Origin of the sequence: Castellaniella sp. MT123 (genome assembly GCF_039614765.1) — a bacterium.
Taxonomy (GTDB): domain Bacteria; phylum Pseudomonadota; class Gammaproteobacteria; order Burkholderiales; family Burkholderiaceae_B; genus Castellaniella.
The window spans coordinates 3,244,970-3,357,850 of the sequence record NZ_CP154879.1; the positions used below are offsets into that span (position 1 = coordinate 3,244,970).

Annotated in this window: 108 protein-coding genes, 6 tRNA genes, 1 other RNA gene and 1 pseudogene (2 of these 116 only partly in view); 78 read left to right on the forward strand and 38 right to left on the reverse strand. The window is 63.1% G+C overall.

What is annotated here, in order from left to right:
- From ABCV34_RS15300 to ABCV34_RS15320, 5 genes are all read left to right on the forward strand, one after another.
- Positions 1–27, forward strand: partial view of an adenosylmethionine--8-amino-7-oxononanoate transaminase gene (locus ABCV34_RS15300; RefSeq protein ID WP_345797079.1) — the end only. Its footprint begins 1,290 nt before the window's first position; only the last 27 of its 1,317 coding nucleotides appear in the window; the start codon falls outside the window, past its left edge; its stop codon occupies positions 25–27.
- 151 nt (positions 28–178) lie between these two features.
- Positions 179–254, forward strand: a tRNA-Ala gene (locus tag ABCV34_RS15305).
- Positions 255–274: 20 nt separating this feature from the next.
- Positions 275–350 (forward strand) — tRNA-Glu (locus ABCV34_RS15310).
- 20 nt (positions 351–370) lie between these two features.
- Positions 371–447, forward strand: a tRNA-Asp gene (locus ABCV34_RS15315).
- Between the two features lie 153 nt (positions 448–600).
- Positions 601–3,555, forward strand: a complete 2,955-nt coding sequence (locus ABCV34_RS15320) for a diguanylate cyclase (protein ID WP_345797080.1) — start codon at positions 601–603, stop codon at positions 3,553–3,555.
- Here the strand turns inward: ABCV34_RS15320 and lnt are convergent.
- The 10 genes from lnt to queA form a co-directional block, all read right to left on the reverse strand.
- The gene (gene lnt, locus ABCV34_RS15325; protein ID WP_345797081.1) at positions 3,513–5,153 is read right to left on the reverse strand and encodes an apolipoprotein N-acyltransferase; all 1,641 of its coding nucleotides are present in this window, start codon (positions 5,151–5,153) and stop codon (positions 3,513–3,515) included. The genes ABCV34_RS15320 and lnt overlap by 43 nt on opposite strands.
- A gap of 103 nt (positions 5,154–5,256) precedes the next feature.
- Positions 5,257–6,144, reverse strand: a complete 888-nt coding sequence (locus ABCV34_RS15330; RefSeq protein WP_345797082.1) for a transporter associated domain-containing protein — start codon at positions 6,142–6,144, stop codon at positions 5,257–5,259.
- 53 nt (positions 6,145–6,197) lie between these two features.
- The gene (ybeY, locus tag ABCV34_RS15335) at positions 6,198–6,683 is read right to left on the reverse strand and encodes an rRNA maturation RNase YbeY (RefSeq protein WP_345797084.1); all 486 of its coding nucleotides are present in this window, start codon (positions 6,681–6,683) and stop codon (positions 6,198–6,200) included.
- A complete protein-coding gene (locus ABCV34_RS15340; RefSeq protein ID WP_345797085.1) occupies positions 6,673–7,692 on the reverse strand; it encodes a PhoH family protein in 1,020 nt (339 codons plus the stop codon). The genes ybeY and ABCV34_RS15340 overlap by 11 nt, the downstream gene beginning before the upstream one ends.
- Complete coding sequence (gene miaB, locus ABCV34_RS15345; RefSeq protein ID WP_345797086.1) at positions 7,689–9,176, reverse strand: tRNA (N6-isopentenyl adenosine(37)-C2)-methylthiotransferase MiaB; 1,488 nt, start codon at positions 9,174–9,176, stop codon at positions 7,689–7,691. Before miaB ends, ABCV34_RS15340 begins: the two co-directional genes overlap by 4 nt.
- Positions 9,177–9,376: 200 nt before the next feature.
- Positions 9,377–10,312, reverse strand: a complete 936-nt coding sequence (secF, locus tag ABCV34_RS15350) for a protein translocase subunit SecF (RefSeq protein ID WP_345797087.1) — start codon at positions 10,310–10,312, stop codon at positions 9,377–9,379.
- A 12-nt stretch (positions 10,313–10,324) separates the two neighbouring features.
- Complete coding sequence (secD, locus tag ABCV34_RS15355) at positions 10,325–12,196, reverse strand: protein translocase subunit SecD (protein ID WP_345797089.1); 1,872 nt, start codon at positions 12,194–12,196, stop codon at positions 10,325–10,327.
- 61 nt (positions 12,197–12,257) lie between these two features.
- Positions 12,258–12,602: a preprotein translocase subunit YajC gene (gene yajC, locus ABCV34_RS15360; protein ID WP_345797091.1), complete on the reverse strand. Its 345-nt coding sequence runs from the start codon at positions 12,600–12,602 to the stop codon at positions 12,258–12,260.
- An 87-nt stretch (positions 12,603–12,689) separates the two neighbouring features.
- Positions 12,690–13,826, reverse strand: a complete 1,137-nt coding sequence (tgt, locus tag ABCV34_RS15365) for a tRNA guanosine(34) transglycosylase Tgt (protein WP_345797092.1) — start codon at positions 13,824–13,826, stop codon at positions 12,690–12,692.
- Entirely contained in the window at positions 13,823–14,896 is a 1,074-nt protein-coding gene (gene queA, locus ABCV34_RS15370; RefSeq protein WP_345797093.1) for a tRNA preQ1(34) S-adenosylmethionine ribosyltransferase-isomerase QueA, read from the reverse strand. The genes tgt and queA overlap by 4 nt, the downstream gene beginning before the upstream one ends.
- Before the next feature lie 163 nt (positions 14,897–15,059).
- Here queA and dacB point away from each other — a divergent pair, with 163 nt between their 5' ends.
- The 5 genes from dacB (at position 15,060) to ABCV34_RS15395 (ending at position 18,574) form a co-directional block, all read left to right on the forward strand.
- The gene (gene dacB / locus ABCV34_RS15375; protein WP_345797094.1) at positions 15,060–16,559 is read left to right on the forward strand and encodes a D-alanyl-D-alanine carboxypeptidase/D-alanyl-D-alanine-endopeptidase; all 1,500 of its coding nucleotides are present in this window, start codon (positions 15,060–15,062) and stop codon (positions 16,557–16,559) included.
- Positions 16,560–16,626: 67 nt separating this feature from the next.
- A complete protein-coding gene (upp, locus tag ABCV34_RS15380) occupies positions 16,627–17,265 on the forward strand; it encodes a uracil phosphoribosyltransferase (RefSeq protein ID WP_345797095.1) in 639 nt (212 codons plus the stop codon).
- Positions 17,266–17,409: 144 nt separating this feature from the next.
- Positions 17,410–17,733 (forward strand): DUF883 family protein, encoded by a 324-nt coding sequence (locus ABCV34_RS15385; RefSeq protein ID WP_345797097.1) that lies wholly within the window; start codon positions 17,410–17,412, stop codon positions 17,731–17,733.
- A gap of 5 nt (positions 17,734–17,738) precedes the next feature.
- A complete protein-coding gene (locus tag ABCV34_RS15390) occupies positions 17,739–18,221 on the forward strand; it encodes a phage holin family protein (protein ID WP_345797098.1) in 483 nt (160 codons plus the stop codon).
- Positions 18,218–18,574 carry a hypothetical protein gene (locus tag ABCV34_RS15395; RefSeq protein ID WP_345797099.1) on the forward strand — a complete coding sequence of 119 codons (357 nt, stop codon included), beginning with the start codon at positions 18,218–18,220 and terminating at the stop codon, positions 18,572–18,574. The genes ABCV34_RS15390 and ABCV34_RS15395 overlap by 4 nt, the downstream gene beginning before the upstream one ends.
- A 6-nt stretch (positions 18,575–18,580) precedes the next feature.
- On the opposite strand, the gene ABCV34_RS15400 is transcribed toward ABCV34_RS15395, so the two are convergent.
- On the reverse strand, positions 18,581–20,125 hold the full coding sequence (locus ABCV34_RS15400; RefSeq protein ID WP_345798805.1) for a UbiD family decarboxylase: 1,545 nt from the start codon (positions 20,123–20,125) through the stop codon (positions 18,581–18,583).
- Between the two features lie 79 nt (positions 20,126–20,204).
- Here ABCV34_RS15400 and ABCV34_RS15405 point away from each other — a divergent pair, with 79 nt between their 5' ends.
- Positions 20,205–21,116, forward strand: coding sequence for a lytic transglycosylase domain-containing protein (locus tag ABCV34_RS15405; protein WP_345797100.1), 912 nt, complete (start codon positions 20,205–20,207; stop codon positions 21,114–21,116).
- Between the two features lie 74 nt (positions 21,117–21,190).
- Here the strand turns inward: ABCV34_RS15405 and ABCV34_RS15410 are convergent, their stop codons facing one another.
- Complete coding sequence (locus ABCV34_RS15410) at positions 21,191–21,499, reverse strand: hypothetical protein (RefSeq protein WP_345797101.1); 309 nt, start codon at positions 21,497–21,499, stop codon at positions 21,191–21,193.
- Positions 21,500–21,541: 42 nt separating this feature from the next.
- Between ABCV34_RS15410 and ABCV34_RS15415 the strand changes: the two genes are divergently transcribed.
- Positions 21,542–21,874, forward strand: a complete 333-nt coding sequence (locus ABCV34_RS15415; protein WP_345798806.1) for a LysR substrate-binding domain-containing protein — start codon at positions 21,542–21,544, stop codon at positions 21,872–21,874.
- A gap of 7 nt (positions 21,875–21,881) precedes the next feature.
- On the opposite strand, the gene ABCV34_RS15420 is transcribed toward ABCV34_RS15415, so the two are convergent.
- Entirely contained in the window at positions 21,882–23,075 is a 1,194-nt protein-coding gene (locus ABCV34_RS15420) for a pyridoxal phosphate-dependent aminotransferase (RefSeq protein ID WP_345797102.1), read from the reverse strand.
- Between the two features lie 78 nt (positions 23,076–23,153).
- Between ABCV34_RS15420 and ABCV34_RS15425 the strand changes: the two genes are divergently transcribed.
- The 4 genes from ABCV34_RS15425 to ABCV34_RS15440 all read left to right on the forward strand — a co-directional run bounded on the left by ABCV34_RS15425 (position 23,154) and on the right by ABCV34_RS15440 (position 28,104).
- Positions 23,154–24,056, forward strand: coding sequence for a hypothetical protein (locus ABCV34_RS15425; RefSeq protein WP_345797103.1), 903 nt, complete (start codon positions 23,154–23,156; stop codon positions 24,054–24,056).
- A 112-nt stretch (positions 24,057–24,168) separates the two neighbouring features.
- Positions 24,169–26,463 (forward strand): NADP-dependent malic enzyme, encoded by a 2,295-nt coding sequence (locus ABCV34_RS15430; protein ID WP_345797104.1) that lies wholly within the window; start codon positions 24,169–24,171, stop codon positions 26,461–26,463.
- Positions 26,438–27,649, forward strand: coding sequence for a patatin-like phospholipase family protein (locus tag ABCV34_RS15435; RefSeq protein ID WP_345797105.1), 1,212 nt, complete (start codon positions 26,438–26,440; stop codon positions 27,647–27,649). The genes ABCV34_RS15430 and ABCV34_RS15435 overlap by 26 nt, the downstream gene beginning before the upstream one ends.
- Positions 27,646–28,104 carry a barstar family protein gene (locus ABCV34_RS15440; protein ID WP_345797106.1) on the forward strand — a complete coding sequence of 153 codons (459 nt, stop codon included), beginning with the start codon at positions 27,646–27,648 and terminating at the stop codon, positions 28,102–28,104. Before ABCV34_RS15435 ends, ABCV34_RS15440 begins: the two co-directional genes overlap by 4 nt.
- Positions 28,105–28,147: 43 nt before the next feature.
- Here ABCV34_RS15440 and ABCV34_RS15445 read toward each other — a convergent pair whose 3' ends face one another.
- Positions 28,148–28,870 (reverse strand): 16S rRNA (uracil(1498)-N(3))-methyltransferase, encoded by a 723-nt coding sequence (locus tag ABCV34_RS15445; protein ID WP_345797107.1) that lies wholly within the window; start codon positions 28,868–28,870, stop codon positions 28,148–28,150.
- Between the two features lie 138 nt (positions 28,871–29,008).
- Between ABCV34_RS15445 and tkt the strand changes: the two genes are divergently transcribed.
- From tkt to ABCV34_RS15495, 10 genes are all read left to right on the forward strand, one after another.
- On the forward strand, positions 29,009–31,054 hold the full coding sequence (gene tkt, locus ABCV34_RS15450) for a transketolase (protein WP_345797109.1): 2,046 nt from the start codon (positions 29,009–29,011) through the stop codon (positions 31,052–31,054).
- A 12-nt stretch (positions 31,055–31,066) separates the two neighbouring features.
- Positions 31,067–32,077, forward strand: a complete 1,011-nt coding sequence (gene gap, locus ABCV34_RS15455) for a type I glyceraldehyde-3-phosphate dehydrogenase (protein WP_345797110.1) — start codon at positions 31,067–31,069, stop codon at positions 32,075–32,077.
- A 179-nt stretch (positions 32,078–32,256) separates the two neighbouring features.
- A complete protein-coding gene (locus tag ABCV34_RS15460) occupies positions 32,257–33,444 on the forward strand; it encodes a phosphoglycerate kinase (protein ID WP_345797111.1) in 1,188 nt (395 codons plus the stop codon).
- Between the two features lie 19 nt (positions 33,445–33,463).
- An RNA gene (gene ffs, locus ABCV34_RS15465) (signal recognition particle sRNA small type) lies at positions 33,464–33,561 on the forward strand.
- Between the two features lie 31 nt (positions 33,562–33,592).
- Positions 33,593–35,638 (forward strand): DNA polymerase III subunit gamma/tau, encoded by a 2,046-nt coding sequence (dnaX, locus tag ABCV34_RS15470; protein ID WP_345797112.1) that lies wholly within the window; start codon positions 33,593–33,595, stop codon positions 35,636–35,638.
- Positions 35,639–35,686: 48 nt separating this feature from the next.
- Entirely contained in the window at positions 35,687–36,013 is a 327-nt protein-coding gene (locus tag ABCV34_RS15475; RefSeq protein WP_345797113.1) for a YbaB/EbfC family nucleoid-associated protein, read from the forward strand.
- Positions 36,013–36,621, forward strand: coding sequence for a recombination mediator RecR (gene recR / locus ABCV34_RS15480; RefSeq protein ID WP_345797114.1), 609 nt, complete (start codon positions 36,013–36,015; stop codon positions 36,619–36,621). Before ABCV34_RS15475 ends, recR begins: the two co-directional genes overlap by 1 nt.
- Positions 36,622–36,672: 51 nt before the next feature.
- On the forward strand, positions 36,673–37,719 hold the full coding sequence (locus tag ABCV34_RS15485; RefSeq protein WP_345797115.1) for an ABC transporter substrate-binding protein: 1,047 nt from the start codon (positions 36,673–36,675) through the stop codon (positions 37,717–37,719).
- Positions 37,712–38,554 (forward strand): ABC transporter ATP-binding protein, encoded by an 843-nt coding sequence (locus tag ABCV34_RS15490; RefSeq protein WP_345797116.1) that lies wholly within the window; start codon positions 37,712–37,714, stop codon positions 38,552–38,554. Before ABCV34_RS15485 ends, ABCV34_RS15490 begins: the two co-directional genes overlap by 8 nt.
- Before the next feature lie 65 nt (positions 38,555–38,619).
- The gene (locus ABCV34_RS15495; protein ID WP_345797117.1) at positions 38,620–39,408 is read left to right on the forward strand and encodes an ABC transporter permease; all 789 of its coding nucleotides are present in this window, start codon (positions 38,620–38,622) and stop codon (positions 39,406–39,408) included.
- A 42-nt stretch (positions 39,409–39,450) separates the two neighbouring features.
- Here the strand turns inward: ABCV34_RS15495 and tal are convergent, their stop codons facing one another.
- Positions 39,451–40,404, reverse strand: a complete 954-nt coding sequence (tal, locus tag ABCV34_RS15500) for a transaldolase (protein WP_345797118.1) — start codon at positions 40,402–40,404, stop codon at positions 39,451–39,453.
- A 335-nt stretch (positions 40,405–40,739) separates the two neighbouring features.
- Between tal and carA the strand changes: the two genes are divergently transcribed.
- Genes carA through ABCV34_RS15515 form a run of 3 tightly spaced genes read left to right on the forward strand, consistent with a single transcriptional unit; the run spans position 40,740 to position 45,969 of the window.
- The gene (gene carA, locus ABCV34_RS15505) at positions 40,740–41,852 is read left to right on the forward strand and encodes a glutamine-hydrolyzing carbamoyl-phosphate synthase small subunit (RefSeq protein ID WP_345797119.1); all 1,113 of its coding nucleotides are present in this window, start codon (positions 40,740–40,742) and stop codon (positions 41,850–41,852) included.
- A 16-nt stretch (positions 41,853–41,868) separates the two neighbouring features.
- Complete coding sequence (gene carB / locus ABCV34_RS15510; RefSeq protein ID WP_345797120.1) at positions 41,869–45,108, forward strand: carbamoyl-phosphate synthase large subunit; 3,240 nt, start codon at positions 41,869–41,871, stop codon at positions 45,106–45,108.
- 21 nt (positions 45,109–45,129) lie between these two features.
- Positions 45,130–45,969 carry an SDR family oxidoreductase gene (locus ABCV34_RS15515; RefSeq protein WP_345797122.1) on the forward strand — a complete coding sequence of 280 codons (840 nt, stop codon included), beginning with the start codon at positions 45,130–45,132 and terminating at the stop codon, positions 45,967–45,969.
- Between the two features lie 90 nt (positions 45,970–46,059).
- Here the strand turns inward: ABCV34_RS15515 and ABCV34_RS15520 are convergent, their stop codons facing one another.
- Both ABCV34_RS15520 and ABCV34_RS15525 read right to left on the reverse strand, forming a co-directional pair.
- The gene (locus ABCV34_RS15520) at positions 46,060–46,455 is read right to left on the reverse strand and encodes a DoxX family protein (RefSeq protein WP_345797123.1); all 396 of its coding nucleotides are present in this window, start codon (positions 46,453–46,455) and stop codon (positions 46,060–46,062) included.
- Positions 46,456–46,562: 107 nt separating this feature from the next.
- Positions 46,563–47,270 (reverse strand): pirin family protein, encoded by a 708-nt coding sequence (locus ABCV34_RS15525; RefSeq protein ID WP_345797124.1) that lies wholly within the window; start codon positions 47,268–47,270, stop codon positions 46,563–46,565.
- Between the two features lie 156 nt (positions 47,271–47,426).
- On the opposite strand from ABCV34_RS15525, the gene ABCV34_RS15530 reads away from it, so the two are divergent.
- The 3 genes from ABCV34_RS15530 (at position 47,427) to greA (ending at position 50,599) form a co-directional block, all read left to right on the forward strand.
- Positions 47,427–48,365 carry a LysR family transcriptional regulator gene (locus ABCV34_RS15530; RefSeq protein WP_345797125.1) on the forward strand — a complete coding sequence of 313 codons (939 nt, stop codon included), beginning with the start codon at positions 47,427–47,429 and terminating at the stop codon, positions 48,363–48,365.
- Between the two features lie 133 nt (positions 48,366–48,498).
- A complete protein-coding gene (locus tag ABCV34_RS15535) occupies positions 48,499–49,821 on the forward strand; it encodes a solute carrier family 23 protein (RefSeq protein WP_345797126.1) in 1,323 nt (440 codons plus the stop codon).
- Between the two features lie 301 nt (positions 49,822–50,122).
- Positions 50,123–50,599, forward strand: a complete 477-nt coding sequence (greA, locus tag ABCV34_RS15540; protein ID WP_345797127.1) for a transcription elongation factor GreA — start codon at positions 50,123–50,125, stop codon at positions 50,597–50,599.
- 90 nt (positions 50,600–50,689) lie between these two features.
- On the opposite strand, the gene yhbY is transcribed toward greA, so the two are convergent.
- The gene (gene yhbY / locus ABCV34_RS15545; RefSeq protein WP_345797128.1) at positions 50,690–51,310 is read right to left on the reverse strand and encodes a ribosome assembly RNA-binding protein YhbY; all 621 of its coding nucleotides are present in this window, start codon (positions 51,308–51,310) and stop codon (positions 50,690–50,692) included.
- A gap of 17 nt (positions 51,311–51,327) precedes the next feature.
- Here yhbY and ABCV34_RS15550 point away from each other — a divergent pair, with 17 nt between their 5' ends.
- The 5 genes from ABCV34_RS15550 (at position 51,328) to ABCV34_RS15570 (ending at position 57,085) form a co-directional block, all read left to right on the forward strand.
- Complete coding sequence (locus tag ABCV34_RS15550; protein ID WP_345797129.1) at positions 51,328–51,981, forward strand: RlmE family RNA methyltransferase; 654 nt, start codon at positions 51,328–51,330, stop codon at positions 51,979–51,981.
- 131 nt (positions 51,982–52,112) lie between these two features.
- Complete coding sequence (ftsH, locus tag ABCV34_RS15555) at positions 52,113–54,017, forward strand: ATP-dependent zinc metalloprotease FtsH (protein WP_345797131.1); 1,905 nt, start codon at positions 52,113–52,115, stop codon at positions 54,015–54,017.
- 20 nt (positions 54,018–54,037) lie between these two features.
- A complete protein-coding gene (gene folP, locus ABCV34_RS15560) occupies positions 54,038–54,877 on the forward strand; it encodes a dihydropteroate synthase (protein WP_345797132.1) in 840 nt (279 codons plus the stop codon).
- Positions 54,874–56,214 carry a phosphoglucosamine mutase gene (gene glmM / locus ABCV34_RS15565; protein ID WP_345797133.1) on the forward strand — a complete coding sequence of 447 codons (1,341 nt, stop codon included), beginning with the start codon at positions 54,874–54,876 and terminating at the stop codon, positions 56,212–56,214. Before folP ends, glmM begins: the two co-directional genes overlap by 4 nt.
- A gap of 121 nt (positions 56,215–56,335) precedes the next feature.
- Positions 56,336–57,085 (forward strand): GNAT family N-acyltransferase, encoded by a 750-nt coding sequence (locus tag ABCV34_RS15570; RefSeq protein WP_345798807.1) that lies wholly within the window; start codon positions 56,336–56,338, stop codon positions 57,083–57,085.
- 4 nt (positions 57,086–57,089) lie between these two features.
- On the opposite strand, the gene ABCV34_RS15575 is transcribed toward ABCV34_RS15570, so the two are convergent.
- A complete protein-coding gene (locus ABCV34_RS15575; RefSeq protein ID WP_345797134.1) occupies positions 57,090–58,580 on the reverse strand; it encodes a Ppx/GppA phosphatase family protein in 1,491 nt (496 codons plus the stop codon).
- A 67-nt stretch (positions 58,581–58,647) separates the two neighbouring features.
- Between ABCV34_RS15575 and ppk1 the strand changes: the two genes are divergently transcribed.
- The 8 genes from ppk1 (at position 58,648) to ABCV34_RS15615 (ending at position 67,249) form a co-directional block, all read left to right on the forward strand.
- A complete protein-coding gene (gene ppk1 / locus ABCV34_RS15580) occupies positions 58,648–60,717 on the forward strand; it encodes a polyphosphate kinase 1 (RefSeq protein WP_345797135.1) in 2,070 nt (689 codons plus the stop codon).
- 144 nt (positions 60,718–60,861) lie between these two features.
- The gene (gene pstS / locus ABCV34_RS15585; RefSeq protein WP_345797137.1) at positions 60,862–61,908 is read left to right on the forward strand and encodes a phosphate ABC transporter substrate-binding protein PstS; all 1,047 of its coding nucleotides are present in this window, start codon (positions 60,862–60,864) and stop codon (positions 61,906–61,908) included.
- A 158-nt stretch (positions 61,909–62,066) separates the two neighbouring features.
- Positions 62,067–63,002: a phosphate ABC transporter permease subunit PstC gene (gene pstC / locus ABCV34_RS15590; RefSeq protein ID WP_345797138.1), complete on the forward strand. Its 936-nt coding sequence runs from the start codon at positions 62,067–62,069 to the stop codon at positions 63,000–63,002.
- Positions 63,003–63,015: 13 nt separating this feature from the next.
- Complete coding sequence (gene pstA, locus ABCV34_RS15595) at positions 63,016–63,876, forward strand: phosphate ABC transporter permease PstA (RefSeq protein WP_345797139.1); 861 nt, start codon at positions 63,016–63,018, stop codon at positions 63,874–63,876.
- A gap of 18 nt (positions 63,877–63,894) precedes the next feature.
- Complete coding sequence (pstB, locus tag ABCV34_RS15600) at positions 63,895–64,677, forward strand: phosphate ABC transporter ATP-binding protein PstB (RefSeq protein WP_345797140.1); 783 nt, start codon at positions 63,895–63,897, stop codon at positions 64,675–64,677.
- A gap of 171 nt (positions 64,678–64,848) precedes the next feature.
- The gene (locus tag ABCV34_RS15605; protein WP_345797141.1) at positions 64,849–65,214 is read left to right on the forward strand and encodes a PepSY domain-containing protein; all 366 of its coding nucleotides are present in this window, start codon (positions 64,849–64,851) and stop codon (positions 65,212–65,214) included.
- On the forward strand, positions 65,211–65,879 hold the full coding sequence (locus tag ABCV34_RS15610; protein WP_345797142.1) for a response regulator transcription factor: 669 nt from the start codon (positions 65,211–65,213) through the stop codon (positions 65,877–65,879). The genes ABCV34_RS15605 and ABCV34_RS15610 overlap by 4 nt, the downstream gene beginning before the upstream one ends.
- Positions 65,876–67,249: a sensor histidine kinase gene (locus tag ABCV34_RS15615; RefSeq protein WP_345797143.1), complete on the forward strand. Its 1,374-nt coding sequence runs from the start codon at positions 65,876–65,878 to the stop codon at positions 67,247–67,249. The genes ABCV34_RS15610 and ABCV34_RS15615 overlap by 4 nt, the downstream gene beginning before the upstream one ends.
- Positions 67,250–67,272: 23 nt before the next feature.
- On the opposite strand, the gene ABCV34_RS15620 is transcribed toward ABCV34_RS15615, so the two are convergent.
- Entirely contained in the window at positions 67,273–67,680 is a 408-nt protein-coding gene (locus tag ABCV34_RS15620) for a DoxX family protein (protein WP_345797144.1), read from the reverse strand.
- 227 nt (positions 67,681–67,907) lie between these two features.
- Between ABCV34_RS15620 and ABCV34_RS15625 the strand changes: the two genes are divergently transcribed.
- Positions 67,908–69,323 (forward strand): tyrosine-type recombinase/integrase, encoded by a 1,416-nt coding sequence (locus tag ABCV34_RS15625; RefSeq protein ID WP_345797145.1) that lies wholly within the window; start codon positions 67,908–67,910, stop codon positions 69,321–69,323.
- A gap of 459 nt (positions 69,324–69,782) precedes the next feature.
- Here ABCV34_RS15625 and ABCV34_RS15630 read toward each other — a convergent pair whose 3' ends face one another.
- Together ABCV34_RS15630 and ABCV34_RS15635 are read right to left on the reverse strand one after the other, a co-directional pair.
- Positions 69,783–70,532: a DUF1828 domain-containing protein gene (locus ABCV34_RS15630; protein ID WP_345797146.1), complete on the reverse strand. Its 750-nt coding sequence runs from the start codon at positions 70,530–70,532 to the stop codon at positions 69,783–69,785.
- Entirely contained in the window at positions 70,529–70,990 is a 462-nt protein-coding gene (locus ABCV34_RS15635; RefSeq protein ID WP_345797148.1) for a hypothetical protein, read from the reverse strand. Before ABCV34_RS15635 ends, ABCV34_RS15630 begins: the two co-directional genes overlap by 4 nt.
- Positions 70,991–71,790: 800 nt before the next feature.
- Between ABCV34_RS15635 and ABCV34_RS15640 the strand changes: the two genes are divergently transcribed.
- The 20 genes from ABCV34_RS15640 (at position 71,791) to ABCV34_RS15735 (ending at position 85,373) form a co-directional block, all read left to right on the forward strand.
- Positions 71,791–71,946: a hypothetical protein gene (locus ABCV34_RS15640; protein ID WP_345798808.1), complete on the forward strand. Its 156-nt coding sequence runs from the start codon at positions 71,791–71,793 to the stop codon at positions 71,944–71,946.
- Positions 71,947–72,041: 95 nt separating this feature from the next.
- Complete coding sequence (locus ABCV34_RS15645) at positions 72,042–72,641, forward strand: hypothetical protein (RefSeq protein WP_345797149.1); 600 nt, start codon at positions 72,042–72,044, stop codon at positions 72,639–72,641.
- A 384-nt stretch (positions 72,642–73,025) separates the two neighbouring features.
- Complete coding sequence (locus ABCV34_RS15650; RefSeq protein WP_345797150.1) at positions 73,026–75,035, forward strand: hypothetical protein; 2,010 nt, start codon at positions 73,026–73,028, stop codon at positions 75,033–75,035.
- A gap of 67 nt (positions 75,036–75,102) precedes the next feature.
- A complete protein-coding gene (locus tag ABCV34_RS15655; protein ID WP_345797151.1) occupies positions 75,103–75,567 on the forward strand; it encodes a hypothetical protein in 465 nt (154 codons plus the stop codon).
- A 37-nt stretch (positions 75,568–75,604) separates the two neighbouring features.
- Entirely contained in the window at positions 75,605–76,261 is a 657-nt protein-coding gene (locus tag ABCV34_RS15660; protein ID WP_345797152.1) for a hypothetical protein, read from the forward strand.
- A gap of 381 nt (positions 76,262–76,642) precedes the next feature.
- Positions 76,643–77,719, forward strand: a complete 1,077-nt coding sequence (locus ABCV34_RS15665) for a hypothetical protein (RefSeq protein WP_345797153.1) — start codon at positions 76,643–76,645, stop codon at positions 77,717–77,719.
- A gap of 104 nt (positions 77,720–77,823) precedes the next feature.
- Complete coding sequence (locus ABCV34_RS15670; protein ID WP_345797154.1) at positions 77,824–78,105, forward strand: AlpA family phage regulatory protein; 282 nt, start codon at positions 77,824–77,826, stop codon at positions 78,103–78,105.
- 17 nt (positions 78,106–78,122) lie between these two features.
- Complete coding sequence (locus ABCV34_RS15675; RefSeq protein ID WP_345797155.1) at positions 78,123–78,791, forward strand: Rha family transcriptional regulator; 669 nt, start codon at positions 78,123–78,125, stop codon at positions 78,789–78,791.
- The gene (locus ABCV34_RS15680; RefSeq protein ID WP_345797156.1) at positions 78,791–79,030 is read left to right on the forward strand and encodes a helix-turn-helix domain-containing protein; all 240 of its coding nucleotides are present in this window, start codon (positions 78,791–78,793) and stop codon (positions 79,028–79,030) included. The genes ABCV34_RS15675 and ABCV34_RS15680 overlap by 1 nt, the downstream gene beginning before the upstream one ends.
- An 11-nt stretch (positions 79,031–79,041) precedes the next feature.
- The gene (locus tag ABCV34_RS15685; RefSeq protein ID WP_345797157.1) at positions 79,042–79,257 is read left to right on the forward strand and encodes a hypothetical protein; all 216 of its coding nucleotides are present in this window, start codon (positions 79,042–79,044) and stop codon (positions 79,255–79,257) included.
- A 272-nt stretch (positions 79,258–79,529) separates the two neighbouring features.
- Positions 79,530–79,919, forward strand: coding sequence for a hypothetical protein (locus tag ABCV34_RS15690; protein ID WP_345797158.1), 390 nt, complete (start codon positions 79,530–79,532; stop codon positions 79,917–79,919).
- Positions 79,912–80,151, forward strand: coding sequence for a hypothetical protein (locus tag ABCV34_RS15695; RefSeq protein ID WP_345797159.1), 240 nt, complete (start codon positions 79,912–79,914; stop codon positions 80,149–80,151). Before ABCV34_RS15690 ends, ABCV34_RS15695 begins: the two co-directional genes overlap by 8 nt.
- Positions 80,144–80,356 carry a hypothetical protein gene (locus ABCV34_RS15700; RefSeq protein ID WP_345797160.1) on the forward strand — a complete coding sequence of 71 codons (213 nt, stop codon included), beginning with the start codon at positions 80,144–80,146 and terminating at the stop codon, positions 80,354–80,356. Before ABCV34_RS15695 ends, ABCV34_RS15700 begins: the two co-directional genes overlap by 8 nt.
- Complete coding sequence (locus ABCV34_RS15705; protein ID WP_345797161.1) at positions 80,349–81,296, forward strand: toprim domain-containing protein; 948 nt, start codon at positions 80,349–80,351, stop codon at positions 81,294–81,296. Before ABCV34_RS15700 ends, ABCV34_RS15705 begins: the two co-directional genes overlap by 8 nt.
- Positions 81,293–82,849: a YfjI family protein gene (locus ABCV34_RS15710; protein ID WP_345797162.1), complete on the forward strand. Its 1,557-nt coding sequence runs from the start codon at positions 81,293–81,295 to the stop codon at positions 82,847–82,849. Before ABCV34_RS15705 ends, ABCV34_RS15710 begins: the two co-directional genes overlap by 4 nt.
- A gap of 3 nt (positions 82,850–82,852) precedes the next feature.
- The gene (locus tag ABCV34_RS15715) at positions 82,853–83,392 is read left to right on the forward strand and encodes a hypothetical protein (protein ID WP_345797163.1); all 540 of its coding nucleotides are present in this window, start codon (positions 82,853–82,855) and stop codon (positions 83,390–83,392) included.
- A gap of 5 nt (positions 83,393–83,397) precedes the next feature.
- Complete coding sequence (locus tag ABCV34_RS15720) at positions 83,398–83,733, forward strand: single-stranded DNA-binding protein (protein WP_345797164.1); 336 nt, start codon at positions 83,398–83,400, stop codon at positions 83,731–83,733.
- Positions 83,726–84,016 (forward strand): hypothetical protein, encoded by a 291-nt coding sequence (locus ABCV34_RS15725; RefSeq protein ID WP_345797165.1) that lies wholly within the window; start codon positions 83,726–83,728, stop codon positions 84,014–84,016. Before ABCV34_RS15720 ends, ABCV34_RS15725 begins: the two co-directional genes overlap by 8 nt.
- Positions 84,017–84,200: 184 nt before the next feature.
- Positions 84,201–84,809 carry a hypothetical protein gene (locus ABCV34_RS15730; protein ID WP_345797166.1) on the forward strand — a complete coding sequence of 203 codons (609 nt, stop codon included), beginning with the start codon at positions 84,201–84,203 and terminating at the stop codon, positions 84,807–84,809.
- Positions 84,810–84,947: 138 nt separating this feature from the next.
- Positions 84,948–85,373 carry a hypothetical protein gene (locus tag ABCV34_RS15735; RefSeq protein ID WP_345797167.1) on the forward strand — a complete coding sequence of 142 codons (426 nt, stop codon included), beginning with the start codon at positions 84,948–84,950 and terminating at the stop codon, positions 85,371–85,373.
- 655 nt (positions 85,374–86,028) lie between these two features.
- On the opposite strand, the gene ABCV34_RS15740 is transcribed toward ABCV34_RS15735, so the two are convergent.
- From ABCV34_RS15740 to ABCV34_RS15750, 3 genes are all read right to left on the reverse strand, one after another.
- A tRNA-Pro gene (locus ABCV34_RS15740) sits at positions 86,029–86,105 on the reverse strand.
- Between the two features lie 40 nt (positions 86,106–86,145).
- Positions 86,146–88,044: an LTA synthase family protein gene (locus ABCV34_RS15745; RefSeq protein WP_345797168.1), complete on the reverse strand. Its 1,899-nt coding sequence runs from the start codon at positions 88,042–88,044 to the stop codon at positions 86,146–86,148.
- Between the two features lie 37 nt (positions 88,045–88,081).
- Entirely contained in the window at positions 88,082–89,353 is a 1,272-nt protein-coding gene (locus tag ABCV34_RS15750) for a phospholipase A (protein ID WP_345797169.1), read from the reverse strand.
- 145 nt (positions 89,354–89,498) lie between these two features.
- On the opposite strand from ABCV34_RS15750, the gene ABCV34_RS15755 reads away from it, so the two are divergent.
- From ABCV34_RS15755 to ABCV34_RS15765, 3 genes and pseudogenes are all read left to right on the forward strand, one after another.
- Positions 89,499–89,729 carry a hypothetical protein gene (locus ABCV34_RS15755; RefSeq protein WP_345797170.1) on the forward strand — a complete coding sequence of 77 codons (231 nt, stop codon included), beginning with the start codon at positions 89,499–89,501 and terminating at the stop codon, positions 89,727–89,729.
- Positions 89,684–89,833, forward strand: a pseudogene (locus ABCV34_RS15760) (multidrug transporter); the annotation flags it as partial. The gene ABCV34_RS15755 and the pseudogene ABCV34_RS15760, both read left to right, overlap by 46 nt.
- An 88-nt stretch (positions 89,834–89,921) precedes the next feature.
- A tRNA-Arg gene (locus ABCV34_RS15765) sits at positions 89,922–89,998 on the forward strand.
- A 70-nt stretch (positions 89,999–90,068) separates the two neighbouring features.
- Here ABCV34_RS15765 and ABCV34_RS15770 read toward each other — a convergent pair.
- A complete protein-coding gene (locus tag ABCV34_RS15770; protein ID WP_345797171.1) occupies positions 90,069–91,172 on the reverse strand; it encodes a GTP-binding protein in 1,104 nt (367 codons plus the stop codon).
- A gap of 311 nt (positions 91,173–91,483) precedes the next feature.
- Between ABCV34_RS15770 and ABCV34_RS15775 the strand changes: the two genes are divergently transcribed.
- The 3 genes from ABCV34_RS15775 to ABCV34_RS15785 all read left to right on the forward strand — a co-directional run bounded on the left by ABCV34_RS15775 (position 91,484) and on the right by ABCV34_RS15785 (position 94,819).
- The gene (locus ABCV34_RS15775; protein ID WP_345797172.1) at positions 91,484–91,786 is read left to right on the forward strand and encodes a DUF485 domain-containing protein; all 303 of its coding nucleotides are present in this window, start codon (positions 91,484–91,486) and stop codon (positions 91,784–91,786) included.
- A gap of 1 nt (position 91,787) precedes the next feature.
- Positions 91,788–93,506: a cation acetate symporter gene (locus tag ABCV34_RS15780; protein ID WP_345797174.1), complete on the forward strand. Its 1,719-nt coding sequence runs from the start codon at positions 91,788–91,790 to the stop codon at positions 93,504–93,506.
- 107 nt (positions 93,507–93,613) lie between these two features.
- The gene (locus ABCV34_RS15785) at positions 93,614–94,819 is read left to right on the forward strand and encodes an aminotransferase class I/II-fold pyridoxal phosphate-dependent enzyme (protein WP_345797175.1); all 1,206 of its coding nucleotides are present in this window, start codon (positions 93,614–93,616) and stop codon (positions 94,817–94,819) included.
- 31 nt (positions 94,820–94,850) lie between these two features.
- Here ABCV34_RS15785 and ABCV34_RS15790 read toward each other — a convergent pair whose 3' ends face one another.
- The 5 genes from ABCV34_RS15790 to ABCV34_RS15810 form a co-directional block, all read right to left on the reverse strand.
- A complete protein-coding gene (locus ABCV34_RS15790) occupies positions 94,851–95,330 on the reverse strand; it encodes a carboxymuconolactone decarboxylase family protein (RefSeq protein ID WP_345797176.1) in 480 nt (159 codons plus the stop codon).
- A 99-nt stretch (positions 95,331–95,429) separates the two neighbouring features.
- On the reverse strand, positions 95,430–96,884 hold the full coding sequence (gene cls / locus ABCV34_RS15795; RefSeq protein ID WP_345797177.1) for a cardiolipin synthase: 1,455 nt from the start codon (positions 96,882–96,884) through the stop codon (positions 95,430–95,432).
- A gap of 3 nt (positions 96,885–96,887) precedes the next feature.
- Positions 96,888–97,139, reverse strand: a complete 252-nt coding sequence (locus ABCV34_RS15800) for a hypothetical protein (RefSeq protein ID WP_345797178.1) — start codon at positions 97,137–97,139, stop codon at positions 96,888–96,890.
- 76 nt (positions 97,140–97,215) lie between these two features.
- Positions 97,216–97,644 (reverse strand): multidrug/biocide efflux PACE transporter, encoded by a 429-nt coding sequence (locus ABCV34_RS15805; protein ID WP_345797179.1) that lies wholly within the window; start codon positions 97,642–97,644, stop codon positions 97,216–97,218.
- 91 nt (positions 97,645–97,735) lie between these two features.
- Positions 97,736–97,811: transfer RNA gene (locus tag ABCV34_RS15810), tRNA-His, on the reverse strand.
- Between the two features lie 160 nt (positions 97,812–97,971).
- Here ABCV34_RS15810 and ABCV34_RS15815 point away from each other — a divergent pair.
- The 6 genes from ABCV34_RS15815 to ABCV34_RS15840 all read left to right on the forward strand — a co-directional run bounded on the left by ABCV34_RS15815 (position 97,972) and on the right by ABCV34_RS15840 (position 103,954).
- Positions 97,972–98,598 (forward strand): L-threonylcarbamoyladenylate synthase, encoded by a 627-nt coding sequence (locus ABCV34_RS15815; RefSeq protein WP_345797180.1) that lies wholly within the window; start codon positions 97,972–97,974, stop codon positions 98,596–98,598.
- Positions 98,599–98,652: 54 nt separating this feature from the next.
- Positions 98,653–99,306: a site-2 protease family protein gene (locus tag ABCV34_RS15820; protein ID WP_345797181.1), complete on the forward strand. Its 654-nt coding sequence runs from the start codon at positions 98,653–98,655 to the stop codon at positions 99,304–99,306.
- A gap of 82 nt (positions 99,307–99,388) precedes the next feature.
- Entirely contained in the window at positions 99,389–100,291 is a 903-nt protein-coding gene (gene dapA, locus ABCV34_RS15825) for a 4-hydroxy-tetrahydrodipicolinate synthase (protein ID WP_345797182.1), read from the forward strand.
- Between the two features lie 7 nt (positions 100,292–100,298).
- Positions 100,299–101,426 (forward strand): outer membrane protein assembly factor BamC, encoded by a 1,128-nt coding sequence (gene bamC / locus ABCV34_RS15830; RefSeq protein WP_345798809.1) that lies wholly within the window; start codon positions 100,299–100,301, stop codon positions 101,424–101,426.
- A gap of 252 nt (positions 101,427–101,678) precedes the next feature.
- Positions 101,679–102,887, forward strand: coding sequence for a site-specific integrase (locus ABCV34_RS15835; RefSeq protein WP_345797183.1), 1,209 nt, complete (start codon positions 101,679–101,681; stop codon positions 102,885–102,887).
- Positions 102,884–103,954 carry a PDDEXK nuclease domain-containing protein gene (locus ABCV34_RS15840; protein ID WP_345797184.1) on the forward strand — a complete coding sequence of 357 codons (1,071 nt, stop codon included), beginning with the start codon at positions 102,884–102,886 and terminating at the stop codon, positions 103,952–103,954. The genes ABCV34_RS15835 and ABCV34_RS15840 overlap by 4 nt, the downstream gene beginning before the upstream one ends.
- A gap of 102 nt (positions 103,955–104,056) precedes the next feature.
- Here the strand turns inward: ABCV34_RS15840 and ABCV34_RS15845 are convergent, their stop codons facing one another.
- From ABCV34_RS15845 to ABCV34_RS15875, 7 genes are all read right to left on the reverse strand, one after another.
- Positions 104,057–105,832 carry an ATP-dependent helicase gene (locus ABCV34_RS15845; protein ID WP_345797185.1) on the reverse strand — a complete coding sequence of 592 codons (1,776 nt, stop codon included), beginning with the start codon at positions 105,830–105,832 and terminating at the stop codon, positions 104,057–104,059.
- Positions 105,829–107,580 carry an AAA family ATPase gene (locus ABCV34_RS15850; RefSeq protein WP_345797186.1) on the reverse strand — a complete coding sequence of 584 codons (1,752 nt, stop codon included), beginning with the start codon at positions 107,578–107,580 and terminating at the stop codon, positions 105,829–105,831. Before ABCV34_RS15850 ends, ABCV34_RS15845 begins: the two co-directional genes overlap by 4 nt.
- A 106-nt stretch (positions 107,581–107,686) precedes the next feature.
- On the reverse strand, positions 107,687–108,745 hold the full coding sequence (locus ABCV34_RS15855) for a hypothetical protein (protein ID WP_345797187.1): 1,059 nt from the start codon (positions 108,743–108,745) through the stop codon (positions 107,687–107,689).
- Positions 108,742–110,004, reverse strand: a complete 1,263-nt coding sequence (locus ABCV34_RS15860) for a hypothetical protein (protein WP_345797188.1) — start codon at positions 110,002–110,004, stop codon at positions 108,742–108,744. Before ABCV34_RS15860 ends, ABCV34_RS15855 begins: the two co-directional genes overlap by 4 nt.
- Before the next feature lie 15 nt (positions 110,005–110,019).
- Entirely contained in the window at positions 110,020–111,741 is a 1,722-nt protein-coding gene (locus ABCV34_RS15865) for an ABC-three component system protein (RefSeq protein WP_345797189.1), read from the reverse strand.
- Positions 111,738–111,989 (reverse strand): ABC-three component system middle component 6, encoded by a 252-nt coding sequence (locus tag ABCV34_RS15870; RefSeq protein WP_345797190.1) that lies wholly within the window; start codon positions 111,987–111,989, stop codon positions 111,738–111,740. Before ABCV34_RS15870 ends, ABCV34_RS15865 begins: the two co-directional genes overlap by 4 nt.
- Positions 111,986–112,881, reverse strand: partial view of an ABC-three component system protein gene (locus tag ABCV34_RS15875; protein ID WP_345798810.1) — the 3' portion only. Its footprint extends 25 nt past the window's final position; only the last 896 of its 921 coding nucleotides appear in the window; its start codon lies off the right edge, out of view; its stop codon occupies positions 111,986–111,988. Before ABCV34_RS15875 ends, ABCV34_RS15870 begins: the two co-directional genes overlap by 4 nt.

The following is a 112,881-nucleotide window of genomic DNA, read 5'->3' on the forward strand; positions in this document are numbered from 1 at the left end:
GACGCAGGTGGGAAAGATGTGGCATAATTTCGCGCCTTGACGGATCTGATCAAGCGAGCGCCTCCAAACGGCGCAGTCAGTCGCCCGATTTTCCGGTCCGTCAAGAAAGTTGTCGAGACTTGCACACCTAAAAAAATTCGTGCATAATCTCGCTTCTTCGTTAAAGAAGACCTTGTTTGGGGGTATAGCTCAGCTGGGAGAGCGCTTGCATGGCATGCAAGAGGTCAGCGGTTCGATCCCGCTTACCTCCACCAAATTTTTTAATGAAAGTCCTGTCCCCTTCGTCTAGAGGCCTAGGACATCACCCTTTCACGGTGAGTACAGGGGTTCGAATCCCCTAGGGGACGCCAGTTTGTTCTGGCACCGCTGCGGAGCGGTAGTTCAGTTGGTTAGAATACCGGCCTGTCACGCCGGGGGTCGCGGGTTCGAGCCCCGTCCGCTCCGCCAAAAATTCTCAAAAGCTCGATTTCCGGTCAGGAATCGGGCTTTTGTCTTTTTGTCTTTGCCGCCATATCCGGTAACATGTCTGAAAGTGGCAATCCGGAGGCGGGACGCAGGTGCTTCGACCTGGCTCTGCCGCCTTTTTATCATCAGGATGGCATGCGTCCACTCTTTTCGAATGCAGCAGGGTCTTCGACTCGTCCGTTTCCTGGGCTTGGCGCCTTGTCGGTCGCGTTTTGTCTGGTCATGCTCGCCTTCGTGCTGGGCAATGCCGCCCTGATGTATTCGGTCATGTTGCGCTACGAAACCGCGCTGGATCAGTCCACCACGCTCGACGGCATGCGCACCGCCAGCCAGCAGCTGGCGGTCAGGGCCATGCGCCTGGTCGACGGCGGGCTGATGCAGACCGCGCAACTGGGCAAGGAAATCGATGCCATGGATCGCGCCCTGCAGGCGCTGGATCAGGGGGGAGTGGTCAATGACCGCGAGATCCCTGCCCTGACGCAGCCGCAGATGCGTCGGTTCCTGCCCAAGATCCACCGCGACTGGGTGGTGCTGCGTGGCCGTCTGCAGGCCATGATGCTGGATTCCTATTCACGCACCGAGGCACCCGCCGAGACGCCTGACTTGCCGCGGGCGGTGCAGCGGCAATGGATCGCGGACGATGCCGCCAGTCTGCTCGGTTCCCTGAATGCGGGTTCGAATGTCCTGATGCCGCTGCTGCGCCAGGGCAAGGACCGCGCGCTTGCCTGGGCGGGCGGCCTGCTTCTGGCGGACTTGCTGGTGCTGTTGGGGGTATTCCTGGGATTGCGCCGTGGCATTGCAAGGCCGCTGCTGGCGCTGCGCAGGGCGTCGGAAGATCTGATGCGGGGTACCTACACGACGCGTCTGGCCCCCGAGGGGCTGGGCGAGATCCAGGCAATCGCCCGCGCCTACAACACCGGGACACAGCGTACTCACGAACTGCTGACCCGGATGCGCCAGGATCAGGCCGGGTTGCAGCGTTCCGAGATCATTTTCCAGGGGCTGGCCTCGAACGCCATCGTCGGGATCTTTCTGGCGACACAGGACCGGTTCAGTTTCGTCAGCCCGAAGATGGCCGAGATCTTCGGCTACCAGCCGGCCGAAATGACCGGGCGCCTGACGCTGCTGTCCATCATCGCCCCCAGGGAACGCTATCTGGTGGCCGAGGCCCTGAAGTCCGGCCACCGGCACAAGGACGGGACCCTGCGGTTCGAGCGCCAGGGCCGCCGCAAGGATGGATCGCCGATCGACATAGAAATCTTCATCACCACGGTCGGCGCCAGCGACCAGGTGTCCTTCATCGGCCTGGTCCAGGACGTCACCGAGAGCAAGCAGGCGGAATCCTCGGCCCAACTGGCCGCCATCGCCTACGAGAACAGCAGCGAGGCCATTGCCATCACCGATACCGCCGGGGTCATCATCGACGTCAATCCGGCCTATTCCCGCATGACCGGGTATTGGCCCGATGAAGTTGCCGGGGACCTGCTGCCGCTGCTGCGGCCGGGGCGCCACAACCGTGATTTCTATGATCAGATGTGGCATGCGATCAACACCAAGGGCCGATGGGACGGCGAATACTGGTTGCAACGCAAATCCGGCGAGGACTACGCCCAGCGGGTGGTGCTGGATACCGCCTGGAATCACGATGGTTCGGTGAACTGCCGCGTGGTGATGCTCAGTGACGTGACACAGAAAAAGCAGTTGGAATCCGCGATCTGGAACCAGGCCCATCACGATCCGTTGACCGGCCTGCCGAATCGCCAGTATTTCAACGAGCGCCTGGATGTGTCGGTCGAGGAATCCGCGCGCGATGGCCGGCCCATGGCGCTGATGTTCCTGGATCTGGACCTGTTCAAGGAAGTCAACGATTCCATGGGGCATGCGGTGGGCGACCGCCTGCTGATCGAAGTGGCCCACCGCCTCAGAGCCCTGACGGGAGGCCATCACCGTTTCGTGGCGCGCCTGGGTGGGGATGAATTCGTGATTCTGATCCGGGATGTCGGTTCGCGCCAGGACATGGATGTCTTGTGCCAGCGGATTCTGGACAGCATCACGGAACCTTATCCGCTGGCGGGCAGCATGATCCGGATCTCCGCCAGTCTGGGGATCGCGCGGTATCCGGATGACGCAGACAACGCCGAGACGCTGATGCGCCACGTCGATCTGGCTATGTACGAGGCCAAGGCGGCAGGTCGCAACGGCTACCACTATTTCGACCAGTCCATGCAGGAACGCGCGCGCATCCAGCATGACCTGCTGGTCGCGTTGCCTGCGGCGATCGAAGCCGGGCAGTTCTTCCTGCTGTACCAGCCCATTTATTGCCTGGACACGGGGCGCATCATGCAGGCCGAGGTGCTGCTGCGCTGGCGGCATCCGGAATTCGGCGTTATCGCGCCCATGGATTTCATTCCCTTCGCCGACGAACGGCAACTGATGACGCCGCTGGGCGACTGGGTGTTCCAGGAAGCCATCCAGCAGCTGGTGCGCTGGCGCAGGACGCTTGCCCCCAGCCTGCGGCTGACAGTCAATGTGTCACCGGGGCAGTTTGGCCTGGCGCAGTCGGGGCTGGATACGGTGTCCGATCTGCTGGATACGCTGGGCTTGCCGGCCGACTGCCTGTCGCTGGAATTCGACGAGCAACTGTTCCTGAGCCTGGACCCGCTGGTGCGGGACCGCCTGGAACGACTGCGCCGGTCGGGCGTGCGGTTCAAGTATTGGCGCCGTATCCGTCGGACTGGCGACCCTGCTGGAGTCCTGTCACCTGCCGTTCCAGACCCTGAAGCTGGACCGCCAGGTTACCGAGAAGCTGCTCGCCAGCAGAGACGCTCACGTGGTGTGCGAATCCATCATCGCGCTGGCGCATCGGCTGGGCATGCGGGTCATCGCCGAAGGCATCACCAGCCAGGCGCAGTGCGACTTGCTGCGCTCGGTCGGTTGCGATGGCGGGCAGGGGTATTGGCTGGACGAGCCGCTGGACCGGTCCGGTTTCGAACAGCGGCTATCCGACCCCACGAAACACCCGTTGCTGCAACTGGTGCAATAGTCGATCAGGACGCGGCGCGGCCTTCGCGCGTCGTTTTGCCGCGGTAGCGGGCGGCCAGCAGCAGCCCCAGCAGCGCCCATCCTAGGATAGGACCGTTGCCCCAGCGCACGTAGGGGGTCAGCCCCTGGGTGCCCTGGACCTCCACATCCAGTACACCGGGGACGGCCGGGTCCAGCATGCCGCGCACCTCGCCGGTCGGATCGATTGCCGCCGTCATGCCGGTGTTGGTCGAGCGGATGACGGGGCGCGCCGTTTCCAGGGCCCGCATGCGGGCGATCCACAGGTGCTGGCGCAGCGCCCAGGTGTTGCCGAACCAGGCCAGATTGCTCAGGTTGACCAGAATGCTGGCGCCCGGCGCCCCAGTGTCGTCCGGCCGCACGGACGCGGCGATTTCTTCCCCGAAGGTATCTTCGTAGCAGATGTCGACGGCCAGGGCCTGGCCGTCGAGCAACAGGGGCGGCTGGCGCAGCGGTCCCCGGTTGAAGTCGCCCAGGGGAATTTTCAGGGCGCGCACGAACCAGTGGAATCCGGGAGGGATGAATTCGCCGAAGGGTACCAGATGATGCTTGTCGTAATGCCAGTGTCCGGGCACCAGGGGGGGCTGCGTATCGCCCGGGTGGATGACCGTCGCCCCGTTGGTATAGCGATCCCCGGTTGTGGTTCGCGTGTGTAGCGGCAGCCCGAGCACGAGGGCGGCATTCATCCGGTCGGCGAGCGCTAGCCAGGACTGCCAGATCGGGTCGGGGACCTGGTCCTGAAGGATCGGCAGGACGGTTTCCGGCAGCACGATCAGATCGGGCCTGTCGTCCGGGCCCTTGGGTGGCAGGCCCGCCAGGCGCAGCGTGCGTTCCTGCGCCGTCAGGAATCGTGCCGGGTCGAATTTGTCGGATTGGGGGGTGGCGGGCTGTACCAGGCGCACCAGCAGGGGGTCGCCCACGGGGCGAGTCCATTGGATGTGCGCCCAGGCGATCCCCAATAGGCCGCTTGCCAGCGCCAGTGCGATGACGGCGGCGGCGCTGCGGTCGTGCGTCGTGTCCTTGGCACGGGCCATCAGGGCAATGGCGCCCGCCGCGAATGCGGACAGCCAGGCCAGGCCATAGACCCCGATAAACGGCGCCCAGGCGGCGAACATGCCCTCGGCGTGCGCATAGCCGATATTCAGCCAGGTGAAGCCGGTGAACAGCGTGCCGCGCAGCCATTCGAACAGGGTCCAGGCGCCGGCCCAGGCCGCCGCGTTCAGGATCTGGCGCCAGGCGGGCTGTTCCGGGTTTTTGTGGGCGGCGCACAGCCAGGCGGTCAGTGCGCAGGCGCCCGCCGCATACAGGGCCATGGCGGCTGCGAACAGCAGCAGGGCGGCGATGGACAGCGGCAGCGCCAGTCCGCCGAATTCATGCATGCTGATGGTCAGCCAGTACACGCCGACCGAAAACTGCGCCAGCCCGAACAGCCAGCCGTAGCCGGCTGCCTGGCGCGGGCCGCGGGCCCCCCAGGTATGGGCGGCCAGTACCGACAGGGACGCGATCTGGACGAAGGGCAGGCTCCAGGCGGGTAGTGGCCCGGGTGCGAAGCACAGCGCCTGGATGGCACCCGCCAACAGCACCCGCAGCCAGATCGGAACGCCTCGCCGTCGGCCTGGGCTGGCCAAGGCGGTTTGCGGGCTTGGCGCGTCCGAAGCCCCCGTTGTGGGATGGGGGGTATCGGACGTCGTGTGCTCAGGCGTCATGTCGGGTGTGGGTGTGTGAGGTAGGTCAGGGCGTGTGCGTTTCTGGAGAGGACGACGCGCCGCTGACTCGCTGGACGTGCAACCAGCGGGCACGCTTGCCGTCGGCACCGACCACGGTGAAGGTCAGTCCCTGACTCTGGAAGTGTTCACCGCGCCGGGGGATGTGCCCCAGTTCGGCTGCCAGCCAGCCGTTGAGCGTGTCGTAGTCCTCGTCGGGCAACTGGACGTGGAAAACGTCGTTGAAGTCTTCGATTTCCGTGGTGCCCATGGCGCGCCAACTGTTGTCGCCAGTCCGGAAGATCGTCTTTTCGTCCTCGTCGTCGAACTCGTCCTCGATGTCGCCGACGATCTGTTCCAGCACGTCTTCCATGGTGACCAGGCCGCAGATGCCGCCGTGCTCGTCGATGACGATGGCCAGGTGGTTGCGGCTGATGCGGAACTGGTGCAGCAGCTCGTTCAGACGCTTGGATTCGGGGATGAAGACTGGCGGGCGGATCAGTGCGCGGATGTCCAGCGCATGGTCCGACAGGGTCAGCAGCAGATCCTTGGCCAGCAGGACGCCGATGATGTTGTCGCGGTCGCCCTCGTAGACTGGAAAGCGCGAATGCCCGGTTTCGATGATGGTTCTCATCTGCTCGGTCAGGGACAACGAGACGTCGAGCAGGTCCATCCGCGACCGGGACACCATGATGTCCGCCACGGTCTTGTCGGCGACTTCTAGGGCCCCGGAAATCATGGCGTAGGATTCGCCGTCCAGGATGGAGTGATCGTGTGCGGCTTCGAGAACGGCGCGGATGCCCTCACGGTCCGCCGGCGGGGCGGGACGCAGCAGGGCCTTGATGCGGGACAGGAGTGAACTGGGGGCCGAATGCGCAGGTCGGGGTTCTGCGTCTGATGAGTGGGGGTCGGGCATTGTCCGAAGGACGAGTAACTGGATTCTCTAGCATAACCGATAAACCGGCCGGCTCAAGCGGGTCCTTGCGGACTGTAGGGGTTGGGGATTCCCTGGGCCGCCAGGATGGCGGTTTCCAGAGCCTCCATGTGTTCGGCTTCATCGGTGTCGATATGATCGTAGCCCAGGGCATGCAGGACGCCATGGGTGACCAGGTGCGCCGCGTGGTGCAGTAGCGGTTTGCCCTGTTCGGCGGCTTCGCGTTCCAGGACCGGCAGGCACAGCACGATATCCCCGCTGATGAGGCCGGAAGGATCCGCGCCGTATTCGAAGGTCAGCACGTTGGTGGCGTAGTCGCGCTGCCGCCACGCGGCATTCAGGCCGCGGCCTTCCTCGGCATCGACGATACGCAGGGTCAGGGCGACGGGCTGGCCGGCGCGCGGATCGGGCGCCGCCAGGGCGTGCTCGAGTGCGCGTCCCACCCAGCGCCGCAGGCGCCAGCGGGGCAGGGCGGGGGCTTGGACCGCATACTGGATGGACAGCGAAAAATCAGGATACATGGTCACCCGCCTGCTCGTAGGCATCGACGATCCGCGCCACCAGGGGATGGCGCACCACGTCGCGGCTGGTGAACCGGGTCTGGGCGATACCGGGTACACCGTCCAGAACGTCCAGGGCGTGCAGCAGGCCGCTTTGCTGGTTCTTGGGCAGGTCCACCTGGGAGGGGTCGCCGTTGATGACCGCCTTGCTGCCAAAGCCGATCCGGGTCAGGAACATCTTCATTTGCTCGGGCGTGGTGTTCTGTGCCTCGTCCAGGATGATGAAGGCGTTGTTCAGCGTGCGCCCGCGCATGTAGGCCAGGGGTGCGATCTCGATCGTTTGTTTCTCGAACAGCCGCTGAGTCTTTTCGAAACCCAGCAGATCGTACAGGGCGTCGTAGAGCGGACGCAGATAGGGATCCACCTTTTGCACCAGGTCGCCGGGCAGAAATCCCAGGCGCTCGCCTGCCTCCACGGCGGGGCGCGTCAGGACCAGCCGTGCCACCGATTCGCGCTCCAGCGCATCGATGGCGCAGGCCACGGCCAGCCAGGTCTTGCCGGTGCCCGCCGGGCCCACGCCGAAGGTCACGTCGTGCTTCAGGATGGCGCTCAGGTAGTCGCGCTGACGGGGCGTGCGCGGCCGCAGGTCGGATTTACGGGTCCGCAGGCTCGGGCCTTCGTCGTCGACCGGGGGCAGTTCGGGCAGATCGTGCGATTGCGCGGTATTGTCCGGGCGCCGCGGGTCGCGACTGTTCAGTTCCACCAGGCCCAGCTGCAGGTCGTCGAGCGACAGCGATGACTGTGCCGAGTGCTCGTGGAACCAGCGCAGGGCGCGGCCGGCTTCGGATGCCCGGCCGCCGCGCACGCTGAAGTGGCTGCCTCGACGACTGATGGTCACGTCATAAGTCTGGGCGATCTGGCGCAGGTTCTCGTCCAGCGGGCCACACAGATTGGCCAGCTGTACGTTGTTGCCCGTCAGCTGGATGGACAGCGGGCGGTTGCCCGTGCCACGGGGGCGGGGTGTCGTCATGCGCGCACCTGATCCGTGACCGTGGTGATGATCTCGCCGCGCAGCGTATTGGTCAGGGCTTCGGTGATGCGCACGTCCACCATCTGGCCGATCAGGCGCCGTTGGCCGGCGAAATTCACGATGCGGTTGTTCTCGGTGCGGCCCTTCATGTCCTGGGGATCCTTTTTCGATGGGCCTTCGACCAGCAGGCGCTGGGTGCTGCCGACCATGGCCTGGCTGATGGCCGCCGCCTGATCGTTGATGAGGGCCTGCAGGCGATGCAGACGGCCGAGCTTGTCGGCTTCCGGTGTGGGGTCGTCGAGATCGGCGGCCGGGGTGCCCGGTCGCTTGGAATAGACGAAAGAAAAGGACTGATCGAAGCCCACGTGGCGCACCAGATCCAGGGTCTTCTGGAAGTCTTCCTCGGTTTCCCCGGGAAAGCCGACGATGAAGTCGGACGACAGCGTCATGTCGGGGCGGACTGCCTTCAGCCTGCGGATGATGGACTTGTATTCCAGCCCGGTGTAGCCGCGCTTCATGGCGGCCAGGACCCGGTCGCTGCCGGCCTGGACGGGCAGGTGCAGGAAGGGGACCAGCTTGGGCAGCTTGCCGTGCGCCTCGATCAGGCGGGCGGTCATTTCCTTGGGGTGCGAGGTCGTGTAGCGGATGCGTTCGATGCCGGGAATCTCGTGGACATATTCCAGCAGCATCGCAAAATCGGCAATCTCGCCGGCGGTCCCGGTCGGCCCGCGATAGGCGTTGACGTTCTGGCCCAGCAGGGTGACTTCCCGCACACCCTGGTCGGCCAGGTCGGCGATCTCGGTCAGCACGTCGTCGAACGGGCGGGAGACCTCGGCACCCCGGGTGTAGGGCACCACGCAGAAGCTGCAGTATTTGCTGCAGCCTTCCATGATCGACACAAAGGCCGAAGGACCGTCCACGCGGGCGGGCGGCAGGGCGTCGAATTTCTCGATCAGCGGGAAGGAAATGTCGACCTGGGACCGGCCTGTCGCCCGGCGCCGGTCGATGAGTTCGGGTAGGCGATGCAGCGTCTGCGGCCCGAACACCACGTCCACGTAGGGCGCGCGGCGCACGATGGCCTCGCCTTCCTGGCTGGCCACGCAGCCGCCCACGCCGATCACCAGGTCGGGTTTGGCCTGTTTCAGATGCTGCACCCGGCCTAGGTCGGAGAAGACCTTTTCCTGGGCTTTTTCGCGCACCGAACAGGTGTTGAACAAGATGATGTCGGCGTCGTCCGGGGTATCGGTGAGTTCCACGCCTTTGGCGGCGCGCAGAATGTCCACCATCTTTTCGGAGTCGTACTCGTTCATCTGGCAGCCGAAGGTGCGGATGAAGAGTTTTTTGTGCTGGCCGGGTTCCAGGGGCTGCAGCAGGCCAGCGAGGGTTTCGTCCTGGTTCTGACGCCAGGCCTGGTCCTTCAGGTGTTCGGCGGATTCTCGGGACGCGGGGATCACGCCGGGGCGGCGCACGGGGGTTTCTTGCATGGTCTGTCGCCGTGGCGGGTTGTCACCCCGGGGGCGGTAAAGGATGGGTAATCCGCTATTTTACTGGATGTCGCGGGTCAGCCATCCCCAATGCGATTGCATTACGCAGGATTGCCAGTTTTGCGGCCTGTTGCGCTTCCTGGGCTTCCAGAAGACACAGGCTAGCGTGCACAGCCCAAAGATCCCCGCGACAGCCCGATTTACCCCAGTTCGACTTCCGAGCCTTCCTTCTTGACGTGCTTGACCAGGTCTTCGCGCTTGATCCCCATCCACATCGCCAGGGCGGCCGCCACGAACACGGACGAATAGATCCCGAACCAGATCCCGATCGTCAGGGCCAGCGAGAAGTAGTGCAGGGTGGGGCCGCCGAAGAAGAACATCGACAGCACCATCATCTGGGTGGAGCCGTGGGTGATGATCGTCCGGGAAATGTTCTGCGTGATGGATGCGTTGATGATCTCGCGCACGGGGGCCTTGCGCTGCTTGCGGAAGTTTTCGCGGATCCGGTCCATCACCACCACGGATTCGTTGACCGAATACCCCAGTACCGCCAGCACCCCCGCGAGCACCGGCAGGGAGAATTCCCACTGGAAGAACGCGAAGAACCCCAGGATGATCACCACGTCGTGCAGGTTGGCGATTGCGCAAGAGGCGGCCAGCTTCCATTCGAAGCGGATCGCCAGATACACCATGATGCCCACCAGCACGAAGAGCAGTGCCATCAGGCCGTTGTGCAACAGTTCCTGGCCCACCTGCGGGCCGACGAATTCCACCCGGCGCAGCTGTACGTCAGGGTGCTGGGCTTGCAGGGTGGTCAGCACGGTGCGGCTTTGGACGGACGTATCTTCGTCGGGCCGTACCGGCAGGCGGATCATGACGTCTTGCGAGGTGCCGAAATTTTGCACCTGGAAGTCCTTGTAGCCCAGCGCGTCGATGGCGGTGCGGATGTCGCCCACGGGTGCCGACTGCGAATAATGGACTTCCATGACCGTGCCGCCGGTGAATTCGATCGACAGGTGAAAGCCCCGGGAAGCAATGAAAAAGACGGCGGCGAGGAAGGTCAGCAGGCTGATGAGGTTCAGGATCAGCGCATGCCGCATGAACGGGATGGTGCGATGGATGCGGAAAAATTCCATGATGAATCCTGATTAGTCTTGCTTGGGTTTCCAGATCTGTCCGATCGAGATCGATTTGAGCTTGCGCTGGCGTCCGTACCACAGGTTGGCCAGAGCGCGTACACCGACCACGGACGAGAACATCGAGGTCAGGATCCCGGTGACGTGCACGACGGCGAAGCCGCGAACAGGCCCGGTGCCGAAGGTCAGCAGCGCCACCCCCACGATCAGGCTGGTCAGGTTGGAGTCGAAAATCGTCGCCCACGCGCGGTCGAAGCCCAGGTGGATCGCCTGTTGTGGCGGCAGGCCCAGGCGTAATTCCTCTCGGATGCGCTCGTTGATCAGCACGTTGGCGTCGATGGCCATCCCCAGAGTCAGGGCGATGGCGGCGATGCCGGGCAGCGTCAGCGTGGCCTGCAGCATGGACAGGACGGCAAGCAGCAGCAGCACGTTGAAGCTCAGGCCCAGCGTCGAGAAAAGGCCAAAGAGGTGGTAATACAGGATGATGAAGACCGCGATGGCGGCAAAGCCATACAGGGTGGAATCGAAGCCCTGTTTGATGTTGGCTGCGCCCAGGCTGGGGCCGATGGTGCGTTCCTCGATGATGTGCATGGGCGCCGCCAGGGCGCCGGCGCGCAGCAGCAGTGCCACGTCGGCGGCTTCCTGGGCGGACATGCTGCCGGAAATCTGCACCTGGCCGCCCGGGATTTCAGAGCGGATCACGGGCGCTGTGACGACCTCGCCCTTGCCGTTCTCGAACAGCACGATGGCCATGCGCTTGCCGATGTTGTCGCGCGTCACGTCGCGGAAGATGCGTGCGCCTTTCGAGTCCAGCGTCAGGTTGACGGTCGGTTGCTGGGTCTGGGAATCACGGCCAGGTTGGGCGTCCTGCAGGTTCTCGCCCGTCAGGATGACCTGGCGGCGCAGCAGCAGGGGGCGGCCGTCGCGGTCGGTGTATTTCACCAGCCCAAAGGGCACGCGACCGGCGGTCAATGCGGCCACGGCCGATGGGGAATCATCCACCATGTGGATTTCCAGCGTGGCGGTGCGGCCCAGGATTTCCTTGGCCTTGGCGACGTCCTGCACACCGGGCAGCTGAACGATGATGCGGTCGCCGCCCTGCTGCTGGATGACCGGTTCGGCCACGCCCAGTTCGTTGATCCGGTTGTGCAGCGTCTGGATGTTCTGTTTCAGGGCGTTGTTCTGCACCTGGGTGATCGAGGTCGGGTTGAGCTGGCCCTCCAGCAGCCAGGTGTTGCCCGACTGGTTGCTTGTGAAGACCATTTCCGGCATGGCGCGGCGCAGGATATCGATGGCGGCGTCACGTTCGTCCTGTGTGGCGAAGGTGGCGCGCACGGACTGCTGGTTGCGCTCGACGTCCTCGGACTTCAGTTTGTGGTCGCGCAGCGTACTGCGGGCTTCGCCCGCCATGGAATCGTAGCGGCTGTTCAGCGCGCCCTGAAGATCGACCTGCAGCAGGAAATGCACCCCGCCGCGCAGGTCCAGGCCCAGATACATCGGGTGGGCGCCCAGGGACGTCAGCCAGTTCGGCGAGGCCGACATCAGGTTCAGCGCGACCGTGTAGTCCGGGTTCTGCGAATCGGGATTGAGCGCCTTGTCCAGGATGTCCTTGGCCTTGAGCTGCGTGTCGGTGGTGTCGAAACGCAGGCGCACGGATCCGACCGGACCGTTCATCTCGAAGGTACTGGCCGTAGGCGTGATGTGCGCCTGGCTGAGGATCTGGTCGGCGCGCGTCAGGGTTTCCTGATCGACCTTGGCTGACGTCTTGGCCCCCGCGATCTGGACGGCGGGCGATTCGCCGTAGAGGTTGGGCAGCGTGTACAGCACCCCAATGATGAGGGCGGCCAGCACGATCAGATACTTCCAGAGGGGGTAGCGGTTCATGGTCGATCGGAAGGTAAAGCTGAGGGGGCCGGGCGCCGCGTCGGCGGCGCTCGGGGGCGGATCAGAGCGACTTGATCGTGCCCTTGGGCAGCACGGACGTGACGGCGCTGCGCTGAACGATGGATTCCACGGCCTTGTCACCCGCTTGGGCGATTTCGACCGTCAGGTAGCTGTCGCTGACCTTGTTGATCTTGCCCAGCAGGCCGCCGGACAGGATGACCTCGTCACCCTTGGACAGCGTTTCGACCATTTTTTTGTGATCCTTCTGGCGCTTCATCTGCGGGCGGATCATCAGGAAGTAGAGGATGACGAACATCAGGATGATGGGCAGCATGCTCATCAGCGCGTTCGGTTCGCCAGCGGCGGCCTGGGCCGGAATCAGGGTCAGGGTGTCAACGAGGGACATGAAGGCTCCTGCGGAAAATCGTTGAAGTAAAAAGAGACATCGAGAGTCAAATTAACTCTTGATTGTAGCGGGATATTCGCTGGTGGATCATTCGATTCCGCGCGCCCGGTCACGCAGGAATGCCTGGCGCCAGGATTCGAAACGGTCCTGCTCGATGGCCTCGCGCATATCGGCCATCAGATTCAGGTAAAAATGCAGGTTGTGCAGGGTGTTGAGCCGAGCGCCGGTGATTTCGCCCACCCGCTGCAGATGATGCAGGTAGGATCGCGAGAAATGACTGCAGGTGTGACAGCGGCAGTCCGGATCCAGGGGGCGTGTATCGTCGCGGTAGCGGGCGTTGCGGATCTTCACGTCGCCGTAGCGGGTGAAAAGCCAGCCGTTGCGCGCGTTTCGGGTCGGCATCACGCAGTCGAACATGTCCACGCCCTGGCGCACACCCTCGACCAGATCTTCCGGGGTGCCCACGCCCATCAGGTAGCGGGGCGCGCCGGCCGGCATGCGCGGCGCGACGTGAGCCAGCACCCGCATCATGTCTTCCTTGGGTTCGCCCACCGACAGGCCGCCGATCGCGTAGCCCTCGAAGCCGATGTCGGTCAGGCCGGCCAGCGACTCGTCGCGCAGATCTTCGTACATGCCCCCCTGGATGATGCCGAACAGCGCATTGGGGTTGCGCAGATCCTGAAACGCCTGGCGCGAACGGCGCGCCCAGCGTAGCGACATGCGCATGGAGGCGGCCGCTTCTTCGTGCGTGGCGGGCCGGTCGCCGATCCGGTAGGGTGTGCACTCGTCCAGCACCATGACGATGTCGGAATTCAGGCTGCGCTGGATGCGCATGGATTCTTCCGGTGACAGGAACTGCCGCGACCCGTCGATGGGAGACGCGAAACGCACGCCTTCTTCCGTGATTTTGCGCATGCCGTCCAGGCTGAAAACCTGGAATCCGCCCGAATCGGTCAGGATCGGACGATCCCATTGCATGAAGCCATGCAGGCCGCCGTGATGATCCAGAACGTCGGTGCCGGGGCGCAGCCACAGGTGGAAGGTGTTGCCCAGCACGATCTGGGCGCCGATGTCTTCCAGTTCGTGCGGCAACATGGCCTTGACGCTGCCGTAGGTGCCCACGGGCATGAAGATCGGCGTCTGGACGACGCCGTGGTTCAGGGTCAGGCGGCCGCGCCGCGCGGCGCCGTCCGTGTGCAGCAGGTCGAATTGCAATCCGGTCATGGGGTCTGGGCAGGGGAGGTCTGGGCGGCCTCGATGAACATGGCGTCGCCGTAGCTGAAGAATCGGTAGCGCGATTGTACGGCGTGCTCGTAGGCGCGCCGGATGGGTTCCATGCCGGCGAGCGCCGACACCAGCATCAGCAGGGTCGACTGCGGCAGGTGAAAATTGGTGATCAGCGCATCGACGTGGGCGAAACGATAGCCGGGCGTGATGAAGATCCGGGTGTCGCCCTCGGTCGCGTGCTCGCCGTCGCCTTCGTGCGCGGCGGCCTCGAGGGACCGGACGCTGGTGGTGCCCACGGCGATCACGCGTCCACCCCGGGCACGGGTCTCGCGGATCTTGCGCAAGGTCTCGGCGGGCACGACATAGCGTTCGGCATGCATGATGTGGTCGCGGATGTGCGTCACGCGCACCGGCTGGAACGTCCCCGCGCCCACATGCAGCGTAACGAAGGCGGTGTCGATGCCCTGGGCCCGCAGGCGATCGAGCATGGCCTCATCGAAGTGCAGGCCGGCTGTGGGTGCGGCGACCGCGCCGGGCTTGTCGGCATAGACCGTCTGATAGCGGGACTCGTCGTCGCTGTCGGCCCGATGGGTGATGTAGGGGGGCAGAGGCACGCTGCCGTGGCGCTCCAGCAGGTCCAGCACGGCGTCGGGGAACGCCAGCTCGAAGAGGGCATCCTCGCGGCCGGTGACCTCGGCCTCGAAGGCGCCGTCGGCCAGTATCAGGCGGGTACCCGGGCGAGGCGACTTGCTGGCCCGGATGTGGGCCAGGGCATGCTGGGGGTCGAGGATGCGCTCGATCAGGACTTCGACCTGGCCGCCGCTGGCCTTGTGGCCCCGCAGGCGCGCCTTGATGACGCGGGTGTCATTGAAGACCAGCAGGTCGCCGGCCCGCAGCAGCGCCGGCAGGTCTGTGAATTGCCGGTCATGCAGGCCACCGCCCGCGTCCAGATGCAGCAGCCGGCTGGCATCACGCCGTTCGGCGGGGTGCTGGGCGATGAGTTCGGGGGGCAGGTGGTAGTCGAAGTCGGAGATGTCCAGGTCGGACGCGACTGGGGTATTGGGCATTGGCGGGTAGAGCCGGAGAAAGACAAGTCGGCGGGTATTGTAAACCCGCGTGGCAATGGGGATTTTTGCCGTCGTCGTCCGGCGCATGCGTGCCCGTTGCTGTCCGCATCGGCCCCATACGCCAAGGTTTGGATTATGCTGACGGTTTTTGTCGGGTGGCACCATGGGTCGGGCGGCGCAGCAGCGGAATCGGCGACAATCTTTTCAGCCAGAAGACCAGTCCGCCAGGACGTGGTCAGGGTGGCGGCGCCTGGCGTGCAATGCACTGGCGATCGGTGTGCTGGCGGGGGCCGCTGCGTCTGTCGCCGCGCAGGCCTTGCCGCCCGAACTGCAGAAGGCCTGGAAGGCCACCCGGCTGCCTGATTCATCGCTGTCGCTCGAAATCCGCGAGGCGGGCGGGCCGGTGATCAGCCGGATCAATGCCGGCGTACCACGCAATCCGGCTTCCGTCATGAAGACCGTCACCACGTGGTCGGCCCTGTCCACGCTGGGGCCGGACTATGTCTGGCGCACGCAGTTTCTGGCCAATGCCGGCGCCCGGGTCGACGACCAGGGCACGCTGCAGGGGCCGTTGTATGTCAAAGCGGCGGGCGACCCCTGGTTCACGGTCCAGGATCTGTGGAACGTTCTGCGTGAACTGCGTCTGCGCGGGATCAAGAACCTCTCCGACGTCGTGGTGGACCGTAGTCTGTTCGGTAATGTGTCCATCGACCCGGGCGAATTCGATGATTCGCCCGACCGTCCCTACAATGCCAGCCCGGACGCGATGATGGTCGGCTTCGGGGCGACGCGGGTCCTGTTCCAGCCCGACGAGAAGAACCGCCAGTGGATCCCGATCATCGATCCGCCGACCCGCAATGTCCGGGTCGAAGGGCGTGTGGATTGGGAAGAAGGCCGCTGCAAGCCGGCCACCGGGTTCTCGGTGGATGCGCGGGTCCAGAGCGGCATCACGACGGTGCGTGTGGCGGGCAAGGCGACCGGATCCTGCGGCGAATTCAGCATTTATCGGCTGGCCGGCTCGCAGGCGGACCACTTCGAAGCCCTGTTCCGTCTGCTGTGGCAGGAACTGGGCGGCACGTTGGGGCGCGGGTTCCAGAACGGGCGGGTACCGGCAAAGACCGAGGTCCTGGCCTGGCATGATTCGCCGGTGCTGGCCGATGTCATTCGTCAGATCAACAAGCACAGCAACAACGTCATGGCGCGCATGACCTTGCTGACCTTGGCGGCCGACCTGAACGGCCCTGGCGCTACGCCCGAAAGCGGCGATCGCGCCGTGCAGCAGGTGCTCACGCGCCAGAAGATCGATCTCACCGGCTGGGTGCTGGACAACGGCTCCGGTCTGTCGCGTCAGGGACGGGTGACGGCGCAAGGGCTCGCGCAGATGCTGGATGTCGCCTGGCGCTCGCCGCTGATGCCGGAGTTTGTCTCGTCCCTGTCGATTGCGGGGATGGACGGCACGATGCGCAAACGGCTGCGCTCGGCGGACACCCGGGGCCAGGCCCACATGAAGACCGGCACGCTGAAGGATTCCCGCGCGCTGGCCGGCTATGTGCGGGGTGTCAGCGGTAAACGCTATATCGTGGTCAGTCTGGTCAACCACCCCGGCGCTGCGGCGGTGCGGCCCTTCGACGACGAAATCGTGCGCTGGTTGGCGAACCGCTGAGGGCGGTGGTGGTTCCCGACAGGGGGGTTACACTGCTCGACAACGCATTCCTGACGACTGAACCGCCATGCCCATCCACGAAATCCACCACCCCTTGATCCGTCACAAACTGGGCCTGATGCGGCGGGCGGACCTCAGCACGAAGAATTTCCGTGAAATGGCGCAGGAAATCGGTGCCTTGCTCACCTACGAGGCCACCAAGGACCTGCCACTGGAGGCCTCCCGCATCACCGGCTGGGCGGGCGAACTGGATGTCGAAAAGCTGGCCGGAAAGAAAGTCACGGTCGTGCCCATCCTGCGCGCCGGGATCGGCATGCTCGATGGTGTGCTCAGCCTGATTCCGGGGGCCAAGGTCAGCGCCGTGGGCATCGCCCGCAACGAGGAAACCCTGAAGGCCCAGCCCTATCTGGAAAAACTGGTTGGACAGCTGGATCAACGCCTGGCGCTGATCGTCGATCCCATGCTGGCGACGGGCGGCTCCATGGTGGCCGCCATCGACATGCTCAAGCAGGCGGGCTGCCGCAACGTACGCGCGCTGGTGCTGGTGGCCGCCCCCGAGGGTATCGCCGCTGTGGATCGCGCCCATCCGGATGTGCATATCTACACGGCATCCATCGACGACCACCTGAACCAGGATGGCTACATCATCCCGGGGCTGGGGGATGCGGGGGACCGGATCTTTGGCACGCGCCAGAAGCCGGATTGACCGTCTCTGCCGGCGTGGGGCGGCCAGACGTCCGGATACCGGACATGGTGTTGTGAGATATCAAACGATCGCGTGTTTTGATACCCGGACGGCGCCGGTTCGGGTAGGATGAAGTCCTGACCTTCTCATCAACAGGAGCTGTTCATGGCCATACGCAAATCCATTCCCACCCAATCCGCGGGTGACGCCCTGATCGAAGATCTGAAGTCCAGCCTGGATCGGGCTGAACAGCTGCTGCGCGAGGCGGCCGATGCCACCGGCGATAAGGCGACCGACCTGCGCGCCCGCGCGCTGCAGGCTCTGGATCAGGGGCGCGCCGTGCTGTCGGAAACCCAGGAAACGCTGCTGGAGCAGGGACGCAAGGTCGCCCACGATACGGATGAATACGTCCAGTCCAACCCCTGGAAGGCTGTTGGGATCGCGGGGGTTGCCGGTCTGCTGCTGGGCGCGCTGCTGTCGCGGCGCTGATCGCGATGGGGGCGCTTGGACACGCATTGGTGGATCTGGCTGCGCAGAGCGCGGCCCTGATCGGAACGCGCCTCGAACTCTTCAGCCTCGAGGCGCGGGATGCCCGTGATCGCTTGCTGTGCCGTCTGGCGCTGCTGCTCGCTTCGGCGATCTTCCTGCTGCTGGCGCTGCTGGTGGCGACACTGGCGATTGCGCTGGCGTACTGGCCGACCGAACACCGCTTTCTGGCACTGGGTCTGCTGGCGCTGCTGTATGCCGTGCTGGGCATCGCCCTGGCCGGGTGCCTGGTGTGGCGTGCGCGGCGGGATCCCGATCCTTTTGCAGTCACAATCGATGTCCTGCGCGAGGACGCCCAGTCGCTGGGGCGCGGCGTGGGCGGCTCGGGTGGGGCGAACCCCGCCCCGGGCGCTTCCGTCAGCCCGTCGGGCACTGGCGATGAAACCGGCCGCCGCGCGGATCGTGGCCAACCTCCGGAGGTGACGCCATGAAGTCGATGTCGCGCTCAGCGGTCTCTGCCCAGGACAGGCGCCTGCGCATCGAGTTATTGCGCATGCGCGCCGGCTACGAGAGGGTGGCTCTGGGTCAAAGCGCTTGCCGGCTGGCCGGCAGTCTGCAGCCCCGGATGCTGGTCGACCAGGCGGGTGGCTGGCTGCGCGACATGGGATTCGGCTGGCTGGGCCTCGGCCTGGGGTCCCTGCGGCGGTATCCGCTGATCTTGTCCCTGCTGGGCTCTGTGGTGTCCAATCCGCGCCGCCGCCGGATCGCCCTGAAGACTGCGCTGATCGCCGGCCTGGTCTGGCTAGGCAAGCGCCATCGCCGGGACACCGATGTGCCGGGTTGAAGATTCCTACAGGCCCAACTGATCCCAGATGGCGTCCACCCGTTGCTTGACCTCATCGGACATCCGGATCGGGCGTCCCCATTCGCGCTGGGTCTCCCCCGGCCATTTGTTGGTGGCGTCCAGCCCCATCTTGCCGCCCAGGCCGGACACCGGCGAGGCAAAGTCCAGATAATCGATCGGGGTGTTTTCGACCAATAGCGTGTCGCGCACCGGGTCCATGCGGGTGGTCATGGCCCAGATGACCTCGGCCCAATTGCGCGTGTCGATATCCTCGTCCACCACGACGATGAACTTGGTGTACATGAACTGGCGCAGCACGCTCCACAGGCCAAACAGGATGCGCTTGGCGTGGCCGGGGTACTGCTTGCGGATCGATACCACCGCCAGGCGGTAGCTGCAGCCTTCGGGGGGCAGGTAAAAATCCATGATCTCGGGGAACTGGCGCTTGAGCAAGGGCACGAAGACCTCGTTCAGCGCCACGCCCAGGATTGCGGGCTCGTCGGGCGGCTTGCCGGTATAGGTACTGTGGTAGATGGGGTTGCGCCGGTGGGTGATGCGTTCGACGGTGAACACCGGGAACCAGTCCTGTTCGTTGTAATAGCCGGTGTGGTCGCCGTAAGGGCCTTCCAGCGCCATTTCGTAGCCGGTGTCCGGCGGGGCCGAGACGCCATCCGGGACATCCGGCCGATGCGCGCGCGGATCCGAGGCGGGCAGGATATGGCCTTCCAGGACGATCTCGGCCTGGGCCGGAACCTGCAGGCCGCTGCCCAGCGCGGCCGCCAGTTCGGTGCGCGATCCCCGCAGCAAGCCGGCAAATTGGTATTCGGACAGGCTGTCGGGGATGGGTGTCACGGCCGCCAGCAGCGTGGCGGGATCGGTACCCAGAGCCACGGCGATCGGGAAGGGCTCGCCCGGGTGGGCCAGCCGGTGATCGCGGAAATCCAGTGCGCCGCCACGATGCGACAGCCAGCGCATGATGAGTTTGTTGCGGCCGATGAGCTGCTGGCGGTAGATGCCCAGATTCTGGCGCCGGGCGTTGGGCCCGCGCGTGATCACCAGGCCCCAGGTCAGCAGCGGTGCCACGTCGTCGGGCCAGCAGCTTTGCAGCGGCAGGGCGTTCAGGTCCACGTCCTGTCCTTCGATGACAATTTCCTGGCAGGGCGCCGAGCGGACCTGGCGCGGATTCATGTCCCACAGGGCGGATTTCAGCAGCGCAACCTTGGACAGGGCGTCGCGCATGCCCTGCGGTGGCGTCGGCTCGCGCAGCGAGGCCAGCAGTTCGCCGACGTCGCGCAGGGCGGAGACGTCATCCGCGCCCATTCCCCAGGCGACCCGTTGCGGCGTGCCAAACAGGTTTGCCAGGACCGGAATGTCGCTGGTCCGGCCGCCGTGTTGGGCATTCTCGAACAGCAAGGCGGGACCACCCGATCGCAGCACCCGGTCGCTGATCTCGGTCATTTCCAGCGTCGTGGAGACGGGGTGCGCGATGCGTTTGAGCTGGCCCTGGCGCTCAAGCTGGGCGATGAAGTCCCGAAGGTCGCGGTATTTCACAGTGGTCGTCAATCAGGTTACAGTGTGGTCGTGCCAAAGATTACCATTCCCCCCGCCCGCACGGCGGCCAGAGGCCATCATGTCCGCCGGGCCGATTTCTGAACGGCTGCTGCATGGCGTGCGCGCCGTGCTGTACCCCGTGGGCGAATTCGTTCACGTCAGTGCCATCTATCTGGGTCTGGCGGTCCTGACCACGCTGGGCCTGAGCCTGGTGCTGCCGTCAATGCGCCAGCAGTCCCAGCAGCTGCATGAAGTCGTGCTTGCCATGTTTCAGGCCCACGACACGGGTTACGCGCCCATCGACACGGACAGCTGGTCGCCGCCTGTGGACCTGACTCAGGCGCCGGACGTCACCGCCCCCGCCGCCTCGGAATCCGCCGGATCCGTTGCCGGGGCGACAACCGGATCCCCGGCGGGACCTGCCGCCCAGACACCCGCACCCGTTGCCCAGCATCCGCGGCTTGCCTCGGCCAACGCGGATTTTTTCCAGGCGCTGGCGGCCAGCATGCGTGATCAGCCCATCCCCGGCGTGTCCGCGGGCCAGGCGCAGGGGCTGCGCAGCTACCTGGCACGCAAATACCGGATTGCCTCTAGTGTCGCGGGGGCGCTGGCCCGCACGGCCTTCATCATCGGCAAGGAATTCAACGTCGATCCGCAACTGCTGCTGGCGGTGATCGCCATCGAATCGCGCTACAACCCCTTCGTCGAAAGCGCGGTCGGTGCCCAGGGCCTGATGCAGATCATGGGCAGCGTCCATCGGGACAAGCTGCGGACCAGCGGCGGGCCGGCCGCGATCTTCAACCCCGTCGTCAATATCCGGATCGGCACCCAGATTCTGGCCGACTGCATCCGCCGCCGCGGTTCGATCGAAGGCGGCCTGGCGTGCTATGTGGGTGCGTCGGGGCCCGACGACGGCGGCTACGGCGCCAGTGTCCTGGCGGAACGGCGCCGGATCGCGCTGGCGTCCGGCATTCCGTTGGGCAAGAAATAAGGCGCTTCCCGCCTTCTTGTCGAAAGCGGTTCGCATGGAGAAGCGCCGGGCGGGAGCGCCGGGATCCGGCGTCGCTACGGTGCCGTCGGCACGGTCATCAACGGCGCGCGGCTGGGGCGGGAAGCGATCCACGCGCCCAGCGACACGCAGATCAGCCCGCCGATCAGCCAGGCGGTTGGCGGCTCGTCGGCCAGTTGTTTGGGCAGGAACAGCAAGTAGACCGGCAGGTAGACCAACGCCGAACCGAGCGTGACGAACCGCGTCAGGGTCCAGGGACTGTAGTGCCAGCGTTTGACCAGCCCCCATTCAGGTAGGGCACCGCAGCACACAGCACGCCGGCTGCGATCACCAGCAAGCCGCGCCAACGCGCCAAAGTTGGCCACCCGCCGATCAGTTCGGCACAGGATCTGCGTACGCGCACGCTGCTGACCTTTGAATCCGACTGCGCGTACCGTCGACGCTTGGAGAGTTGGCTGAGTGCCGACCAAGTGGTGGCCGAACGGATTATCGAACTGGCTTCCTACCACGCGATCATCGGCTGCGTGGCTTCCGGCATGGGCATCGCGCTGGTGCCGCAAAGCCTGCTCGAAAAGCTCAACGTCGGCGAAACAGTATCGATCCATCCGCTGCCACCCGCACTGGCGCGCGTGACCACGGTACTGATCCACCGCCGCGAAAAAATCAGTGGCGCGGTGGAGGCACTGCTGCGGATACTGTGCGACGGCAGCGCGGAAAAAGCGTGCGCTGGTCAGCCTTAGCTTTTATTTAGCACACCAGGTCCTGGGTGGCTGCCGGGCAGAGCCGGCCCAGGAAGGTCTCCATGCGGCCCACGGCCTCGTGCAGGCGGTCCAGGCCCGTCGCATAGGAAAATCGCACAGTATGGGCCGCGTGGGCCTGGCCGAAATCCAGTCCCGGAACGGCGGCCACGCCAGCGTCCTGAAGCAGGCGCCGGCAGAATTCGGTGCTGTCCAGCCCGAATGAGCGAACGTCCGCGAAAATGTAGAAAGCCCCGTCGGGGGCCGCCGGGACGCGCACGCCCAGGCGGGCGAATTCCGGCAGCAGGTAATCGCGCCGTTCCTTGAAGGACAGGCGGCGGCGTTCGTAGATCTGCATGACTTCCGGCTCGAAGCAGCTGAGCGCCGCATGCTGGGCCAGGGCCGAGGCGCAGATCGCCAGGCTGGCGGCCATCCGCTCGATCGCGGGCATCAGCGTGGCCGGGGCCATCAGCCAGCCCAGGCGCCAGCCCGTCATGTGAAAGTATTTCGAGAAGCTGTTGATGACCACCAGATCGTCGTCCAGCGTCAGGGCGCTTTGCGGGGGTTCGTCGTAATACAGGCCCAGGTAGATCTCGTCCATGATGACGAAGCCGCCGCGTGCGCGGACGGCCGCGATCAGCGCGCGCAGTGCCTCGCGCGGCATGGACGTGCCAGTCGGATTGCTGGGGGATGCGATGAGTACGCCCCGGGTGGCAGGGCCCCAGTGGGTTTCGATGTCTTCGGGCCGCAACTGGAATCGGTGTTCCGCCGTGGTGGGCACCAGCTGTGTGATGCCCCCGGCCGCCGTGATGAAATTCTGGTTGGCCGGATAGGACGGATCGGGCATCAGGATTTCGTCGCCCGGATTGATCAGCGCCAGGGCGGCCAGCATCAGCGCCCCCGAGGCGCCCGAGGTGACGAGGATCCGGGAAGGGTCCACGTGTGCACCGAAGTGCGTGTCGTAGTAATGGGCGATGGCCTCGCGCAGAGCGGGGATGCCGGCTGGGGCCGTGTAGCCGCTCAGGCCCGCGTCGGCGGCACGGTTCAGGGTCTCCAGGACCCGGGCGGGGGCGGTGAAGTCGGGTTCGCCGATGCCCAGGCTGATGATGTCACGGCCCTGGGCCGCCAGGGCCTGCGCCTGTTTCAGGACTTCCACGGCGTAGAATGGCACCGTGCGTTCGGTTCTGTCGGCCAGTCGGACCATGACATCGCTCTGCTGTGTGATTCGAAGCACTGATTGTAGCCCTGGCACTCTGTCGTCTTGGCACTGGGAGAAACCGTGATGCAGTCCCCATCGCGCCGCGCCTTTCTGGTTGGGCGCCGCGCCGAACAGTCCCCCTGGGACGCCTTCCTGACCCGCCTGCGGCGGGTGGCCCAGGGGCAAGTCTACGAATTTTCCACGTCCGCGGGCAGTGCGCGGCTGATTCCCACGCACATGCAGGACGTCTACCATGCGCGTGCCCTGTGCCACGAACATGGCGTCACCCTGGCGCTCGACGGCATACCGTCGGCTGAGGTGCTGGACGATTCGCCCGTCCTGTGGGTCGAGCCGGGCACGGCCATGGCGCGCCACGAACGGATGGGCCCCGGGGACTCGCGCTGGTTCGTGCAGCCCGGCTGTCTCATCGGCGAACTCGAGGCCGCGGGTCTGCCGCAGTTCCGGGATCAGCCCCCGCACCTGACGGTGGCGGCCTGGCTGGCCGATCGCCGTTCCTGCGACTGGGCGCGGGGACGCACTGCGGACAGCGGCCTGGTGCATGCGTTGGTGCTGCTGTCCGACGGTACGCAGGCCAATCTCGGCGCCTTCGGGGTTGATAACCGCAAGCCCCTGGGCAACATGCGGGTGCAGTCGATGATTCCCCGGCTCTTCGAGCTCAGCGCGGCCATGTCTGTCCCGGGTGATGACGGCGCTGTGTGGGATTCCCGCTACCGGCTCGACGCGCTGCGCCCGGCCGAGGGCCGCACGGTCAATCTGGCGCATCTGCTGCTGGGGCATGGGGGCGAGCTGGGTTGGGTCGAATGGCTGGTCTTCGATGAACGTCAGGGTAGTCCGGCCGACCGTCCCTACGAATCACGGTACGGGCAGCGTCCGGGCCCGGACGCCGCATCGCAGGCTCAGGACGACGCGGTCCGTGCGCTGTTCGACCCCGATGGATTGTTTCCCGCACGGGGCCAGTCGTTCTGAATCCATGGCCTGTGCGCATGTCCGGCATGCGGCGCGGGGCATACCCCTGGGGGTGACAAGCGGCTAGAATGGCTGGCATCTCCTCTTACAACACATGATTCAAGGCACCACAATGGATGAATCCCTGCGTGCGGCGGCGCTCGAATATCACGAGCATGGCCGTCCCGGAAAGATTTCGGTCACCCCGACGAAACAGCTGTCCAACCAGCGGGACCTCGCCCTGGCCTATTCCCCCGGGGTGGCCGCCGCCTGCGATGAAATCGTGGCTGACCCGCACAATGCCTTCCGCTACACGGGGCGGGGCAATCTGGTGGGCGTGATCACCAACGGTACCGCCGTCCTGGGGCTGGGCAATATCGGCCCTCTGGCTTCCAAGCCCGTCATGGAAGGCAAGGCCGTGCTGTTCAAGAAATTCTCCGGTCTGGATGTCTTCGACATCGAGATCAACGAGCTGGACCCCGACAAGCTGGTGGACATCATCGCCGGCCTGGAACCCACCTTTGGCGGCATCAACCTGGAAGACATCAAGGCGCCCGAGTGCTTCGAGATCGAGCGCAAGCTGCGTGAACGCATGAAGATCCCGGTCTTCCACGATGACCAGCATGGCACGGCCATCTGTGTGACGGCCGCGTTCATCAATGGGCTCGAGGTCGTGGGCAAGGACATCGCCCGGGTTAAAGTTGTCGTGTCCGGCGCGGGCGCAGCGGCCCTGGGTTGCCTGGACCTGATGATGGACATGGGTCTGCCGCTCGAACACATCTGGGTATCCGATATCGAAGGCGTCGTCTACGAGGGCCGCACGGTTCTCATGGATCCCAAGAAAGCGCGTTTCGCCCAGAAGACCGAGGCACGCACGCTCGACGACATCATCGGCGACGCCGACGTGTTTCTGGGCTTGTCGGCTGGCGGGGTCCTCAAGCCCCATATGGTCAAGAAAATGGCGGCGCGCCCGCTGGTGCTGGCGCTGGCCAATCCCAATCCGGAAATCCTGCCGGCTGATGCCCTGGCGGTACGCGAAGATGCGGTGATCGCCACCGGCCGTTCCGATTTTCCCAACCAGGTCAACAACGTCCTGTGCTTCCCCTACATTTTCCGTGGGGCGCTGGACGTGGGGGCGACGACGATCACGCGCGGCATGGAAAAGGCCGCCGTCATGGCCATCTGCAAACTGGCCCGCGAGGAACAGAACGACGTGGTCGCGGCGGCCTATGGCTTGTACGACGTGTCCTTCGGTCCCAACTATTTCATCCCCAAACCCTTCGACCCGCGCCTGATCGTGCGGATCTCGCCGGCCGTGGCCAGGGCGGCCATGGAAGACGGCGTGGCCACGCGCCCGATCGCCGATCTGGAAGGCTACGCAGGCCAGCTGGAACAGTTCGTCTACCATTCCGGCGCCTTCATGAAGCCCCTGTTCTCCGCCGCGCGTGCCATGGTGCGCGAGGGCGGCAAGGCGCGCATCGTGTTTGCGGAAGGCGAGGACGAGCGCGTCCTGCGGGCGGTGCAGATCGTGGTGGACGAACGCCTGGCCAGGCCGATCCTCATCGGCCGTCCGGCCGTGCTGGCCGCGCGAATCGAAAAATACGGCCTGCGCATTCGCCTGGGCCAGGACGTCGAGGTCACCAATCCCGAACACGATGAACGCTTCCACCAGTATTGGACGACATACTGGGAACTGATGTGCCGCCGGGGCATCACGAAGGAAATGGCACGGGTGGAAATGCGCCGCCGCCTGACCCTGATCGGCGCCATGATGGTCCGCCTGGGAGACGCCGACGGCATGATCTGCGGCACGGTCGGCACCTATGGCAACCATCTGCGGTTCATCGACGAGGTCCTGGGTCTGCAGCCGGGGGCCCGGACCTATGCAGCCATGAACATCGTGCTGCTCGAGGAACGCACGCTCGCGCTGGCCGATACGCACATCAACGACAATCCGGATGCCGGGCAGATTGCGGACATCACCCTGATGGCCGCCGAGGAAATGCGCCGCCTGAACATCGAACCCAAGGTCGCCCTGCTGTCGCGCTCGAATTTTGGCACGGGCAGCTCGTCCTCGGGCGAGAAAATGCGTGCGGCCCTGGCCTTGGTGCGTGAACGCGATCCCGGTCTGGAAATCGATGGCGAGATGCATGGCGACTGCGCGCTCGACCCGGCCTTGCGGCAGCGCATCCTGCCGTCCACCACGCTGCACGGTGAAGCCAATCTGCTGATCTGCCCCAGTGTCGATGCCGGCAACATCGCCTACAACCTGCTCAAGACCGCCGCAGGCGGCAACGTGGCGGTGGGGCCGTTCCTGCTGGGGGCCAGTGCGCCGGTGCACATCCTGACGTCCAGCTCCACCGTGCGCCGGATCGTCAACATGACTGCCCTGACGGTGGTCGATGCCAACAAGCCGCGACGCGCCTGAACGATCGCCCGTCGGTCTGATCATGACGGGGGGCGGCGCGCGCGCCGCCTACCAGGCCGGCGTGCTTTCGGGGGTTCTGCAGGTGCTGGACCCCGAAACGCGGCACAGCTTCCGCAATCCGTTCGACATCATCTGCGGGACTTCGGCGGGCGCCATCAATGCGGCCGCCCTGGCTTGCCGCGCCCACCAGCCGCATCAGGCCATCCGCCATTTGTGCGAGCTGTGGCAGGCCTTGCGCACGCACGACATTTATTATGCGGACGCACCCCATCTGCTGAGCACCGGCCTGCAATGGCTGGGCATGTTCGGCCTGGGCTGGCTGCGGCCCCAGTGGTCGCGCTATGCGCCGCGTTCACTGCTGGACAATGCACCTCTGGCCCGGATGCTGGGCCACACGCTCAGCTTCACCCGGCTGCAGACCAATCTGCGGCGCGGGCATCTGCAGGCGCTGGCCATCACCGCGACGGCCTACACCACCGGTGAACACCTGACGTTCTATCAGGCGCGTTGTCCGATCCTGCCCTGGACCCGATCCCTGCGCCGTGCGGTTGCCTGCACGATCGGGGTGGACCATCTGCTGGCTTCCAGCGCCATCCCCTTCGTGTTTCCCGCCCGGGCGATCCTGATGGGCGATCACACGCTCTGGTGTGGCGACGGTTCGATGCGCCAGCTGGCCCCGATCAGTCCGGCCATCCACCTGGGGGCCCGGCGGGTGTTCGTCATCGGGACCAATTATCAGGACGAAACGCATCCCGGCGCGCGCGACCTGAGCCCGCCATATCCCAATCTGGCACAGATCGCGGGTCATACCCTGTCCAACATTTTCCTGGACGGCGTGTCGCTCGACATGGAGCGCATGGGGCGCATCAATGAGCTGCTTGCACGAATCCCCGCAAATGGATTAAAAAGCGAGTCACTGCAACCCATCCACACGCTGATGATCGCGCCCAGCCGTTCCCTGGATGAGATAGCTCTGGAACATCTGGGCGAATTGCCGCGGGCGGTGCGCACTCTGTTCCGGGTGCTGGGGGTTTCCCCTCGGAAGGCCGAGGCCGGAGGTGGGGCGCTGGTGTCATATTTGTTGTTCGAAACAGGCTACACAAAGGACCTGATCGCGTTGGGCCGGGCGGACAGCCTGAGCCGTGCTGATGAAATCATCGCTTTTTTCAAGGAGTGGTCCGCATGAGTCTGGCCCAGATAAACGAGATGTTCGCCCATGGGGTTGTGGATGCCCTGGCGGTTTCCGAACAGGATGCCCTGGCGGCCGCGACTGAGGCGGGGCTGGCGGCGTTCGCCGTCGACTGCGATCGCGCTCGCAGCCGTTCGGCTGTCCTGCGGGCGGTCGTGAAGGCCATCGATTACCCGGAATTCTTCGGCGGCAATCTGGACGCCCTGTACGATTGCTTGTGCGATACGCTCAGCGATCAGAAGGTCGGCCTGTTTCTGTGGTTCCGCCATCTGCATTCCGGCGATCCGGCCCTGGTCGAGGATGCGAAGGCCATCCAGGGCGTCTGCGATGACGTCGTGGAATTCGGCCAGAACAACGAACGCCAGTTCGCCTATGCCATCCAGCATGCGGGCGCGCATCCGGCGCCCGAACCCGGTGTCGATCCCACGCCGTATTCCGGGCGCGAGGGATAAGCCGCAGCATGTGGTAGCAGCGCAACGCTGCCCAGACTTGACTTCACCAGTCCAGCAAGGCCGTCGCCGCCGCCGTCATGGCCAGCCCGGCGGTCTCGGTGCGCAGCACCCGTGATCCGAAACGCACCGCGCCTAGCCCCTGGCGCCCGGCCAGCGCCAGTTCGTCGGGCGACCAGCCGCCTTCCGGCCCCACCAACAGCGTGAGCCGGTCCTGAATCGTCCGCAGGGCCTGGGCGAAGCTGTGGTCGCCATCCGGGTGGCAGAACAGGGTCGGGCCTGTCAGCCGCGTGAGGCAGGCGTCCAACGGCACGGGTTCGTGGATGCGCATCAAGCGGTTGCGTCCGCATTGTTCGGCGGCCGCCTGGACGATGGCGCGCCAGTGCGCCAGGCGTTTGTCCAGGCGCGGGCCGCTCAGGCGCAGGACACTGCGCTCGGCGGCGACCGGGTGCAGCTCGCTCACGCCCAGTTCGACGGCCTTTTCCACCACCCAGTCCATTTTGTCGCCGGAGGCGATGCCCTGGACCAGGACCAGCGTGCCACGCAGTTCGCATTCGATGTCTTCGCGGGTGCCCAGGTCGGCCAGGGCTGTGCGCCCCGCGATCCGCAGCACGGCGGAGTACTGGCCGCCGCGGCCATCGAACAAGGTGATGGCCGTGTCCGCAGGCAGGCGCAACACCCGTAGCGCGTGATGCGCCAGGGCCTCGGGCAGTTCGATCCGGCTGTTGGCCTGCAGCGGAGTCGGGCAGAAAAATCGGGCGTCGGGCATGGGGGGCGGGGCAATAGCCCTGCTGTACGGATGCACGGACTATAAACCGGAGCGGGCAGGGTGGTAAAATTCAGGGCTTTGTCATCCTCGATACGGCGAGGCTTGCGGCATTGGCCGCCCGGTTCGCCCCCAAGACCTATGAGCGCTTTGCCCGCCCCCGATCCTTCCATGGCCAATGCCATCCGCGTCCTGGCCATGGATGCCGTCCAACAAGCCAATTCGGGACACCCCGGGGCCCCCATGGGCATGGCCGACATCGCCCATGTGCTGTGGACGCGGCATTTGCGCCACAACCCGTCCGATCCGGCGTGGATCGATCGCGACCGTTTCGTGCTGTCCAACGGCCACGGCTCGATGTTGCTGTACGCGCTGCTGCATCTCAGCGGCTATGACCTGCCTATCGACGAACTGCGCAATTTCCGCCAGTTGCATTCACGCACGCCCGGCCACCCGGAAGTCGGTGTCACCCCGGGGGTCGAGACCACCACCGGCCCGCTGGGTCAGGGGCTGGCCAACGGCGTCGGCATGGCGCTGGCACAGGCCTTGCTGGCACAGGAATTCAACCGGCCCGGTCACGACATCATCGACCACGATACCTATGTGTTCGTCGGCGACGGTTGCCTCATGGAAGGCATCTCCCACGAGGCCTGCTCGCTGGCGGGTACGCTGGGCCTGTCGCGGCTGATCGTGTTCTACGACGACAACGGCATTTCCATCGACGGCGAGGTCGAGAACTGGTTCGCCGACGACACCCCGGCGCGCTTCGAGGCCTATGGCTGGAATGTACTGCGCGGGGTCAATGGCCATGACATGAACGCCATCGATGCGGCCATCACCCAGGCGCGCACGCATGCCGCCGCCCGGCGCGGGCCGACCCTGATCTGCTGCCGCACCGTGATCGGGCGCGGCGCGCCCACCAAGGCCGGCACCGAAAAGGTCCACGGATCCCCGTTGGGCGCCGACGAGATCGCCGCCGCGCGCAAGGCCATGGGCTGGAATTACCCGCCGTTCGAGATCCCGCGCGAGGTCTATGCCTACTGGAACGGTCGCGCACGCGGCGCGCATCAGCAGTCCGACTGGCAGGTGCGCTTCGATCATTACGCGGAAGCCTATCCCGAACTGGCGGCCGAACTGTGCCGCCGCATGGCGGGCGAACTGCCGACCGATTTTGTCCAGCGTGCCCAGGCGTACGTATTGTCGACGCAAGACAAGGCCGAATCCATCGCCTCGCGCAAGGCATCTCAGCAGGCCATCGCGGCTTTCGCCGAGATCCTGCCGGAACTGCTGGGTGGGTCGGCCGACCTGACCGGGTCGAACTTCACCGACTGGAAGGGCGTCACGCCGGTGCGCAACACGTCCGACGGCCTGCAGGCGGGCCGACACATCAATTACGGCGTGCGCGAATTCGGCATGGCCGCCATCATGAACGGCATGGCCCTGCATGGCGGTTATCTGCCGTTCGGCGGCACGTTCCTGACCTTCTCCGACTATTCGCGCAACGCCCTGCGCATGGCGGCGCTCATGAAGCAGCGCGTCGTGCACGTCTTCACCCACGATTCCATCGGCCTGGGCGAGGACGGTCCCACGCACCAGTCCATCGAGCATGCCGGCAGCCTGCGCCTGATCCCGAATCTGCACGTCTGGCGGCCCTGCGATACGACCGAAACCGCCGTGGCCTGGCAGGCCGCGCTGACGCGCCCGGCCAGCCTGGGCATGGCGGTGCATGCCGGCGGCCCCTCGGCCCTGCTGCTGTCGCGCCAGAATCTGCCGTTCGTGGCACGTGATCAGGCCACCACCGACGCCATCGCGCGCGGCGGCTACGTGCTGCGCGACATGGTCGGCGCCTGCGCGGTCATCATCGCCACCGGTTCCGAGATCGAACTCGCCCTCAAGGCACAGGATCAGCTGGCGTCGCGCGGCGTGGCCACCCGGGTGGTGTCGATGCCCTGCACGCAAGTCTTCGATGCCCAGGATGCGGCCTGGCGCGCCGCCGTGCTGCCGGCCGATCTGCCGCGCGTGGCGGTCGAGGCGGGTGGCACGGCCACCTGGTACAAATATGTCGGCACGACGGGCGCCGTCGTGGGCATCGACACCTTCGGGGAATCCGCCCCGGCGGGTGTGCTGTTCAAATATTTCAACCTGACGGCCGAACACGTGGCCGCCACGGTCGAGCAGCTTTTGTAAAGGAGATCCCTCATGACCATCCGTGTCGCCATCAATGGTTACGGCCGTATCGGCCGCAACATCCTGCGTGCCCACTACGAAGACGGGAAAAAACACGATATCCAGATCGTCGCCATCAACGACCTGGGCGATCCCAAGACCAATGCGCACCTGACGCGCTATGACACGGCCCATGGCCGATTCCCCGGCACGGTCGAGGTCGATGGCGACTACATGGTGGTCGATGGCGACCGGATCCGGGTGCTGGCCGACCGCGATCCCGCCAAGCTGCCCTGGGGTGACCTGGGCGTGGATGTCGTGCTGGAATGCACGGGCTTTTTCACCTCGAAGGAAAAAGCCTCGGCCCACCTGAAGGGCGGCGCGAAAAAAGTCATCATTTCCGCGCCGGGCGGCAAGGACGTGGACGCCACCATCGTCTATGGCGTCAACCACCAGGTCCTGAAGGCGTCGGACACCGTCATCTCCAACGCTTCGTGCACCACCAACTGCCTGGCGCCGCTGGTCCATCCCCTGCACCAGAAGCTGGGCATCGTCAACGGCCTGATGACCACGGTGCACGCCTACACCAATGACCAGGTCCTGACCGATGTGTACCACTCCGACCTGCGCCGCGCGCGGTCCGCCACGCACAGCATGATCCCGACCAAGACCGGCGCCGCGTCGGCCGTCGGCCTGGTGCTGCCGGAACTCAACGGCAAGCTCGACGGCTATGCCATCCGCGTGCCGACGATCAACGTGTCCATCGTCGATCTGTCCTTCGTGGCGCCGCGCGAGACCTCCGTGGACGAGGTCAACGGCATCCTGAAGGCGGCCGCCGAAGGCCCTCTAAAGGGCATCCTGGATTACACGACCGAACCGCTCGTGTCCATCGACTTCAACCACAACCCGGTGTCCAGCACCGTCGATGCCTCCCTGACCAAGGTCTCCGGCACGCTGGTGAAGGTCGGCTCCTGGTATGACAACGAGTGGGGGTTCTCGAACCGCATGCTCGATACCACCGTGGCGCTGATGGCGGCGAAATAATCCGGATCCTCCGGTGCATATCCGGCCCGTGTCATTGGCAGGGCCGGACGGGAAACGAGGGCGGGGCAACCCGCCCTTTTTCCGGGTGCCAGTGTGCATCCGGCCAGGCAAGGCGGTTCCAGCAGAGGATGCCGCAGTCCGCGGCGTGAGCCGGACCTCATATCGATAGGGTATTACAGATGACCATTCAGACACTCTCCGGCCTGGCGCAGGCCGGCGCCCTGGCGGGCAAACGCGTTTTCATCCGTTCCGACCTGAATGTGCCTCTGGATCAGGGGCGCATCACCGAGGACACCCGGATTCGAGCCTCGGTGCCGGCGATCCGGCTGGCACTGGATGCGGGCGCCACAGTCATGGTGACGTCCCACCTGGGGCGGCCCAAGGAAGGCGTGGTCGGGCCTGAAGACACTCTGCAACCGGTGGCCGATCGTCTGAGCGAATTGCTGGGCCGGCCCGTACCCCTGGTCCGCGACTGGGTGGATGGCGTCGATCTGAAGCCCGGTGCAGTCGTCCTGCTGGAAAACTGTCGCTGCAATCCCGGCGAAAAGAAAAACGATCCGGAACTCGCGCGCCGCATGGCGGCCCTGTGCGATGTCTATGTGAACGATGCCTTCGGCACGGCGCATCGGGCCGAGGCCACGACCGAAGGCATGGTGCGTTTCGCGCCGGTCGCCTGCGCGGGGCCCCTGCTGGCCGCCGAACTGGACGCGCTGGGGCGCGCCCTGCAATCGCCGCGCCGGCCGATGGTCGCGATCGTGGGCGGCTCGAAAGTCTCCACCAAATTGTCCATCCTGCAGTCACTGGCCGATAAGGTCGATCAGCTGATCGTGGGCGGCGGGATTGCCAATACCTTCATGCTGGCGGCCGGCCTGCCGATCGGCAAGTCGCTGGCGGAACCCGACCAGGTCGATCAGGCAAAAGCCGTGATGCGGGCCATGCGGGCGCGTGGCGTCGAGGTTCCTATTCCGGTGGACGTCGTGGTCGCCACGACCTTCGCGGCCGACGCGCCGGCCACCGTCAAGGCCGCCACCGACGTGGGCCCAGACGACCTGATCCTGGACATCGGCCCCAAGACGGCGGAAAAATTGGCGCAGCAGCTGCGCCAGGCAGGCACCATCGTCTGGAACGGTCCGGTCGGCGTGTTCGAGTTCGATGCCTTCGCGGGTGGAACCCGGGTCATCGCGCAGGCGATCGCCGACTCCGACGGGTTTTCGATCGCGGGTGGCGGCGATACGCTCGCTGCCATTGCCAAATACGGGATCGCGGATCGGGTCGGCTACATTTCCACCGGCGGCGGGGCCTTCCTGGAATTCCTGGAAGGCAAGACGCTGCCGGCCGTGGCCGCGCTTCAGGCAAAGAACGCCTGATCCCTGTTAGAATTCGGATGGCGGGCCCCTTCGCATGGTTCGGCGGTGAACTTGGTCAGGTCGGGAACGAAGCAGCCACAGCCGTGCGGAACCAGTGCCGAAGTCAGGCTCGCCTTTCCTTTTGCTTCTTCCGGGCGGCGGCCGACTCATGAGCTATCTCGTTCTGGCGCGCAAATGGCGCCCCCGTTCATTCGACACCCTGATCGGCCAGGACCACGTGGTCCGGGCATTGACGCATGCGCTGTCTTCAGGGCGCTTGCACCACGCCTGGCTGTTCACCGGGACGCGTGGGGTCGGCAAGACCACCCTGTCGCGCATCCTCGCCAAATCGCTGAACTGCGCCCAGGGTGTCACGGCCACACCCTGCGGGCATTGCCAGGCCTGCACCGAAATCGATGCAGGCCGCTACGTCGATTACATCGAACTGGACGCCGCCTCCAATCGCGGTGTGGACGAGATGACTCAGCTGCTGGAACAGGCGGTGTATGCGCCGTCATCCGGCCGCTACAAGGTCTACATGATCGACGAAGTCCACATGCTCACCGGGCATGCCTTCAACGCCATGCTGAAGACCCTGGAAGAGCCACCCGAACACGTCAAGTTCATCCTGGCGACCACCGATCCCCAGAAGATCCCCGTCACAGTCCTGTCGCGCTGCCTGCAGTTCAATCTCAAGCAGATGACGGTGCCCGCCATCGTCGATCATCTGAAGTACGTGCTCGATCAGGAATCCATTCCGGCCGATACCCAGGGCCTGCGTCTGATCGCTCAGGCGGCCGCGGGGTCCATGCGCGACGCGTTGTCCCTCACCGACCAGGCCATTTCCTTTTCGGCGGGCAACCTGACGGCCGCCGCCGTGGGCGAAATGCTGGGCACACTGGATCAGCATCATCTGGTGTCTCTGCTGCAGGCCCTGGCCGCCGCGGATGCGCCCGGTGTTCTGGCCGTGGCCGATGATCTCGCCGCGCGAGGCCTGTCCTTCCAGGCGGCGCTGGCGGATCTGGCGGTCCTGCTGTCGCGGGTGGCGATCGCGCAACGCCTGGGGCATGCGCAGGCCGACGATCCCTGGGCCGGTGAAGTGCAGGCATTGGCTGGCACACTGACCCCCGACGACGTGCAACTGTTCTATGCCGTTGCCGTCCACAGTCGGCAGGAACTGGCCCTGGCACCGGACGAATACGCCGGTTTCGTGATGGCGTGCCTGCGCATGCTGGCGCTGCTGCCGCCCGACCGGGTGCCGCCGGTGCGGCTGGATGCCCCGCCGGCCGCTCAGGCGGCACCCGCTTCCCGACCGGACGCCGTGACCGCCGGGGCGGCCCCGCAGCCTGTACCCGCGGCTGCGTCCAAAGCCGCAGTGATTTCCGAGACCCTGTCCACGACGGTTCCGGCGCCCGCACCTGCGGCGGTGCCCGTGGCTGTCACCCCGGCCGCATCCGCTGTCGCCGTCTCTATCGATTCGTCATCCAGTAGGGCGGGGGACGGCATTCCCGCCTGGGAAGACGCGGCGCCGTCAGCGCCTGCGGCGTCGGCGCCAGCGCCGATGGCGTCTGCTCAGGACCCTGTGGTTGCTGACGCGGCGGTTGTGCCCGACGTTCCCACCGGACCTATCGTGGCCGGTCCTGCTGTGCCGCCGGACGATACCGTGGCCGCCACCGAAGACTGGACGGCCGACATTCCCGATCTGCCGGACGACTTCGAGCCGGCGGCTTCCGCCGATGCGGTCACGATGGATGACGAGGTTTTGTCGGGCGCCGTGACGGGCCTGCGGGATTCGTCGGCGGCTGGGGCGCGAGAAACCCCGGACCCCGCCGATCTGACGCCCGCCGGGTGGCCGGCTCTGGCGGCGTCCCTGCCGATCACCGGGACTGCTCAGGAACTCGCGCTCAACAGCGAATGGCTCGCGGGCAACGAACACCAGATCCGCCTGCGCGTGGCCATCCACACGCTGACCGAAGGGGTTGCCCACGATCGTCTGCGCACCGTGCTGTCGGAACATTTTGGCCGGGTGCTGCGTCTGGAAGTCGAATACGGCACGACGGGTGATGACACGGCGTATGCCGTCGATCAGGCCGAGCGCGGCCGTCGCCAGCAGGCCGCGGAAGACGCGGTGGCTCAGGATGATGTCGTCCAGGCCCTGGTGGGTACGTTCGCGGCGCGGGTCGTGCCCGGCTCGGTCAGGCCGGCTGCGGTATAGTCGCTGTTTTCATTGATCACCCCCCAACCGGATATTCAGGACATCGCCATGATGAAAGGTCAGATTGCCGGCTTGATGCGTCAGGCCCAGCAGATGCAGGAAAACATGAAGAAGGCCCAGGACGCACTGGCCGACATCGTCGTCGAAGGCGCTGCGGGCGGCGGACTGGTGAAGGTCTCCATGAGCTGCAAGTACGACGTCAAGCGCGTGACCATCGACCCGTCGCTGTTCGATGACGATCGCGACATGATCGAGGACCTGGTCGCGGCCGCCTTCAATGATGCGCAACGCAAGGCCGAAGCCACCGCGCAGGAAAAGATGTCCGCGGTCACGGCGGGCATGTCCCTGCCGGCCGGGATGAAGCTGCCGTTCTGATGGCCACAGGGCTGCCCGAACCAGAGCCCCTGCGGGCGCTGATCGACGCCTTGCGCGGCCTGCCCGGCGTGGGCGTGCGCACCGCGCGGCGCATGGCCTACCATCTGCTGCAGCATGACCCGGATGGCGCCTTGCGTCTGGGTGATGCCTTGCGCGATGCCGTGGGCGGCCTGTGCCATTGCGAGTGCTGCAATTCCTTTTCGCAGACCGCCGTTTGTGAAACCTGCCTGAATCCCGAACGGGACCCGTCGCTGCTGTGCGTCGTGGAGACCCCGGCCGATCAGAACATGATCGAGTCCAGCCACGGCTATCGCGGCCTGTATTACGTCCTGATGGGGCATATCGCGCCCCTGGAAGGCGTCGGGCCGGACCAGGTCCGCTTCGCCAGCATGCTGGAGCGCGCGACGGACGGCCGGGTGCGTGAAGTCATCCTGGCCACCAATTTCACCGCCGAAGGCGAAACCACTGCCTACTATCTGGCCGACATGCTGCGCAGCCGCGGGCTGACCGTCACCCGCCTGGCCCGGGGGGTGCCCAGTGGCAGCGAACTGGAATACGTCGATGCCGGCACCATTGCCTGGGCTCTCGCCGAACGTCGGTCCGGTTGATCCGGCGTTATCATGCTCGCTTGAATCCATACTGACAACGGAGACGAATCCATGCTGATTTCACGTCGCGAATTGCTCAAGACCGCCGGCGCAGCGGGCCTGCTGGGCACCTTGCCCGCCGTGGTGCGCGCCCAGGAGGCGCCCTTGGAAAAGTCCTCGCTGACCATCGCCGTCGGCGGGCAATCCCTGATCTATTACCTGCCGCTGTCGATCGCGCACCTGAAGGGCTACTTCAAGGACGAAGGCCTTAAAACGACCATCGCCGACTTTGCCGGCGGGTCCAAGGCGTTGCAGGCTGTCGTGGGCGGCAGCGCCGACGTCGTGTCCGGCGCCTTCGAGCACACCATCAATCTGCAGGCGAAAGGCCAGTTCTATCGTTGCTTCGTCCTGCAGGGCAGGGCGCCCATGATCGTCCTGGGGGTCTCGAAGAAAACACTGCCGGATTACAAGACGCCGGCGGACCTGAAGGGCAAGAAAATCGGCGTCACGGCGCCGGGGTCGTCCACCAACATGATGGTCAGCTTCTTCCTGGCGCAACATGGAGTCAAACCGACCGACGTATCCTACATCGGTGTCGGCGCCGGTGCCGGTGCCATCACGGCCATGAAGTCGGGCCAGATCGATGCCATCGCCAATCTGGATCCGGTCATCAGCACCCTGGTCAAGGACGATGCCGTCCGCATCATTGCCGACACCCGTACCCTGAAGGATTCCCGGCAGATCTTCGGCGGCGACATGCCGGCCGGCTGTATGTACACGTCCCAGGCCTTCATCGATGCCAACCCGAACACCACCCAGGCTCTGGCCAATGCGATCGTGCGGGCCGACAAATGGATCCAGCAGGCAACCCCGGACGACATCGCCAAGCTGGTGCCGCAGTCCTATCTGCTGGGCGACCCGGAACTGTACAAGCTGGCCTTGAAGGGCAACCGCGAGGCCCTGTCGCCCGACGGCATGGTGCCGGAAGACGGCCCGCGGACGGCCCTCAATGCCCTGGCCGAATACGTACCGCATTTCGACCGCACCAAGATCGACGTCAGCCGCATCTGGACCAACCAGTTTGCCATCAAGGCCAACCAGAAGTATCCGCATGTCTGATTCACGATCCGGTGGTTCGCCCGGTGCCGCCGGGCAGGCGCCCGCGCTTCTGCTGGACCGGGTCACCTGCACCTTCACCTCGTCCGGCGGGGCGTCCTATACCGCCATGCGGGACGCCACGCTGACGGTGGCACCGGGGGAATTCGTCTCGGTCGTCGGGCCCACGGGCTGCGGCAAGTCCACCTTGCTCAACATGGCGGCGGGGCTTCTGCGGCCGTCCTCGGGCGCGGTCAGCGTCTTTGGCGCGCCGCTATCGGGCGTCAACCACAAGGCCGGCTACATGTTTCAGGGCGAGGCCCTGATGCCCTGGCGCAATGCCCTGGGCAACGTCACGGCGGGGCTGGAATTCGCGGGGGTGCCCTCGGTCGATGCGACCGCCCAGGGCCGCGACTGGCTGCGCCGGGTCGGGTTGGGCGGCTTCGAGAACCGCTACCCGCATCAGATGTCGGGTGGCATGCGCAAGCGCGCCATGCTGGCCCAGACCCTGATCCGCGATCCCGACATCATTCTGATGGACGAGCCCTTTTCCGCGCTCGACATCCAGACGCGCCAACTGATGGAAAACGAGGTCCTGGACTTGTGGATGGCGCGCCGCAAGGCTGTGCTCTTCATCACCCACGATCTGGACGAAGCCATCGCCATGAGCGACCGCGTCGTGGTTCTGTCCGCCGGGCCCGAGACCCATCCCATCGGGGAATTCGTCATCGACATCCCGCGCCCGCGCGATGTGGCCGAGGTGCGCATGCATCCCCGGTTCATCGAACTGCACCAGGGCATCTGGGCCGTGCTGCGCGACGAGGTCCTGAAGGGCTACGAACGGCAGAAGCGCGCCTGATGCCCCATGACCGAACGATCCGGCCGACCCGCTGGCCGCACGCTTGAACCGGAGCCGATCCGACCATGAAATCCGAACTGTCCCGACCTGTCCTGCGGTCGCTGCAACTGGCCCTGCTCGTGGCCATCGTGCTGGTCTGGCACTGGGCCTCGACGAATCAAAACGTCGCCTTTTTCTTTGGGCGGCCCGTCGAGGTTGCACAGGTCATCTGGGCCTGGTTTGTCACCGACGCCAGCGTCTACCGCCATCTGTGGATCACCCTGTCCGAAACCGTACTGGCGTTCATCATCGGCACGGTGGGCGGCCTGGCCTGCGGCCTGTGGCTGGGTCTGTCGCGCAGCGCCAGCGCCCTGCTGGAGCCCTACGTCACAGCGGCCAATTCCATGCCGCGCGTGATCCTGGCACCGATCTTCGGCATGTGGTTCGGCCTGGGTATCTGGTCCAAGGTCGCCCTGGCCGTCACCCTGGTGTTCTTCATCGTGTTCTTCAACGTCTACCGGGGCGTGCGGGAAGTGTCCCCGACCCTGCTGGACAATGCCCGCATGCTGGGCGCCACCCGCCGCCAGTTGCTGCGATCGGTCTACATCCCCTCGGCCACGAGTTGGGTGTTTTCCAGTCTGCACACCTCGGTCGGGCTGGCCTTCGTGGGCGCCGTGGTGGGTGAATACCTGGGGTCGGCCGCCGGCGTCGGCTATCTGATCCTGCAGGCCGAAGGCACGCTGGACGTGAACACGGTGTTCGCAGGCATCGTGGTGCTGACGATCTTTGCCCTGCTGCTGGACGGCGCCGTGTCGCTGGGCGAACGCCGGCTGCTGGTCTGGCAGCCCGGGCCGGGGGAATCGGGGAAGACCTAGGGATCCTTTGAACGAGTCCTCGCGTCGCGGTCATCCGCGGATTCAGGCGGTCTGCCCCAGCATCGCATCCAGCTTTGCCGCATCCGCCGTGAAGATCCGGATGCCTTCGGCCAATTTTTCCGTCGCCATCGCATCCTGATTCAGTTGTGTGCGAAACGCGACCTCGTTGCTGGCCAGCCATTCCGGCGCGTTCGCCTTCGCGTCGGCCACGGTCAGGCTGGCGGGCAGGGGATCGGTGCAGGCCGCCAGTTCGCCCAGCAGCGCCGGGCTGATCGTCAGCAGATCGCAGCCCGCCAGCGCCCGGATCTGGCCGATGTTGCGGAAACTGGCCCCCATCACCTGCGTCGGGATGTCGTAGGCCTTGAAATACCGGTAGATGTGCGCCACCGACTGTACCCCGGGGTCGTTGGGCCCCGCGTTGGCGGCTTCGTTCCAATCCGCGCCCGCTGTCTTCTTGTACCAGTCGTAGATGCGGCCCACGAAGGGTGAAACCAGCGTCACCCGGGCCTGGGCGCAGGCGATGGCCTGCGTCAGCGAGAACAGCAGCGTCAGATTGCAGCGGATGCCCTCGGCTTGCAGGACCCGCGCGGCCTGGATGCCTTCCCACGTCGAGGCCAGCTTGATCAGGATCCGTTCACGTGCGATGCCTGCCGACTCGTACAGCGCGATGATCTGGCGTGCTCGTTCGATGCTGGCCTGCGTGTCGAAGGACAGCCGGGCATCGACCTCGGTCGAGACGCGGCCGGGCACGATCGCCAGGATCTCCCGGCCGAACGCCACCAGCAGACGGTCCGCCTGCTCGGCCAGCGGGGCCGCCGGATGGTCGCGCAGCACGCGGTCCAGCAGGGGGCGGTAGGCGTCCTGCTGCACGGCCTTCAGGATCAGCGATGGATTGGTCGTCGCATCGGTGGGCTGGTAGGCCCGCATGGTCTCGAAGTCGCCCGTGTCGGCCACGACCGTCGTCAGTGCGCGCAGGGCATCCAGTTGATGGCTCATGAAAACGAACACCTCTTTGTAAAAAGAAGAAACCTTCGATCAGGCGAAGCTCCTAATGTAGACCATTTTTTCAATAGGAACCCGCACCCTGGGCGATAGGCGGGTGGTGGGGTGAGGCGGGTTTCGGGCGATGGCAATCGCGGCGTGCGGAATGCCGGGAAACCGGTGATCGCATCGGCCTGCCTGGTCCCGGCGTGAGCGGGGCGTCATCGGAAGACACCATGATCGTCTGTATAATGGGAAGGTTTATATATTGACTTTACAACCGGGGTTACATTTTGCTGCCGTCAATCTTTCCCGAGGGGTCCTCAGGACTCGTCCCAGCAATTCTTGCCTTGGCTGACGGTACCGTATTCCGAGGCGTGTCGATTGGCGCTGATGGATTCACCGTTGCCGAGATCGTCTTCAACACCGCCATGACCGGTTACCAGGAAATCCTGACCGATCCCAGCTACAGCGGCCAGATCGTCACCCTGACCTATCCCCACATCGGCAACACCGGCGTCAACGCCGAAGACGTCGAATCCAGCCAGATCCATGCCGCGGGCCTGGTGGTGCGCGATTGTCCCGCCCGGGTCTCCAATTTTCGCGCCACGCAGTCCCTGCCCGACTACCTCAAGTCCCAGGGCATCGTCGCGATTTCCGGCGTGGACACCCGCAAACTGACGCGTATTCTGCGGGAACGCGGCGCCCAGGGCGCCTGCATCCTGGTGGGCGAGGACGTGGAACGGGCCGTCGAATTGGCACGCGGCTTTGGCGGCATGGAAGGCCAGGACCTGGCCCTCAAGGTCACGACATCGAAACCGGGCGCCTGGGTGCAGGGCACCTGGCAGCTGGGGCGCGGGTTCCGCCGCCAGGATCAGGCCGACTACAACGTCGTCGCCTATGACTACGGGATCAAGACCAACATCCTGCGCCTGCTGGCCGATCGCGGCTGCCGCATCACGCTGGTGCCGGCCACTACCCCGGTGGCCGACATCCTGGCGCAGAATCCGGACGGCGTCTTCCTGTCCAACGGGCCTGGCGACCCGGCTGCCTGCCAGTATGCGGTCGATACCTGCAAGGCGGTCCTGGATCGAGGCATTCCGCTGTTCGGCATCTGCCTGGGGCAGCAGGTCCTGGGCCTGACGCTGGGCGGGCGCACAGTCAAGATGAAGACCGGCCACCATGGTGCCAACCATCCGGTGCAGGACCTGGCGACAGGACGCGTGTTCATCACCAGCCAGAACCACGGCTTTACCGTCGATGGCGCCAGCCTGCCGGCCAATGCCCGCGTCACGCATGTGTCGCTGTTCGACGGCACGCTGCAAGGCTTCGAACTTACCGACAAGCCGGTGTTCTGTTTTCAGGGGCACCCCGAGGCCAGTCCAGGCCCGCACGACATCCTGGTGCTGTTCGATAAATTCATCGACCTGATGGCGCAGCACAAAGCCCAGTCGTCCAAATAACCGATACCGTCTTCCCATGCCCAAGCGTTCAGACATCAAAAGCATTCTCATCATCGGGGCTGGTCCGATCATCATCGGTCAGGCCTGCGAATTCGACTATTCCGGCGCCCAGGCCTGCAAGGCCCTGAAGGCCGACGGCTTTCGCACCATTCTGGTCAACAGCAACCCGGCCACCATCATGACGGATCCGGAAACGGCCGACGTCACCTACATCGAACCCATTACCTGGCAGGCCATCGAAAAGATCATCGAGATCGAAAAGCCAGACGCGGTGCTGCCCACCATGGGCGGCCAGACGGCGCTGAACTGCGCGCTGGATCTCGATCGCCACGGGGTGCTGCAAAAACACGGCGTCGAGCTGATCGGCGCCAACGCGCAAGCCATCGAAAAGGCCGAGGACCGCCAGAAATTCAAGGACGCCATGACCTCGATCGGTCTGGAATCCGCCAAATCCGGTGTCGCCCACAGCATGGACGAGGCCTGGGCGGTGCAGAAGCGCATCGCTGCCGATCTGGGCAATTCGGGCTTCCCGGCCGTCATCCGTCCCAGCTTCACCCTGGGCGGTACGGGCGGGGGCATTGCCTACAACGCCGAGGAATTCGAGGTCATCTGCCGTCGAGGCCTGGAAGCCTCGCCCACCCGCGAGCTCCTGATCGAGGAGTCCCTGCTGGGCTGGAAGGAATTCGAAATGGAAGTCGTGCGCGATCGCGCCGACAACTGCATCATCGTGTGCGCCATCGAGAACCTGGATCCCATGGGTGTGCATACCGGCGATTCGATCACGGTGGCCCCGGCGCAGACGCTGACCGACAAGGAATACCAGATCATGCGCAACGCCTCCATCGCGGTGCTGCGCGAGATCGGCGTGGACACGGGTGGCTCGAACGTGCAGTTCGCGATCAATCCGGCCAACGGCCGCATGATCGTCATCGAGATGAATCCGCGGGTGTCGCGCTCGTCGGCGCTGGCCTCGAAGGCCACTGGTTTTCCCATCGCCAAAGTCGCGGCCCGTCTGGCTGTCGGTTATACGCTCGATGAATTGCGCAACGAAATCACCGGTGGCGCCACGCCGGCCTCGTTCGAACCGACCCTGGACTACGTGGTCGTCAAGGTCCCGCGTTTCGCCTTCGAAAAATTCCCGCAGGCCGATTCGCGCCTGACGACCCAGATGAAGGCCGTGGGCGAAGTCATGGCCATCGGCCGCACCTTCCAGGAGGCCTTCCAGAAGGCCCTGCGCGGCCTGGAAGTGGGCGTGGACGGCCTGAACCAGAAAACCACCGATCGCGAGCGCCTGCAGATCGAATTGGGCGAACCTGGCCCCGAACGCATCTGGTACGTGGGTGACGCGTTTGCCCAGGGATTCAGCCTGGACGAGGTCCATCAACTGACGAAGATCGATCCGTGGTTCCTCGCGCAGATCAAGGAAATCGTCGATATCGAACTGGCGCTGGAACAGCGCACGCTGTCCGAGATCGATACCGAGACGATGCGCCAGCTCAAGCGCCGGGGCTTTTCCGACCGGCGCCTGGCTTTCCTGCTGGATACGACCGAAGCCGAAGTGCGCAAGCTGCGTCACCAGATGAACGTGCGTCCGGTCTACAAACGGGTGGATACCTGCGCGGCCGAATTCGCCACGACCACGGCCTACATGTACTCGACCTACGAGGAAGAGGACGAGGCCGCCCCCACCGACCGCAAGAAGATCGTCGTGCTGGGTGGTGGGCCCAACCGCATCGGCCAGGGCATCGAATTCGACTACTGCTGCGTGCACGCCGCGCTGGCCCTGCGCGAGGACGGTTTCGAGACCATCATGGTCAACTGCAACCCGGAAACCGTATCCACCGACTACGACACGTCCGACCGTCTGTATTTCGAACCGCTGACGCTGGAAGACGTGCTGGAGATCGTTCACAAGGAAAACCCCGTCGGTGTGATCGTGCAGTATGGCGGCCAGACCCCGCTGAAGCTGGCTCGCGCGCTGGAAGCCAATGGCGTGCCGATCATCGGCACCAGCCCCGATTCCATCGACGTGGCCGAGGACCGTGAACGTTTCCAGAAACTGCTGACCAAACTGGGTCTGCGCCAGCCGGCCAACCGCACGGCACGCACCGAAGGCGAGGCTCTCGCCCTGGCCGGCGAGATCGGCTATCCCCTGGTCGTGCGCCCCAGCTACGTGTTGGGTGGCCGCGCCATGGAAATCGTGCACGAGCCGCAGGACCTGGAACGCTACATGCGCGAGGCCGTCAAGGTCAGCAACGATTCGCCGGTGCTGCTGGATCACTTCCTGAACAATGCGACCGAGGTCGACGTGGACTGCCTGGCCGACGGCGATCAGGTCGTCGTCGGTGGCGTGATGGAACACATCGAGCAGGCCGGCGTGCACTCGGGCGATTCCGCCTGCAGTCTGCCGCCGTATTCGTTGTCGGCCGAAACGGTGGACGAGATCAAGCGTCAGACGGCGCTGATGGCGCGTGCGTTGAACGTCAAGGGCCTGATGAACGTGCAGTTTGCCATCCAGGACGGCGACGTCTACGTGCTCGAGGTCAACCCGCGCGCATCCCGCACGGTGCCCTACGTCTCCAAGGCAACCGGTCGTCAGCTCGCCAAGATCGCCGCGCGCGTCATGGCTGGCCGCACCCTGGCCCAGCAGGGCGTGACCTCGATTCCGGCGCCCGTGCATTACTGCGTCAAGGAAGCCGTGTTCCCCTTCGTCAAATTCCCTGGAGTGGACACCATCCTGGGGCCGGAGATGAAGTCCACCGGCGAGGTCATGGGTGTGGGCGAGTCCTTTGGCGAGGCCTTCGTCAAATCCCAGATCGCCGCAGGCGTCATGCTGCCGGAATCCGGTCGGGTCTTCATCAGCGTACGGGCGCAGGACAAACCCCGCGCCGTGGAAGTCGCCCGCGGTCTGGCGGCATTGGGCTTCCAGCTGGTGGCCACCCGGGGCACGGCGGCCGTCCTCGAGGCGGCCGGGCTGGCGGTGGAAATCGTCAACAAAGTCACGGAAGGCCGCCCCAACATCGTCGACATGATCAAGAACGGCGAGATCGCCATGGTCATCAACACGGTCGAGGAACGCCGCAATGCCATCGCCGACTCACGCGCCATCCGCACCCAGTCGCTGGCCAACCGCGTAACCTTCTTCACGACCATCGCCGGCGCGCGCGCGGCCGTCGAAGGGCTGCAGTACATGCGCCACGGCGGCGGTCTGAAGGTCTATGCCCTGCAGGCCATGCACGCGGCAACCGCGGCTTGACGCGCCATGGCGGGCGACAACATGACGTCCGCCGCACCTGCCGCCTCGCGCGAACCGCGGGCGGCATCTTCGCCCGTCCCGGCTGATCGGCCCGGACGGGTTTTCGTGACCGGCGCCAGCAGCGGCATCGGCGCGGCGCTGGCGCGCCAGTACGCGGCGCGTGGCGCGGTGCTCGGCCTGGTCGGTCGCCGGCGTGATGCCTTGCAGGCCCTGTGCGACAGCCTGCCCGGGCAGGACCATCGGATGTATGTGCTGGACGTGCGGGATCGTCCCGCCCTGCAGGCCGCCGCGCGGGATTTCCTGGCCGGCGGGCCGGTGGACCGCGTTATCGCCAGCGCCGGCATCAGCGCCGGAACCCTGGCTGGCGAGCCGGAAGACTTTGCGGTATTCCAGGATATCTTCGACACCAACGTGCTGGCCATGGTCAGTACGTTCGAGCCTTTCATCGCGCCGATGCGCGAATGCCGCCAAGGTGTGCTGGTCGGCATCGGCAGTGTGGCGGGCGTCCGTGGCCTGCCGGGTGCCGGTGCCTATAGCGGCTCGAAGGCCGCTGTGCGTGCCCTGTGCGAAAGCCTGCGGGTGGAACTCCATGGCACGGGTGTGCGGGTGGTTACCCTGGCGCCGGGCTTCATCGCCACCCCCATGACGGCGCACAACCCGTATCGCATGCCTTTTCTGATGCCCGTGGACCGTTTCGCCGAGCAGGCCGTGCGCGCCATCGAGGCGGGCGACCGTTACCGCGTTATTCCCTGGCCCATGGCCTGGGTGGCGCGGCTGCTGCGCATGGTGCCCGATGTGATCTACGACGCGGTGGCGGCAAGGCGCAAGCGCAAGCCCCGGCGCGGCGGCAGTTCGGAATAAAAACCGGGCGCCATCAAGGCGCCCGGTGCGGGGAAAAAGGCCGGATGCCCGTCAGGCACCAGCCTGCCTGGTGTAGACGGGTCGTGTGCCTTATTGTTGGCGCCGCGCATCCAGGCTCAGCGCCCCGGCGCCGAACGCCGTGATTTGCAGCAGCCCGCCGGCAATGGCCAGGTTCTTGAAGAAATGCGTGGACTGGTTCATGTCGCCGAATTGCGAGTGGAAGAACAGGGCGGCCACGACCGTGAAGATGGCCAGAATCAGCGCGATCAGGCGTGTCCGGTAGCCCAGCACCAGCAGGATTGGCAGGACCACTTCGATGAATACGGTGCCCGCATAGGCAAGTGTCGGTAGGGGAATACCGGCGGATCCGATATAGCCAATGGTCCCGGCGGGGGCGGCGATCTTGCCGGATACGCCGATCCAGAACAGGACGGCGATCAGGATGCGGCCGATCAGGGAAAGCGTGTCGTAATTGCGAGTGTTCATGGTGTGGGTCCTTGTGGTCAATGTCAAAGTAAAAATGAAGGTAAAAAAACAGTCCGTCCCGGGGGACGGGCTGGGTGTTCGAATCGATCAGTGGGATGGGTGGGGCGCTACATCGCCGCGCTGTCCACCAGCACCAGTTCGGAATCTTCCAGCGCGGTGATGCGCAGGACGGTCTCGTCCTGGATGGCTGCGCCATCGCGGGCGTCCAGCACCGTGCCGTTGACCTCGATCTTGCCGACGGCCGGGACCAGGTAGCCGGCGCGGCGGGCGTCCTGGAACGTGTATTCCACCGTGTCGCCTGCCTTCAGCGTGGCCCCAGAAACCCGTGCCCGCGCCCGGATGGGCAGCGCCTCGTCGTCGCCTTCCAGGCCGCTGGCCAGGGTGACGAACCGGCCCGAACGGTCGGCCTTGGGGAAGGGCTGCGTGCCCCAGCAGGGGGTGCCGCCCTTCTGGTCCGGGAAGATCCAGATCTGGAAGATCCGGGTCAAGCCGGGTTCCAGGTTGTATTCGGAATGGACGATGCCGGTGCCCGCGCTCATGACCTGGACGTCGCCCGCCAGCGTGCGGCCCTGGTTGCCCAGATTGTCCTGGTGCGTGATGGCGCCTTCCCGGACGTAGGTGATGATTTCCATGTTGGCGTGCGGATGCGGCGGAAAACCGCTGTTGGGCTGGATCGTATCGTCGTTCCAGACGCGCAGCGCACCCCAGTGGACCCGTTTGGGGTCGTGGTAGTCCGCAAAAGAAAAATGATGCCGGGTATCGAGCCAGCCGTGCTGGGCCCCGCCCAGTTCGGCATAGGGACGGCGTTCGATCATGATGGGTTCCTTGAAACTTGACCAATGCGGATAGTCTACGTAACTTGGATCATGTTGAGAATATAAACAATATAATTACATGGTTTCCATTTTTGATATGATTGACTGAGCCTGTGCGATGCCATGAAAGCTTCGAAGCCATGAAAAGGAAATGACGTGAAAGGATTGCCCGACCTTGAAGCCTGGGCCTTGTTCGCCAAGGTCGCCGAAACGGGGTCCTTCGCCCGGGCGGCGGCAGCCTGCCAGGTGTCCCAGGCGACGGTATCCAAAGCGATCAGCCGCCTGGAAGCCCGCATGAAGACGACGCTGATTCATCGCACATCACGTCGTCTGACGCTGACCGACAGCGGCCGGTCGGCACTGGATCGCGCCACCCGCATCCTGGAAGAAGGCGAAGCCATCGAAGCAGAAGTCACAGAACAGTCGCAGGCGCTGCGGGGGCGGGTCCGGGTGTCCGCGCCCATGTCCTTCGGCTTGGCGCGCCTGGCGCCGCTGTTGCCGGGGTTCATGACGACACACCCGGAGGTGCGGCTGGATGTGCAGTTCGATGATGCTCAGGTGGACCTGGTGGCCGGGGGCTTCGACCTGGCCCTGCGGATCGCCCGGTTGGCGGATTCGAGCCTGCTGGCTCGCCGCCTGTGCGGGGTGCGCATCCTTCTGGTGGGGGCCCCCGCGTATCTCGATCAGCATGGGCGGCCTCGCCATCCGCAAGACCTGCAGGCCCACCAGGCCTTGCATTATTCTTATGCGCATCATGGGACGACCTGGCACTTCCGTCATCCCCGCCTGGGTGAATTTTCGCAGTTCATGGCGGCCCGCTTGCGGGTGAACAACGCCGATGCCTTGATGCCCGCCTTGCGTGCCGGCCTTGGCCTGGCTCTGCAGCCCGAATTCCTGGTGTGGCAGGATCTGCAGTCCGGCGTGCTGGAAACCGTGATGGCACCGTGGGAAATCGCGCCCCTTGCACTGCATGCGGTCACGCCGCCAGGGCGCAACCGGCCGGCTCGTGTCCAGGCGTTCATCGATTATTTGCACGATGCTCTGGGGGAAGAGCTTTGGGCTCAGGACGCGCCGCGTCCCAAATCTGGGGAATAGGTGGCGGCCACGCGTTTGCTCCGGCTGGCAGCACTCCTATCCGGGTTGTCTTGCGGTGTGTGCGGGTGGCACCGTACACTTGCGACGAAATTTCAACCTTCCCCTTCCTGACGGCCCTACGGGCCGAGCCTCCATGTCCGATACCTACTTTCCCCGTTGGCGCCGCGTTTCAGGCACCGCCGACGGCGCCGTCGTGCAGCCCGATGAAACCATGCCCTTGCCGCAGACCGTGGCCATGGGCGCCCAGCACGTCGTCGCCATGTTCGGCTCGACCATCCTGGCGCCGCTCATCATGGGCTTCGACCCCAACATGGCGATCCTCATGTCCGGGGTGGGGACACTGATCTTCTTCCTGTTCGTCGGTGGCCGGGTGCCCAGCTACCTGGGGTCCAGCTTCGCCTTCATCGGCGGCGTGATCGCCGTCAGCGGCTATTCCGGCAGCGGCCCGAACCTGAACATTGGCGTGGCCCTGGGGGCCATCATCGTGTGCGGCCTGATTTATTCCGGTATTGGCTTGCTGACCATGCTGGCCAATGCCCGCCAGGGGGCGGCCGCCGACTGGATCGACCGCTGGATGCCGCCTGTGGTGACCGGTGCCGTCGTGGCCGTGATCGGCCTGAATCTGGCGCCCCTGGCGGCAAAGAACGCCATGGGTGGTTCGCTGTTCGAGTCGGCCATGGCCCTGCTGACGATCCTGTGCGTGGGCGGCGTGGCTGTCTACACGCGCGGGCTGGTGCAACGGCTGCTGATCCTGGTGGGGCTCCTTCTGGCCTGCATCCTGTACGCCATCCTGACCAATGGTCTAGGGCTGGGCAAGCCGATCGACGTTTCCGCCATCGTCGCGGCGCCCTGGTTGGGGCTGCCGAAGCTGACCGCGCCGGTTTTCCAGGCGCATGCCATCAGCGTCATTGCCCCGGTCGCCATCATCCTGGTGGCGGAAAATCTGGGTCACATCAAGGCGGTCAGCGCCATGACCGGTCAGAACCTGGACCGCTACCTGGGCCGCGCCTTCCTGGGTGACGGGGTGGCAACCATGATCTCGGGTTCGCTGGGCGGCACGGGCGTGACCACCTACGCGGAAAACATCGGTGTCATGACCGTCACCAAGATCTATTCCACCCTGGTCTTCGTCGTGGCCGCGCTGGTGGCCCTGCTGCTGGGCTTCTCGCCCAAGTTCGGCGCCGTGATCCAGGCCATCCCGGCGCCTGTGCTGGGCGGCATGGCGGTGGTTGTGTTCGGTCTGATCGCCATCGCCGGCGCCCGTATCTGGGTGGTGAACCAGGTCGATTTCAGCGACAACCGCAACCTGATCGTGGCCGCCGTCACGTTGGTTCTGGGAGCCGGGAATTTCTCTGTGGACATCGGCGGCTTCAAGCTCGACGGCATCGGCACCGCGACCTTCGGGGCGATCATCCTGTATGCGGTGCTGCGCGGTCGCAAGGCGGCAGCAGCCTGATCGGTGGATGTCCCTCCGCCCCGGAGGGACCAGTCAAGGAAAACACAGCAGGCTTGCTTTTTCCCGACAGATTGACCACAATAGCCTCAGCACCCCGGTTTTGGCCGGGGTTTTTCACGAGCGTGCCAGCAGACCACATCGGTCAGGCGCAGGGAATCAAACCCGCCACCCATGGCCCCGAGGGGCCCCACCGGTCAGGCCGCTTCGTTTCCGGCGACGGGTTTTTTCACCCGATCTTCGTCTTAATCTTGTTGTCAGGCGCCCCCGCGCGTGGGGCGTCTTTTACTTTGAGTCAGGAACTATGTCTGCGATCCCTTTGACAGCTCGCGGGGCAGAGCGCTTACAAGCTGAATTGCACCGTCTGAAGACAGTCGAGCGCCCCGAAGTCATCAACGCCATCGCCGAGGCGCGTGCCCAGGGCGACTTGTCCGAAAACGCCGAATATGATGCCGCGCGCGAGCGCCAGGGCTTCATCGAAGGCCGCATCCAGGAACTGGAAGGCACGCTGTCCAACGCCCAGATCATCAATCCCGCCGATCTGGATGTCCAAGGGCAGGCGGTGTTCGGGGCTACCGTCGAAATCGAGGATCTGGAATCCGGCGAGCGTCTGACCTATCAGATCGTCGGCGACCTGGAAGCGGACATCCGTGCCAACATGATTTCCGTCTCCAGCCCGGTCGCCCGTGCCCTCATCGGCAAGAGCGAGGGCGATGTCGTCGAAGTGCGCGCCCCTGCCGGCGTGCGGGAATTCGAGGTCTGTTCCGTCAGCTATCAATAAGGTATTTTCCCGGCAGGACACGAAACGGCCCGGGCCTGCCATCCGATGAATCGTGATGGCAGGCCCGGGCCGTTTGCCGATGTGGGCGGCTTAGCGTGGATTGCGGTTGCGCCGCGCACCCGCGCGTAGCGACAGCGCGCTGCCGCTGCTGCGGCGAGGGATCCCGTGCGCGGCACCGGCCCCTGGCCGGCCCGCGCGGGCGGGCCGGCCCTGGGAATCCGGCCCGCGGTCGTCCCGCGAGCCCCGGCCTTGTCGGCCGGGCGCGTCTTCCGATGTCGTGCGACGCGACCGAGCATCCGGTTTTTCAGACGAGGACCGGGCTGCTGGCTTGCCGGCGGCTGGGCGGGCCGCCTGTTTTTTGGGCACGTAGGGTTCGGACTTCTTGCGGATCGCCCGTGTGGCGTTTTCCGCCTCTACGGCAGCCTGTTGCGCAAGCACGTCGGGACGATAGATAATCAGCGTTTTGCCGAGATGGTGCACTGCGGCGCAGGACAGCGCTTCGCAGATGGCCTCGAGCATCGCTTCGCGATCTTCGCGCTCTGCCCCGGCCACGCGGACCTTGATCAGTTCATGAGCCGCCAGGCTGCGGTCGATTTCGCCCAGTACGGCGTCGGTCAGGCCGCGATCGCCGATCAGGACGACGGGGTGCAGGGGGTGTGCGGCAGCGCGCAGGGTGCTGCGCTGCTGAGAGGTCAGTTCGAGTTTCGGCATACTGGAATTGTACGGGAATGGCCAAGAAAAAATTCTCCCAAGCCTGGGTGCATCGGCATATTAATGATCCTTACGTCAAAATGGCGCAACAGAAGGGTTATAGGGCGCGCGCAGCCTTCAAGCTCATCGAAATCCTGGAAGCCGAACGGCTGCTGCGCCGGGGAGATGTGGTCATCGATCTGGGCGCGACGCCCGGCAGCTGGTCGCAGGTTGTGCGCGAGCGGCTGGCGGCGGCTGGCGGGGCGATCGACGGGCGCATCGTGGCGCTGGATCTGCTCCCCATGGAACCCATCGCCGGCGTCGAATTCATCCAGGGCGACTTCCGGGACGACGAGGTGCTGCAGCAGTTGCGCGATGGCCTGCGGGGCCAGCCGGTGGACCTTGTGATTTCCGATATGGCCCCCAATTTATCCGGTGTGGCTTCGGCGGATTCCGCCCGCATCGCCCACGTCTGCGAACTCGCGCTGGAATTCGCCTGCAATCACCTGAAGCCGGATGGCGCGCTGATCGTCAAGGCCTTTCACGGCAGCGGCTTTTCGCAGATCGTACAGGCCTTCAAACAGCATTTCGTGCGGGTGGTCGAGCGCAAACCCAAGGCGTCGCGGGACGAATCCTCCGAGACGTTCCTGGTCGGGCGGGGGCTCAAGGCCCCCCGCGACACGGCGGACTGACCGCCTGCCGGCCCTCTGCGGCCAGCGGGTGGATTCAGGTAGAATGAAGCATTGACGTATTTGTCAGCTTGTTGTAACCGCACACGGGGGCGGGTGACAGGCCGGCAGCAGTAAAACCCAGGAGGTTGGCTTTGAACAACTCGTTTTCCAAGATCGCGGTCTGGCTGGTGATCGCGCTCGTGCTCTTTACGGTGTTCAAACAGTTCGACGGGCGTCCCGTTTCGGGCTCCGACACCGTGACCTACACGCAGTTCATGAACGACGCGCGTGCCGGCCGGATCAACAAGGTCGACATCCAGGGCGATACCATCTACGTCACGCCCGACTCCGGTCGTGCCTATAGCCTGACCTCGCCCGGCGATCTGTGGATGGTCCCCGAACTGGTGAAAGACGGCGTGCAGGTGTCCGGCAAGGCCCGCGAAGAACCGTCCTTCCTGACCAGCCTGTTCATTTCCTGGTTCCCGATGCTGTTGCTGATCGGGGTGTGGATTTTCTTCATGCGCCAGATGCAGGGCGGCGGAAAGGGCGGGGCGTTCAGCTTCGGAAAATCCCGCGCCCGCATGATGGATGAAAACAACAACAACATCACCTTTGCGGATGTCGCCGGCTGCGACGAGGCCAAGGAAGACGTCCAGGAACTGGTCGACTTCCTGCGCGATCCCACCAAATTCCAGCGCCTGGGCGGGCGTATTCCGCGCGGCGTGCTGATGGTCGGCCCTCCGGGCACGGGTAAAACACTGCTGGCCAAGGCCATCGCCGGCGAGGCGAAGGTCCCGTTCTTCAGCATTTCCGGTTCCGACTTCGTCGAAATGTTCGTCGGCGTGGGCGCGGCCCGCGTGCGCGACATGTTCGAGAACGCGAAAAAGCAATCTCCCTGCATCATCTTCATCGATGAAATCGATGCGGTGGGCCGTCAGCGCGGCGCCGGCCTGGGTGGTGGCAACGACGAACGCGAACAGACGCTGAACCAGTTGCTGGTGGAAATGGACGGTTTCGAGACCGGCCAGGGTGTGCTGGTCATTGCCGCCACCAACCGTCCCGATGTGCTGGATCCGGCGCTGTTGCGTCCGGGCCGCTTCGATCGCCAGGTGGTCGTCTCGCTGCCCGACATCCGCGGGCGCGAACAGATCCTGAAGGTCCACATGCGCAAGGTCCCCATTGCGCAGGACGTGGACGCCAACGTGCTGGCACGTGGCACACCCGGTTTTTCCGGTGCCGACCTGGCCAACCTGATCAACGAGGGTGCCCTGTTCGCCGCCCGGCGTAATGGCCGTACGGTCGACATGAGCGATCTGGAAAAAGCCAAGGACAAGATCATCATGGGGGCCGAGCGCCGTTCCCTGATCATGCCCGAGGAAGAGCGCCGCAATACCGCCTATCATGAATCGGGTCATGCCCTGGTGGCGCGCATGCTGCCCAAGACCGACCCCGTCCACAAAGTCACCATCATTCCACGCGGCCGCGCGCTGGGGGTGACCATGCAGTTGCCCGAAAACGATCGCTACAGCATGGACAAGGACCGGCTGCTCAACACCATCGCCGTGCTCTTCGGGGGTCGCATCGCCGAAGAAGTCTTCATGCACCAGATGACGACGGGCGCCTCGAACGATTTCGAGCGCGCCACCGCGATCGCCCGCGACATCGTGACCCGCTATGGCATGACGGATTCGCTGGGCCCCGTGGTGTACGCCGAGAACGAAGGTGAAGTCTTCCTGGGACGCAGCGTGACGAAAACCACGCACGTGTCCGAGGCCACCATGCAGAAGGTCGATTCGGAAATCCGCAGCATCATCGATGAACAATATCGTGTGGCCCGAGACCTGATCGAATCCAACCAGGACAAAATGCACGCCATGGCCAACGCCCTGCTCGAATGGGAAACCATCGATGTCGAGCAGATCGACGACATCATGGCGGGCCGCCCACCACGCGCGCCGCATCCGCCGTCGTCGGGCAACGACACGCCGCAGACGCCGCCGTCGTCCGGCCAGCCTGCCGCCAATCAGGACAAAGGTCCTGCCACCACTCCCGTCTGACCGGATCTTACGGATCATTCATGCAGTCATTTCTTCAGTGCGGGCGTTTCCAGCTGTCTCTGGAACGCCCGCTGGTGATGGGGATCGTCAACGTCACCCCCGACTCGTTTTCCGACGGCAATACCCATTTTCGGACGGATGAGGCTGTGGCGCACGGGCTGCGTCTCATCGACGAGGGTGCCGACCTGCTGGATATCGGTGGCGAATCCACCCGGCCCGGCGCCCAGGCCGTCACGGTGGACGAGGAACTGCGCCGCGTCCTGCCGGTGATCCAGGGGCTTGCCGAATGTGGGGTGCCTCTGTCCATCGATACCTGCAAGCCGGAAGTCATGCGGGCGTCCGTGCTGGCCGGTGCCGACATGATCAACGACATCGGCGGCTTCACGGTGCCCGGGGCCATCGACGCGGTGCGGGATTCCGCCTGCGGCCTGTGCCTGATGCACATGCTCGGCGAACCCCGCACCATGCAGCAGGATCCGGACTACGGTGATGTGGTGGCGGAAGTCCGGGACTATCTGGCAAACGGGGCCCGGCGTCTGCGCGATGCGGGGGTGTCGGCGGACCGGATCGTGCTCGATCCCGGGTTTGGCTTTGGCAAGACAGTGGCGCACAATTACGCCTTACTGCGCCAGTTGCCGCAGGTCATGGGGGACGAATACCCCAGCCTCATCGGCTTATCGCGTAAATCCATGATCGGCGCGGTGACCGGGCGTCCGGCCGACCGGCGGCTCGGGGGCAGCGTTGCCGCCGCCCTGGCAGGCGCGATGCGGGGGGCTCACATCCTGCGTGTCCATGATGTGGCCGATACCGTGGATGCCCTGCGGGTCTGGTCGGCCGTTGAACAAGGAGTCCGTGCATGACCGCACGTCGATATTTCGGGACCGACGGGGTCCGGGGCATTGTCGGGGGTGACCGCATCAATGCCGAGTTCGCCTTGCGCCTGGGCTATGCCGCTGGCCGTGTGCTCGCTCAGGACGCCGTGACGACCGGCCGCCCGACGGTGGTCATCGGAAAAGACACGCGCATTTCCGGCTACATGCTGGAATCCGCGCTCGAGGCGGGTCTGTCGGCCGCAGGGGTCGATGTGCTCCTGGCCGGTCCCATCCCGACGCCCGCAGTGGCTTACCTGACGCGTGCCTGGCGCCTGGCCGCCGGCATCGTCATCAGCGCGTCGCATAATCCTCATTACGACAACGGCATCAAGTTCTTCTCTTCGGCGGGCGCCAAGCTGCCCGATGAAACCGAAGCCGCCATCGAAGCCATGATCGAGCAGCCGGTCGGCTGTGCCGATTCGGCGGGACTTGGGCGTGCGCGCCGCATCAGCGACGCGGCGGGCCGCTACATCGAATTCTGCAAGAGCACGTTTCCCAACGAACTCGATCTGCAGGGGCTGAAGATCGTGGTGGATGCCGCGAACGGCGCCGCCTATCACATCGCGCCTCATGTCTTCCGTGAACTGGGCGCGGACGTGAGCGTCATTGGTTGCGAGCCGGACGGCTTCAACATCAACGAGAAGGTCGGTGCTACCCACCCGGAAACGCTGGTGGCCGCCGTGGCGGCCCAGGGCGCCGATCTGGGCATCGCTCTGGATGGGGACGCCGACCGTCTGCAGATGGTGGACGCCACTGGCCGGTTGTACAACGGCGACGAACTGCTCTACGCGATCGTGCGCGATCGGGCACGGACGCAACCGATCGATGGCGTCGTCGGTACGTTGATGACCAATTACGGCTTCGAGCGCCGGATGATCGAACTGGGGATTCCCTTCGAACGGGCGCGTGTGGGTGACCGCTACGTGCTCGAACTGCTGCATCAGCATGGCTGGCTGTTTGGGGGCGAAAGCTCCGGCCATCTGCTGTGTCTGGACCGGCATACCACTGGCGACGGGATCGTGGCCGCCCTGCAGGTGCTGGCCGCGATTCGCCACGCGCGGGCGCCGCTGGCCGATCTGGTGGCCGACCTGACCATGTATGCGCAGAAAATGGTGAATGTACCCTTGGCGCCGGGTCTGGACTGGCAGTCCCATGCTGGCCTGCAGGCCGCGTCCCGCGCGGTGCGGACCACGCTGGGCGATCGCGGCCGGGTGCTGATCCGTGCTTCCGGCACCGAGCCCAAGCTTCGCCTCATGGTCGAGGCCGACGATCCCGCGTTGGCCGAAGAAGGCGTGCGCCAGCTTGTGGCCGTCAAACTCACCTGAGTCCACGCTGTCGCATGAGTGACATATCGTTCGGGCACAATAGTCTCCATTTCCTGGACTTCCGGAGACTCCCATGCTGGCCTGCCAGCCTCTGCTGCAACCGCAACCGCATCCGCACCCGATGGAACTGATCGACTGGCCTGGGGTCGAGGCTGGCGGCCTGACCCTGAGTATCGCCCGGGCCCCAGCCGAGCTGGAGGAACTCCAGCGCCTGCGCTTTCGAGTCTTCACCGAGGACATGGGCGCGTATTTTCCAGAGGCGGAAGGCGACCGCGATGTGGACCACTTCGATCCCTGGTGCATGCACTTCATGGTGCGTGACGCGCAGTCCGGGCAGGTCGTAGGCACCTACCGGATGCTGACGCCCGAAGCCGCCCGGCGTGCCGGCACCTATTATTCCGCTTCGGAATTCGACCTGGAGCCGCTGCGGATGCTGATGCCCCAGCTGGTGGAGATCGGGCGATCCTGCGTCGATGCGCGGTTTCGCGACGGCACGGCCATCATGTTGCTGTGGTCGGGGCTGGCGCAGGTCATGAGGCAGGGTGGCTACCGCTATATGCTGGGCTGCGCCAGTGTCAGCCTTCGGGATAACGGAGTGACCGCGTCGGAAGTCTGGCGCAAGGCGCAGGATCTGATGGCGCGGCACCCCGATGCGCCGCGCATCCAGCCTCTGCATCCGTATCCGCTCGATCGGCTGGACAGCACGCTGCCGGCCCGGGTGCCTCCGCTGATCAAGGGCTATCTGAAGGTGGGCGCGACGATCTGCGGAGCCCCGGCCTGGGATCCGGATTTCCACACGGCGGATTTTCCGATCCTGCTGGATCTGGAATGGCTGGAAGAGCGCTATCGGCGGCACTTCGGGATGCCGTAAAAACCTATTTTTTGCTGATTTCCAGCATGAAGCCGGCCTTGCGCCAGACCTCGACCTCGGTCTTCAACAGAAAGCCGCTCAGGGGGTGGGAATCCAGCCAGTCGCCGTTTACCGACAGGGTGACGGTCTGGCTATTGGCGCGGATGCCGAAAGGCAATGTATCGACGGGTTCGCGGCGCCGCAGCAACAGCACGGCCAGACGCAGGCAGCACAGGGCCAGCCATTGCGTATGGTCGGGTTCGAAGTGACGGACTTTGGTCAGCCGGCCCTGGTGTCCCAGGGCCAGGAACGCCAGCAAATGCTGGTCGTCGCGGGAAAATCCCGGCATGTCGGCGTGTTCCAGGATGTAGGCGCTGTGCTTGTGGTAATCGTTGCGGGCGATGGCCAGGCCGACCTCGTGCAGTTGGGCGGTCCAGGCCAGCGCGCGGCGCAGTTCGGATATCCCCGCCAGGGGCGGGAACTCCAACTGGTCGAACAGCCGCAGTGCGATATTGCGCACGTGATTGGCCTGTTTGGCGTCCAGCTGATAGCGGCTGCTCATCTGGCGGGCTGTCTCGTCGCGCCGGTCATGGTGCGAGTCCCGGCCCAGCAGGTCATGCAGGACGCCGACGCGCAGCGCGCCTTCGCCGGCGTTCATGTGTTCGATGCCCAGTTCCTGGAACGCGGCGATCATGATGGCCAGACCGCCCGCCAGGACGGGAGCGCGTTCCGGCTTCAGGCCGGCCCAGTCCTGCAGGCGCGCTTCGCCGGCCTGGATGAGGGCGGTGGACAGGCGTTCCAGGCCGTCGAGGGTGATGTCGTCCGGGCTGAGCCCGTTTTCGACCAGGATGGCCAGCAGGCCCTTGGCCGTGCCCGATGAACCGTAGGCCTCTTGCCAGCCGATGCGCCGGTAGGTGCTGGTGATGGATTCCATGGTGCTGCGCGCCGCCAGGATGGCTTGGTGCATGCGTGCCTTGGTGATGCGGCCATGCGGGAAGAATTTCCGGGTCAAGCTTGTGCAGCCCAGTTGCAGGGATGCCAGCTGTTGCGGCTGCTCGCCCTGGCCGATGATGAATTCGGTGGAGCCCCCGCCGATGTCGATCACCAGGCGCCGATGCGGCGAGGGAGGCAGATATTGACTCACGCCCAGGTAGATCAGGCGGGCTTCCTCCTGGCCGGAGATGATTTCGATGGGAAAACCCAGGGCATGTTCGGCCTCGGGCAGGATCTCGGCGGCGTTGCGGGCCACGCGGAAGGTGTTGGTGGCGACGGCGCGCACATTGTCGGGAGAGAAACCCTTCAGCCGTTCGCCGAAGCGCCGCAGGGCAGCCAGCGCCTGGGCGATGGTGGGCGCGTTGATGCGCTGGTACTCGTCCAGGCCGCTGGCCAGGGCCACCAGTTCGCGGAGTTTGTCTTCTGTATAGATCTGAACCGCGCCGCCATGGCGCACAATTCGTCCGATGGACAGTCGAAAAGTGTTGGATCCGAGGTCGATCGATGCCAGCCGGTCGTCCATGAGGTTACCCGAGAGTGTTGCACTGTGCGATTATAGTGGCCGATTCATGACAGGAACTGGAGTCCCCATGCGAGGCGCGGAAGAAACGCCAACCCTTTTGAACCGCGAACTGTCGGTCCTGAAGTTCAACGAGCGGGTATTGTCCATGGCCGAACGCCCGGATGTGCCCGTGCTCGAACGCCTGCGATATCTCTGCATCGTGGGGTCCAACCTGGACGAGTTCTTCGAAATCCGGATGGCCAGCTTGAAAGAGCAGCAGCGCCAGACGCCCGAATTACGGAGTGCCGACGGGATGACGCCCGGCGAGGCCTTCGACCGCGTGCAACGGGCGGCTCATGTGCTGGTCGACCGGCAAAACCGCCTGCTGACGGGTGAAGTCATGCCCCGGCTCATGGAAGTGGGCGTGGGTCTGATCTATTCCACCGGCTGGACGGATTTGCAGCGGGAATGGGCCTACGGGGTGTTCCTGCGTGACGTGATGCCGCTGCTGACCCCGATCGGCCTGGATCCGGCGCATCCCTTCCCCCGGGTCTACAACAAGAGCCTGAATTTCATCGTGTCCCTCAGCGGCGAGGACGCCTTCGGCCGCGAGGGCCACATCGCCATCGTGCAGGCGCCTCGCGCTCTGCCGCGCATGGTCAAGGTGCCGCCCGAGATCTCCGGGATCCCCGACGGGTTCATGTTGCTCACCACGCTGATCAATGCCTTCGTGGGCGATCTGTTCCCCGGCATGAACGTGCAGGGCTGCTATCAATGGCGGGTCACCCGCAACAGCGACCTGTTCGTCGACGAGGAAGAAATCACCAATCTGCGGCAGGCGCTGCAGGGCGAACTCTCGCAGCGCAATTTCGGCGCCTCGGTGCGGCTTGAGATCGCCCATGCGCTGCCCCCGGACTTGGAACTCTTCCTGCAACGGGAATTCAACCTGGGGCCGGCCGATACCTATCGGGTCAATGGTCCGGTGAATCTGACCCGCCTCATGCAGCTGTGCAACCGGGTCAGCCGGCCCGACCTGGAATACCCGGTGTTCCGTCCCCGGATTCCGGCGCCGTTCGATGGCGACATGCAGCGCCCGGAGACCCTGTTCGCGGCGATTGCCGCCCGCGATCACCTGTTGCATCATCCCTACCAGTCTTTTCAGCCGGTCCTCATGTTTTTGCAGGCGGCGGCGCTGGACCCCCAGGTGGTGGCAATCAAACAGACCATCTATCGCACGGGCGAGGACTCCGAACTGATGGGGCTGCTGCTGTCGGCCGCCCGTGCTGGCAAGGAAGTCACCGTGGTGGTGGAACTCATGGCGCGTTTCGATGAACAGACCAACATCAACTGGGCCGCCCGCCTGGAAGAAGTCGGCGCGCATGTCAGCTACGGCGTCGTGGGGCACAAGACCCATGCCAAGATGGCCCTGGTCCTGCGGCGCGAGGATGGCCGCATCCGGCGCTACGGGCATCTGGGAACCGGCAACTATCACCAGCGCACGGCCAAACTCTATACCGACTTCGGTCTGCTGACCGCCAACCAGGCGATCTGCGAGGACATGGATCAGGTTTTTTCCCTGCTGACCGGACTGGGTGCGCGCCGCGAACTGAAACTGCTGTTGCAGTCTCCATTCACGCTGCATGAAACCGTGCTCAACCTGATCCGCTCGGAAACCGAGTTCGCGCGCGCCGGCAAGCGGGCCCGAATCCGCGCCAAGATGAATTCCCTGCTGGAACCCACCGTCATCAAGGCCCTGTACGCGGCCAGCCAGGCCGGCGTGCGCATCGATCTGATCGTGCGCGGGGCCTGTGCGCTGCAGGCGGGGGTGCCCGGTTTGTCGGAAAACATCCAGGTGCGCTCGATCATCGGCCGCTTCCTGGAGCATTCCCGGGTATTCTATTTCTATCAGGATGGCGCCGAACCGCTGTATCTGTCCTCGGCGGACTGGATGGACCGTAATTTCCTGCGCCGGGTCGAACTGGCCTTCCCGGTGCTGGACAAGACCTTGCGCCGCCGTGTGATCGACGAGTCCTTCACGTTCGCCTGGCGCGACAATCAGCTGGCCTGGGCCGCCCAGCCGGACGGTCGCTACCAGCGCGTGCGCAACCGCCGGCCGGCGTTCAATCTGCATCAATATTTGATGGCGCGGCTGGGGTGATTTCGGACATATGACAGCCCCTGCGGGCCGCGAGTTGGAAGGGGGCGTCAGTCTGTCATCAAACTGTCACACGGTATCTTTACCATGCAGTCCTGACGGATGTGGAATCCGTCACATTTGATCATCCACACAGGAATTTTCCATATGTTGAAACGGATGCTGGTTCAATGCGCAACGGGCCTGACGCTGATGGCGGCTGCAGGCGCGTCGGCGTTTGCCGCCGACCTGACGGGGGCCGGCGCCTCTTTCCCCTACCCAATCTATGCGAAGTGGGCCGCCAAATATCAGGAAACCAGCGGCAATCGCATCAATTATCAGTCCATCGGTTCGGGCGGCGGTCAGCAGCAGATCATCGCCAAGACGGTCGACTTCGGCGCTTCGGACGATCCGATGAAGCCCGATGATCTGCAGAAGCATGGTCTGGTCCAGTTCCCGGCGGTCATCGGCGGCACAGTGCCGGTCGTCAACGTCGAGGGGATCAAGGCTGGGCAACTCAAGCTCACCGGCCCGGTTTTGGCCGATATCTTCCTGGGCAAGATCAAGAAGTGGAACGATCCCGCGATCGCGGGCCTGAATTCGGGCCTGACGCTGCCGGCCAAGGACATCGTGGTGGTGCACCGGTCCGATGGTTCGGGCACGACCTTTGGCTGGACGAATTACCTGTCCCAGGTCTCCCCGGCCTGGAAGGAACAAGTCGGTCAAGGCAAGGCTGTGAAGTGGCCCACGGGTCAGGGCGGCAAGGGCAACGAAGGCGTCTCCGCCTACGTGCGTCAGCTGGCCAACTCGATCGGCTATGTGGAATACGCCTACGCTCACCAGAATGGGCTGGCCTGGGCGCAGCTGCAAAACCGGGACGGCAAGTTCGTGCAGCCGGCTCAGAAGGCTTTTGCCGCAGCCGCGAGCCATGCCGACTGGTCGTCGGCGCCTGGCATGGGGTTGGTGCTCAACAATGAGCCCGGCGCCGATTCCTGGCCTGTGACGTCCGCAACCTTCATCCTGGTGCATGCCAAGCAGCCCAACGTGAAGCAGGCGCACGAAGTGCTGGCTTTCTTCGACTGGGCCTGGAAGAATGGCGGCGACATGGCGCGCGATCTGGATTACGTGCCGCTGCCGGATTCGGTGACGAAGCAGATTCGCGACCTCTGGGCCGAGAAGATCAAGGGTGAGGACGGCAAGGCTGTCTGGCCCTGATCGTAGCGGACGATCCGTATGAGGGCTGACCCCCCATGGGTCAGCCGGTGTAAATCCAGGGCGGCTGACAGCCGCCCTGTTTGTGGGAAAATACTGGTTTTTGAAGTCCGATCGGGGCGGCTGTTTCCTTGTGCCCCGTGACCACGGAACCTTTCTTCATGATCAATAAACAACGCAATCTCTTGGTTGACGCGGGATTCCGACACCTGACCCGGGCATTTGCGTTTCTGGTCTTCATCCTGCTGGCGGGCATCATGGTGTCCCTGATTTACGGCAGTCGAGGCACGATCGTCCAGTACGGTTTCGCCTTTTTGTGGACCAATGATTGGGATCCGGTTCGTCAGCATTTCGGGGCCCTGGTGCCGATCCTGGGGACCGTCCTGAGCGCGCTGCTGGCCTTGCTGATCGCTGTTCCGGTGTCCTTCGGTATTGCCATGTTCCTGACGGAACTGGCCCCGGCCTGGGTGCGTCGGCCCTTGGGGACCGCCATCGAAATGCTGGCCGCGATCCCATCCATCATCTATGGCATGTGGGGACTGTTCGTCTTCGTGCCGCTGTTCCAGGAATACGTGCAACCCGGCATCGTCGATCTGGCCGACGGCGTCCCCATCCTGGAAAATCTGTTTGCCGGCCCGCCGATGGGTATCGGCCTGTTCACCGCGGGGCTGATCCTGTCCATCATGATCATTCCGTTCATCACGGCCGTGATGCGCGACGTGTTCGAGCAGGTGCCCGCGCTGCTGAAGGAATCCGCCTACGGACTGGGCAGCACCACCTGGGAGGTCGTCTGGAAAGTCGTGCTGCCATACACCAAGCACGGCGTCATTGGCGGTATCATGCTGGGACTTGGACGGGCGCTGGGCGAGACCATGGCGGTCACCTTCGTGATCGGCAACGCCTTCAATCTGCCGACCTCGCTCTTTTCGCCTTCCAATTCCATCGCATCAGCCCTGGCCAACGAATTCAACGAGGCCGGCGGCCTGCAGAAATCCGCCTTGCTGGAACTCGGCTTGATCCTGTTCCTGATCACCACGGTCGTCCTGGCCTTGTCCAAGTTCATGCTGTTGCAACTGTCGCGCAAAGAAGGCGCCTGATACCGAATTGCCCATGCCCGTTTCCGACTCTTCCATCGTCCAGAGCAACCCGATCTATCGCCGCCGTCGGCGGTTCAACCGCATGATGCTCGGTCTGTCCGGGCTGGCGCTTGGGTCTGGCCTGTTCTGGCTGGCATGGATCATCGCCACGCTGCTCCTCAAGGGCGGCAGCGCGCTGTCCTTCGCCCTGGTGCTGGAAAGCACGCCCCCGCCGGGGCAGACCGGCGGCCTGCTGAACGCCATCGTCGGCAGCGTGCTGATGTCGGCGGTGGGCACACTGATCGGCACGCCGATCGGCGTGCTGGCGGGAACCTATCTGGCCGAATACGGCCGCCGGGGCTGGCTGGCCCCCGCCACACGGTTCCTGAACGACGTCCTGCTGTCGGCGCCCTCGATCGTGATCGGCCTGTTCATCTACGCGGTCTATGTGGCGCAGGCCGGCCACTATTCCGGCTGGGCCGGCGCCTTCGCGCTGGCGATCCTGGTGATCCCCGTGGTCGTGCGGACGACCGACAACATGCTCTGCCTGGTGCCCAACAGCCTGCGTGAAGCCGCCGCCGCCCTGGGCTGCCCGCAGTGGCGCGTGGTGGTGTTCATCTGCTATCGCGCCGCGCGATCGGGCATTATCACCGGCATCCTGCTGGCGGTGGCCCGGATCGCCGGGGAAACGGCGCCGCTGCTGTTCACGGCCCTGAATAATCAGTTCATGTCGCTGAACATGAATGCTCCGATCGCCAACTTGCCGGTGGTCATCTTCCAGTATGCGGCCAGCCCCTTCGAGGACTGGAACCGGCTGGCCTGGGCCGGCGCGGCGTTGATCACCCTGCTGGTGCTGGGGATCAACATCGTGGCCCGCAGCCTGTTTCGTAAATAATCCGTCTTGATTCCGACCATGAACCCGCATCCGACCGTCGCTCCAGAACGCACCAAGATCGCCGTGCGTCACCTGAATTTCTATTACGGCAGCTTCCATGCCCTGCGCGACATCAACATGAACGTCGCGGAAAACAAGGTCACGGCTTTCATCGGTCCGTCGGGGTGTGGCAAATCCACCTTGTTGCGGACCATGAATCGCATGTTCGATCTCTACCCCGGTCAGCGCGCCGAGGGCACCATCGAACTGGATGGCGAGAACCTGCTGAATTCCCGCCTGGATATTTCCCTGATCCGGGCCAAGGTCGGCATGGTGTTCCAGAAGCCCACGCCGTTTCCCATGAGCATCTACGACAACATCGCTTTTGGTGTGCGTCTGTTCGAGCGGCTCAGCAAGGGCGAAATGGACGAGCGGGTGGAATGGGCCCTGACCAAGGCAGCGCTCTGGAACGAGGTCAAGGACAAACTCGGCCAGAGCGGCAACAGCCTGTCCGGTGGCCAGCAGCAGCGGTTGTGCATCGCCCGCGGGGTCGCCATCAAACCCGAAGTCCTGCTGCTCGACGAGCCGTGTTCGGCGCTGGACCCGATCTCCACGGCCAAGGTCGAGGAACTGATCACCGAACTGAAGGATGACTACACGGTCGTGATTGTCACCCACAACATGCAGCAGGCGGCGCGCTGCTCCGATTACACCGCCTATATGTACCTGGGCGAGCTGATGGAGTTCGGCCCGACGGATCAGATCTTCGTGAAGCCCACCCGCAAGGAAACCGAGGACTACATCACGGGAAGGTTTGGATGATTCTGGACATGGCACAGCCCCTGCGGGCTGTGCCACGCCAGAATCATCGGAGCGCCTTGCAAGGCGCGAGGTGGGGAGCTGCCACAGTTTGAGAAGGCAGTGTCAATGTTCATTTCGCATTCATCGCCTTCCTGCTACTGTACGGGCATCCGACCTCGGAGGAGTCCTGTCATGCGACGTCGCAGTGTGCTGGCCGGTGTGCTGGCCCTCGGCCTGTGGGCGACGGGCGCGCCGGCCCACAATCATGACCGCGCACAGGCGGAACGCCTGCAGCAACTCGGCAAAGTCCTGCCCCTGCAGGACGTCCTGGCGCGGGTCGCCAAGGACTACCCGGGCCAGGTCCTGAAGGTCGAATTCGAGGAAGAGGACGGCCAGGGCGATTGCGCGGGTGCGCCGCCGTGCGAGGGTCCGTGGGTGTACGAACTCAAGATTCTTCAGGATCAGGGTCGTCTGATCAAGATCAGGGTCGATGCGCACACGGGCCGGATATCATCGGTGGGGCGCCGCCCCCTGCGCGGCGAGGAAAGACATCGATGAGACTATTGGTTGCCGAAGACGAGCCATTGCTCGCGTCCCAGCTGAAGGTCGCGCTGGAATCCGCTGGTTACGTGGCTGACGTGGCGCATGACGGATTGGACGCCCAGCATCAGGGGCTGAGCGAACCCTACGATCTGGTCGTGCTGGACCTGGGCTTGCCGGGGCGTGACGGCTTGTCGGTGCTGCGGGCCTGGCGCGAGGCCGGCCGCATCATGCCGGTGCTGATCCTGACCGCCCGCGATAATTGGCACGACAAGGTTGCCGGGATCGATGCGGGCGCCGACGACTATCTGACCAAGCCCTTCCACCTGGAAGAGCTGCAGGCGCGAGTGCGCGCCCTGCTGCGGCGGGCCGGGGGGCATGCCTCGACCGACATCCGCTGCGGGCCTCTGCTGCTGGATACCCGCCAGTCGCGAGTGCTGCTGGGCGATGCGCCGCTGGAACTGACCAGCCATGAATACCGCGTCCTGGCCTATCTGATGATGCACCAGGGGGAAGTCATCTCCCGCAGCCAGCTGGTCGAGCATATCTATGCGCAGGACTTCGACCGGGATTCCAATACGATCGAAGTTTTCATCGCCCGCCTGCGACGCAAGATCCCGGCCGAACTGATCCAGACAGTGCGCGGGCTGGGATATCGGCTGGCCGCCACACCCCCATCATGAAGCCGCTGGAGGCGCGCTATCGGTCCCTGCGCCTGCGTCTGCTGGCGGGTGTGTTGGCCTGGGCGCTGCTCAGTGTGGCGGTGGCGGGGTGGGGGATCCAGCAGCTGTTTCGCCAGCACATCCTGGCGCAGTTGCAATCCGAACTCAACATCCATCTGGACCAGCTCACGGCGCAGCTGCAGATCAGCGATGACGGGCAGGTCTCGCTCGCGTCCCCGCCCAGCGACCCGCGCTTCACCCACCCGTACTCGGGGCTCTATTGGCAGATCTCCGTTCCGGCCCAGAATGGACGGCCGGCGGAGCAGCTGCGGTCCCGCTCGTTGTGGGATGCGCGCCTGCCCGTTCTGTATCCGTACCTGACGCCAGGCCAGGACCTGCGGACCCAGGCACCGGGGCCGGGCGGCACCGAACTGCAGCTGCGCGTTCGCGAAGTCGAGCCGGCTGACGGCCCTTATGAAGATCTGGTGCTGTCGGTGGCGGCCGACCAGGCCCTGCTGGCCGAGCCGATCAGCCGGTTCAACCAGATGCTGGGGATGGCCTTGGGCGTGCTCGTGCTGGGGATGGCGTTCGCGGCCTGGATGCAGGTGGGGTATGGATTGCGGCCCCTGGCGCGTCTGCGCCAGCGTCTGGCGGACTTGCGCCAAGGGCGGGCGGAACGGATCGAAGGGGTGTTCCCGACCGAGGTTCAGCCGCTGGTCGATGATTTCAATCAGGTGTTGCATCGCAATGCCCAGGGCCTGGAACGCGCCCGCCAGCAGGCTGGCAATCTGGCGCATGCCCTGAAGACGCCGTTGGCCGTCATGGCCAATGCGGCGGCGGCGGCTGATCCGGCGCTGCCGCGCCTGATCACCGAACAGGTGGATGCCGCGCGCCGTCAGGTGGACTACCACCTGGCCCATGCGCGGGCGGCTGCGGCGGTCCGCATGACCGGGCTGCGCAGCCCGATCCTGCCTTTGCTGCAAGGCCTGGTGCGTGTGATGGTCCGCGTGCATGCCGAGCGCAATCTGACTTATGACCTGAGTGGGGTGGCGGACGATCTCGCCTTCCGGGGAGAATCCCAGGACTTCCAGGAAATGCTGGGCAATATCCTGGACAATGCGGGCAAGTGGGCGCGCAAGCGGGTCCGGGTTTCGGCCCGCAGCCTGGATGGCGAACTGGAAATCCGGGTAGAGGACGATGGTCCGGGGCTCAGCCCCGAGCGGGCGGAAGCGGTTTTCGAGCGGGGCAAGCGCGCTGACGAGCGCACGCCGGGCTCAGGGTTGGGATTGGGGATCGTGCGCGATCTGGCCGACCTGTATGGCGGATGGGCCCGGATCGAAACCAGTGAACTGGGCGGCGCCTGTGTGGTGGTGACGCTGCCCGCCGCCTAGCGGGCCCGCGTGTCGGTGCTGAATCAGTTGCAGCGGCCGTTGCGTCCGCCCAGGCTGTAGGCACCGGCGCCCAGCAGCGCGACCACGAGGCCCGTGAACAGGTACATGCCTTGCAGTTCCATCGCCCAGCCGCCGCTCTTGCCCAGCGTGAGCAGGTCGTGGGCGTGGACGAGCCCGAAGGCGAACAGCATGTTGATGGCAATGAGGATGCCGCCCAGGCGCGCCCAGAGGCCCAGGATCACCAGGATAGGCGCAAGGACTTCGCCGATATAGACGCCATAAGACACGAAACCCGGCAGGCCGTGCCCCTGAAGCATGCCGCCGATCCAGCCGATGCCGCTGTCCAGTTTGGACAGGCCATGCAGCAGGACCAGGATGCCTAGAACCAGACGCAGGATGAGTTTGCCAAGATCATCGGTGGTGGAAGACATGCGGGTTCCTTGATTGTGTTGGTCGGGGCGACATGATTCGAACATGCTACCCTCTGCTCCCAAAGCAGTTAAATACTACATTCTTGGGAATTGGTGTACATTGATAGAAACAAGGCATAGCCTTTATTCATGCGGCTCTTGTACTAGATTAGTGTCTCCATGATGTGACAACAAGCACTATCTAGCCTCATATTTTTGTCCTACGAGTGTCCTACGGAGTGCTGACTATGGGAAAAAAGACGGTCAAAGAGCTGAATGCGCTCAGGCCCGCAGCCAAGCCGTATGAGCTTGCGGTCGATACTGGCCTGTACCTGCGTGTTGCCACTGACGGCATGCGGCAATGGTTCGTGAAGTATACCGTTCTGGGGCGTCGTCGGGTGGCGCGGCTATCGTGTCCCTATGGCGATGGCCCGGGGAAAATGTCGCTTGCCGATGCGACTGCCGAGAATGCGCGGATTCGAGCTCTTGCCCGTAACGGCATAGATTTTCAGGTGCAGCGCGAGGAGGAGCGTCAGACCAAGGCAGAAGAGAAGCGAGCGCAGGAGGCTGCGGCGAAAGTGGCGCAGTTGGCTGCAAAGACGGTGCGGGACTTGTATGGCGCTTGGATCGTGGATGGCGTGGCCCGCAAGGATGGCAACAAGGACTTGCGCCGCCAGTTTGAGAAAGACGTGCTGCCAGCCATTGGAAGCATCGAGCTACGAAAGCTCTCGGGCGGCGACATTCTCTCCCTGCTGCGTGCCCAGACAGAGCGCGGCATCATCCGGCAGGCGATCATCACCTATGGGAATGTGAGTCACATGCTCAAGTGGGGCCGCGAGCGCAAGCCCTGGAATCGGCTACTCGAGGACGGCAACCCGGCTAAGCTGGTCGATATGGACTTGCTGATCCCCACCGACTACGAGGATGAACGCACCCGCATTCTGACGTCGGCGGAAATCGGGGAGCTTGCCGACATCTTCCGGAACATGGATGCGAGCTATGCGGATGCCCCGGATCGTCGAGCAGCCGTGCATCCGGTGGATACTAAAACACGCATTGCTCTGTGGCTGTGCCTGAGTACGGTATGCCGCATCGGCGAACTGCTGAGGTCCCGCTGGGAACATGTGGACCTGGATGCGGGCACCTGGTTTATCCCGCTCGAAAATGTGAAGGGACACCGCGGCAAGAAAAATCCGCAGACGGTCTATCTGTCCGACTTCGCCTTGCGGCAGTTCAAGGCCCTGCACGAAATCACGGGTGATAGCGCCTGGTGCTTCCCAGCGAGGAACCAGCGCGCCGGAGATGCCCACGTCTGCCTGAGATCCGTGTCAAAGCAGGTGGGCGACCGCCAGATCCGATTCAAGGATCGCAGCAAACCTTTGCGGGGCCGCGCCTTTGATGATTCGCTGGTGCTTGCTGGCGGCGAGCGCGGCGATTGGACGCCTCACGACCTGAGACGCACCGGTGCGACGATGATGCAGGCGCTGGGCGTGTCGTTGGACACGATTGACCGTTGCCAGAATCACCTGCTGGCGGGCCGAGTACGGCGTGTCTACCTGCGACACGACTATGAGGCCGAGAAGACTGCCGCATGGCAGGTGTTGGGTGACCGGCTGGATGCCATCCTGGCGGGCGCCGCTGACATCGTGCAGCCGCGTGCGTGAATTTTTTTGTCCCTAGACCCAACTGTGTAAACTGCGCAAAGTCCGAAATGCATAAAAATATGCGTCAAGGGTGAACTGCGCAAACTGGGTAAAGTCCCTGCGGTTGATGCGAGGTCGTGTCGTCGAGCATGGAGAATCCGCACTAAGCGGCAGGGTCCAGAGTGGTGCCCTATGATCCTGGATCTGGCCGAAAACCCGCATCAATGCTTGCTTCTGGGTGGTGCCTAAGCTGGGGGGCGGAGGTGAGCAGGAGAGGTTGACGAGCGGGCGGTCGTGACGATCGGAGGCGTGGTCAACTATGGCGCGCAAATTCGATACGCGTGTCGTGACGGCAAGATCATCGCTGAAATGGCGAGCAGCGCACAGGAATTAATAGTGTCTGGAGCTCCGGCGCCAGGCATGAAAAAGCCCTCCGAAAGGGAGGGCTGGACAGGGCGGGGGCGGACGCCTGCTGATGGGCTAGTTCACTGTCTCGGTAGCATGCGATACCTTGATCAATCGCGTCATGGGCATCACAGTCGCCATGCTCGTGAGAATGATGCCCTCAGTCTCTGCTGCTTTAGGATCATTCCGGTCTTCGATGATGACCCTGAATTTGATGTTCGGCTGCGCACCGGCGATGTCGACCATCTTCTTAAGAGCGCTACCGACCGAGATTGGGTGAGGATTGATGGCGATGACCGCTTCGCCTTCCATCATGAAGTCAAGCGCGTACTCCGTCTTCGACATGCCTGTGAAATGCGGGGCCGTTGTCACCCGGTCCCGACCTTTCCACGCAATTAGGTGCATGGCGACGTCTTCGACAAATAGACTGATGTCCGGGCTCGTGCCTTCGCTTTCCCGTTCCCGCTGCGCGACAGCGAGAAGGCCGCTGATGTACTTGGCGAACGCGGCTTTGGAGTCACCCTCGTTCGCCCAGATTTCGATTACGTTTTGGTCATTCAACGTAAGGCCGAAAGGCTCAATCGCATTTCTGATGAACCGAGTGTTCATCTTCCCCTCGTCGTCTCCGAGCCCTCTGCCCAAAAAATGAAAGACGGTCTCGTTGTCGTCAAAGAACCGAATTTGCTGGCCGGACCGTTCGATGAACACGGGCAGGCCTTCACCATCATTGAAGGTGAAAGCCGTTTCGATGAGGGCCAGGCTGCCGTTCTCGTTGAGGGAGTGACAAGCGTAGCCTAGAAGATCTGGTAGATGTTGACACGTCATGATGGCCTCAGCCGGAAGTCGAGAGGGCTTCCCAGGTCTGGACGAAATTCTATATTAGTCTGCTGGATGAATCGCGCCAAGACCTCATCGAAGCCCCAAGCAGCCCACGTCGCATCCCCGGCCTCGCGGTGGCGCCCAATGTGCTCGTGCGGCATCTGGTGCTGGTCCTTCAGGGCCCGAGGAAACACCTTGATTTCGAGCTGGTACACGCGGCCGTCGAGGGGCCTGCGGCGCATGACGGAAAACTTGTAATGTGTGATCTTGGTCTTCTGGGAGACCTTTACGAACATCTCCACATAAAGATTCGTTCTCGCGCCGTCCGCGTCAAGCAGTCCACAACAAATCCTGTGGGCTTCCGGCGATGCCTTCGTGGTTTCCCAGTCGCCGTAGTCTTCGCAGGCGTGCCTCACTGCAAGCAGAGCGCGGGCATCGGCCTCAGGCACATCGTTTAGATTCAATCAGCGCTCCACGTTCGTTCCTACACCCCAACCCCCCACCAGAAGGCGCTACCTGCGAAGCACAGGCCAGTTTGCAAACGCAAACACCCAAAGCGCGATCAGGTTCACTACCGGAATGAATGCCAAGATGACCCAGGCCTTGCTGTACCCGGCCTTTTCCAAAATGATCGCTGCCGGGATCCCGATCAGTACGAGATAGCCTACAAGCGAAAACAACATTCCTGAGCCGTTCATCATTTGCGGTACCCCCTCTCAGTGCCCACCGGGCCTACAGTTCAAAGCCACACCAGAAGGCGCAGCCATCCGTTCCATGACTCGGATGGATTCTTTTAGGATCATGTTGAGAGCACAGCCTGTCCACTGCTATCGGTGGCAGTTTCTTCAACAGGATGTAACTTGCGCCGTCATGATACAGCGCAAGTGATCACAGTGAGAAGGCATGCTTCCGTCCTCTGGCCGCTACTACGTCAGTGAGTACCCGGGAGTTAGCGTCGTGCGAGTGCGGCTCCTTTGGCTGGAGAGGGGCGCCTGGTGCTTGGTGACGGGTGTGGAGGTCGAGGCCCAGAGCGTGGCGCGATTTGCCGTGGACACTGGCGAATTGTTTTTTTGCACAGTACCGTGACATATAATTCACCTGTGAATATGGCCAGGTGTTGTGGTCGACTGCCCGGTTGGAGTAGCGGTCGATGCGGCGCGGGCTTCGTGGATGCTGCATGGTGGACGATCAGAGCGATACAGGATCAGCCGGGAAGCGCCTGGCATTTCTAGCGACTTTGCGCCGTATGGCTAGGTCTCAAGGCATGTGCGCTGTGGCTGCCCGGGCGGGCATCCCGCGTGAGACCCTATTTCGTGCCTTATCGCCGGCGGGCAACCCCACTGCGAAGACCTTGTTTGCAGTGGTGGACAGTGTGGGGATGCAGCTGACGTTGACCCGCATCAGACGCACGAAGGACTGAAGCTAACAGAGTACGCCAGTGCCTAGCCCGAGAGGGTGAAAATGCCGGTCCTGCTCAGCCGGCCTGGCGCTGGCACCTTTATTGCATGGTGATGCATGTCTTGGCTTTCTGACGGAGTTGAAGTGCCGGTCGTTCCGGGCCGCTATCGGATGCGCGAGGCGGCGACTCATATTGCGGTGGCTTGTGGGGCTCCAGACCTGAAGAACCAGACGATGGATGAGCTCTCGCAATCGGCCGACGATGGCACCCTGCCTGTGTTCTTGAACGGTCAGCTGAAACGGTACAGATATCGGCGCGGCGCTCCTGGGGGGCTCCTGATTCGCGAGTCTCTGGAGGTGTATGGCGACGACCTCAATGAGTGGCTCGTGGTAAACGAACCCCACTGTGAGTTCAGATTTCCGGTTGCTGTGGATGCGAGCCGCCAACATGAAAGCCCGGGGGAGCGTCGCGCGCGCTGGCTGGCCATGCTGGAGAAGGAACAAGACCGTAACGGCCGCCGGGGAGGCTTGCAGCGCGTTTTTGAAGCCGAGAAGATGAACCACCCGAGGCTTGACCGTTCCTACATGGGGAAGGAGATCGAGAAGGCGCGGCGCGAACGTGCTGAGGTCGGATCAGTCCCTCGAGCTCGTGAGGCCCACGATCCGTTTGGCCGCGCCGTAATTCGCCACGGCGCTGATGATCGGCTGGTGCAATAGCGTCGTTCAAGTACCCCAAACATACTCCGAAGTACCCGATGCTCACCCCGCCCTCCTATGAGAGGAGCGGGGTAATTTTTTGGGTCTTGACGAGTAAGCATACCCGTAGCGCCAAATATCGTTGTAATTCAATGATTGAGGGTGAATATCGTGGATTTGCCGACATTCGGATATACGACCAGTGCGCTGGCCACGCAGGCCGGCTGCAACGCTGAAAGCATTCGGGCGGCACTTTCTCGGCGTGGAAATTGGGCCGGGATCAAGCCGCGCAAGTTGCCCAATGGCAGGCTGCTTTGGCCAACGGCGGCGGTTAAGAAATTGCTTGGGGAAGACGCTCGATGACTTTCTCAACGATGAAATATCAATGCCTGGAACGAGGCAATCATGGCAACTGATCTGACATTTCGCATCTCTGCGATCGACAATGCCTCACGCGTCGCCGAACGGGTACAGCGGTCATTCTCGAATGTGTCGGCGCCCCTGGACAAGATGACGGGCAAATTCAGGACGGTGGGCCGAAGCGGTGTTGCAGCAATCTCGCGGGCTGAGGCTGCACTGGGCAAAATCGCCAACACGGCACGCGTGGCATCGGATCGGATAGCGTCCATCGTGCCGGGCATGACTGCGCTCACGGGTCTTGTGGGCGGCGCGGGGGGTATTGGTGCGTTGGCCGAACGCTGGGGGAATCTGGGCTTTCATCTGAAGACCACCTCCCGAATGCTGGGTATGTCTGCCCAAGGCTTGCAGGCGTGGCACTTCGCGGCACAGCGTGCCGGCGTCACCGCCCAGCAGTTTGACCAGAGTGTGATGTCATCGCAGAACACCATCCGGATGGCGGCCTACGGTGGCAACCCGCAGGCCATGATGTTGCTCAACCGCCTGGGTGTGAACATCTCACACGGCAAGAACGGCGCGATCGACTACCAGAAGACTCAGGCCGACATCATGACGGCGCTGGGCCGGATACGAGATCCGGTGGGCCAGCGCACGGCAGCCGAGTCGCTGGGCATGGGCGGCATTCTTCCCATGATCCAGCGCGGCACATACGATCAGGATCGACGCCAAGCTATCGCGGATGGCTACGCACCCAGTCCTGCAGCAATCCAGCGAGCTGCGCAGTTCCGCGACATCATGTTCGGCTTCAACACCCAGATGTCGGACCTTGGGAACACGATCGGCATCACGCTCACGCCTATTCTGGAGCCCATGGTGCGCAACCTCACCACATGGCTCAACAGCCACCGCTTGGCAATCGCGCAGGCTTTCGGTGACGCCGTGAAGAAGTTCTCCGACTGGATCACGAGCGTGAACTGGGGCGACCTGTGGGATAAGGTCAATAGCATCGTTGACAAGTTCGGTGGCTGGGGGGCGGTGCTGCGCGACATCGTGGCAATCAAATTCGCGTCTGTCGTGGCAGGCTGGGTCGCGCCCATCGCGGCGCTGGCCGCAAACCTGCTTATTGCCAAAAAAGCCGCCGGAGCGATAAAGGGGATGGCGGGCGGTGTGGCGGTGGCAGAAGGTGCAGGCGCACCGGGCGGCGGCATGGGTTTACTCGGAAAGATTGGTATAACGTGGCTCGCCTCAGACATTGCCTTACAGGTTGCCCGCGCCCTTGGGCTGCCAGATACCAACACCGCCAAGGGTAACGAAGACACGGCGCGCGGCAACTGGCTGAAAGCATCGTTCGACCTTCCGGCCGGGGACTTCCTCTCCGCAGGATTCAAGCGTGTATTCGGAGCCGGGCACCCCATCGGCATACGCAGCAACAACCCGCTCAATATCCTGCGCAAAGGTCAGGAGCGTACCTACGCAACACCGGAGGCCGGCATATCAGCGGCAGTCTCCAACCTGCGGACAGGGTACAGGGGCCTCACCGTTGCGCAGATTGCCGACAAGTGGACGGGTGGCGCGAGAACCGGCAACACGCCTGAGCAGATGCGCAACTATATAGGGTTGCTCACTCGCGGTACCGGCTTGGCCGCGGGCGATCGGCCAGACCTTGATGACCAGAAGATTGTGTCCGGCCTCATAAAGGCGCAGATCCGGGCGGAGAACGGAGAGCAACCGTACACGGATGAGACGATACAGGCCGGGGTGCGAGCCGGCATAGCGGGAAGCGGTACCGTATCAAACCCTACTGCGACTGCTCGCGCGGCGACTGGTGATACCACGTCGGGTGCGGACCAAGGCGTCACCCCGGCGACCACGACGAATGATCAGTCGATCCGTCAGATCCAGGCATTGGAGGGCAGCATCGTGGCAACCAAAGAGCTGACCGCCGCGTTGCGTGATAAGGGCATCATCTCGGGCCCGCCGCAATCCGGCACTCCGAATTTTGGCATCCCAGGCTTGCCGACCGCCGTGCGCTATCAAATGCTGGGAGCCATGCCGTGAGGGTGATTGATGGAACGTACCGGGTCGATGCGTGGCCCATCATTGATGTGACTGAGAGGAATCAAGAATGATGATTACGATGACGCAATACAAGCCGCAACTCAAACAGAGCGTTACCAAGCCTCGTGTGAAGCTGCAGACGACTGGCGCGGCAACCGTGGGCAAGAAGCCCCGGCTGAAACTCGTGCAGCCGGGGCACATGTCTACTGGCCGCGAGGCAGGATTCACGACCTTGCTGGGTGAGCAGAGGTCCGCCAGTGCGGCAGCTGGAGCGGCCCGTGCAACTCGCGACAAGGAGCGGGCCCGCTGCGCCCGGATCGTCAAGCATGGCATTGAAGTGGGGCGGGTGATCCAGGCCGGAATTATGGCATTCGACATGGATATTTCGGCCCGAGCCGCCATTGATGCGTTGGATGTGGTCTGCATCGACGCGCGCAAACCACTCAGCCTCGGCGCGGGCGGCGACGGGCAGCCGCTCACGGTCGCGCAGCGGATCATCATGGCCGGCAAGCACCGCCGTGGCGAAGCCTAATCCAGTCCCTATTCGATAACCTGCGGAGAAAAACAGCATGAGCAAGACCAAGAGCCGCCTCCAGATTGCCCGCGATCGTGTCGCCGACATCGAGGCAAAGATTGAACGTTGCGACGAGAAGATTGCCAGTGTGACTAGCGCTACGGCGGAACTCGATGACCTTCTGAAAGAGCGTGATGAAATCATCGCACGCGCATTCATTGATGGGTCATCGCCAGACACGTCTGATTGTGATCAACGCATCGCGGCCGTGAAGAAGTCAAACGCTGAGGTACTGGCTCAGGCACAGATTGCGCAGAACGCCCGTGCGATCCTGGATACGCAGCTCGCTGAGGCCAACGGTGAGTTTCACGCTGCTGAAGAGGAAAGGAATATCGCTTACTGGAAGTTATTGTCGGAGGAGCGTGGCCGCGCCTGTTCCGAATACAACGCTGCGCTCAATACCATGCGGGAGTGCCTGAATCGCATGGACATTGTGAGTGGCCTTTCAGGTCTCTACAAGGTTCCTAAGAGTGTCTCAGCATTGGCGCGAATACCAGGAAGTGAAAACATAAAGCGAGTCCTCGATCAGTACCTGTGTGATTCGGATCTTCACCGTGTTTCGTTTGATCGTGGATATGTGGATGATGAAACGAAGAAGCATTGGTCTGAAGTGCATGCGGACGTCGTCCAGCGCCTCGGCCTTGATGGCTGATGCGTTGGTGGTGGCCGCCTTGGGCAGTGCTGGGCCGCTGACCATCCGGCCCCCGGGGTCAAGGGTCCCGTTTTGGTTAAAAAGCCATGCGGGCATTGCGCGCCGCGTTTTTTGACCAGCTACACATCCTCGGATTTGGGTAACAGGTAACACGCATTGGCGTGGTTGGAAGGGTGCTTCTTGCCCGCATTTCAAATGCGAGTGACAGTGCGCGCGAGCGGTGGCATTGGTCAGCGCGGATCCTCGTGCTGAGCCTCGCACCGGAATGCACGATAATTAGACTTTGCCAGCGTCTAGGCTGATCCCCGAAAAGCCGGATACGTTCACCGGCGTGACGCTGGCTCCTATTTCCCGAACGTAGCGACCTGGAACGAGGCGCGCATGAAACTTTCAGAGTTGGACATTGCCGCGGCTGCGGGATGTCTGCAGCAGTGGAAACACGTCAAATCGTCGGGCCGCTATCGCCTCGGGATGGCTGCTCACATCATTGCTGCCGCCGTCGATTCGCCGTACACAGAATCTCGCATCAATGCATTGATGGAGTCGGCGCTTTCGGGGGAGTTGGCTGTTTATCTTCCTGACGAACCCTCACAACGCTATAGACATGACCCGAATATTCCCGGCGCAGAGCTTCGACGCGTCACGATGGAGGCCAAACCGGAAGACCTCAATGCGTGGATTCGCAGCCACGAGCCCGGCAACAAGTTCAGGTTTGAAAGGCCACCTGCTGAGGATGAATCTGATCCGCTGTGGAAGCGCGACCTCGCGCTGTGGAGAACGTTAAACCATGTACAGGCGGCATGTGTACTTATGGGGCTTGACCCGTACGATAGATCCAGTTACCTCAAGTCGGAACGAATGCGTGACACGGTGCTGAAAGCCATCGAGGATGGCGAGATCGAGTTTGAGCACAGCGGCATGGAGCGTGGAGATGTGATTCTCGCAAAGTCGCTCGCGGCCTGGTGCGACAGGAATGGTATCCCGTGGCCGCTGCCTTGGAACTTCGAGGAGACGCAGGAGGTCACCGAGGCGGAACTGCGGCATGAGAATAATAGTCTGCGGCGGAGCCTGACGGCAGCACAGGAAAAGGTCGAGCGTCTGGAGTCTGAAGTATCCGGTCTGAACTCCAGGATTTCCAGCGACAACGGCTATGTCGATAAATACGAGGCCAAAATACTCCGCCTGGAATCTGAGCTTGCCCAGGCCAAGATCAGTCATCCGAACGGCGATGCCACGTTCTCGACCGATCACAAACTGCTGAAGCAAATCGGTGCACTGGCCCTGCTGTTGTCGGAAAAATCGAGCAGGTACAAAAGCGGCGACAAGCCGAACGGCAGCCAGATTGCAGCCGGCGTGGATGACATAGTGAAGGCCATGCCAGACGCGAACGCACGCGGTCTTGGAGATTCCAGCATTCGCGCCAGTATCAGCGAGGGGCTGAAACTGTTGGCGAGTTGAGTTTGCCAGTGGCAAAAACTTTTTGCCAAAACGTGCCACCTGGCAAGAGGCGGTGCCCGTAATCAGTAGCCTATGTTCATGTTCAATTCCCATCGAGGGACAACATGACAAAGCAAGCTACACAAGCCGACACCCGGCGCATCACGCAGGCGCAAGCACGCGCCGCATATTCGGCCACCAGTATTGACGATGGCGACCGCCTCATCACAGACCGCGAAGTGTCCCGCCTCTTGGGCGCTTCGCGTTCGTGGCCGTGGAAGCTGGTCCGTGATGGCCGGTTTCCGCAACCGATTCGACTCTCTGCACGTTGTACGCGCTGGCGTCTGTCAGACGTGCGTGCCTATATGGCCGACCCCCAAGGCTGGGTCGCCAGCATGGGGGCCTGACCATCATGCAGACGACCATGAAAATGGGCCGCGACTCCGGCAAGAGCGCGACCCCGACGACCGGGAAAGATTCTATCACCCTCTCGGGCACTGCGGCCGAACCACGCATCGATTCCCGCCAGCTCGCGCAGTACTTGGGTAATCAGCATGAAAGCGTCGTGAAGTTGCTGACCGCCTATGCGGATGACTTCCAGGAACTTGGGGTTTTCAGATTTCAAATCGGGAAACCTGCCAGCGCTGCCGGCGGACGCCCCGAACGCTATGCCTTGCTGAACGAGGACCAGGCCTATCTGCTGCTGACCTACAGCCGCAACACCAAGCGCGTACGTGAACTGAAGGTGCTCCTTGTCATGGCGTTTCGTGAGGCCCGCCAGCGCGTCGATTTGCACAGCGCCGAATACCTACCCACCTACCACGACCTGCACGACGAGATCGCCCGGCTCGCCCGCAATTCCGGCAATGCGCGGTTCGTGCACCTGAACGTGAACCGCGCCATCAATCAGACGGTGGGGGTCGAATCCGGAAGCCGCAAGTACCTGAGCGTAGCGCGTCAGTCCATCTTGGTGGTGGCGCAGTCTATCGCGGCCCAAGCGATGGCCGGAGCGCACGGCCACCACGAAGGCTACCAACGGGCCAAGGCCGCATTGCAGCGGCTGGAAACTGCCCTGATCGGGGGCGCTGCGTGATGCCGACCGACAACCGCTCCACCAGTGCCGACAGCCAGCGCGCGCGGATCATGCAGGCGCTCACCACCGGCCCCAAGACCAGCTATGAACTGCGGCGCATCGGCTGCTACCAGTGCCCCACCCGCGTCCTGGAGTTACGGCGCATGGGCCACGACATCCGCACCCAGCGCGTGAGCATCTGGGATGCGGACGGCTACCGTCATTGCGGCGTGGCGCTGTATTCGCTGGGGGGCGTGTGATGGACAACGCCATGACCAAACACGAGGGATTCATTCTCGACACTGTGCTGCCCGTCATCATGGGGCAGGCCCGTGCCTTGAACTGCGACCCCCTGGAAGCGGCATTGGCTGTATTCATGTCGCTGGGTACGCTGCTGCTGACCCGTGGCTATACCCCTGATTCCCTATTGCAGGCGATCCGGGCCAGCGCAGCAACCACCCATGACGCACCGGGGGGCCTGCAATGATGCGACTTGCACAACCCTGCGTGGTGCCTCAGAATATCCCTGTGCCGAAAACAACCGGCACCGGGTTTAGCAGCCTGTTTTGCTTACGGCGAGTGAACCGCCGCCCCATGGCGGTTTTTCATTTGCAAGCCATGTCACCTATGGGCGGCAGTGGCGGGGGTGCCTTCGGGCACGCTGGTACTCGTAAGCGCCAGTCTGCTAACCCCGCCATTTGCTGCCCACCATCGTTTAGCAGCGATGTGGGCGGTTCAACCGCTTACGGAGGCCATGACATGGCTGCATTACCCATCCCTGCGCGTTCTGCGCAAACCTTCCCCCAAACCGAAAAAGCGGCCCGCCGTGCTGCGCGGCAATGGTTCGCTGGCGCTACCCGGCCATCCCTGGCTTGCTGGCGCGATGATCGCCGCAGCGCCCATTGTTCCGGCTTGCCTGCGGTCCATGGCCGTGCGGATGTCTTCAATCAGGCATTTGCCCAGGAACTGGCCACCATCATTGCTGACGGCTGCACGGGATCGATTCCGACAGCTGCCGCAGTAGCCGCTGGTGAAGTCCTGAATGCTTCGGGTGCGGATGTTTCGGTGACCCCTGGCCGCTTTGCCTGGGAAGACGGCAGCGAACAGCGCGGCTACCTGATCATCTTCAAAGGGGGCCGTCATGAATAGCCAGATCCTCAATGCCCGTACCCCCGGCACCACGCTATGGCGTTTTCACGGTTACCGCAAATCAGCAGCTGGCTTTGTTTGCGAAGTGATCACCCCCGACGGCACGCACATTCATGAGCCCCTGGTGCTGTTCGTTCGGAACGTCTCGGGTCGAGACGAATGGGATAACGATCCTGAGGACATTGCGGCCATGCTGGAGCTGGCTCGTGTGAGGGGGATGCGTCATGAGTAAGCAACTTGAACAGGTCCGCCTCTTCGCCAATCGGATCGAGGAACAACGGGAAGGCGTCATGTCCATGCTGGCCGGGGTCAGTGCGCTTCTCGGTTCGGGCGATACGTTCAATGCCGTGAATCTGCTGGTGCAGGCCATGGATTACCTGGGTGACACGGCAAGCCTACAGGCGTTGCGCAAAGCGGCGGGGGGCGGCAATGACTGATTACCGATCTCTGCAATCCGCCCTGGCCGCCGGCGGCCTGATCCCCGGTGACATCGAGGCGGGGAGTCTGCGCCGATGCCGGGTTGAGGGCGACCGATCAGGGAAAAAGTCGGGCGCGTATCGGCTGTTCGATGATGAGGTGGCGACCTGCATTTGGTGGAACTGGAAAACCTCAGCCACGGGCGTATGGGTGTCATCCGAGCGCCCCCTATCGGATGCCGACCGCAGCCGGCACCGGCAATTGATTGAGCAGGCCAAGCGGGAGCGCCAACAAGCGCAGGCTACCGAGTGGAAGCGCAACCGGGAGTACCTAACCCGGCTGTGGGGCCGCGCCCAGCCCCTGACGGCTTCATGTGTGGGGGGTGTCTACCTGGATCGGCGCGGGCTGGATGTGCCGGTCACCGACGCATTGCGGTTCGTGCCGAAGCTCGACTATTGGCATGACGCGGTGCTGCTGGGCGCCTTCCCGGCCATGCTGGCGGCCGTCACCGACCAGGCCGGGGTGCTAGTGAATGTGCATCGTACCTACCTGTCATCGGATGGCCACAAGGCTGACGTGCCGGCCGTGAAGAAACTGTGTAAGTCGGCGGGGGTGATGGCGGGCGCGTCCATCAAGTTGGGCGCGCCGGTCCTGCGACCCGATGGCAGGCCCGGTCTTGGCATTGCGGAGGGCATTGAGACGGCGATCGCTGCCAGCATCCTCTTCGGAGTGCCCACCTGGTCCTGCATCTCGGCGCACGGCTTGGAGACGTTCACCCCGCCGCCAGAGGTTCGCAACTTATATGTGTTCGCGGACCACGATGAAAGCGGCGTTGGCCAGCACGCAGCGCGGAAAGTTGCGCCGCGGCTGGCGGCTCAGGGCCTCACGGTGCGCATTCTCATGCCGGACGCGGTGGGGGATTGGAGCGATGAATTGCAGGTTCGGAGGGCGATTGTATGAGCGAAGCATTGCTGGTTGATCCCGCTAGCGTAAGCGGCGGTTTGCTGGATGCTGATTCTGCGCAGTCCACTATGGACGTGACGCCGCAGCCGCTGCCGAGCTTGCCAGCTGTGCCTGATTTCCCATTGGAGTTGCTGCCGAACGATTTGATGGCGTGGATCGGTGATGCTGCCGACCGCGCGAAATTTCGTCCTGACTTTGCAGCGGTGGCATGCATGTCGGCATTGGGAAGTGTGATTGGGCGCAAATTAGGTATTCGCCTCAAGCGGCGCGATGACTGGACGGAGTACGCAAATGTCTGGGGGGCGCTGATCGGCCCACCTTCCGCGCTCAAGTCCCCCGCCATGCGTGCGGCGCTCAAACCATTCAAGGCATTGCAGGCGGCTGCGGACGCTGACCACGCGCAGGCTTTGAAGGACTACACGGTAGAGGCCGAGACCTTCAAGTTGCGCAAAAAGGCGCGGAAAGATCGTGCCTCAAAGGCACTTAGATCTGATCCTGATGCCGACGTCGACTTGGCCGACTTGGAGCCGCCAGAAGAGCCGGTTGCCCGTACATACTGGACCTCAAATGTCAACGAGGCGAGCTTGGGCGTGCTGCTGGAAAAAAAACCGAATGGCCTCTTGATCGAGCGCGACGAAGTCACGTCGTTACTCGCGGGCTTGGAAGATGATCAGCGCGCCGACCTGCGCGGCATGTTGCTCTCGGGCTGGTCTGGCAATGAAGGCTACCGATTTGACCGCATAGGGCGCGACGTCACCTACTTGCCGAAATTCGCCGTGTCACTGGTGGGCGGCATCCAGCCCGGGCCGCTCGAGCGGTATGTGCGCAGCGCCTTTTCTGGCGAGCGCGCCGACGGACTCTTGCAGCGATTCCAGCTCCTCACCTGGCCGGACGCCGAGGATTTCAAGTACGAAGACCGCTACCCTGACGGTGACGCCCGCAAAGCTGCGGCCGCGCTTTTTGAGCGTGCCGACACGTTCGACCCGGAGGCGATTGGTAGTCACGACAACTATGGCGATGAACCGCCGTTCGTGCGGCTCTCTGACGGTGCCCAGGCCCTTTTCGTCGAATGGTACACGGTCTTCATGAAGGAGCGCCGCCAGGTTGAAGGTGAGGGAGTTGAAAGTGGTCCCTTATCCGCACACTTTGGAAAGTACCCTGGTCTCCTGGGCAAGCTCGCACTCATCCTGCACGTTGCCGACGACGGCGCGGCGCGCATGGTCTCTGAGATCACAATGACAAAAGCCCTTGCGTGGTTGCAGTACCTGGAGCCTCACGCGCGGCGGGTGTACCACGTCGTGGATGTTCCGGAGACCGGGGCTGCAAGACTGCTGCTCGCTCGCTTGCAGAGTGGCGCACTGCCTACAACCTTCAAGTCGTGGCAAATCTCGCGCAAGTGCTGGCATGGCTTAGGCGATGCAGCCGTGGTCAAACGTGCCTGTCGGTTGCTTCATGAGTACGGATGGCTCATCGAGCTTGAGGCGGGCGGCGCCACTGGCGGGCGGCCTGCCGATCCGGTGTATGCGGTTTCACCGGCCGTAAGGGTGTAGTCGATGAAAGACTATCTCGCGCTGCTGGGTACCCTGAATCAGAAAAGGTACGCGCTAAATGGCGACTGCGTAAACCGTGCAAAGGACTTTACCCAGTTTGCGCAGTTGCCACCTAGCACAGAAAAAAGTGATTTCCAGGGGCCAGACGGTAAGTCAGCAATCCCGGCTGCATCTCCAGACGAGGCCTTTACCCAGTTTGCGCAGTTGCCCCTTAGTGCAAAAAAAGTGAATGTGCACGCCGTCGTGGACCTTGCGAAACCAGGCACCGGGTCGGTTGCGACGACTGCGGTGGCCACGGTGAATGACTCGTCGCTACGCACCCAGGTACGCACGGATATGGCGGTCGGCAGGTCAGCTATCCCGCGATCTGATCTAGCTCGCGCCATCAAGTGGCGCCCCGTGGCGGACGCCTATTATCGGCACCATTTCGGATGTCTCCAATGCATTGCGGCCGGCCAAAACGAGCATCTGGTCCGCTGCTTCACCGGCATGCTCCTGTGGGATGCGCTACAGAGCAGCCATTCGCAAGACACAGGAGGGTAAGCGCGATGATTGACGCATTGATACAGGGCAAGCTCTACGGGACACCCAAGACTGGCATCGGGAAGAATAGCAACCCCTATACCACGGCGCTGCTGCGCGTGGCGACGGCGGCCGGGGACATGCTCATGTGCAGCGTCATCTGCTTTGACGAGGCCGCGCAGTGCGTCCTGCAGGCGCTTGGCGATGGTGACTCAGTGGCGGTGACCGGCACCCTAACCCCGAAGGTCTACCAGGCGAAGGATGGTACATCGAGGCCAGCCCTGGATCTAGTGGCGCAGGCGGTAATGACGCCGTACCAGGTCACGCGCAAGCGGCAGGCGGTGGAGCAGATCCATGAATGATTTGATGATCGCCTGTCCCACCGGCAAGCAACGAAGCGACGGTGACCCCGCTATGCGGGTATTGCTGCTGGCGATGCGCTGGGCACGGGCACGGGATGCGCGTCTGGTGGCGCAGAAAGCAAAGCGGGATGCAGAGGGGCGCGGCATTCTCTATGCCATGCGATCCGGTACCGATCAGACACTGACGGCAACACGGCGTGAAGAAGCACGGGCCAAGCGGCTGCTACTGGCTGCGTGCAAGACGATGATGGCGAGCCAACAGGTGGACGTAATCGATGTGTGAGAAAACACGCTACAAGCGTGGGCGAGCGGTGACCGTCAGGCGAGGGCGTCTCGGGGAATCCTGGGGTTATCCCTGTGCGAGGGTCCTTCCCAGGGGGGGTCTAGCACGCGGGCATTGCGCGCCGCGTTTTTTGACCAGCGATAGGGATTGAAAATTGGTTTCAGGTTTCAAGTGAGGTTTCAGCATGGCATTGGTCTCGAAGTCGGAATACGCGCGGATGCATGGCGTTTCGCATACGGCGGTGAACAAGTGGCAACGGGCCGGATGGCTTGTGATGCAAGGCTCTCGCGTGGACGTGGACGCATCAGATGCGAAGCTCGTGCGATACCGCAATAGCGCCGATGGTCGGGCCTCGAAGTCACGCGGAAAGGTTTCAAAAAGGCCGAAACCTGAAACCGAAGTTGAAACCGTCGTGCCCGTGGTCGAGCTTCTCCCTGGTGAGTCGGTGGACGCCGCCGCTGAGCGTCTGACCGCCGGTACGACGATAGACCTGCAGATACCGGTCGAGGAAGCGAAGCGCATCAAAGAGGTGTACCTCGCGCTCTTGAACCGTTTGGACTATGAGCAGAAGTCTGGTGCACTTATCGAGCTGGCGGCCGCTGAACAAGTCGTCTTTGGCGCGTTCCGTGCACAGCGCGATTCGTGGCTCAACTGGCCGGTTCGGTTCGGGCCGATGGTGGCTGCTGACCTCGGTATCGAGGAGAGCGACCGCGTGACTGCCATACTCACGGATTACGTCCATCGGCAGCTTGAACAGCTTAGCAGTCCAGACGTGGACTTCACAGCGTCGTAGGTTCACGATCTGAAGGCCTCGGTACGCAGCTTGCGGTACGCACGGAAAAGGCCATCACGGAGCCTGTGGCGCACCGCCGGTATTGGGCGGCGACGCGCATATACTTACAATTGCGGCAAGTGCCGCGAAAGGCGCGTCATGAGCAATGTGTTGAGGTTTCCTGCCCGGCATCCGGTGATGACACTCGTCGTCGTGGCGTTGCTCGGGTTCTATGGCCTGTCGCCAGCGCCCAGCCTACGCGATGTCGCGTGCTATGCAATCGGCTGTCCGCTGAGTGCGGAATCCGCACAGGCGAATGTCCTGCCGCTTCTGCGGCAGAAGTTCGCAACGGCTCCGCTGGATCGATTCGGCTTCACTGTCGAGGACACGCGCCTCATCCACAAGCAGGGCAATGAGTACACCGGAGTCGCAAACGTGAAGACGCGTGACGGCTCGGTTGAGCAGGTCCCAATCGACGTCATGTACGACGGGAAGACCGTCATGTACACGATCTCGGCAGGCGGCGTGTCGGCCCTTGTGGGAAGTGTGTTCGCACAGACTTTCAAGGATGCTCTTGGCCAGTAAGAGGCAGTGCAAGAGCAGGGTGGACAATTTTGATACGGTAGCGCGACAAGTCGTCTGCAACGCTCGGAGGGCAGCGCGGGTCGTGGGACTTGCTGTTGCGGCTGGTGCCGGGTTCGTCCATCAACGGTGGATGAACAATAAACCCATCCCTTGATTCGCCGCTATACCGACTCTCTCAAACAGTTCATGGGGTGCGATTTGCAATCCACCCCTTTAAGACGGCCGGCGACGGCGCGATCGATAGCGCACCCCCCCTCACGCACTACTAGATTAAGCGCTGGCGGGGGCCCCTCACGCCTAACTGTGGGTTTCGGAGTGTGCCGCGATGGTGCTGGTCTCCCCGATTGTGTGCATTGCGCCATGAGCAGTGCGCAATGCGTTTTGCGCAAAGCATCAGTGGTGACGGCTGTTCGTAGTGAAGGAAGAGCCTGGCAACCACCTGGTGCTCGCAATACGACGATTCGCGTCGGAGCATCGCCGTGCAGCTTGGGAGCTGCTGAAAGGTGAAAGGCCCCGATTATGGGGTAGAGCCGCAGTGGCTGGTCAGAGGATGCCGAAAGAGGGCTAGCGTTTGCCGATTGTCCTACCTGTGTCCTACGGAAGGTCAGACCTACGGGAGATCAAAAACCGGAAATTCGTAGTCCCTTGATTCTATTGGTCGGGGCGACATGATTCGAACATGCGACCCTCTGCTCCCAAAGCAGATGCGCTACCAGGCTGCGCTACGCCCCGACTGAAATCAGAACGGAAAATTCTACCATGATCGTCAAGGTCACCCGGGCGTGACGCGACGCAGCTCGGGCAGCGTATGCGCCTGATGGCGATAGGCCCAGGTGGGCCAGAGCGCGTGGGCCAGGGCGATCCGGCCCAGTTCGGGGTCGGTGTCCAGCGGCGTGTAGGTGTCCGGCGCGGCATAGCGAAAGAAGATCGGCGCCTGGTGTGGTTCCAGCACGGCCAGCGTGTCTTCGCGCAGGTAGCCGTAGTGGTCCTCGTACTGCATCATGGCGCGTCCGCCCGTGCCCGGGCGGGTCAGGTCGTGGCCGATCATGGGGTGGGCGTCGTCGATGCCGATCAGCGACAGCAGGGTGGTGGGCAGATCGATCTGACTGATGACGCGGGAGTCCTGCCGTGGTTCGACCCCGGCGCCCAGGATCAGGGCGGGGATGTGGAAATGCCGCAGAGGGATGCGCTGGGCGCCACCCACGCGGGCGTCGTGATCCGCGACAATCAGGAACACGGTGTCTCGCCAGTAGTCGCTGGCGCGCGCCTGTTCGAAGAAACGGCCGATGGCCCAGTCCGCATACCGGACCGAGTTCTGGACAGTGGCCGGGTTCCCGTCGACCGGGATGCGTCCGGCCGGATATTCCCAGGGCGTGTGATTGGTGACGGAAAATGCCAGATGCAGGGTGGGCTGATCGCGCGACTGCGACAGCAGTGCGTGCAGCTTGTCGAACATGTCCTCGTCGCTGGCGCCCCAGGTACCCACGAAAGCGGGGGATTCAAACGTCGGCAGATCGTGCAGTTCGTCGAAACCGTTGCCCAGGAAGAAGCTCTTCATGTTGTCGAAATGGGCTTCGCCGCCATAGATGAATCGCGAACGGTAGCCGTGGCGGCGCAGCAGCTGGGCCAGGGTGAAGAAATGGCTTTGCGCGTCGGTCAGTCGCAGCGCGGCATCGGACAGAGTGGGGGGGAAGCCGGCGGTCACAGCTTCCAGGCCGCGTACTGACCGGGTGCCGGTGGCGTAAGCCCGGGTGAAGTTCCAGCCTGTCGCCGCCAGCGTGTCCAGGCAGGGTGTCAACCCCGCGCCCCCCAGATTGCCGACGTACTGCGCACCCAGGCTTTCCTCGACGATCAGCACCAGATTGCGGGGTCTCGCGGGCCGCTGGCTGGCGGGCTGGGGATGCAGGGTCGGCAGTTCCGGCGGACCGGGCGGGATGCCGGCCTGTTCGCGGATGATGGTGTGCAGGGTATCGTCGGGCAGATCGCCGTAGACGTCCGCCGCCGACCGTTCATTCTTGATGGCGTACAGGGCGAACAGCACGCTGTACAGGGAATTCAGCGGCAGGGTATTGAGCAGGCTGTCTCCGCACCAGGCAACGGAGGCGGGGTTGATGGGGCGGTGGCCCAGCGAGCCGCGGATGGCCAGGATGATGGCTGCCCCGATCACGAAGGTCAGGACGATGCGCCAGGGCCAGGCGGGCAGGGGATCGGGTGTCGCGTTCGCAAACAGGACATGGCCCAGCCAGGCAGCCAGCGTCAGGACGATCACGGCGGCCGCCAGCACGGGCTTGTAGCCTTTCCAGAGCATGCCGAAGACTTCCTTCGGGTACTTCAGGTAGTCCAGGTACAGGCGGTTGGGTCGGCTGTCGTATTCCTGGATGAATTGCGGGGTGGAGATTTCCAGCAGGACGAACAGCAGCCAGACGATCTGCAGCCAGATCCCGGCCGCGAGGATGGCGCCTGGCTGATCGGCCAGCCAGGGGGCGAGCAGAGCCGGAACGCCCGCCCACATCGCAACCTGGTTCAGGTCGATGCGCAGTCCCCAGCGCAGGATGGGCCAGGGGCCGCCCGCCGCCTTCACGCGGGGCCAGAGCCAGAGGGTCAGCAGCAGACGGCTGCCCGTCAGCAGGATCAGGAGGGCCAGAATGAAAATGCCGATCTGGGTGAACATGCGTCGTGAATTCCTTAAGTGGCCGGTTGAGTCCGACTCACGGGACCAGGGCGATGCCGATCCGCAATTGCGGATCGTACTTGCGGTCGTAGCCCAGCAGGGTCTCGCCGTAACCACGGAAGTATTGCACGTACAGGTAGCCGTTCATGTTCAGGAAGGTGCGTCTGAGCGGCCAGGCGGCTTCCAGCTGCGTGGCATTGCGCCCGCCGGTTCCCTGGCGGTACAGCCCCGACAGGACCAGCCCGTCGTCCTGCGCCCAGCGCAGCTTCCAGTCCACGCGCCCCAGTGAATCCGGATAATGCATGTCGTGGTCGGTCCCGACGTAGGCCTTGAACCGGGGCAGGAAGCTCAGTGTGCTGCCGCCGTCGAACCGGTGGTTGAACTCGGGCTGGACGTAGAAGTCGTTCAGCGAGCGGGAAGCGTCGCCGTCCTTGCCGTTGGACTTGTGCTCCAGGCCCGCGTTCAGGCCCAGCGACCAGCGCTTGTTGGCGGTTTCCCACAGCGCGTCGCGCGCCCAGAAGAGACTGGGATTGTAGGTCGTGTCCACGAAGGGGATGGAATCCGAATGCAAATCCCAGAGCGAAGTCTGCGTGTAGCCGAAATACCAGTTGTCCATGAAGTGCGGCTTGGCCGGGTCTTCGGGGCTGAACAGGCGGTACTTGAAACTGACCTGGAACCGGGCGGTGGCGCCATCGGTGCGGCCCGCGATGAAGTAGATCGGGTCGTAGGGTGAGATCGCGTTGCGAAAGGTGTCGAAGGGCGATAGGCCGCTCGATGCCGTTGTGGCCCCGCGTTGGGCGGCTGTTGGGCTTGCCGTCGATGCGGCCAGGCCCGAAGCGAGTCTGCCTGGTGGCGTTATTGCGCTGGTGGAACCGGCCGCCAGCGACGGGCTGCCCGCGGCTGGCGCTTGGGTTTCGCCGACCCGCAGCGCCAATAAGGTGTCGGCTGCGCCGTCCAGCCGCAGGGTGAGCAGGCCGTGCGCATCCGCCGGGACCGATCCGCTCCAGATCATGCGGGTGAAGGTATTGACCGGCAGATCCACGGCATCGGACGAGGTTCGCAGCTGAAAGTGCGCCGGCGTGGTGTGGCCCCGCGCGTCGATCCACTGACCGTTCAATTCGCGCGCGATCGGGCTGGCCAGCGGGTTGCCGGTGTCGTTGGCCAGCAGCCCTTGGATGTCGATGACGGCGCCCGGCGCGGCCTGCGCGCTGGACAGCCGCAGGACCAGTTCGGCCTGGGCGACAGGAGCCATGGTCAGCAGCAACAGGGCCGACAGGAAGAACAGGCGAACAAGGCGCGAAGCGTGCATTGAAATCAGGATGGCGGACTATGCGCGAAACTGTAGCATCTGTGCCATTCAGCCTAACGCGTCGCCGCCACAAATACCCGGAGAATCGGTAACAGAACGGATCCGTCGGCGAGGGGATCAAGCCGGCCTCGCACAGACATTGCAAGTGCATCGACATCAGGGCGGGATCCTCATCGCGCAACACCCTGTCGACGAGGCCCGCGCGCAGCTGCGACGTTACCAGCGCCAGGTGGCGAACGATCTCAACGCCTTGCGCCTGCTGGTCGGTGGGCCTCTGCCCACCGATTTGCCGTCGGGTCTGAATATCCAGGATGTCGTCCTGGCCCAGATGTCCTGGATGCGCAACGGCTGCTGTTTGCTTCACAGCAACGATTGATCACGGACCGGCTTGCGCAACTGAGCAGCGAGATCGCCCTGTACAAGGCCCTGGGCGGCGGCTGGCAGGAAATGGCCCTGACGGCAGCGGGCGCGGGACGGTGAGAACATCGACTAACCGGATTGCACGTTAGAATTCAGGGTTCACAGGCAGGAAACAGGCGCCGCACGCGGTGCCCCATACCCTGCCTGACCGCCCTTAGCTCAGTTGGATAGAGCAACGGCCTTCTAAGCCGTAGGTCACTGGTTCGAATCCAGTAGGGCGGACCAAAAGCCTACAGTCCGGGGCGCTCCTCAAGGCTCTTGTGCACGAGTGTGCTGTAGAGATGAATGAACGGTGTCATGTGGCGGATTCCCCGGCTTGCGGCAGCGTCTGCTGGAGCGACTGAAACGTGCGCTCGACCATTTCCCGGTCAACGTTCCGGGTGATAAAGACCACGCGCGAACGGTGGTCTTCGCTCGGCCAGGCAGGCAGTAGCGCGGGCGGATGGAAGACGTGCTGCACGCCATGCACGACGATCGGCTGCTCGTTGCCCTCCACGTTGAGGATGCCCTTAACGCGAAGGATGTCGTTGCCCAGGGAGCTCGTCAGCAGTTCGAGCCAAGTGGCCAGCACGTCCTTGGGTATCGGATCATCGATGCGGTAGCAGAACGCACGGATATGGTCATCGTGGCGATTCACGTCATGGCGATCGTGCGCGTGGCCGTGACTGTGCTCATGGACTTCGTGATCGTGATCATGCGACGACGTATAGGCTTCTTCTCGCAGCCAGCGTGCAACGTTGGGGCTTTTACCATCCGTGGAAAAAAGTCCAAGATGCAGTACTTTCCGCGGGGCGATCTCGCCGTTGCACACATCCCAGCGTGGGGCAGCCGGGTTGATGCCATCCAGCCGGCGCATCAACGAATTGCATTGGCCATCAGTGACCAGATCGGCCTTGGTCAGCAACAGTACGTCAGCCACGGCCGCCTGCTTGACTGCCTCTGGGTGCTGGTCGAGGGTGTGCATCCCCGTGGCCATGTCCACGGTCGCCACGATACCGTCGAGCCGGTACTTGGGTGCGATCCACGGATGGTTCATCAACGTGTGGATGATCGGAGCCGGATCGGCCAGGCCCGTGGTCTCGATCAGCACGCGCCGGAACTGTCGCTGGCCGTTGCGCGAAAAGCGCCACGTGATGTCACGCAAGGTTTTGACCAGGTCGCTACGAGTCGTACAGCACAGGCAGCCGCTACTCATCTCCAGGACCTGGTTTTCGGTACTGTGGGCGACGAGCAGATGGTCCAGCGCCATTTCACCGAACTCATTGATGATGACCAACGCGTCGGCCAGTTCGGGCCGGCTTACTAGATGGTTGAGTACGGTGGTCTTGCCACTGCCCAGGAAGCCCGTCAGCAAAGTCACGGGGATCAAATTGGATGAAGCTTCGGCAGTAGTCGTCATGCACAGACTCCTTCGTGTATCGGAGCAAAGCTGTCGCTGTTTGCTGGATTTGGTTGAGGTAAATCCAGGACCCGGCATTCTACGCTGGATGGTGGCAATGCACGGCACCTTGGGCACAGTCATTACGAGTGAGCCGCCGGCTGGTACTCGCAGGGCGATGATGACGACGATTAAGGTCATGCTCTAGCGCGTCTTGGGACTTTCCCTGATCCGGTGCCGCTTTAACAGGAATGTAAGGTCTCCGTAAGTCCCGGCCTCTAATTTGCGCGACAGACAAAGAGAAACATCCCCATCACCCGCAGGAGGCCGACATGGGAGACAAACAGACGCAATCCATTGTGTCCAACCCGAAATATCAATATTTGCGCCGCACACGGCTGCGCTTTGGCTGGACCCTGACTGTGTTCATGCTGATCGTGTATTACGCCTTCATCGGCGTGATCGCGTTCGATAAGGAACTCTTCGCCCTGAAATTGGGCGAGGGCGTTATGACCTGGGGCATCCCGGTGGGGTTCGGCCTCATCGTGTTCAGCGTGCTGATCACCGGTCTGTACGTGCGCCGCGCCAACAGTGAATTCGATCGCCTGACGCGCGAAATCGTCCAGGAGGCCTGAGATGACCCGCATCACTTTACGCGCACTGGGTGCGCTGGCCCTAGCGGGCATGGCCGGATCGGTGTATGCCGCCGGCGGCGACCTGGGCGAACTGCAGCGCCAGCCGACCAACTGGACCGCCATCATCATGTTCGGCGTGTTCGTTCTGTTTACTCTGTGGATCACGAAATGGGCAGCCAGCCGCACCCGGTCCACAGCCGATTTTTACACGGCGGGAGGTGGCATCACCGGCTTCCAGAACGGCCTGGCGATCGCCGGCGACTACATGTCCGCCGCGTCTTTCCTGGGGATTTCGGCAGCCGTCATGATCAATGGCTATGACGGCCTGATCTATTCCATCGGCTTTCTGGTCGGCTGGCCGATCCTGACCTTCCTGATGGCGGAACGCCTGCGCAACCTCGGCAAGTTCACCTTTGCCGACGTGGCGGCCTATCGCTTCAAACAGGGACCGATCCGCGCATTTGCCGCGTCGGGCACCCTGGTGGTCGTGGCCTTCTACCTGATCGCCCAGATGGTGGGTGCCGGCCAGCTGATCAAGCTGCTGTTCGGTCTGGAATACTGGATCGCGGTGGTCGTGGTCGGCGTGCTGATGATGATCTATGTGCTGTTTGGCGGCATGACGGCCACCACCTGGGTGCAGATCATCAAGGCCGCCATGCTGCTGGCCGGGGCGACTTTCATGGCCCTGATGGTGCTGGCGCATTACGGCTTCTCGCCCGAGCGCCTGTTCGCCGCCGCCGTGGAGGTCAAGACCCTGGCAGCCATGAATGCGGGCAAGGACGCCGCGCAGGCGACGACGCTGGGTCATTCGATCATGGGGCCGGGCAACTTCATCAAGGACCCGATCAGCGCCATTTCCTTCGGCATGGCGCTGATGTTCGGCACAGCCGGCCTGCCGCACATCCTGATGCGCTTCTTCACCGTGCCCGATGCCCGCGAAGCCCGTAAATCCGTGTTCTGGGCCACGTCCTGGATCGGCTACTTCTACATCCTGACCTTCATCATCGGTTTTGGCGCGATCGTCATGGTGTCCACCAATCCGCAGTTCCTGGATGCGGCGGGCGCCCTGATCGGCGGCGGGAACATGGCGGCCGTTCACCTGGCCAATGCCGTGGGCGGCAATGTGTTCCTGGGTTTCATGTCGGCTGTGGCCTTTGCCACGATCCTGGCGGTGGTGGCCGGGCTGACGCTGTCGGGCACATCGGCCGTATCGCACGACATCTATGCGACGCTCGTCAGGAAAGGCGACGCATCGCGCCGCGACGAGATGCGGGTGGCCAAGATCACAACGGTGATTCTGGGCATTATCGCCGTGATCCTGGGCATCGCCTTTGAAAAGCAGAACATCGCCTTCATGGTGTCCCTGGCCTTCGCGGTGGCCGCCTCGGCGAACTTCCCGGTGCTGTTCATGTCGGTGCTGTGGAAGGGCTGCACCACGCGCGGTGCCATGATCGGCGGCTTCGCCGGCCTGATCAGCGCGGTGGGGCTGACCGTCGTGTCGCCGTCGGTCTGGGAAGTGACCCTGGGTCACCCGGCCGGGTCGGCCTGGTTTCCCTATGCGTCGCCGGCGCTGTTTTCCATGACCATCGGCTTCGTGTCGATCTGGCTGTTCTCGGTGACGGATCGCAGCGAACGCGCCCGCATCGACCGGGCTGGCTTCGAGGCGCAGACCGTACGCAGCGAAACGGGTATCGGCGCGGCGGCGGCCAGCGCGCATTGATCCTTTCTTGACCGCAACATCCTTCATCGGCCCTTCGGGGCCGATGTCTTTTGAGTCCCGCTGGCGGGCGTATCATGAACCATCCCGAACCTCCCGGAACCTGACGCATGGCGAGCCCCTTGACCAATATCCCCGATTCCGCCGCCTGGCACGAACAAACGCTGGTGCTGCATGGCGACGCGGCCTGCCACCATGACGCCGCGGTGGTGCCGCCGATCCATTACAGCGCAACCTTCCGGGCGGAATCAGCTGAACAGTTTTCCGCCCTGGCGACCACGGTGCGCCCGGCGACTTTCTATACGCGTCATGGAAATCCCGTGAACAAGCACGTGGAAGCCATCCTGGCGGGGCTGGAAGGCACGGAAACGGCGCTGCTGACAGGGTCCGGCATGGGGGCCATCTGCACGACGATCCTGGCCCTGCTGCAGGCGGGCGACCACGTCGTCGCGCAGCAGCGCCATTACATGAGCACGTCGAAGCTGTTTTCCGAGGTGCTCACCCGCTACGGCGTGCAGGTCAGTTTTTTCGACCAGACGGATCTGGACAGCCTGCGGGCCGTCCTGCGGCCGGATACGAAACTGATCATGGTCGAAACGCCCGTCAATCCCAGCCTGTCGATCACCGATCTGGCGGCGGTGGCCGAAATCGCCCGGTCCCGGGGCATTCTGACCGTGGCGGACAATACCTTTGCATCGCCGCTGAACCAGCAGCCGCACGCCTTGGGCATCGACATCGTCGTGCACAGCGCGACGAAATATCTGGGTGGACACAGCGACATCATGGCGGGCGCCATCTGCTGCAGCCATGCCCTGGCCGAAAAGATCTGGCGGATGCATGTGACGCTGGGCGCCGTTCTGTCGCCCATGGATGCCTGGCTGCTGCTGCGTGGCCTGCGTACCCTGTCGCTGCGCGTGGAACGCATCAACGCCAATGCCCTGGCGATCGCGCGCTGGCTGGAAGGCCGGCCCGAAATCGAGCAGGTACTGTATCCGGGGCTGGAAAGTCACGCCCAGCACGCGCTGGCGGCGCGCCAGATGAAAGGGTTCGGGGCGATCGTCGCGTATTCGATCCGGGGCGGCTATGCCCAGACCCAGCGTTTCGTGTCGGCGCTGAAACTCGCCACCCAGGCGGTCAGCCTGGGCGGGGTGGAAACCCTGGCGGTGCATACCGCGTCCATGTGGGCCAGTTCGATGACCGAAGCCGACATGCGGGCCGCCGGCATCGAGCCTAATTTTGTGCGCATGTCGGTGGGGGTGGAACACGTGGACGACCTGAAGGCAGATCTGGCGCAGGCGCTGGAACAGTCGAGATAACGCCGGATCGGGGACGGGCGGGCTCCGGGCCTTAGTTCAGGCCGGCCTTGTCCAGGCCGAAAGCCTTGTCCGACGACCCGGGCACCGGGCGGAACGCCACGCCCAGCCTGTTCCAGCCATTGATCCCGACGATCAGGAACGACAGGTCGGCCAGTTCCTTTTCGGAAAGGTGTTCACGGACCCGATGGAACAGTTCGTCGGAGATGCCGTGGGGCGGCAGTTGCGTCAGCGCCTCGGTCCATTCCAGGATGGCCTTTTCCTTCGCGTCGAACAGAGGCGATTCGCGCCAGACGGCGACGTGATGCAGGCGCAGTTCACGCTCGCCGGCCAGTTTGCCTTCCTTGACGTGCATGTCCACGCAGAACGCGCAGCCGTTCAGCTGTGACGCGCGCAGCGTGACCAGATAGCCGATCTTGGCCAGAAAGGGGTTCTTGTGCAGAGTCTGGCTGAAGTCCGAGTATTTCTGGGCGGCTTCGGGTGATAGCTGGAAGTAATTCAGACGCTGGGTCATGATGCGGGTCCAAAAAGGTCAGTCAAAAAATGGAACATCTTGTATTGTGAACCGTTTTGGTCCTGTTTGCTGCCGGGATGCCGCGTGGAACCCATCTGGCTACAGATACGGGCTGGCCAGCCAGATGATGCGGTTGCGCAGCTGCTTCAGAAACGGGATGGCCTGCAAGTATTCCTGCGTGACGGGATCGGATTGTTCGATCTCGCGGTCGATGCGCGCGGCAATCCGGCCCGCCATGACCGGATCGTAGATTTCCATGTCCAGTTCGAAATTCAGGCGCAGGCTGCGGGGGTCCAGGTTGGATGAGCCGACGTAAGACCAGCCATCGTCGATGGTCAGCAGTTTGGAGTGGTCGAAATTTCCCCGGCTGCGCCAGACCCGGCAGCCGGCGGCTATCACCTGGGCCAGTTGCGCGGTCATGGCGTAGTTCACCAGACGCAGGTTGTTGCGGCCCGGAATGACGATGTCCACCTGGATGCCGCGTCGCGCGGCGGTGTTCAGCGCTCCCATCAAGGTCTGGTCGGGCAGGAAGTAGGGCGACTGGATGCGCACGTGGCGCTGGGCCACGGCCAGCGCGCCCAACAGTACGCTGTGCGTGGCGGCGATGAACCGGTCGGGGCTGGAACGGATACAGCGGGCCGGCACCTGCGGCTGCGGGGCGCTGGGTGAGATCCGGCACCAGTCTTCGATGCGCAGGCGTTCGCGGGTGGCGAATTCCCAGTCATTGGCAAAGACAGCGAACAGCTGTGTGGCGACCGGGCCTTCGACGCGGAAATGGGTGTCGCGGGCGGCATGGCGCCCCGCCAGTGACGACATGAAGCTTTCGCGGATGTTCATCCCGCCCATGAACCCCAGATGCCCGTCGATGAAGAGGATCTTGCGGTGACTGCGCAGATTGGCGTACGGCATGCGCAGGCCCAGCAGATTCGACATGAAAAGTTCAGTGTGGATCCCGTGGCGGCGCAGCAGGTGGACGATGGGTGGGTGCGAATACTTCGCGCCCACCGAATCGATCAGCACCCGGACGGCCACGCCGCGTTCGTGCGCACGCTGCAGGGCTTGCGCGAACTGTAGCCCGATCCGGTCATGGTCGAAGATGTAGCTTTGCAGCGCGATGCAGTGCGCCGCGGAATCGATGGCCTGCAGCATGGCGGGATAGGCCTCGTCGCCGCTGTCCAGGAGGGTAATGTGATTGCCGTCGTGCAGTGGGAAGCGGCTGATGCGGTCGCCCAGCACGCGCAAGGACGTGAACTGAGCGCCTGCCAGGGATGCCACGTCATGGAAGGGTTCGCGCGCGTGGTTGACGTAGTCCTTGATCAGGCGGCTGCGCTGGGTGGACAACTGGTCGTGGCGGATACGGTTGATGCCGGCCACCAGATACAGGAACGGGCCCAGTAACGGCGACATCAGGATCACGCCGACCCAGGCGATGGCGGCGCGCACGTCGTTCTTGTTCATGGCCGCATGGATGGCCGTGAAGGCGCCGATGATCAGCGAGACGACCGCGACCAGGTGCGGCCAGTAGGTGAGCAGGAAGTGCGAGACCACCTGCATGGGTCAGGATCCGTCCTGGGCCGGCCGATGGCGGATGGAATCCAGCCAGTCCGGGTTCGGCGCACCCGTGCCCGCGTATTGCTGATTGCGGGAGTTCGACCGCCAGACGCCGCCGCCGATGCCGGGCAGCGGTTCGGTGCGATACCAGTACCACTGGCCATCCGCATCCTGGGCGGCCCAGTCCCAGCCTTCGGGGGCGGTGGACCAGTCGGGCGCGTCCTGGGCGGGCGCGTGGGGGGCGGAAGGCGTAGTCATGGGTCCCCTGGTGGAAAGCGGCCGGGATGGCGGGCCGCCGCGGATCGACAGGATGCCTGCCCGCGCATGTTCGGAACTAGTCGGCAGTCACCAGATTCTGACGAATCTTGTCATAACCCAGATTGAAAAGAAAGCCGTAGGGCAGGTAGAACAGCACGAAGCCGATGTCCAGGATCAGGGCCTGCCAAAGCGAGATGTCCAGCCACCAGGCGACAAAGGGGATGGCGATGATGATGAGGCCGCCTTCGAAGCCGCAGGCGTGACCGATGCGCACCCAGTAGGTGCGATCAAATCCCAAGCGGGCCTGTGCGCGGTCGAACAGCCAGTTATAGAGCATGTTCCAGACCACCGCGATCATGGCAATGACGGCGGTCAGGATGCCCATGCTGAGCATGGGGTGGCCTGTGATCCAGGCTGCCAGGGGCGCTGAGATGCCGATGGCAAGGATCTCGAACGCGAACGCATGAAAGACGCGTTCGGATAGCGATCGATGGTGAATCTGCATGGTGGAATTTTAGCGATGGAGGTGGTGTCGTCACCACGTTCATCTGTCGCAGACGGGGTCGTCCCTGTCTGGCCGGGAAAGCGGGGGGATATGGGGTGACCGATGGGGCTCGAACCCACGACAACCGGAATCACAATCCGGGACTCTACCAACTGAGCTACGGTCACCACAGAAAGAAGGAAGATTCTAGCATGCCAGAAAACCTTTTGCAGGACTGGGGGCCTGCTCTTGATTGCCCGCGCGTTTTGGGTCATGTTATCGGCTTGATGGATTTCAATGGGCCGGGCCGGTGTCGGCTGGGCCTCTCCTCCAAAAAAGGAACCGTTCATGGCACAGATCTTCGTCGTCCATCCTGAAAACCCGCAGTCCCGGCTGTTGCAGCAAGCCGGCGAACTGCTGTCGCAGGGGGGGCTGGTGGCCGTTCCGACCGATTCCAGCTATGCCGTCGTGGCGCGGCTGGACGACAAGTCGGCAGCCGAAGGCCTGCGTCGGCTGCGGGGGCTGGACGAACGCCACCACCTGACGCTGTTGTGCCGCGATCTGGCGGAAATCAGCCATTTCGCCAAGGTCGAGAACACCCACTATCGCCTGCTGAAGCTGGCTACCCCCGGGCCCTGGACCTTCATCCTGGAAGCCACCAAGGAAGTCCCGCGGCGGGTTTCGCACCCCTCGCGCAAGACCATCGGCATCCGGGTGCCGGACCATCGGGTGACGCGGGCACTGATCGATGCGGTGGGCTCGCCCCTGCTGTCCACCACGCTCATCCCGGAAGGCGAAACCCTGCCGCTCAACGACGCGCAGGACATCCTGGCGCGCTATCAGCATGATCTGGCCGCGATCGTCGACGGCGGCGCCTGCCCCTTCGATTCCACCACCGTCATCGATCTGACCGGCGCGGTTCCGCAGGTCGTGCGGGTGGGGCGGGGCGACCCGGCCACGCTGGGCTTGCAATAGCGGTTATGCTTGCGAGGATTGCCGGCGCGGGCCGGCATCCACGCAAGCTCTCCCATGGATCAACTCATCCAGACCATCGCGGTCTATGCCTTGCCCGTGCTGTTCGCCATCACGCTGCACGAGGCGGCGCATGGCTATGTCGCCCGCTTCTTTGGCGACCCGACCGCGCAGCAGGCCGGTCGCATCAGCCTGAATCCGCTGCGCCACATCGATCCCGTGGGCACGATCGTGGTGCCGCTGGTCCTGCTGTTCGTCACGCGTTTCATGGGGGGCGGACTGCTGTTTGGCTGGGCCAAGCCGGTGCCGGTCGACTGGAGCCGCCTGCGCCGTCCCAAGCAGGACATGCTGTGGGTGGCGCTGGCCGGCCCCGCGTCCAATCTGTTCATGGCGATCGTCTGGGTCCTGCTCTGGCGCCTGATGCTGTCGATGGGCCTGATCCAGAGTGGCAGCGACTTCTGGTCCCGGATGGCGTATGCCGGGGTGCAGGTGAACCTGATCCTCATGGCGCTCAATCTCATTCCCCTGCCGCCCCTGGACGGCGGGCGCATCGTCTTCAGTTTGTTGCCGCCGCGCATGGCCTGGCAGTATGGCCGGATCGAGCCCTACGGGCTGGTGATCCTGGTCGTGCTGATGATGACCGGCTGGCTCTCGCCGCTGATGGCGCCCCTGCTGCAGTTAGGCGGATGGATCGTCAACCGATTTTTATAGATTGGCGACGCGAATCCGGTAAACTTGGTTTTTTATTTCGCCTGGGATATTGCCCGGGCGTTTTTCGGAGACATTCCTCATCATGGCCGGCGCGGATTCATCCCTTCCAGTCTTTCAGGGCAGCATGGTGGCCCTGGTTACGCCCATGCATCCCGACGGGCAACTGGACCTGGAGGCCTTTCGAAAACTGATCGACTGGCATGTCGGGCAGGGCACCGATGCCCTCGTGATCGTCGGCACGTCCGGCGAATCGCCGACCGTGACGGTGCAGGAACAAGCCGAACTCATCGAGCTGGCCGTGCGTCACGCCGATGGGCGCATCCCCATCATCGCCGGGACGGGCGGCAATTCCACGGCCGAAGCCATCGAATTGCAGCGCCATGCCTACGCGGCGGGCGCGGCGGCGGGCCTGACGGTCGTGCCGTACTACAACAAGCCCACCCAGGAAGGCCTGTACCAGCATTTCCGGGCGATCGCCGAATCCGTCGAATTGCCCAGCATCCTGTACAACGTGCCCGGCCGCACCGTGGCTGACCTGTCCAACGAAACCATCCTGCGCCTGGCGCAGGTGCCCGGCATCATCGGGGTGAAGGACGCCACCGGCAATATCGCCCGCGGCGCCCAGCTGATCGCGGACGCCCCGGCGGGGTTCCATGTCATCAGTGGCGACGACCCGACTGCCGCCGCGCTGATCCTGCTGGGCGGCCGGGGCAATATCTCCGTCACCGCCAATGTCGCGCCCCGGCTGATGCACGAATTGTGCGCGGCCGCGCTGCGGGGCGACGTACCCGAGACCCGGCGTCTGAACACCGTGCTCGCGACGCTGAACCGGGTGCTCTTCCTGGAAGCCAACCCCATCCCCGTGAAGTGGGCTGTGGCCGAGATGGGCCTGACCCGGTTAGGCTATCGCCTGCCCCTGACGCCCTTGTCCGATTCCTACCGCGCCGTGGTGCGCCAAGCCTTGATTGATGCAGGTTGCCTCTGACATGATGATGAAACGCAAGCCGATTTTCTGGACTGGGCTGACCCTGGCCGGTCTGGTGGCCCTGTCCGGTTGCTCGACCATGAGCCAGTTGACCGGGCAGTCCGAGTCCATCGAATACAAGAGCACGGTCACGGGCGATCCCCTGGTGGTTCCGCCGGATCTGACCCAGGCCAGCGACAATACGCACTACAAGGCCCCGGCAGGCACGGCGCGGCTCAGCGATTATGCGGCCAGCCAGCGTGCCCAGGGCAGTGTCAGCCCCGCCGACCGGGTACTGCCGCAGGCGCCGGGCATTCAGGTCATGCGGGATGGCACCCTGCGCTGGCTGGTTGTCAGCGAGCCGGCCCAGACCCTGTACCCCAAGCTCATCGAATTCTGGGGTGAGCAGGGCTTCACGATTCAGTCCCAGAATCCCCAGACCGGCCTGATCGAAACCGATTGGGCGGAAAACCGCGCGAAGATCCCCGAAGGCTGGCTGCGCAGTGCGCTGGGCAGCATCCTGGATCAGGTCTTCGACAGCGGCGAACGCGATCGCTTCTCCACCCGCATCGAACGGGTCAACGACAAGACCGAAGTGTATGTCACCCACCAGCACATGGTGGAAACGCCGACCACGGACGGCGCGGCTTTCAAATGGGTCTTCGGCAAGGAAGACCCGGGCCTGAACGCCGCGATGCTGGCGCGCATGATGGTCTATCTGGGCACCGACCAGAAAAAGGCCGCCACCGACATCAAGAACGCCACGCGTGATACGGGTCCGGGCACCACGGCCCAGCTGGCCGCCGGTCAGGCGTCCCTGGTGGTGAACGAAGCCTTCGACCGCGCCTGGCGGCGTGTGGGGGTGGCCATCGATTCCGCCCGCTTCACGGTCGAGGACCGCAACCGCAACCAGGGCGACTATTACATCCGGTATCTGGACACCGACACTGGCCAAAAGATCGAGCAGCAGACCATCTTCGGCCGTATGTTTGGCTCGCGCAACAGCGCCGAACCGCTCAAACTGCGCATCCATGTGGCCCAGCAGGGCAACGGCAGCGAGGTCTCCGTGCTGGATCAGAACGGCAAGCAGCTCACGGACGCGACCGCCCGCCGAATCCTGACCGTGCTGGACAAAAACCTGAAGGAAATCCAGTAGTTGGCTGATGGCCGGCCGCGTTCCGGCCAGTTTGCTAGATCCCTTGAAGTCCTGCCCGCCGGCAGGACTTTTTTTATTTCACCATGACGTTAGCACCGAATTTGGCTGACGTTCGCTGAGACTCGCCACAACGAGTTTTCCTAGGGAACAAGCGGGTTCACCATATGCCGGTGCTTTCCGTAACCCGCTCCGCTTTTCCTTCGCTTGGCTCCCAGCCGACACCTGGAAATCGGAGTTTCTCTAGGAGTCGTCATGGCCAAGATCAAGATTACCAAGTCCGCAGTCGATGCGGCACAACCCCAGGCGCAGCCCGTCGAACTGCGCGATACGCTGGTGCCCGGCTTCCTGTGCAAGATTACACCAGCAGGTCGTAAGGTGTTCATGCTCCAGTACCGCACGAATGCGGGCGAGCGGCGCAAGCCCGCTTTGGGCTTATACGGGGAACTGACCGTCGAACAGGCCCGCTCGCTGGCCCAGAACTGGCTGGCCGAGGTTCGCCGGGGCGGCGATCCCGGCGGTGACAAGGCACAGGCGCGCCAAGCACCCACAATCAAGGAGCTGTGTACGAAGTTCATGGAGGATTACTCCAAGCAGCGCAACAAACCCAGCACCCAGAAGGGCTATCAGGCGGTCATCGACCGCTGCATCGTCCCAATGCTGGGGCGCATGAAGGTTCAGGACGTGAAGCGGCCGGACGTGGCCTCTGCAATGAAGAAGATGGCCCACAAACCCGCCGAGGCAAACCGCGCCTTCAGTGTAATGCGCAAGATGTTCAACTTGGCCGAGGTCTGGGGACACCGGACCGATGGCACGAATCCCTGCCGCCATGTTCCGATGTTCCCGGCGGGCAAATCCACACACCTCATCAGCGACGAGGAAATGGGCAAGCTGTTCCGGCACCTTGACCAGTTGGAGACCGAGGGTCCGGAGTCCGGCGTCATCCCGTTGGCGATCCGCTTGCAGTTCGAGTTCGCAGCCCGCCGCTCCGAAATTGTCCTGCTCGAATGGGCATGGGTCGATCTGGAGCAACGGCGCGTGGTCTGGCCCGACAGCAAAACCGGCGGCATGTCCAAGCCCATAGGCGAAGAAGCCTATCGGCTGCTTTCGACAGCGCCCCGTTACGACGGCTCTCCCTACGTGCTGCCTTCGCCGCGCAACCCAATGAAGCACCTTACCACCGGTGAGTATTACGGCGGTTGGAGCCGCGCCCTGAAAGCCGCCGGGGTGACACACGTCGGCACGCACGGTATCCGCCATCGTTCGGCCACAGACATCGCCAACTCGGGCATTCCGGTGAAGGTGGGCATGATGCTCACCGCGCACAAGACCGTGGCGATGTTCATGCGCTATGTCCACACCGAGGATGGCCCTGTGCGGCAAGCAGCCGAACTGGTGGCGAACCGGCGCAAGACGGTGGTGGAAGCGCAGTGGGAGAAAGCAGAACAAGGAGCCACGACGTGACCCGGATTAAGACACCTGCTTCCCCCGCAGCAGCGCCGGGGGCGTTGCTGGGGGATATCCGGTCGCTGATCGATGCCGCGCGCCGGCGCGCGACGGCCGCCGTAAACAGCGAGCTATCCATGCTCTACTGGCGCATCGGTCAGCGCATCCATACGCAGGTGCTGTCAGGCCAGCGCGCCGAGTACGGTGAGGAAGTCGTGGCGACGCTGGCAGAACAGTTGGTGTGGGACTATGGCAACAGTTTCACGGAAAAGAACCTGCGGCGAATGGTGCAGTTCGCCATAGTTTTCCCGGATGAACAGATTGTCGTATCACTGATACGACAATTGAGCTGGACCCACTTCATTGCCCTGATCCCGCTCAAAGACCCGTTACAGCGGGAATACTACGCCCAAATATGCAGCCTTGAAGGCTGGAGCGTGCGTACCCTGCGCGAGCGGATCGACTCGATGCTTTACGAGCGTACCACGCTGTCGCAGCAGCCGGACGTGCTGATTTCGCAGGAGTTGGCGGCTTTGCGTGATGCGCAGCGCATGTCACCCAGCCTGGTCATGCGCGATCCCTACATCCTTGATTTTCTCGGCCTACGGGACACCTGGCAGGAGTCTGACTTGGAGTCGGCCATTATTCGCGAAATGGAATCCTTCCTGCTGGAGCTGGGCATGGGCTTCACCTTCGTCGCCCGGCAGAAGCGCATCCAGTTGGATGGCGAAGATTTTCACCTGGACCTGCTGTTCTACAACCGCAAGTTGCGCCGGTTGGTTGCCGTGGAGTTGAAGGTGGGTGAGTTCAAGGCGGCCTACAAGGGACAAATGGAACTCTATCTGCGCTGGCTGGATAAATTCGAGCGTGAACCGGATGAGGCGTCGCCGCTGGGCATCATTCTTTGCACAGGCAAGAAGTCTGAGCAGATCGAACTGCTGGAATTGGACAAGGCCGGCATCCACGTTGCAGAGTACCTGACAACCTTGCCGCCACGGGAACTGTTGGCTGAACGGCTACAGCAAGCGACCGCCCGTGCTCGATTGCAGATTCAACAGCGCAACGATGGCAAAGAGAAGCGCTGATCCGGGGCGCCAAGTCGACCACCGTCAATACACGCGAAACACTTGCACTGACCGACGCAAGACCGGCGCCGATTAATGATCGACATGGCAATCTGCGGGGCCTTATAAGTCCCTTCTTGTGTGGGGAACTTGGCCAGCGGTCAACACGGCAACGCAACGATCAGCAAAGGCGATTGGCACCGCAAGCGCACCCAGATGCTGGGCGCGCGTCAAGCCAACGTAGAGCACGCGCTTGGCCTCAGCATCGGTGCGGGCTTCCCAAGATTCAAACAGGGCTTCGCCTCGATTTTCAGGGGCGCGATTGGGTGGGATCACGACGCACACGGCGCCGTACTCATGGCCTTTTGCCTCGTGAATCTTGGCGCACGTGAGGCTGAGATCGGCCGGCAGTTGAAGGTGGTTCGACCATTGCGCATTGGTTGGCCGCCGAAAGAAATTACGCACGGTCACGCCGGCCGGCAGCGGCAGGTTCAGTCGTTCCGCCTCCACATGCACACGTGCTATCCAGGCGAGCCGATCAGCGTCGGCATTCCCACAGGCCTTGGGAAGGCTCATAAGGAAACTCAGCGCACGTCTTCGATGTGCTCGCCGATCCAGGCCAACGCGTTCGACGGTGCGCAACAGATGCTCGCTCTCCTGGCGCAACCTCATGAGGTCCAGCAATAACGTCTCCACCGCCAGAACTACAGCTTCCCTCGATCGCGCCGTTGCGGCAGGTGACCAGAACTCTGCCGTTTTGCGAGCCAGCGACTCGACCCGCGAGCTTCCGTTCGAATCGCTGGGAACCACGCCGGCGGCACGCTGTGCGACCGCGCCCGAATGCGCCAGGACGATCGCATTTGCTGAATCCAAGTTAAGTTCAGCAATCCGATCAAGGAAAGCCCGACCGATCATCGCCGTCGGACTTCGACCGCCGTACGTCAGAAGCAAGACTGGATGCGCAACATTCGCGGTGTGGCCGACAGACTGATCCACCTGGCCAGCGCTTCTGAAGGTGGCAGCTAATCGGCAGACCGCAGGGCTGCTACGGAAATTGCCCGTTAACCCTAGACGCGAATCAACGAGATACGTTTCTTTGAATGCCTGAACACCCGCAGGATTGCCGTTGCGGAATTCGTAGATCGACTGGTCAGGATCGCACACGAATGTGACATGCACTCCATGCGCTCTGAGCCAAGAAAGGATCTGCAGATCGACCGGATTGCAATCCTGGCCTTCGTCCACCATGACTTCGTGGAAACGTGCCGCCAGTGCGCGGCATAGTGCTCCACCATTCACGGGATCACGAATTAGCTGCAGCGTTTGAACTCGGGCATCGCCAGCGCTCAGATAGCCGGCCTGCAGCAAGCCACGTCGCCGGTGTGCCGCTGCCTGCTGATACCGGGCTTGATGCTGGAGGACATGGTTGCGCAGCCCGGCGTGTCCAATCTTCATCGGATCGATCACGTTGGTCTCCGGGTCGAACATGTCCAAGCTCACCGCGTCACCTTGGAAGGCATATTGCCCGGCCAACCGGATATTGATGTCTAGGCGATCCCAGCTGTCGAGAATGATCGGCCGTATCGTGCTTGCAGCTCCACAGGCAGGCAGCACCACGAAATGTCGGACGAAAGCATCAAGCGTTCCCATGAAACTGGGATGCTTTAAGAGTGGGTCGAGCCCGGCAGCCCGACAGCGTTCCCGGAACTCATCGACGGCAGAGTTCGTGAACGAGAGTACCGCCACGCCGCGACGTTGTGGCAACGTGGCGGCGATTTTGACTAGGCGAGCAATGATCGTGCGGGTCTTTCCGGCGCCGGGGCAAGCATGTACGAAGGCACCACCGACGTGCGTGGCGAATACTTCCTGTTCTGCCGTCAGACCGTGAATGCTGGTCATGCTTGCGCAGCGCCACGAATCGCGTCGGCAAGATAGAGCGGTACGACAAACGGCTCGCCCGCCGCAATACGTGAAGCGATGGCTTGCGCCAGGTCGCCCTTGCGGGTCTTCTTCGCCTCGATCAGCTTGAGGAACGCGCCGGGACGGTCCTGCACTGCGACGCCCTCGATCCGATCCATCCAGTCGCGGCGAGAGTTGCGATGTAGGCGAAGAAACACACCCTTTAGAAAGACCTCGTTGCCAGCGCCGAAAATCTCGTGCTCAAGCGTGTGCTGATTCGTCAGTACCGTCAACGCCTGCGGCGCACCATGCGTCACAGCGAGGTTTTCCAGGTCGATCTTCCGATTCCCCAACACCGTTGGGTCCGCGTCGGTGATAACAATCAGTCGGTCGGCGATACGGGCATCGCCATGCGGTCGCAGCAACACCTCCACGTAGGGACGGAAGTCCACGCCTTCGATCGGCACGATGACCGTTCCTTTGAACCGGAGCCATCCATCGGCATCACCAGCGAGAACAAGCTTTTGTGCCAACACGGGCAACAGCAGCGCCTCAGCGATTCCTTCCACTAGGATGGCCCTGTTGCCGAACAGCAGCGCGGAGCGAGTCACATCTAGATAGCGACTGATCTTGTCCAGCGTCTTTGGCTTGAGCCCGAGTTCAGCGATGGGCACGCTGACCGATTCCGAGATCGCCACCCCGTTTTGATCGCGACGACGCGAACGCATGACCACCAGATGCATCGGAGAGACCCATGCCGTCAGGTTTGGTGAATGGGTTGTCACGACGATTTGGATGCGGCCTTCCGGCTTACCAGCCTCGACGGCACGATCCGCCGATTGGCGTGCCTGGTCCAGCAGGAATTCGAGTACCAGCACCTGCAGTTGCGGGTGCAGATGTGCCTCCGGTTCTTCGACGAGAAAGATCGTGAGGTCAGCTTCCTTGGCTTTCGCCAGTTCGACGACCACCGTGGCCATGTAGAGCAGATTGGAGTAGCCAAGACCAGAGGCCCGGATGTCTTCTGGCACAAGGCCGGAATCGGCCAGACGAAATCTCAAGTCGCGAGCGACATCGAGCAGGGTTTCGGCACTGAAGTCCAAGGCTGCCGTTTGCGGACGAACCCCATTGGTCAGCATCCCCAGGGCGTTACCGATCTCCGTGTTCACCGTCGTCAGGATGTCTGGCCTGGCGTCCGCGCGCCTGACGCCAGCAAGGAAGTCCTGTTCTTGATCCTTCGACAGAAAATGGCGAAGCAGCGCCATGACACGTGTTCCGCTGCCCGTGCCAAGCGCCTGATGCGCATCGCGCAAGGGGGGCAAGTAGACATGTCGGATCAAGTCAGTGGAGCCGGCCTCTGGTTCGTTGGTGTCGAAGCGTCCGGCCCAGACAGTGGTCTTGCCACGCGGTGCGCGCTCGGACCGCGACTCATACCGATAGCCGAAGACGGCTTCGTTCTTGGTGGGATCAGGGACCGCCGAGATCAGCAATCCTTTCAGTGTGTCGCCGAGTTCTCGGAAAACGCCTTCGATCTGGAAGTTCGGGACGGTCGCGTGGCGTCGGACGTCTTCATCTTCCGGATACCGCTCCCGGCGTCCGCTCAACGGCAAGGTGAGCAACCGAATTGCGTCTACGACATTGGACTTTCCGCCATTGTTTTCACCGACCAAGACGGTCAGATCGGGGCGGAGGCTGACGGCCACATTGTCGCAAGACCGGAAACGTGAAATTACCAAACCGCCCAAATACATGAAGCCTCCCTTGCCGACTCTACAAGTCCAGATATCCCATTTTTAACTACGTTTGTCCCCCTCGCGTGTTGGCCAACGATGGCCGCCAATCGTCATAGGGGTCTTCCTAACCGTCCTTCAAAGCGGTTGAGAACATGACTCGATCAACTTCCCAATAATCGAGTAAGCAATAAAGCATGCTGCGAAGCTCCGGGGTCGCAGTTGCATCAGATGAGAAATCTCTGCTCATCGCCATTTGCTCGAATTCTTTGGCTACGGAAAAGAGGGTTCTGGCAACTTCATTCTTCGAAAAGAATTCGCCTAGTATGGCTGTATTGAGATCTGCCAACTGGCGATCAATGCTGGACCGCACTTGCCTCGATATCGCCATACCATCGTTGGCATGTTGCTCTATGAGGCCCATTGCGACGTTCAATATCTTCTTGAGACCAGCACTACCTTTTGAGCCATATGTGAATCCATCCTTGATGAGTGTGCTGCGTTCAGATTGCTCGTGGAACGAAAGTTCTTTCATGCAATAGTCAACGGCGACGGCAATGAACGAACACACCGTATACAAGCAGCGCAACGCGGTCTCACGCTGATTGCTTTTCGTGATGGATTGTTCGGCGAAGAACTTGCCTTGTGAAAGCCACTCGTTGCAACTATCGAAGGACAGCGATTTCGCCAACAGGCTTTTGGAGAGGACCATGCGACCTCGCCAATCGCCGTCAAGCTTGTTCAGCGAATACTCGTCAATCTTCGAGAAAAATTCCTCTTCCGAGAATCGGAGGGCATTAGGGGCGTCCGTTTTATCCAGCTTACCCAAGAAGGTTCCATCCAAAACTAAGACACCCAGTTCCCGGCCGAAATCCTTCACCTCCTGGCGCTTCTCTGTCGTCGCTACGACTGCATTGGTGGCCTTGGTTGCGATACGCAACCCTTGAACCCAAAATATTCTTTCTATGGCCTGTGGTGTCTTCTTGTTCTTGGCGTCCACCAGCGTGATTTCGCGCGACACAGATGACGTCCGGCTATAGAGCCACAGGTCAATGTCGGTGACGTTAAAACCTTCATAGATAAACGGCACCCCTCTGACGACGTAATAACCGGCCTTGAGGAAATAACTTCGCAGCAACTCCTCCATTTTGGGGCCCTTCAGCAGGACTTGCGGACTCTTGCTCATATTCCGCCCCCGGTACGAAGAATGGAGAGCATGTCATTGGTAGCTTTGGGGCTCATCTTGGTTTGTGCTCTTCGGACTTTCTCGCGGTTGTGTTCGGGGCCGCTAAAAGTAGTGACAGCTGCCGTCGGGAGCGAACTTAGAGAATGTTCGCTAACGTCACCCTGCCGGATGGCTTGGAGAGCAAGTTCGCCGACTTCCGTTTTCAACAATCTCAGCATCGGCCCAGTGCGTCCCTTCTTGGTGCCTGTCTTGACCTCCACAACGCCTTTCAGTTCGAGCACTTTATAGTCTTGTGCAATGGCATTCACCGGCCCCACGCTTTCGCCTCGGACTAACGCGCTCAACAGGGCGTCGACCATCTGTATCTGACCTCTGGCGTATGAGCTTTTCGTCATGCCGTAGGTGACGGAACTGACAAATGCCTTGGCAAGATCGAAAGCGTCGTCGACCATCGAGTTGCTGTACTTCGAGAATGCCGATGGCAGTGTCAGGAATCCAACGTCTTCGGTTGAATTACTGACAACACTGATGTCAAACAGCCCAATGGCCGTAACTTTCTTAAATAGAGGCTCGCCAAGAAGTTTGCTTGCGAAATCCGTGTCGACGCATGCCTGCTTCTTCAGAGTTTCGGTAAGTTCATTCAATTTTGATTGCTCGGCCGACGTGAGCGAGTCGAGCACCGCTTTGATTTTCCGGGTCGTTTCGCGACGGAACAGGTTGCCGTTGAATAAAAGGGCTTCGCCAGGACTAAGCTTTTCCGCATCCACAAATCCGATCTGTTCCGCGTCCGACATCAATTGGCCAATTTCCGCCTTACCGAGTTGGTATGAGTCGGCCAACTCTACGGCTACATGGTCGGCCAGTACGGGTTCGAGTGAGGCTAGTTCCGCGAGCGCGATCGTGGCAACTTCCGTTGATCCGGGCGTAAGGGCATCAAAAATATCTGACGTGTGTTGCAACGTCTTTGCAGTCGTGACACCGAGGACTGAAATTCCACCGCCAGCGGTGTCGATCAATTGCTGCTGCTTTAAAACTTCGATGAGTTTTGGGAGTTCAAACGTCGTGTTGATATTGGCGGCTTTTGCCAGAACCGTGAGCCGATCGTTGTTGACCGTGACCTGATTATTGGACGAGATCGCGGAAAGCAAAATTCCCGCCTTCCCTGCAAGAAACGTCTTTTCATATCCAGTCTGATTAGTGACGCCCTGGAGCTTGTTGGTGTGGTGAATCAGCCATGATCCCTTGGTCTTCTTATCCACTGCTATCCCCTATATTTAGCCAAATCTTATTCCGAACAATCCGCCATCATCGGTGGCATCAGTCAGGCGCGTTGGAAGTACGTAGTCGTTGAGATCGAAGCCATCGATGGTTTCCTTGAAGGCGTCGTCTTCATTCATCGTCACGATGTACTGAAAACCAAGCTCCCGCGAAATCTCCGAGCCAAGGCGCAAGGCGCTGATCACCTGTCGGCCATCAACGCCGTCGAACAGGTGGCTGTCATGGATCAAGAAACCCGGCCCTATCTGCCGCTTGTGGCACAAGCGCATAAGCATCATGTCGAAGCAGAAAATCTGCATGTTCTTGATGCCTTTGCTGCGCTGGCCCTGCATCGGAAACTTGAACATCGGGCCATTAGATGTTTCGTCAATGGTCATGCTGCCGGCCGATTCATAGAGTCGCTGCGACGTTTCCTCGAAGGCGACGATGGCTTCGGCCAGTCGATCGTTCTGTTCGGCAAAATCGCGCCGTAGCCGGATCGTGAGCCGGTTGCGCTCGATCTCTAACTCGTTTTTTGTACCTTCGAGCTGCTCCGCGGCTTCGAAACGCTGCCGTAGAGACTCCACTTCCGATTCCAGGCGGCCTAGCTCTCCCTGCAGCTTGAGGAACTGGTCCAGTGCACCATGGCTCCTGAGGATGCCCATGATTTCCGCGCGTCGCTGGTCGAGTTGTGCTTTCTGGCTGTCACGCAGCTCGATGCGTAGCTGTGCCGCTTCGAGTTCGCTGGACAGATAGTCCTTGCGATTACGCACAACCGATTGATGGAAGCTCTTCACGTCTTCATAACGGCGCTTCACGAGACCGGGGAGTGCAACGCCTGCTTCCTGATAGATCGCTTGCAGGTCTTCCAGGTCAGGTGGAATTTCAGAGGCCAGCGCACCTTCGAGGTCACGGATAGCCGCGAAGTCTATGGTGTTGGCATTGGCCAGGTCATTGAGCTGGCGTGTCAGTTTGGCGCTTTCGACTTCCAGTTCCCGATACTCCGGCAACACCTGGAATGTCTCGATTTCCGAATAGAGTTTCTTGAGGCGAGCTTCCTGCAGGGTCAACTGTGTGCGCAGATCAGCGGCCTTGCCGATGATCGACCCAAACGCCCCCGTACCTGCCGCCTTCTTCAGCTCTTCCAGGGTCTTTTCACGGTCACGAACAGCTTGCCAGTCGCGTGCGATCTGCCAATCCAGCCCAAGGAGAAACATCAGCGCCATTTGCATGTCACCCGTTCCCTGCATGGTGGCCTGCTTCTCCGGTGTGGTGAATGCGCCGCTCATCTGGCGACGCACAAAGTAGGCGAACAGTGACCGGAACGAAGGGGGCTTGCTGCCTGCGGCTTCGAGGCTGCTCAGGCCGAACATCTCCTCACCGAGGAATGTGACCCAATCGGTTGCCGACAGTTTACGTTTGGCCTCCGGTGGTGTTGTCACATAGATTTTGGCTTTGGCGCTGCCGCTCCGCTCGACGACGGTACGCGCATCCTTCAAATCGAAGTCCATGCCAAAGGTGTATTCGGCCAGCTCTGGCGTGCGGAAGATGGAATCAGGACCGGCTTCCGAGCCGGTCAGGAAATGCACTGTTTCAACGAAACTCGTTTTGCCTGCGCGATTGCGCGTTTGCTTACTGCTTGCGCCTTCAGTTTTTTGGGCAAGCAGCACATTCAGCCCCGGCTTTAGATCGCCGAGATTCTTGAAGGTGGGCAGCGTGCTGAAAAGGTGATGGATCAAACTTCCCTCCGTGCCACAAGGCCGTTTTCAAGTTCGATAGTTCCGAGGGAGTACAGCAGATCCAGCGACAGCACGAACCAGTCATAAGTGATTCGCCGGGGGCGGATGGCACCCAAGCCCTGGTCCGGTCGGTTTAATTCCTCCCACAAGGCGGAAACCGTTTTGGGCCGAGCGAGAAAAGTCAGGACATGACCGCCCACGGTGAGCAGCGCGCGATCTTGCGGAAGATGCTTGGATGGCAGGATCATGTTGACCTCACCGCTTGGGCATCTTCGAATATTTCGCATTTGTCGAACAGGTAGGCCATGACCGCCAGCACCGCCGCCTTATGTGTCGGTGTCGTGTTTACGACTCCCCCCGCCCAGGTTTCAAGCTGCCCAAAGATTTCATCGGGATGAAGCGGGGGCATCGCATCCCTCAGAGACACGTATTTACTTTTGAATGCCGAGGCAATTTGTTCGCCGTAGATGGGGTTCTTCCAGTTATCAAAGAACTGCATGACCAGCGGCGACTTCTGCATTCCGATTTTCAAGAAATCGGCGACTACCGCAGATAGAAGATTTGCCTCGATTTTCCCTCGCGAGACATCTTTGACTTCGCTCGTCGCTGGCGCAGGAGCAACGTTGATGTGCGTGAGTACGGCCATCAAATCGCTATAGCCCAGATTGACGTTTGCTTCCATGGTCAGCGATGGGCCGAACCAGGATTCGAGATCCTGCAGGCTGAGTTGGCGAAACTTCGACAGCATTTCGTCCCACCCACAGTGGCCAATCTTGATCTTCGGGTTTTCTTGCGCGAGCTTGGCCAGCGCTTCGATGATGTGGGGACCTAAGCGCCCATCGGGTGCGTTATGGACAAAAGTCCACTCATCAAAATATTTTTCCCAGTGCACTTTTGCGCCCTCGAAATCCTCATTGATCTTTTTGATGGCTTCGGCGGCACTCAACACATTGGGGGCATAGCTTTGAAACAGGGTCCGAGCCGAAGGCAGGTATCCGTCATTCTTGCGGTCGCCGACATTGCCCCAAGGGCGGCAGGCCATGAAATCGTTCGGGTGGGCCTTCGCCATCAGTTTCTCGAACAGGCGCTGAAATCCGTCCCCCTTGGCTTCAAGGAAGATGATGCGGAAATCTTTTTCGT

Bases quoted from the DNA above. Each gene is read 5' to 3' on its own strand.
- ABCV34_RS15805 (WP_345797179.1), bottom strand. From the start codon at position 97,644: ATGCAGATTCACCATCGATCGCTATCCGAACGCGTCTTTCATGCGTTC.
- ABCV34_RS15775 (WP_345797172.1), top strand. From the start codon at position 91,484: ATGGGAGACAAACAGACGCAATCCATTGTGTCCAACCCGAAATATCAA.
- ABCV34_RS15800 (WP_345797178.1), bottom strand. From the start codon at position 97,139: ATGACTACGCCTTCCGCCCCCCACGCGCCCGCCCAGGACGCGCCCGAC.
- dnaX (WP_345797112.1), top strand. From the start codon at position 33,593: ATGAGCTATCTCGTTCTGGCGCGCAAATGGCGCCCCCGTTCATTCGAC.
- dapA (WP_345797182.1), top strand. From the start codon at position 99,389: ATGGCCGGCGCGGATTCATCCCTTCCAGTCTTTCAGGGCAGCATGGTG.
- ABCV34_RS15420 (WP_345797102.1), bottom strand. From the start codon at position 23,075: ATGGTCCGACTGGCCGACAGAACCGAACGCACGGTGCCATTCTACGCC.
- ABCV34_RS15845 (WP_345797185.1), bottom strand. From the start codon at position 105,832: ATGACCAGCATTCACGGTCTGACGGCAGAACAGGAAGTATTCGCCACG.
- ABCV34_RS15660 (WP_345797152.1), top strand. From the start codon at position 75,605: ATGAGCAAGACCAAGAGCCGCCTCCAGATTGCCCGCGATCGTGTCGCC.
- ybeY (WP_345797084.1), bottom strand. From the start codon at position 6,683: ATGTATCCTGATTTTTCGCTGTCCATCCAGTATGCGGTCCAAGCCCCC.
- glmM (WP_345797133.1), top strand. From the start codon at position 54,874: ATGACCGCACGTCGATATTTCGGGACCGACGGGGTCCGGGGCATTGTC.
- ABCV34_RS15655 (WP_345797151.1), top strand. From the start codon at position 75,103: ATGATGATTACGATGACGCAATACAAGCCGCAACTCAAACAGAGCGTT.
- pstC (WP_345797138.1), top strand. From the start codon at position 62,067: ATGATCAATAAACAACGCAATCTCTTGGTTGACGCGGGATTCCGACAC.
- folP (WP_345797132.1), top strand. From the start codon at position 54,038: ATGCAGTCATTTCTTCAGTGCGGGCGTTTCCAGCTGTCTCTGGAACGC.
- ABCV34_RS15475 (WP_345797113.1), top strand. From the start codon at position 35,687: ATGATGAAAGGTCAGATTGCCGGCTTGATGCGTCAGGCCCAGCAGATG.
- ABCV34_RS15745 (WP_345797168.1), bottom strand. From the start codon at position 88,044: ATGTTCACCCAGATCGGCATTTTCATTCTGGCCCTCCTGATCCTGCTG.
- ABCV34_RS15320 (WP_345797080.1), top strand. From the start codon at position 601: ATGCGTCCACTCTTTTCGAATGCAGCAGGGTCTTCGACTCGTCCGTTT.
- ABCV34_RS15330 (WP_345797082.1), bottom strand. From the start codon at position 6,144: ATGCCCGACCCCCACTCATCAGACGCAGAACCCCGACCTGCGCATTCG.
- cls (WP_345797177.1), bottom strand. From the start codon at position 96,884: ATGCAGGTGGTCTCGCACTTCCTGCTCACCTACTGGCCGCACCTGGTC.
- ABCV34_RS15705 (WP_345797161.1), top strand. From the start codon at position 80,349: ATGACTGATTACCGATCTCTGCAATCCGCCCTGGCCGCCGGCGGCCTG.
- ABCV34_RS15700 (WP_345797160.1), top strand. From the start codon at position 80,144: ATGAGTAAGCAACTTGAACAGGTCCGCCTCTTCGCCAATCGGATCGAG.
- ABCV34_RS15665 (WP_345797153.1), top strand. From the start codon at position 76,643: ATGAAACTTTCAGAGTTGGACATTGCCGCGGCTGCGGGATGTCTGCAG.
- upp (WP_345797095.1), top strand. From the start codon at position 16,627: ATGCCCATCCACGAAATCCACCACCCCTTGATCCGTCACAAACTGGGC.
- ABCV34_RS15670 (WP_345797154.1), top strand. From the start codon at position 77,824: ATGACAAAGCAAGCTACACAAGCCGACACCCGGCGCATCACGCAGGCG.
- ABCV34_RS15715 (WP_345797163.1), top strand. From the start codon at position 82,853: ATGAAAGACTATCTCGCGCTGCTGGGTACCCTGAATCAGAAAAGGTAC.
- ABCV34_RS15385 (WP_345797097.1), top strand. From the start codon at position 17,410: ATGGCCATACGCAAATCCATTCCCACCCAATCCGCGGGTGACGCCCTG.
- miaB (WP_345797086.1), bottom strand. From the start codon at position 9,176: ATGCAAGAAACCCCCGTGCGCCGCCCCGGCGTGATCCCCGCGTCCCGA.
- ABCV34_RS15855 (WP_345797187.1), bottom strand. From the start codon at position 108,745: ATGAGCAAGAGTCCGCAAGTCCTGCTGAAGGGCCCCAAAATGGAGGAG.
- ABCV34_RS15620 (WP_345797144.1), bottom strand. From the start codon at position 67,680: ATGTCTTCCACCACCGATGATCTTGGCAAACTCATCCTGCGTCTGGTT.
- ABCV34_RS15730 (WP_345797166.1), top strand. From the start codon at position 84,201: ATGGCATTGGTCTCGAAGTCGGAATACGCGCGGATGCATGGCGTTTCG.
- ABCV34_RS15525 (WP_345797124.1), bottom strand. From the start codon at position 47,270: ATGATCGAACGCCGTCCCTATGCCGAACTGGGCGGGGCCCAGCACGGC.
- ABCV34_RS15435 (WP_345797105.1), top strand. From the start codon at position 26,438: ATGCCAACAAGCCGCGACGCGCCTGAACGATCGCCCGTCGGTCTGATC.
- recR (WP_345797114.1), top strand. From the start codon at position 36,013: ATGGCCACAGGGCTGCCCGAACCAGAGCCCCTGCGGGCGCTGATCGAC.
- ABCV34_RS15675 (WP_345797155.1), top strand. From the start codon at position 78,123: ATGAAAATGGGCCGCGACTCCGGCAAGAGCGCGACCCCGACGACCGGG.
- ABCV34_RS15495 (WP_345797117.1), top strand. From the start codon at position 38,620: ATGAAATCCGAACTGTCCCGACCTGTCCTGCGGTCGCTGCAACTGGCC.
- ABCV34_RS15570 (WP_345798807.1), top strand. From the start codon at position 56,336: ATGGAACTGATCGACTGGCCTGGGGTCGAGGCTGGCGGCCTGACCCTG.
- secD (WP_345797089.1), bottom strand. From the start codon at position 12,196: ATGAACCGCTACCCCCTCTGGAAGTATCTGATCGTGCTGGCCGCCCTC.
- ABCV34_RS15550 (WP_345797129.1), top strand. From the start codon at position 51,328: ATGGCCAAGAAAAAATTCTCCCAAGCCTGGGTGCATCGGCATATTAAT.
- ABCV34_RS15820 (WP_345797181.1), top strand. From the start codon at position 98,653: ATGGATCAACTCATCCAGACCATCGCGGTCTATGCCTTGCCCGTGCTG.
- ABCV34_RS15685 (WP_345797157.1), top strand. From the start codon at position 79,042: ATGACCAAACACGAGGGATTCATTCTCGACACTGTGCTGCCCGTCATC.
- yajC (WP_345797091.1), bottom strand. From the start codon at position 12,602: ATGTCCCTCGTTGACACCCTGACCCTGATTCCGGCCCAGGCCGCCGCT.
- ABCV34_RS15735 (WP_345797167.1), top strand. From the start codon at position 84,948: ATGAGCAATGTGTTGAGGTTTCCTGCCCGGCATCCGGTGATGACACTC.
- ABCV34_RS15460 (WP_345797111.1), top strand. From the start codon at position 32,257: ATGACCATTCAGACACTCTCCGGCCTGGCGCAGGCCGGCGCCCTGGCG.
- ABCV34_RS15490 (WP_345797116.1), top strand. From the start codon at position 37,712: ATGTCTGATTCACGATCCGGTGGTTCGCCCGGTGCCGCCGGGCAGGCG.
- ABCV34_RS15520 (WP_345797123.1), bottom strand. From the start codon at position 46,455: ATGAACACTCGCAATTACGACACGCTTTCCCTGATCGGCCGCATCCTG.
- ABCV34_RS15690 (WP_345797158.1), top strand. From the start codon at position 79,530: ATGGCTGCATTACCCATCCCTGCGCGTTCTGCGCAAACCTTCCCCCAA.
- tkt (WP_345797109.1), top strand. From the start codon at position 29,009: ATGAGCGCTTTGCCCGCCCCCGATCCTTCCATGGCCAATGCCATCCGC.
- ABCV34_RS15835 (WP_345797183.1), top strand. From the start codon at position 101,679: ATGGCCAAGATCAAGATTACCAAGTCCGCAGTCGATGCGGCACAACCC.
- bamC (WP_345798809.1), top strand. From the start codon at position 100,299: ATGAAACGCAAGCCGATTTTCTGGACTGGGCTGACCCTGGCCGGTCTG.
- ABCV34_RS15430 (WP_345797104.1), top strand. From the start codon at position 24,169: ATGGATGAATCCCTGCGTGCGGCGGCGCTCGAATATCACGAGCATGGC.
- ABCV34_RS15630 (WP_345797146.1), bottom strand. From the start codon at position 70,532: ATGACGTGTCAACATCTACCAGATCTTCTAGGCTACGCTTGTCACTCC.
- ABCV34_RS15535 (WP_345797126.1), top strand. From the start codon at position 48,499: ATGTCCGATACCTACTTTCCCCGTTGGCGCCGCGTTTCAGGCACCGCC.
- ABCV34_RS15575 (WP_345797134.1), bottom strand. From the start codon at position 58,580: ATGGACGACCGGCTGGCATCGATCGACCTCGGATCCAACACTTTTCGA.
- ABCV34_RS15640 (WP_345798808.1), top strand. From the start codon at position 71,791: ATGTGCGCTGTGGCTGCCCGGGCGGGCATCCCGCGTGAGACCCTATTT.
- ABCV34_RS15390 (WP_345797098.1), top strand. From the start codon at position 17,739: ATGGGGGCGCTTGGACACGCATTGGTGGATCTGGCTGCGCAGAGCGCG.
- ABCV34_RS15720 (WP_345797164.1), top strand. From the start codon at position 83,398: ATGATTGACGCATTGATACAGGGCAAGCTCTACGGGACACCCAAGACT.
- ABCV34_RS15790 (WP_345797176.1), bottom strand. From the start codon at position 95,330: ATGACCCAGCGTCTGAATTACTTCCAGCTATCACCCGAAGCCGCCCAG.
- ABCV34_RS15340 (WP_345797085.1), bottom strand. From the start codon at position 7,692: ATGACGACACCCCGCCCCCGTGGCACGGGCAACCGCCCGCTGTCCATC.
- dacB (WP_345797094.1), top strand. From the start codon at position 15,060: ATGGGTCGGGCGGCGCAGCAGCGGAATCGGCGACAATCTTTTCAGCCA.
- ABCV34_RS15395 (WP_345797099.1), top strand. From the start codon at position 18,218: ATGAAGTCGATGTCGCGCTCAGCGGTCTCTGCCCAGGACAGGCGCCTG.
- ABCV34_RS15710 (WP_345797162.1), top strand. From the start codon at position 81,293: ATGAGCGAAGCATTGCTGGTTGATCCCGCTAGCGTAAGCGGCGGTTTG.
- greA (WP_345797127.1), top strand. From the start codon at position 50,123: ATGTCTGCGATCCCTTTGACAGCTCGCGGGGCAGAGCGCTTACAAGCT.
- ABCV34_RS15440 (WP_345797106.1), top strand. From the start codon at position 27,646: ATGAGTCTGGCCCAGATAAACGAGATGTTCGCCCATGGGGTTGTGGAT.
- ABCV34_RS15485 (WP_345797115.1), top strand. From the start codon at position 36,673: ATGCTGATTTCACGTCGCGAATTGCTCAAGACCGCCGGCGCAGCGGGC.
- ABCV34_RS15405 (WP_345797100.1), top strand. From the start codon at position 20,205: ATGTCCGCCGGGCCGATTTCTGAACGGCTGCTGCATGGCGTGCGCGCC.
- ABCV34_RS15650 (WP_345797150.1), top strand. From the start codon at position 73,026: ATGGCAACTGATCTGACATTTCGCATCTCTGCGATCGACAATGCCTCA.
- tal (WP_345797118.1), bottom strand. From the start codon at position 40,404: ATGAGCCATCAACTGGATGCCCTGCGCGCACTGACGACGGTCGTGGCC.
- ABCV34_RS15815 (WP_345797180.1), top strand. From the start codon at position 97,972: ATGGCACAGATCTTCGTCGTCCATCCTGAAAACCCGCAGTCCCGGCTG.
- ABCV34_RS15870 (WP_345797190.1), bottom strand. From the start codon at position 111,989: ATGATCCTGCCATCCAAGCATCTTCCGCAAGATCGCGCGCTGCTCACC.
- ABCV34_RS15680 (WP_345797156.1), top strand. From the start codon at position 78,791: ATGCCGACCGACAACCGCTCCACCAGTGCCGACAGCCAGCGCGCGCGG.
- ABCV34_RS15605 (WP_345797141.1), top strand. From the start codon at position 64,849: ATGCGACGTCGCAGTGTGCTGGCCGGTGTGCTGGCCCTCGGCCTGTGG.
- ABCV34_RS15780 (WP_345797174.1), top strand. From the start codon at position 91,788: ATGACCCGCATCACTTTACGCGCACTGGGTGCGCTGGCCCTAGCGGGC.
- ABCV34_RS15615 (WP_345797143.1), top strand. From the start codon at position 65,876: ATGAAGCCGCTGGAGGCGCGCTATCGGTCCCTGCGCCTGCGTCTGCTG.
- gap (WP_345797110.1), top strand. From the start codon at position 31,067: ATGACCATCCGTGTCGCCATCAATGGTTACGGCCGTATCGGCCGCAAC.
- ABCV34_RS15425 (WP_345797103.1), top strand. From the start codon at position 23,154: ATGCAGTCCCCATCGCGCCGCGCCTTTCTGGTTGGGCGCCGCGCCGAA.
- ABCV34_RS15610 (WP_345797142.1), top strand. From the start codon at position 65,211: ATGAGACTATTGGTTGCCGAAGACGAGCCATTGCTCGCGTCCCAGCTG.
- pstB (WP_345797140.1), top strand. From the start codon at position 63,895: ATGAACCCGCATCCGACCGTCGCTCCAGAACGCACCAAGATCGCCGTG.
- ABCV34_RS15625 (WP_345797145.1), top strand. From the start codon at position 67,908: ATGGGAAAAAAGACGGTCAAAGAGCTGAATGCGCTCAGGCCCGCAGCC.
- pstS (WP_345797137.1), top strand. From the start codon at position 60,862: ATGTTGAAACGGATGCTGGTTCAATGCGCAACGGGCCTGACGCTGATG.
- yhbY (WP_345797128.1), bottom strand. From the start codon at position 51,310: ATGCCGAAACTCGAACTGACCTCTCAGCAGCGCAGCACCCTGCGCGCT.
- pstA (WP_345797139.1), top strand. From the start codon at position 63,016: ATGCCCGTTTCCGACTCTTCCATCGTCCAGAGCAACCCGATCTATCGC.
- tgt (WP_345797092.1), bottom strand. From the start codon at position 13,826: ATGACCGGATTGCAATTCGACCTGCTGCACACGGACGGCGCCGCGCGG.
- ppk1 (WP_345797135.1), top strand. From the start codon at position 58,648: ATGCGAGGCGCGGAAGAAACGCCAACCCTTTTGAACCGCGAACTGTCG.
- ABCV34_RS15445 (WP_345797107.1), bottom strand. From the start codon at position 28,870: ATGCCCGACGCCCGATTTTTCTGCCCGACTCCGCTGCAGGCCAACAGC.
- ABCV34_RS15515 (WP_345797122.1), top strand. From the start codon at position 45,130: ATGACGTCCGCCGCACCTGCCGCCTCGCGCGAACCGCGGGCGGCATCT.
- queA (WP_345797093.1), bottom strand. From the start codon at position 14,896: ATGCCCAATACCCCAGTCGCGTCCGACCTGGACATCTCCGACTTCGAC.
- ABCV34_RS15785 (WP_345797175.1), top strand. From the start codon at position 93,614: ATGGCGAGCCCCTTGACCAATATCCCCGATTCCGCCGCCTGGCACGAA.
- secF (WP_345797087.1), bottom strand. From the start codon at position 10,312: ATGGAATTTTTCCGCATCCATCGCACCATCCCGTTCATGCGGCATGCG.
- ABCV34_RS15770 (WP_345797171.1), bottom strand. From the start codon at position 91,172: ATGACGACTACTGCCGAAGCTTCATCCAATTTGATCCCCGTGACTTTG.
- ABCV34_RS15750 (WP_345797169.1), bottom strand. From the start codon at position 89,353: ATGCACGCTTCGCGCCTTGTTCGCCTGTTCTTCCTGTCGGCCCTGTTG.
- ABCV34_RS15850 (WP_345797186.1), bottom strand. From the start codon at position 107,580: ATGTATTTGGGCGGTTTGGTAATTTCACGTTTCCGGTCTTGCGACAAT.
- ABCV34_RS15695 (WP_345797159.1), top strand. From the start codon at position 79,912: ATGAATAGCCAGATCCTCAATGCCCGTACCCCCGGCACCACGCTATGG.
- ABCV34_RS15645 (WP_345797149.1), top strand. From the start codon at position 72,042: ATGTCTTGGCTTTCTGACGGAGTTGAAGTGCCGGTCGTTCCGGGCCGC.
- carB (WP_345797120.1), top strand. From the start codon at position 41,869: ATGCCCAAGCGTTCAGACATCAAAAGCATTCTCATCATCGGGGCTGGT.
- ABCV34_RS15725 (WP_345797165.1), top strand. From the start codon at position 83,726: ATGAATGATTTGATGATCGCCTGTCCCACCGGCAAGCAACGAAGCGAC.